The sequence below is a fragment of the Streptantibioticus parmotrematis genome (assembly GCF_019890615.1).
Classification (GTDB): domain Bacteria; phylum Actinomycetota; class Actinomycetes; order Streptomycetales; family Streptomycetaceae; genus Streptantibioticus_D; species Streptantibioticus_D parmotrematis.
Map to the genome: position 1 here is coordinate 56,503 of NZ_JAINVZ010000003.1, position 113,374 is coordinate 169,876.

General features: G+C 72.6%; 105 protein-coding genes, 7 tRNA genes and 1 pseudogene (1 of these 113 cut by a window edge). 35 read left to right on the top strand and 78 right to left on the bottom strand.

The genetic code is table 11. From position 1 onward, the window contains the following. Positions 1-49: 49 nt before the first annotated feature. From K7472_RS05395 to rpsD, 7 genes are all read right to left on the bottom strand, one after another. Positions 50-940, bottom strand: a complete 891-nt coding sequence (locus K7472_RS05395; RefSeq protein WP_222974528.1) for a shikimate dehydrogenase — start codon at positions 938-940, stop codon at positions 50-52. After that, on the bottom strand, positions 940-2,760 hold the full coding sequence (gene mltG / locus K7472_RS05400) for an endolytic transglycosylase MltG (RefSeq protein ID WP_222974531.1): 1,821 nt from the start codon (positions 2,758-2,760) through the stop codon (positions 940-942). The genes K7472_RS05395 and mltG overlap by 1 nt, the downstream gene beginning before the upstream one ends. Positions 2,761-2,853: 93 nt before the next feature. Continuing rightward, complete coding sequence (gene ruvX / locus K7472_RS05405) at positions 2,854-3,318, bottom strand: Holliday junction resolvase RuvX (protein ID WP_222974533.1); 465 nt, start codon at positions 3,316-3,318, stop codon at positions 2,854-2,856. Positions 3,319-3,329: 11 nt separating this feature from the next. Beyond that, positions 3,330-5,999 (bottom strand): alanine--tRNA ligase, encoded by a 2,670-nt coding sequence (gene alaS / locus K7472_RS05410; protein WP_222974535.1) that lies wholly within the window; start codon positions 5,997-5,999, stop codon positions 3,330-3,332. Beyond that, positions 5,999-6,349, bottom strand: a complete 351-nt coding sequence (locus K7472_RS05415; RefSeq protein ID WP_222974537.1) for a DUF6167 family protein — start codon at positions 6,347-6,349, stop codon at positions 5,999-6,001. Before K7472_RS05415 ends, alaS begins: the two co-directional genes overlap by 1 nt. 6 nt (positions 6,350-6,355) lie before the next feature. Then, positions 6,356-6,817 (bottom strand): DUF948 domain-containing protein, encoded by a 462-nt coding sequence (locus K7472_RS05420; RefSeq protein WP_222974539.1) that lies wholly within the window; start codon positions 6,815-6,817, stop codon positions 6,356-6,358. Positions 6,818-7,047: 230 nt separating this feature from the next. Beyond that, positions 7,048-7,659, bottom strand: coding sequence for a 30S ribosomal protein S4 (gene rpsD / locus K7472_RS05425; RefSeq protein WP_109454150.1), 612 nt, complete (start codon positions 7,657-7,659; stop codon positions 7,048-7,050). A gap of 55 nt (positions 7,660-7,714) precedes the next feature. On the opposite strand from rpsD, the gene K7472_RS05430 reads away from it, so the two are divergent. Both K7472_RS05430 and K7472_RS05435 read left to right on the top strand, forming a co-directional pair. After that, entirely contained in the window at positions 7,715-8,539 is an 825-nt protein-coding gene (locus tag K7472_RS05430) for a DUF2470 domain-containing protein (RefSeq protein ID WP_252395143.1), read from the top strand. Between the two features lie 10 nt (positions 8,540-8,549). After that, on the top strand, positions 8,550-8,849 hold the full coding sequence (locus tag K7472_RS05435) for a YciI family protein (protein ID WP_222974542.1): 300 nt from the start codon (positions 8,550-8,552) through the stop codon (positions 8,847-8,849). A 70-nt stretch (positions 8,850-8,919) separates the two neighbouring features. Here the strand turns inward: K7472_RS05435 and K7472_RS05440 are convergent, their stop codons facing one another. The 5 genes from K7472_RS05440 to K7472_RS05460 form a co-directional block, all read right to left on the bottom strand. Next, positions 8,920-10,269: a replication-associated recombination protein A gene (locus K7472_RS05440; protein ID WP_222974543.1), complete on the bottom strand. Its 1,350-nt coding sequence runs from the start codon at positions 10,267-10,269 to the stop codon at positions 8,920-8,922. A gap of 66 nt (positions 10,270-10,335) precedes the next feature. Continuing rightward, positions 10,336-10,974: a vitamin K epoxide reductase family protein gene (locus K7472_RS05445; RefSeq protein ID WP_222974545.1), complete on the bottom strand. Its 639-nt coding sequence runs from the start codon at positions 10,972-10,974 to the stop codon at positions 10,336-10,338. A 160-nt stretch (positions 10,975-11,134) separates the two neighbouring features. Then, a complete protein-coding gene (locus tag K7472_RS05450) occupies positions 11,135-11,656 on the bottom strand; it encodes a GNAT family N-acetyltransferase (protein ID WP_222974547.1) in 522 nt (173 codons plus the stop codon). Between the two features lie 86 nt (positions 11,657-11,742). Next, positions 11,743-13,005, bottom strand: a complete 1,263-nt coding sequence (gene hisS / locus K7472_RS05455) for a histidine--tRNA ligase (protein WP_222974549.1) — start codon at positions 13,003-13,005, stop codon at positions 11,743-11,745. 13 nt (positions 13,006-13,018) lie between these two features. Then, positions 13,019-13,726 (bottom strand): MBL fold metallo-hydrolase, encoded by a 708-nt coding sequence (locus tag K7472_RS05460; protein WP_222974551.1) that lies wholly within the window; start codon positions 13,724-13,726, stop codon positions 13,019-13,021. Positions 13,727-13,969: 243 nt separating this feature from the next. On the opposite strand from K7472_RS05460, the gene K7472_RS05465 reads away from it, so the two are divergent. Then, a complete protein-coding gene (locus K7472_RS05465) occupies positions 13,970-14,800 on the top strand; it encodes a peptidylprolyl isomerase (RefSeq protein WP_222974553.1) in 831 nt (276 codons plus the stop codon). Positions 14,801-15,020: 220 nt separating this feature from the next. Next, on the top strand, positions 15,021-16,250 hold the full coding sequence (locus K7472_RS05470; RefSeq protein ID WP_222974555.1) for a DUF349 domain-containing protein: 1,230 nt from the start codon (positions 15,021-15,023) through the stop codon (positions 16,248-16,250). A gap of 193 nt (positions 16,251-16,443) precedes the next feature. Here K7472_RS05470 and K7472_RS05475 read toward each other — a convergent pair whose 3' ends face one another. The 15 genes from K7472_RS05475 to pgsA form a co-directional block, all read right to left on the bottom strand. After that, positions 16,444-18,900 (bottom strand): RelA/SpoT family protein, encoded by a 2,457-nt coding sequence (locus K7472_RS05475; protein ID WP_222974557.1) that lies wholly within the window; start codon positions 18,898-18,900, stop codon positions 16,444-16,446. A 211-nt stretch (positions 18,901-19,111) separates the two neighbouring features. Further along, a complete protein-coding gene (locus K7472_RS05480) occupies positions 19,112-19,672 on the bottom strand; it encodes an adenine phosphoribosyltransferase (protein WP_222974559.1) in 561 nt (186 codons plus the stop codon). A 16-nt stretch (positions 19,673-19,688) separates the two neighbouring features. Beyond that, the gene (gene secF / locus K7472_RS05485) at positions 19,689-20,837 is read right to left on the bottom strand and encodes a protein translocase subunit SecF (protein WP_222974561.1); all 1,149 of its coding nucleotides are present in this window, start codon (positions 20,835-20,837) and stop codon (positions 19,689-19,691) included. Further along, the gene (secD, locus tag K7472_RS05490; protein ID WP_222974564.1) at positions 20,837-22,603 is read right to left on the bottom strand and encodes a protein translocase subunit SecD; all 1,767 of its coding nucleotides are present in this window, start codon (positions 22,601-22,603) and stop codon (positions 20,837-20,839) included. Before secD ends, secF begins: the two co-directional genes overlap by 1 nt. Before the next feature lie 168 nt (positions 22,604-22,771). Then, complete coding sequence (gene yajC / locus K7472_RS05495) at positions 22,772-23,242, bottom strand: preprotein translocase subunit YajC (protein ID WP_222974567.1); 471 nt, start codon at positions 23,240-23,242, stop codon at positions 22,772-22,774. Between the two features lie 185 nt (positions 23,243-23,427). Continuing rightward, positions 23,428-24,522 carry a Holliday junction branch migration DNA helicase RuvB gene (ruvB, locus tag K7472_RS05500; RefSeq protein ID WP_222974569.1) on the bottom strand — a complete coding sequence of 365 codons (1,095 nt, stop codon included), beginning with the start codon at positions 24,520-24,522 and terminating at the stop codon, positions 23,428-23,430. Between the two features lie 59 nt (positions 24,523-24,581). Next, a complete protein-coding gene (gene ruvA, locus K7472_RS05505) occupies positions 24,582-25,196 on the bottom strand; it encodes a Holliday junction branch migration protein RuvA (protein WP_222974570.1) in 615 nt (204 codons plus the stop codon). Further along, entirely contained in the window at positions 25,193-25,732 is a 540-nt protein-coding gene (ruvC, locus tag K7472_RS05510) for a crossover junction endodeoxyribonuclease RuvC (RefSeq protein ID WP_222974572.1), read from the bottom strand. Before ruvC ends, ruvA begins: the two co-directional genes overlap by 4 nt. Positions 25,733-25,872: 140 nt before the next feature. After that, complete coding sequence (locus tag K7472_RS05515) at positions 25,873-26,625, bottom strand: YebC/PmpR family DNA-binding transcriptional regulator (protein ID WP_222974574.1); 753 nt, start codon at positions 26,623-26,625, stop codon at positions 25,873-25,875. 78 nt (positions 26,626-26,703) lie between these two features. Beyond that, positions 26,704-27,312, bottom strand: coding sequence for a pyridoxal 5'-phosphate synthase glutaminase subunit PdxT (gene pdxT, locus K7472_RS05520; RefSeq protein WP_308013782.1), 609 nt, complete (start codon positions 27,310-27,312; stop codon positions 26,704-26,706). An 86-nt stretch (positions 27,313-27,398) separates the two neighbouring features. Continuing rightward, positions 27,399-28,328, bottom strand: a complete 930-nt coding sequence (gene pdxS, locus K7472_RS05525) for a pyridoxal 5'-phosphate synthase lyase subunit PdxS (protein ID WP_222974579.1) — start codon at positions 28,326-28,328, stop codon at positions 27,399-27,401. Between the two features lie 216 nt (positions 28,329-28,544). Further along, positions 28,545-29,090 (bottom strand): hypothetical protein, encoded by a 546-nt coding sequence (locus tag K7472_RS05530; protein ID WP_222974582.1) that lies wholly within the window; start codon positions 29,088-29,090, stop codon positions 28,545-28,547. Positions 29,091-29,144: 54 nt separating this feature from the next. After that, positions 29,145-30,317 carry a glycosyltransferase family 4 protein gene (locus K7472_RS05535; protein WP_222974585.1) on the bottom strand — a complete coding sequence of 391 codons (1,173 nt, stop codon included), beginning with the start codon at positions 30,315-30,317 and terminating at the stop codon, positions 29,145-29,147. After that, on the bottom strand, positions 30,314-31,228 hold the full coding sequence (locus K7472_RS05540; RefSeq protein ID WP_222974587.1) for a phosphatidylinositol mannoside acyltransferase: 915 nt from the start codon (positions 31,226-31,228) through the stop codon (positions 30,314-30,316). The genes K7472_RS05535 and K7472_RS05540 overlap by 4 nt, the downstream gene beginning before the upstream one ends. Beyond that, positions 31,225-31,887: a phosphatidylinositol phosphate synthase gene (gene pgsA / locus K7472_RS05545; protein WP_222974589.1), complete on the bottom strand. Its 663-nt coding sequence runs from the start codon at positions 31,885-31,887 to the stop codon at positions 31,225-31,227. The genes K7472_RS05540 and pgsA overlap by 4 nt, the downstream gene beginning before the upstream one ends. Positions 31,888-32,207: 320 nt before the next feature. Here pgsA and K7472_RS05550 point away from each other — a divergent pair, with 320 nt between their 5' ends. Together K7472_RS05550 and K7472_RS05555 are read left to right on the top strand one after the other, a co-directional pair. Next, the gene (locus K7472_RS05550) at positions 32,208-34,406 is read left to right on the top strand and encodes an elongation factor G-like protein EF-G2 (protein WP_222974591.1); all 2,199 of its coding nucleotides are present in this window, start codon (positions 32,208-32,210) and stop codon (positions 34,404-34,406) included. A 198-nt stretch (positions 34,407-34,604) separates the two neighbouring features. Next, complete coding sequence (locus K7472_RS05555) at positions 34,605-36,203, top strand: AbeC-like domain-containing protein (RefSeq protein WP_222975229.1); 1,599 nt, start codon at positions 34,605-34,607, stop codon at positions 36,201-36,203. A 54-nt stretch (positions 36,204-36,257) separates the two neighbouring features. Here the strand turns inward: K7472_RS05555 and K7472_RS05560 are convergent, their stop codons facing one another. Beyond that, positions 36,258-36,818 (bottom strand): HIT family protein, encoded by a 561-nt coding sequence (locus K7472_RS05560; RefSeq protein ID WP_222974593.1) that lies wholly within the window; start codon positions 36,816-36,818, stop codon positions 36,258-36,260. A gap of 66 nt (positions 36,819-36,884) precedes the next feature. Between K7472_RS05560 and K7472_RS05565 the strand changes: the two genes are divergently transcribed. Beyond that, a complete protein-coding gene (locus K7472_RS05565; RefSeq protein ID WP_252395145.1) occupies positions 36,885-37,544 on the top strand; it encodes a potassium channel family protein in 660 nt (219 codons plus the stop codon). Between the two features lie 45 nt (positions 37,545-37,589). On the opposite strand, the gene thrS is transcribed toward K7472_RS05565, so the two are convergent. From thrS to K7472_RS05580, 3 genes are all read right to left on the bottom strand, one after another. Beyond that, the gene (gene thrS, locus K7472_RS05570) at positions 37,590-39,572 is read right to left on the bottom strand and encodes a threonine--tRNA ligase (protein ID WP_222974597.1); all 1,983 of its coding nucleotides are present in this window, start codon (positions 39,570-39,572) and stop codon (positions 37,590-37,592) included. Between the two features lie 157 nt (positions 39,573-39,729). After that, complete coding sequence (locus K7472_RS05575) at positions 39,730-40,914, bottom strand: hypothetical protein (RefSeq protein ID WP_222974599.1); 1,185 nt, start codon at positions 40,912-40,914, stop codon at positions 39,730-39,732. After that, entirely contained in the window at positions 40,914-41,492 is a 579-nt protein-coding gene (locus K7472_RS05580; RefSeq protein WP_222974601.1) for a DUF4365 domain-containing protein, read from the bottom strand. Before K7472_RS05580 ends, K7472_RS05575 begins: the two co-directional genes overlap by 1 nt. 286 nt (positions 41,493-41,778) lie before the next feature. On the opposite strand from K7472_RS05580, the gene K7472_RS05585 reads away from it, so the two are divergent. Then, complete coding sequence (locus tag K7472_RS05585) at positions 41,779-42,507, top strand: exonuclease domain-containing protein (RefSeq protein WP_222974603.1); 729 nt, start codon at positions 41,779-41,781, stop codon at positions 42,505-42,507. A gap of 392 nt (positions 42,508-42,899) precedes the next feature. On the opposite strand, the gene K7472_RS05590 is transcribed toward K7472_RS05585, so the two are convergent. From K7472_RS05590 to K7472_RS05615, 6 genes are all read right to left on the bottom strand, one after another. Then, positions 42,900-43,211: a hypothetical protein gene (locus K7472_RS05590; protein WP_222974605.1), complete on the bottom strand. Its 312-nt coding sequence runs from the start codon at positions 43,209-43,211 to the stop codon at positions 42,900-42,902. A gap of 158 nt (positions 43,212-43,369) precedes the next feature. Then, positions 43,370-44,380 carry an aldo/keto reductase gene (locus K7472_RS05595; protein WP_222974607.1) on the bottom strand — a complete coding sequence of 337 codons (1,011 nt, stop codon included), beginning with the start codon at positions 44,378-44,380 and terminating at the stop codon, positions 43,370-43,372. A 456-nt stretch (positions 44,381-44,836) separates the two neighbouring features. Then, positions 44,837-45,379 carry an NsdA family TPR-like regulatory protein gene (locus tag K7472_RS05600; RefSeq protein ID WP_504740130.1) on the bottom strand — a complete coding sequence of 181 codons (543 nt, stop codon included), beginning with the start codon at positions 45,377-45,379 and terminating at the stop codon, positions 44,837-44,839. 108 nt (positions 45,380-45,487) lie between these two features. Beyond that, positions 45,488-45,562: transfer RNA gene (locus K7472_RS05605), tRNA-Val, on the bottom strand. Positions 45,563-45,599: 37 nt separating this feature from the next. Further along, positions 45,600-46,061, bottom strand: a complete 462-nt coding sequence (locus tag K7472_RS05610; protein WP_222974612.1) for an SRPBCC family protein — start codon at positions 46,059-46,061, stop codon at positions 45,600-45,602. Between the two features lie 169 nt (positions 46,062-46,230). Further along, positions 46,231-46,302, bottom strand: a tRNA-Val gene (locus tag K7472_RS05615). 344 nt (positions 46,303-46,646) lie between these two features. Between K7472_RS05615 and K7472_RS05620 the strand changes: the two genes are divergently transcribed. Next, positions 46,647-47,060, top strand: coding sequence for an SsgA family sporulation/cell division regulator (locus K7472_RS05620; RefSeq protein ID WP_003959770.1), 414 nt, complete (start codon positions 46,647-46,649; stop codon positions 47,058-47,060). A 220-nt stretch (positions 47,061-47,280) separates the two neighbouring features. Next, on the top strand, positions 47,281-47,838 hold the full coding sequence (locus tag K7472_RS05625; protein WP_222974614.1) for a CGNR zinc finger domain-containing protein: 558 nt from the start codon (positions 47,281-47,283) through the stop codon (positions 47,836-47,838). A gap of 393 nt (positions 47,839-48,231) precedes the next feature. Here the strand turns inward: K7472_RS05625 and K7472_RS05630 are convergent, their stop codons facing one another. Beyond that, the gene (locus K7472_RS05630; protein WP_222974616.1) at positions 48,232-48,690 is read right to left on the bottom strand and encodes a hypothetical protein; all 459 of its coding nucleotides are present in this window, start codon (positions 48,688-48,690) and stop codon (positions 48,232-48,234) included. A 196-nt stretch (positions 48,691-48,886) separates the two neighbouring features. On the opposite strand from K7472_RS05630, the gene K7472_RS05635 reads away from it, so the two are divergent. Beyond that, positions 48,887-49,393, top strand: a complete 507-nt coding sequence (locus K7472_RS05635; protein ID WP_222974618.1) for a DsbA family protein — start codon at positions 48,887-48,889, stop codon at positions 49,391-49,393. Between the two features lie 141 nt (positions 49,394-49,534). On the opposite strand, the gene K7472_RS05640 is transcribed toward K7472_RS05635, so the two are convergent. After that, positions 49,535-50,365, bottom strand: coding sequence for a GNAT family N-acetyltransferase (locus tag K7472_RS05640; RefSeq protein ID WP_222974621.1), 831 nt, complete (start codon positions 50,363-50,365; stop codon positions 49,535-49,537). Continuing rightward, the gene (locus K7472_RS05645) at positions 50,362-51,183 is read right to left on the bottom strand and encodes an aminotransferase class IV (protein WP_222974623.1); all 822 of its coding nucleotides are present in this window, start codon (positions 51,181-51,183) and stop codon (positions 50,362-50,364) included. The genes K7472_RS05640 and K7472_RS05645 overlap by 4 nt, the downstream gene beginning before the upstream one ends. Before the next feature lie 238 nt (positions 51,184-51,421). Here K7472_RS05645 and K7472_RS05650 point away from each other — a divergent pair. The 5 genes from K7472_RS05650 (at position 51,422) to K7472_RS05670 (ending at position 51,887) form a co-directional block, all read left to right on the top strand. Next, positions 51,422-51,494, top strand: a tRNA-Gly gene (locus K7472_RS05650). Positions 51,495-51,519: 25 nt separating this feature from the next. Beyond that, a tRNA-Cys gene (locus tag K7472_RS05655) sits at positions 51,520-51,590 on the top strand. A 1-nt stretch (position 51,591) separates the two neighbouring features. Continuing rightward, positions 51,592-51,663: transfer RNA gene (locus K7472_RS05660), tRNA-Val, on the top strand. Positions 51,664-51,709: 46 nt separating this feature from the next. Beyond that, a tRNA-Val gene (locus tag K7472_RS05665) sits at positions 51,710-51,781 on the top strand. Between the two features lie 31 nt (positions 51,782-51,812). Further along, a tRNA-Val gene (locus tag K7472_RS05670) sits at positions 51,813-51,887 on the top strand. A gap of 228 nt (positions 51,888-52,115) precedes the next feature. On the opposite strand, the gene K7472_RS05675 is transcribed toward K7472_RS05670, so the two are convergent. Both K7472_RS05675 and K7472_RS05680 read right to left on the bottom strand, forming a co-directional pair. Beyond that, positions 52,116-52,322 (bottom strand): hypothetical protein, encoded by a 207-nt coding sequence (locus K7472_RS05675; protein ID WP_222974625.1) that lies wholly within the window; start codon positions 52,320-52,322, stop codon positions 52,116-52,118. A 278-nt stretch (positions 52,323-52,600) separates the two neighbouring features. After that, complete coding sequence (locus K7472_RS05680; RefSeq protein ID WP_222974627.1) at positions 52,601-52,855, bottom strand: DUF8836 family protein; 255 nt, start codon at positions 52,853-52,855, stop codon at positions 52,601-52,603. A gap of 233 nt (positions 52,856-53,088) precedes the next feature. Here K7472_RS05680 and K7472_RS05685 point away from each other — a divergent pair, with 233 nt between their 5' ends. The 3 genes from K7472_RS05685 to K7472_RS05695 all read left to right on the top strand — a co-directional run bounded on the left by K7472_RS05685 (position 53,089) and on the right by K7472_RS05695 (position 56,970). After that, positions 53,089-54,495, top strand: a complete 1,407-nt coding sequence (locus tag K7472_RS05685; protein ID WP_222974629.1) for a serine/threonine-protein kinase — start codon at positions 53,089-53,091, stop codon at positions 54,493-54,495. Between the two features lie 133 nt (positions 54,496-54,628). Continuing rightward, positions 54,629-55,846 (top strand): acyl-CoA dehydrogenase family protein, encoded by a 1,218-nt coding sequence (locus K7472_RS05690; RefSeq protein ID WP_222974631.1) that lies wholly within the window; start codon positions 54,629-54,631, stop codon positions 55,844-55,846. After that, entirely contained in the window at positions 55,843-56,970 is a 1,128-nt protein-coding gene (locus K7472_RS05695) for an acyl-CoA dehydrogenase family protein (protein ID WP_222974633.1), read from the top strand. The genes K7472_RS05690 and K7472_RS05695 overlap by 4 nt, the downstream gene beginning before the upstream one ends. Positions 56,971-57,073: 103 nt before the next feature. On the opposite strand, the gene K7472_RS05700 is transcribed toward K7472_RS05695, so the two are convergent. The 7 genes from K7472_RS05700 to K7472_RS05730 all read right to left on the bottom strand — a co-directional run bounded on the left by K7472_RS05700 (position 57,074) and on the right by K7472_RS05730 (position 67,279). Further along, positions 57,074-57,850, bottom strand: a complete 777-nt coding sequence (locus K7472_RS05700; protein WP_222974634.1) for an alpha/beta fold hydrolase — start codon at positions 57,848-57,850, stop codon at positions 57,074-57,076. A gap of 55 nt (positions 57,851-57,905) precedes the next feature. After that, a complete protein-coding gene (locus K7472_RS05705) occupies positions 57,906-58,754 on the bottom strand; it encodes a helix-turn-helix domain-containing protein (RefSeq protein WP_222974635.1) in 849 nt (282 codons plus the stop codon). A 95-nt stretch (positions 58,755-58,849) separates the two neighbouring features. After that, on the bottom strand, positions 58,850-59,653 hold the full coding sequence (locus K7472_RS05710) for a TrmH family RNA methyltransferase (RefSeq protein ID WP_222974637.1): 804 nt from the start codon (positions 59,651-59,653) through the stop codon (positions 58,850-58,852). Continuing rightward, complete coding sequence (cobA, locus tag K7472_RS05715) at positions 59,646-60,869, bottom strand: uroporphyrinogen-III C-methyltransferase (protein ID WP_222974639.1); 1,224 nt, start codon at positions 60,867-60,869, stop codon at positions 59,646-59,648. Before cobA ends, K7472_RS05710 begins: the two co-directional genes overlap by 8 nt. Before the next feature lie 241 nt (positions 60,870-61,110). Continuing rightward, complete coding sequence (gene cobT / locus K7472_RS05720; RefSeq protein WP_222974641.1) at positions 61,111-64,809, bottom strand: nicotinate-nucleotide--dimethylbenzimidazole phosphoribosyltransferase; 3,699 nt, start codon at positions 64,807-64,809, stop codon at positions 61,111-61,113. 503 nt (positions 64,810-65,312) lie between these two features. Further along, the gene (gene cbiE, locus K7472_RS05725) at positions 65,313-66,521 is read right to left on the bottom strand and encodes a precorrin-6y C5,15-methyltransferase (decarboxylating) subunit CbiE (RefSeq protein WP_222974643.1); all 1,209 of its coding nucleotides are present in this window, start codon (positions 66,519-66,521) and stop codon (positions 65,313-65,315) included. A 119-nt stretch (positions 66,522-66,640) separates the two neighbouring features. Beyond that, positions 66,641-67,279, bottom strand: coding sequence for a GNAT family N-acetyltransferase (locus tag K7472_RS05730; RefSeq protein ID WP_222974645.1), 639 nt, complete (start codon positions 67,277-67,279; stop codon positions 66,641-66,643). Positions 67,280-67,508: 229 nt separating this feature from the next. Here K7472_RS05730 and K7472_RS05735 point away from each other — a divergent pair, with 229 nt between their 5' ends. Then, a complete protein-coding gene (locus K7472_RS05735) occupies positions 67,509-68,279 on the top strand; it encodes a class I SAM-dependent methyltransferase (protein WP_222974647.1) in 771 nt (256 codons plus the stop codon). Positions 68,280-68,369: 90 nt separating this feature from the next. Here K7472_RS05735 and K7472_RS05740 read toward each other — a convergent pair whose 3' ends face one another. The 3 genes from K7472_RS05740 to K7472_RS05750 form a co-directional block, all read right to left on the bottom strand. Next, the gene (locus K7472_RS05740) at positions 68,370-69,221 is read right to left on the bottom strand and encodes a MetQ/NlpA family ABC transporter substrate-binding protein (protein WP_222974649.1); all 852 of its coding nucleotides are present in this window, start codon (positions 69,219-69,221) and stop codon (positions 68,370-68,372) included. Positions 69,222-69,303: 82 nt separating this feature from the next. Beyond that, the gene (locus K7472_RS05745; protein WP_222974651.1) at positions 69,304-70,029 is read right to left on the bottom strand and encodes a methionine ABC transporter permease; all 726 of its coding nucleotides are present in this window, start codon (positions 70,027-70,029) and stop codon (positions 69,304-69,306) included. After that, complete coding sequence (locus K7472_RS05750; RefSeq protein WP_308013783.1) at positions 70,026-71,117, bottom strand: methionine ABC transporter ATP-binding protein; 1,092 nt, start codon at positions 71,115-71,117, stop codon at positions 70,026-70,028. Before K7472_RS05750 ends, K7472_RS05745 begins: the two co-directional genes overlap by 4 nt. A gap of 759 nt (positions 71,118-71,876) precedes the next feature. Between K7472_RS05750 and K7472_RS05755 the strand changes: the two genes are divergently transcribed. Together K7472_RS05755 and K7472_RS05760 are read left to right on the top strand one after the other, a co-directional pair. Beyond that, complete coding sequence (locus tag K7472_RS05755) at positions 71,877-72,245, top strand: hypothetical protein (protein ID WP_222974655.1); 369 nt, start codon at positions 71,877-71,879, stop codon at positions 72,243-72,245. Further along, positions 72,238-72,735 carry a hypothetical protein gene (locus K7472_RS05760; protein ID WP_222974657.1) on the top strand — a complete coding sequence of 166 codons (498 nt, stop codon included), beginning with the start codon at positions 72,238-72,240 and terminating at the stop codon, positions 72,733-72,735. The genes K7472_RS05755 and K7472_RS05760 overlap by 8 nt, the downstream gene beginning before the upstream one ends. 107 nt (positions 72,736-72,842) lie before the next feature. Here K7472_RS05760 and K7472_RS05765 read toward each other — a convergent pair whose 3' ends face one another. Both K7472_RS05765 and K7472_RS05770 read right to left on the bottom strand, forming a co-directional pair. Continuing rightward, positions 72,843-73,349, bottom strand: coding sequence for a GNAT family N-acetyltransferase (locus K7472_RS05765; RefSeq protein WP_222974659.1), 507 nt, complete (start codon positions 73,347-73,349; stop codon positions 72,843-72,845). Positions 73,350-73,575: 226 nt separating this feature from the next. Next, positions 73,576-74,161, bottom strand: a pseudogene (locus K7472_RS05770) (RNA polymerase sigma factor). A gap of 292 nt (positions 74,162-74,453) precedes the next feature. Here K7472_RS05770 and K7472_RS05775 point away from each other — a divergent pair. Further along, entirely contained in the window at positions 74,454-75,149 is a 696-nt protein-coding gene (locus tag K7472_RS05775) for a lysophospholipid acyltransferase family protein (RefSeq protein WP_222974661.1), read from the top strand. A 146-nt stretch (positions 75,150-75,295) separates the two neighbouring features. Here K7472_RS05775 and K7472_RS05780 read toward each other — a convergent pair whose 3' ends face one another. The 10 genes from K7472_RS05780 to K7472_RS05825 all read right to left on the bottom strand — a co-directional run bounded on the left by K7472_RS05780 (position 75,296) and on the right by K7472_RS05825 (position 86,354). Continuing rightward, positions 75,296-76,849 (bottom strand): MFS transporter, encoded by a 1,554-nt coding sequence (locus K7472_RS05780; RefSeq protein ID WP_222974664.1) that lies wholly within the window; start codon positions 76,847-76,849, stop codon positions 75,296-75,298. After that, on the bottom strand, positions 76,846-77,394 hold the full coding sequence (locus tag K7472_RS05785; protein ID WP_222974665.1) for a TetR/AcrR family transcriptional regulator: 549 nt from the start codon (positions 77,392-77,394) through the stop codon (positions 76,846-76,848). Before K7472_RS05785 ends, K7472_RS05780 begins: the two co-directional genes overlap by 4 nt. A gap of 201 nt (positions 77,395-77,595) precedes the next feature. After that, positions 77,596-79,023, bottom strand: coding sequence for an argininosuccinate lyase (gene argH / locus K7472_RS05790; protein ID WP_222974667.1), 1,428 nt, complete (start codon positions 79,021-79,023; stop codon positions 77,596-77,598). After that, positions 79,020-80,216, bottom strand: a complete 1,197-nt coding sequence (locus tag K7472_RS05795; RefSeq protein ID WP_222974669.1) for an argininosuccinate synthase — start codon at positions 80,214-80,216, stop codon at positions 79,020-79,022. The genes argH and K7472_RS05795 overlap by 4 nt, the downstream gene beginning before the upstream one ends. 190 nt (positions 80,217-80,406) lie before the next feature. Continuing rightward, entirely contained in the window at positions 80,407-80,934 is a 528-nt protein-coding gene (locus K7472_RS05800) for an arginine repressor (RefSeq protein ID WP_222974671.1), read from the bottom strand. Between the two features lie 7 nt (positions 80,935-80,941). Then, positions 80,942-82,138, bottom strand: coding sequence for an acetylornithine transaminase (locus K7472_RS05805; protein ID WP_222974673.1), 1,197 nt, complete (start codon positions 82,136-82,138; stop codon positions 80,942-80,944). Beyond that, positions 82,135-83,151 carry an acetylglutamate kinase gene (argB, locus tag K7472_RS05810; protein WP_222974676.1) on the bottom strand — a complete coding sequence of 339 codons (1,017 nt, stop codon included), beginning with the start codon at positions 83,149-83,151 and terminating at the stop codon, positions 82,135-82,137. The genes K7472_RS05805 and argB overlap by 4 nt, the downstream gene beginning before the upstream one ends. After that, positions 83,148-84,299 carry a bifunctional glutamate N-acetyltransferase/amino-acid acetyltransferase ArgJ gene (gene argJ / locus K7472_RS05815; protein WP_222974678.1) on the bottom strand — a complete coding sequence of 384 codons (1,152 nt, stop codon included), beginning with the start codon at positions 84,297-84,299 and terminating at the stop codon, positions 83,148-83,150. Before argJ ends, argB begins: the two co-directional genes overlap by 4 nt. Next, entirely contained in the window at positions 84,296-85,324 is a 1,029-nt protein-coding gene (gene argC / locus K7472_RS05820; RefSeq protein WP_222974680.1) for an N-acetyl-gamma-glutamyl-phosphate reductase, read from the bottom strand. The genes argJ and argC overlap by 4 nt, the downstream gene beginning before the upstream one ends. Positions 85,325-85,769: 445 nt before the next feature. Further along, positions 85,770-86,354 carry a CGNR zinc finger domain-containing protein gene (locus tag K7472_RS05825; RefSeq protein WP_222974682.1) on the bottom strand — a complete coding sequence of 195 codons (585 nt, stop codon included), beginning with the start codon at positions 86,352-86,354 and terminating at the stop codon, positions 85,770-85,772. A 51-nt stretch (positions 86,355-86,405) separates the two neighbouring features. Between K7472_RS05825 and K7472_RS05830 the strand changes: the two genes are divergently transcribed. Further along, positions 86,406-87,851: an MFS transporter gene (locus K7472_RS05830; RefSeq protein WP_222974684.1), complete on the top strand. Its 1,446-nt coding sequence runs from the start codon at positions 86,406-86,408 to the stop codon at positions 87,849-87,851. Positions 87,852-87,903: 52 nt separating this feature from the next. After that, positions 87,904-89,025, top strand: a complete 1,122-nt coding sequence (locus K7472_RS05835) for an epoxide hydrolase family protein (protein ID WP_222974686.1) — start codon at positions 87,904-87,906, stop codon at positions 89,023-89,025. Positions 89,026-89,268: 243 nt separating this feature from the next. Here the strand turns inward: K7472_RS05835 and K7472_RS05840 are convergent, their stop codons facing one another. Further along, on the bottom strand, positions 89,269-90,117 hold the full coding sequence (locus K7472_RS05840; RefSeq protein ID WP_222974688.1) for a helix-turn-helix transcriptional regulator: 849 nt from the start codon (positions 90,115-90,117) through the stop codon (positions 89,269-89,271). A gap of 101 nt (positions 90,118-90,218) precedes the next feature. Between K7472_RS05840 and K7472_RS05845 the strand changes: the two genes are divergently transcribed. After that, positions 90,219-90,932 (top strand): SDR family NAD(P)-dependent oxidoreductase, encoded by a 714-nt coding sequence (locus K7472_RS05845; protein ID WP_222974691.1) that lies wholly within the window; start codon positions 90,219-90,221, stop codon positions 90,930-90,932. Positions 90,933-90,965: 33 nt separating this feature from the next. On the opposite strand, the gene K7472_RS05850 is transcribed toward K7472_RS05845, so the two are convergent. The 3 genes from K7472_RS05850 to K7472_RS05860 all read right to left on the bottom strand — a co-directional run bounded on the left by K7472_RS05850 (position 90,966) and on the right by K7472_RS05860 (position 94,366). Then, positions 90,966-93,353 carry an ATP-binding cassette domain-containing protein gene (locus K7472_RS05850; RefSeq protein ID WP_372457933.1) on the bottom strand — a complete coding sequence of 796 codons (2,388 nt, stop codon included), beginning with the start codon at positions 93,351-93,353 and terminating at the stop codon, positions 90,966-90,968. 166 nt (positions 93,354-93,519) lie between these two features. Continuing rightward, positions 93,520-93,936 carry a VOC family protein gene (locus K7472_RS05855; RefSeq protein ID WP_222974695.1) on the bottom strand — a complete coding sequence of 139 codons (417 nt, stop codon included), beginning with the start codon at positions 93,934-93,936 and terminating at the stop codon, positions 93,520-93,522. 10 nt (positions 93,937-93,946) lie between these two features. Then, positions 93,947-94,366, bottom strand: a complete 420-nt coding sequence (locus K7472_RS05860) for a helix-turn-helix domain-containing protein (protein WP_222974697.1) — start codon at positions 94,364-94,366, stop codon at positions 93,947-93,949. Between the two features lie 71 nt (positions 94,367-94,437). Here K7472_RS05860 and K7472_RS05865 point away from each other — a divergent pair, with 71 nt between their 5' ends. From K7472_RS05865 to K7472_RS33360, 8 genes are all read left to right on the top strand, one after another. Continuing rightward, positions 94,438-94,950 carry a DinB family protein gene (locus K7472_RS05865; RefSeq protein WP_222974699.1) on the top strand — a complete coding sequence of 171 codons (513 nt, stop codon included), beginning with the start codon at positions 94,438-94,440 and terminating at the stop codon, positions 94,948-94,950. A 148-nt stretch (positions 94,951-95,098) separates the two neighbouring features. Next, positions 95,099-97,318, top strand: a complete 2,220-nt coding sequence (locus K7472_RS05870) for an NADP-dependent isocitrate dehydrogenase (RefSeq protein ID WP_222974701.1) — start codon at positions 95,099-95,101, stop codon at positions 97,316-97,318. Positions 97,319-97,450: 132 nt separating this feature from the next. Beyond that, on the top strand, positions 97,451-97,831 hold the full coding sequence (locus tag K7472_RS05875) for an RNA-binding S4 domain-containing protein (RefSeq protein ID WP_222974703.1): 381 nt from the start codon (positions 97,451-97,453) through the stop codon (positions 97,829-97,831). Positions 97,832-97,930: 99 nt separating this feature from the next. Beyond that, positions 97,931-99,487: an MFS transporter gene (locus K7472_RS05880; RefSeq protein ID WP_308013785.1), complete on the top strand. Its 1,557-nt coding sequence runs from the start codon at positions 97,931-97,933 to the stop codon at positions 99,485-99,487. 51 nt (positions 99,488-99,538) lie between these two features. Beyond that, on the top strand, positions 99,539-99,742 hold the full coding sequence (locus K7472_RS05885) for a DUF1918 domain-containing protein (RefSeq protein WP_222974705.1): 204 nt from the start codon (positions 99,539-99,541) through the stop codon (positions 99,740-99,742). A gap of 206 nt (positions 99,743-99,948) precedes the next feature. Continuing rightward, positions 99,949-100,392: a DUF6314 family protein gene (locus K7472_RS05890; protein ID WP_308013798.1), complete on the top strand. Its 444-nt coding sequence runs from the start codon at positions 99,949-99,951 to the stop codon at positions 100,390-100,392. A 113-nt stretch (positions 100,393-100,505) separates the two neighbouring features. Next, positions 100,506-101,384 carry a 3-hydroxybutyryl-CoA dehydrogenase gene (locus K7472_RS05895; RefSeq protein WP_222974709.1) on the top strand — a complete coding sequence of 293 codons (879 nt, stop codon included), beginning with the start codon at positions 100,506-100,508 and terminating at the stop codon, positions 101,382-101,384. 132 nt (positions 101,385-101,516) lie between these two features. After that, on the top strand, positions 101,517-102,416 hold the full coding sequence (locus tag K7472_RS33360) for a glycoside hydrolase family 16 protein (protein WP_222974711.1): 900 nt from the start codon (positions 101,517-101,519) through the stop codon (positions 102,414-102,416). On the opposite strand, the gene K7472_RS05905 is transcribed toward K7472_RS33360, so the two are convergent. The 8 genes from K7472_RS05905 to infC all read right to left on the bottom strand — a co-directional run bounded on the left by K7472_RS05905 (position 102,394) and on the right by infC (position 111,401). Continuing rightward, positions 102,394-103,770 carry a PP2C family protein-serine/threonine phosphatase gene (locus K7472_RS05905; protein WP_222974713.1) on the bottom strand — a complete coding sequence of 459 codons (1,377 nt, stop codon included), beginning with the start codon at positions 103,768-103,770 and terminating at the stop codon, positions 102,394-102,396. The genes K7472_RS33360 and K7472_RS05905 overlap by 23 nt on opposite strands. A 249-nt stretch (positions 103,771-104,019) precedes the next feature. After that, on the bottom strand, positions 104,020-106,509 hold the full coding sequence (pheT, locus tag K7472_RS05910) for a phenylalanine--tRNA ligase subunit beta (protein WP_222974715.1): 2,490 nt from the start codon (positions 106,507-106,509) through the stop codon (positions 104,020-104,022). Beyond that, positions 106,509-107,627 (bottom strand): phenylalanine--tRNA ligase subunit alpha, encoded by a 1,119-nt coding sequence (gene pheS / locus K7472_RS05915; protein ID WP_222974717.1) that lies wholly within the window; start codon positions 107,625-107,627, stop codon positions 106,509-106,511. Before pheS ends, pheT begins: the two co-directional genes overlap by 1 nt. Positions 107,628-107,770: 143 nt before the next feature. Then, on the bottom strand, positions 107,771-108,901 hold the full coding sequence (locus K7472_RS05920) for a sensor histidine kinase (protein ID WP_222974720.1): 1,131 nt from the start codon (positions 108,899-108,901) through the stop codon (positions 107,771-107,773). Positions 108,902-108,936: 35 nt separating this feature from the next. Next, positions 108,937-109,770 (bottom strand): TrmH family RNA methyltransferase, encoded by an 834-nt coding sequence (locus K7472_RS05925; protein ID WP_222974723.1) that lies wholly within the window; start codon positions 109,768-109,770, stop codon positions 108,937-108,939. 199 nt (positions 109,771-109,969) lie between these two features. Further along, positions 109,970-110,353: a 50S ribosomal protein L20 gene (gene rplT, locus K7472_RS05930; protein ID WP_006141703.1), complete on the bottom strand. Its 384-nt coding sequence runs from the start codon at positions 110,351-110,353 to the stop codon at positions 109,970-109,972. Between the two features lie 99 nt (positions 110,354-110,452). Beyond that, complete coding sequence (gene rpmI / locus K7472_RS05935) at positions 110,453-110,647, bottom strand: 50S ribosomal protein L35 (protein ID WP_109454072.1); 195 nt, start codon at positions 110,645-110,647, stop codon at positions 110,453-110,455. 151 nt (positions 110,648-110,798) lie between these two features. Then, positions 110,799-111,401: a translation initiation factor IF-3 gene (gene infC, locus K7472_RS05940; protein WP_308013786.1), complete on the bottom strand. Its 603-nt coding sequence runs from the start codon at positions 111,399-111,401 to the stop codon at positions 110,799-110,801. 395 nt (positions 111,402-111,796) lie between these two features. Here infC and K7472_RS05945 point away from each other — a divergent pair, with 395 nt between their 5' ends. Beyond that, on the top strand, positions 111,797-112,180 hold the full coding sequence (locus tag K7472_RS05945) for a DUF1844 domain-containing protein (protein WP_222974738.1): 384 nt from the start codon (positions 111,797-111,799) through the stop codon (positions 112,178-112,180). A gap of 187 nt (positions 112,181-112,367) precedes the next feature. On the opposite strand, the gene K7472_RS05950 is transcribed toward K7472_RS05945, so the two are convergent. Continuing rightward, positions 112,368-113,117, bottom strand: a complete 750-nt coding sequence (locus tag K7472_RS05950; protein ID WP_222974740.1) for an SseB family protein — start codon at positions 113,115-113,117, stop codon at positions 112,368-112,370. Positions 113,118-113,190: 73 nt separating this feature from the next. Further along, on the bottom strand, positions 113,191-113,374 hold the 3' portion of the coding sequence (gene mycP, locus K7472_RS05955) for a type VII secretion-associated serine protease mycosin (RefSeq protein WP_222974742.1). 1,007 nt of this gene lie beyond the right edge of the window; 184 of the gene's 1,191 nt are visible here — the last part of the coding sequence; the start codon falls outside the window, past its right edge — the gene reads right to left on this strand; the stop codon is at positions 113,191-113,193.

A 113,374-nucleotide genomic window follows, 5' to 3' on the forward strand; every position in this document is an offset into this window, starting at 1 on the left:
CAGCCGGCGGGACGGAACGCGAGACCGTCCCGAACGCCAAGCCCCCTGGTCAGCGGGCGGCGAGCGCGGCCTCACCGGCGGCGCGCATCGCGGCCAGTGGCGCCTGCGCCCGGCCGGTCATCAGCTCGACCTGGAGCACCGCCTGGTGGACGAGCAGGTCGAGCCCGCCCAGCAGCACGCCCCCGCGCGCCGACCAGGCGGCCGCGAGCGGGGTCGGCCACGGCTCGTAGAGCACGTCGAACAACGCGCCGGGCCGGGCCGGGACGGCGGCCGCGAGGTGGTCGGTGGCACCGGCCGGGGTCGTGGAGACGACCAGCGGCTCGGCCAGGGCGTCGGCGGCCGAGGCCCAGTCGGCGGTGACGACGGGAACGCCCAGCCGCTCGCCCCAGCCGCGCATCTCGGCCGCCCGGGCGGGCCCGCGCACGTAGGCGGTGACCCGCTCGGCGCCCATCGCGGCCAGCGCGGCGAGTGCCGAGGAGGCGGTGGCCCCGGCGCCCAGGACGGCCGCGGTCCCGACGCGTTCCACACCGCGTTCGCGCAGCGCGGCGACCAGGCCGGGGATGTCGGTGTTCTCGCCGGTGCGGCGGCCGTCGGGGCCGAACACGACGGTGTTGACGGCCTCCACGCCGGAGGCGGTCGCGCTGATCCCGTCCAGCAGCGGGATGACCGCGCGCTTGAGCGGCATGGTCAGCGACAGCCCGGCCCAGCGCGCCCCGCCTGCCTCCTGGTCCTTCGCGATCCGTTCGAGGAACGCGGGCAGCGCGGCCTCGTCGACCTCGTGGCGCCCGTAGTCCCAGCCGGTCAGGCCGAGTGCCGCGTAGGCGGCACGGTGCAGCACCGGGGAGAGGGAGTGCGCGATGGGTGAGCCGAGGACCGCGGCCCGGTGGGTGATCGGGGCGGGACCGCTGTCCGGTCCGCCGGTGACGAGGGGGTCGCGCATCAGCCGCCGTGCTCCCGCTGGTACTCGTTGAAGGCCTGGACGTTCTGCGCCTGCACCGTGGCGCTGTCGGTGAACCGGGTGTCGCCGGGCTTGACCGTCACGAAGTACAGCCAGTCGCCGGGGGCCGGGTTCAGCGCGGCCTGGATCGCCTCCTGGCCGGGGTTGTCGATCGGGCCGGGCGGCAGTCCCTTGTGCAGGTAGGTGTTGTACGGGGACTGGAACTGGGTGTCGGCCGTGGTGGTGTTCAGGGTCGAGCGGCCCTTGGCGTAGTTGATCGTGGAGTCGAAGCCCAGCGCCATGTTCTGCTGGAGCCGGTTGTAGATGACCCGGGAGACCTTGCCGAAGTCGCCCTGCTGCTGGGCCTCGGCCTGGATCAGGCTCGCGATCACGATGACCTGGTACGGGGACTTGCCGACCTTGGCGGCCTGCGCCTGGAGGTTGTCGGCCGCGTACTGCGACTCGGCCTGCTGGACCATCTGCTTGAGGACGTCGCCGGGCTTGCCGCCCTTGCCGACGCTGTAGCGGGTCGGGTACAGGAAGCCCTCGGGGTTGCCGTCCTGCACGTAGGAGGGCAGGCCCAGGTCGGTGTTCTTCGCGGCGGTGGCGGTGCTGCCGGCGGCGAGCCCGAGCCGCTTGTCGAGGGCGTCGTAGACCTGGGTGGCGCGCCAGCCCTCGGGAATGATCAGGGCGCTCTGGGCGCTGGGGTCGAGCATCATCGTGACGGCGGCGGCGGCCGACATCTGCTTGCGCAGTTCGTAGATGCCGCCCTGGATGCTGGAGCCCTGCGGGTTGGCGGCGGCGGCCTTGGTGAAGGCGTCCACGCTGCGCACCACGCCCTCGGTCTTGAGGATGTTGCCGATCTGGGCGAGCGTCGCGTGCTCGGGGACCTGCACCTGGACGGTGCCGCTGCCCTGGCCCGCGTAGTCCGGCGGGGCGGCGAAGTGGCCCTCGTAGTACCGGTACCCGAGGTAGCCGCCGCCGGAGAGCAGGCCGCCGATGGCGATCAGGGCGACCAGGCAGGCGCAGCCGCTGCGTCGTTTGGGACGTTTCTTCTCGCCGCGTCTGCCCCGCCGGGGCAGCGCGTCGTCGTCCTCGTCAGCGGCCCGGTCGTCTTCGAAGTCGTCGTCGGCGTCGGCGAGGCCGGCGAGGTCGGTGTCGCGGCGCTTGCGGGGCTTGTCGGTGCCGAGCGAGCCACCGGTGAAGAACGGATGGGTCTCCGGCTCGTCGGCGCCCTCGTCGAACGGGTTCCACTCGGCCGTGGTGTCCGCGGCGGGCGGCGGGGCCGTCCGGGTCTGCGGCTGGACCTGCGGGAACGGCTGCGTCTGCTGGAACTGCTGGGCCTGCGGGAACTGCTCTACTTGCGGGAACTGCTGTGTCTGCTGGGCCTGTTGTGACTGCTCGGGCCGGGTGAACGCGGCGTTCTGGTCGTAGTGGCCGGGCGGCGGCTGGTTGCCGTACGGGTCGGCGGGCGGGCCGACGGTCGTGCCGTACTGCCCGTACTGGCCGTCCGGGTAGGGGACTTGCGGGTCCCAGCCGTAGGCCTGCGGGGCAGTGGCGTACTGCTGCGAGGCCGGGTACTGCTGCCCCGCGGGGTACTGCTGGCCGCCGTCCCACTGCTGCTGGGGGTACTGCTGCTCCGCGTACTGCGGCTGGTACTGCTGCTGCGGATACGACTCGGGCGGGTAGCCCTGCTGCCCGTAGGCGTCCCAGGCGGGGTCCTGCTGGTGCTCCCAGCCCGGGTCGCCGTAGAGCGGATCGTCCGGGTGCCATGGTTCGGGATGCCACGGCTGCGAACCGTGGCCCTGCCCGTAGTCGGTCATGGCTCTCCTGAGTACGCGGGGCGATACGTGTCCGCGTCCGGTCGGGGCGGGTGGTGACCCGGTCGTCCGGCGCGGAACGTCACCGTACCGCGATCAGGTGGCGGCCCGGACGCTCTCGCCGGGGGGATCTCCCGACACGCGTTCGGTTTCCAGGGCGCTCTGGAGGATGACCACGGCCGCCGCCTGGTCGATGAACGCCCTGCCCTTGCGGGACTTCACGCCCGAGGCGCGCATGCCCTGGGCGGCTGTCACGGTGGACATCCGCTCGTCGACCAGGCGGACCGGGACCGGCTGGATGAGTTTCGCCACATCGGCCGCGAAGGTACGGACCTTGGCCGCCGCCGGGCCCTCGCCACCGTTCAGCGAACGGGGCAGGCCGACGACGACCTCGATCGGTTCGTACTCGTCGACGATGGCCGCGATGCGGCGACGGGCCGCCGGGGCGTCCTTGCCGGGGACGGTCTCCACCGGGGTGGCCAGCACCCCGTCGGGGTCGCAGCTGGCGACCCCGATGCGGGCGTCCCCGACGTCCACCGCGATCCGTCTGCCGCGTCGCATCGTTACTCCCGTCAGGCCTTCTCGGCGACGAGACGGCGCACGGCCTCGACGGCCTCGGCGACCGCGGCCGGGTTGCTGCCGCCGCCCTGGGCCACGTCGTCCTTGCCGCCGCCACCGCCACCGAGGGTCTTGGCTGCGGTGCGGACCAACTCACCGGCCTTGATGCCGCGTTCGCGGGCGGCCTCGTTGGTGGCGATGACGGTGAGCGGGCGGCCGTTCGCCACCGTGAACAGGGCGACCACGGCCGGGCGGCCGCCCCCGACGCGCTGGCGCACGTCCAGGACGAGCTTGCGCAGGTCGTCGGCGCCGGTGCCCTCCGGGACGCTGCCGGTGACCAGGGCGACGCCCTTGACGTCCTCGGCGCCCTCGGCGAGACCACCGGCGGCGGCGAGCACCTTCTCGGCACGGAAGCGCTCGATCTCCTTCTCGGCGTCGCGCAGCTTGGTCAGCACGCCGGAGATCTTGTCGGGCAGTTCCTCGGGGCGGCCCTTGACCAGGTCGGTCAGCTGCGAGACGAGGGTGTGCTCGCGGGCCAGGAACCTGTAGGCGTCCACGCCGACCAGGGCCTCGACGCGGCGCACGCCGGAGCCGATGGACGACTCGCCGAGCAGCTTGACCAGGCCCAGCTGCGCGGTGTTGTGGACGTGGGTGCCGCCGCACAGCTCCTTGGAGAAGTCGCCGATGGTGACGACGCGCACCCGCTCGCCGTACTTCTCGCCGAACTCGGCGATGGCGCCCTGCTTCTTGGCGTCGGCCATGCTCATCACCTCGGCGGTGACGTCGAGTTCGCGGGCGAGGACCTCGTTGATCTTCTGCTCGACGTCGGTCAGCACCGTGCCGGGGACGGCGGCGGGCGAACCGAAGTCGAAGCGGAAGCGGCCCGGGGAGTTCTCGGAACCGGCCTGCGCGGCGGTCGGCCCGAGGGCGTCGCGCAGCGCCTGGTGGGTGAGGTGGGTGGCGGAGTGGGCGCGGGCGATGGCCCGGCGGCGCACCAGGTCGATGGCGGCGTGCGCGGCGGAGCCCAGGGCGATCTCGCCGACCTGGACGACGCCCTTGTGCACGCTGACGCCCGGCACCGGCTGCTGGACGTCGCGGACCTCGACCACGGCGCCGCTGTCGGTGCGGATGCGGCCGGTGTCGGCGAGCTGGCCGCCGCCCTCGGCGTAGAACGGGGTGCGGTCGAGGACGACCTCGACCTCGTCGCCCTCGGTGGCGGCGGGCGAGGGCACGCCGTCGACCAGCAGGCCGACCACGGTGGCCTCACCGTTGTTCTCGGTGTAGCCGGTGAAGACGGTGGTGCCGGAGGTGTCGGCGACCTCGCGGTAGGCGGACAGGTCGGCGTGGCCCTGCTTCTTGGCCTTGGCGTCGGCCTTGGCGCGCTCCCGCTGCTCCTTCATCAGGCGGCGGAAGCCCTCCTCGTCCACGGACAGGCCCTGCTCGGAGGCCATCTCCAGGGTGAGGTCGATGGGGAAGCCCCAGGTGTCGTGGAGCAGGAACGCCTTCTCGCCGGGCAGGACGGCGGAGCCCGCGGCCCTGGTCTCGGTGACGGCGGTGTCGAGGATGTTGGTGCCGGCCTTGAGGGTCTTGAGGAAGGCGGCCTCCTCGGCGAGCGCGACGGTCTCGATGCGCTTGCGGTCCTCGACCAGCTCCGGGTACTGCTCGCCCATGGTGCGGACGACGACGTCCACCAGGTCGCCGACGACCGGCTGGGTGGAGCCGAGCAGCCGCATGTTGCGGATGGCGCGGCGCATGATGCGGCGCAGCACGTAGCCACGGCCCTCGTTGCCGGGGGTGACGCCGTCGCCGATGAGCATCACGGAGGTGCGCAGGTGGTCGGCGACCACGCGCAGCGACACGTCGGAGCCGCGGTCGGCGCCGTAGGCGACACCGGTCAACTCGGTGGCCTTGTCGATGACGACGCGCAGGGTGTCGGTCTCGTACATGTTGTGGACGCCCTGGAGGATCATCGCCAGGCGTTCCAGGCCGAGACCGGTGTCGATGTTCTTGGCGGGCAGGTCGCCGAGGATCTCGAAGTCGTCCTTGCCGAAGCCCGGGCCGCGCTCGTACTGCATGAAGACCAGGTTCCAGATCTCCACGTAGCGCTCGTCGTTGACGGCCGGGCCGCCCTCGGCGCCGAACTCCGGACCGCGGTCGTAGTTGATCTCCGAGCAGGGGCCGCAGGGTCCGGGGACGCCCATGGACCAGAAGTTGTCCTTCTTGCCCAGCCGCTGGATGCGCTCGGCCGGGACGCCGACGACGTCACGCCAGAGGGTCTCGGCCTCGTCGTCGTCCTGGTAGACGGTGATCCACAGCTTCTCGGGCTCCAGGCCGTAGCCGCCCTGGTCCTGGGGCAGGGTGAGCAGCTCCCAGGCGAACTTGACGGCGCCTTCCTTGAAGTAGTCGCCGAACGAGAAGTTGCCGCACATCTGGAAGAACGTGCCGTGCCGGGTGGTCTTGCCGACCTCTTCGATGTCCGGGGTGCGCACGCACTTCTGCACGCTCGTGGCGCGCGGGAAGGGCGGCTTGACCTCACCGAGGAAGTAGGGCTTGAACGGCACCATGCCCGCGGGGACCAGCAGCAGCGTCGGGTCGTCCGCGATCAGGGACGCGGACGGCACGACCGTGTGCCCGCGCTCCTCGAAGAAGCGCAGCCAGCGCCTGCGGATTTCTGCCGACTCCATCAGTGGCCTTCTTTCTGCTGGTGATCCTGCGGGTGGACCCGTGAACGCACGTGGCCCCGGTAGGTGATCTGCGGGCGGTTGACGGGCAGCACGGCCCGGTGCGGTGCGGGCTCCGGCCCGGGCTGGTCGTCCACACCCAGGATGCCGCCGAGTTCGGCTTCGCGCTCGGTCATTCCGGCGCGCACGTCGATCGCGAACTGCCGCGCCCGGCCGCCGAGTTCGAGCGCCCGGTCGGCGGCGGTGGCCGCGAGGCTGTCGGGGCTGAGGCGGCGCACCGCCCGGTTGACCTTGGTGGTGGCCCACACACCGGTCGAGACACCGGCGACGAACCAGAACAAGCGGCGGAACATCGGGGATCAGCCCTTCCCTCGAGTGCGGCGGCGGGCGCCCGGCAGCGCGGCGCCCACGATCACCGTACGGCGCGCGGCGCGGGCCCTGGCGCGCCGGTCGGCCTTGGCGTCCTTGCGGTCCTGCGCCTGCAGGCCGACGGCGCGGCGCACGCCGTAGCCGAACGCGGCGACCTTGACCAGCGGGCCGCCGAAGGTGGAGGCGACGGTGGTGGACAGCGCGGAGGCGTTGGCCGTGACCTCCTGGACATCGGCGGTGATGGTGTCGACGCGGTCGAGCTGGGTGTGCGCGGCGCGCACCGCCGCGGTGGCCTCGCCGAGCAGCGGCACGGCCTGCTCGGTGACGCCGGCGACCAGCTCGGTGGCCTGCCGCAGGGTCTGCGCGAGCCGGACCAGCACCACGGCCAGGAACGACACCAGGATGGCCCAGAAGACGGCCACGATGAGGCCGGCCACCTCTCCACCGGACACTGCGGGCTCCTCGAAGTTCACGACGGTCGGCGGGCCGCTCGCGTACACCGGTCCGGACCCGGGGGCCACGGGACACGCGGGCGCGGGCGGCAGGGTTCCGACCCTATCGCGCCCGGGGCCGGTGCTCGTACCGAGTTCGGGGGTGACGCGCGGGCGGGAAACGCCGCAGCGCCGCGCGTACTCGACGGCGCGGCGCTGCGGGGAGGTGCCGGGGACGGTCCGGGAGGACGTCAGCGGGCGTAGTACTCGACGACGAGCTGCTCGTCGCAGATCACCGGGATCTCGCGGCGGTTGGGGTCGCGGTCCAGGCGGAACGCCAGGGCGTCCAGGTTGACCTGGAGGTACTTCGGGGTCTCGCCCTCTCCCGCCCAGCCGCCGGCCTTGGCGACCTGGAACGGGGTCTTGGCGCGGGAGCGCTCGCGGACCTGCACCACGTCGTCCGGGCGGACCCGGAAGGACGGGCGGTCGACCTTGCGGCCGTTGACCTCGATGTGACCGTGGACGACCATCTGCCGGGCCTGGTAGATGGTGCGGGCCAGGCCGGACCGCAGGACGAGCGCGTCCAGACGGCGCTCAAGCTCGATGATCAGCGCATCGCCGGTCTTGCCTTCGACCTTCCGAGCGCGGTCGTAGGCACGGCGCATCTGCGTCTCGCTGATGTCGTACTGGGCGCGCAGACGCTGCTTCTCCAGCAGACGGACCTTGTAGTCACTGTTCTGCTTGCGGCCGCGACCGTGCTCGCCGGGCGGGTACGGGCGGGCCTCGAAGTACTTGACAGCCTTCGGGGTCAGCGCGATGCCGAGCGCGCGGGACTTCTTGACCTTGGGACGCGACTGGTTCACGTTCTCCAGACCTCCATGTAAGTTAGGTGAGGCTTACCTTAGCGGAGGAGATCGCATGTTTCGACCCGGGAACCCCATGCCCAGCGCGGACCACACCGCCACCGGCGCGGTGGGTGAGGAACGCGAGGAGCACGGTCAGCCGCGTCCCGAAGAGGAATACGCGCCCAGCAGGCCGACGGCCGCGGAACGCGCGCGAACTCTAGTCGAGGGTAACGCCTCCGCCGTGCTGGTCATTCCCGGACTTGACCTGGCGGAACAGCATCTGATGATGCCGGTCGAGCGCGTCGTGGAGGCCGAGGGCGACGTCCTGCTGCTGTTTCCGCCGGATTCCCCGGCGGTACGGGCGGCCACCCACGCCGAGGACGACGAGCTCACCGCTGTGCTGGAAATCACCGACGTCGCCCCGGTCGCGGTGCCGCACCGCATCCGCGGGCGGGCCTGGGTCGCGGGGTGGCTGACCAAGGCGCGCGACCGCACCCGGCCCGGCTGGCTGCGGCTGGAGATCGGCGAGGGCTCGGTGGACGACCTGTGGGGTGCCGAGCATGTCGAGCCCGACGAATTCGCCGCCGCCCGCCCCGATCCGCTCGCCGTCCACGAGGCGGAGCTCCTCCAGCACCTCGCCTCCGCCCACGACGACCAGCTGTCCTGGCTGTGCGCGCTGGTCGACGACGGCACCGGGCGCTGCCCGGCGGCCGATGACGCGGTGCCACTGGCACTGGACCGCTACGGCCTGCGGATGCGCTTCGCCGGGCGCGGCGGCGGCTTCGACGCCCGCTTCGAGTTCCCGGTGCCGGTGGCGGGGATCGACGACCTGCGCCGGTCGATGCACGCCCTGTTCGACGCCGCCCACGCGGCACGGCAGGACGGGCCCGACGCGTAGGCTCCCGATCATGTTTGTCGTCGAACTGACCTACACCGCGCCCCTGGACCGCGTCGACGCGCTGCTGGAGCGGCACGTCGCCTGGCTGGAAGAGCAGTACGCGGCCGGAGTGCTGCTCGCCTCCGGCCGCAAGAACCCCCGGGACGGCGGCGTGCTGCTCGCCGTCGCCCCCGACCGCGCGGCCATCGAGGCCCTGGTGGCCACCGACCCGTTCCACGAGGGAGGCGTGGCCGAGTACCGCGTCCTGGAGTTCGCGGCGACCAAGACGGCGCCCGCGCTGGAGCAGTACCGCGAGCAGCTGCCGGCCTGAGAATGCCGGGCGTCGCGGCGGGGCGTCCGTCCCGGCCGCGACGCCTCGCGCTCACTCCACCGTCAGGCGCTCACTCCCCCGTCAGGCGCTCCCTGACCCGGTCCAGCACGTCCGCGTAGCGGGCCTCGGCGCCGTAGCGGGTGGGCTCGTAGTACCGCTTGCCGTGCACCTCGTCGGGGGCGTACTGCTGGGCGGCGATGGCACCGGGCAGGTCGTGCGGGTAGGCGTAGCCCTCGCCGTGGCCCAGCTTGGTCGCGCCCTTGTAGTGGCTGTCGCGCAGGTGCGCCGGGACCGGCCCCGCCAGCCCCTTGCGCACGTCCGACAGGGCCGCGTCGATCGCCAGGTAGGCCGCGTTGGACTTCGGCGCGAGCGCCAGCGCGATGGTCGCCTGGGACAGCGTGATGCGGGCCTCGGGGAAGCCGATCATCGCGACCGCCTGCGCGGCGGCGACGGCCGTCTGGAGCGCCTGCGGGTCGGCCAGCCCGATGTCCTCGCTGGCGGAGATCATCAGCCTGCGGGCGATGAAGCGGGGGTCCTCACCGGCCTCGATCATCCGGGCCAGGTAGTGCAGCGCGGCGTCCACGTCGGAGCCGCGGATCGACTTGATCAGGGCGCTGGCCACGTCGTAGTGCTGGTCGCCCGCGCGGTCGTACTTCACCGCCGCCCGGTCGACGGCCGCCTCCAGCACCGGCAGCGTGATCTCGTCCTCGCCGCGCGCCAGGGCCGATCCGGCGCCCGCCTCCAGGGCGGTCAGGGCGCGCCGCGCGTCACCGCCCGCGATGCGCAGCAGGTGCGCCTCGGCGTCCTCGGGGAGGGTGACCGCGCCGTCCAGCCCGCGCGCGTCGCTCAGCGCGCGGTGCAGCAGCCCGCGGATGTCCTCGTCGGTGAGGGCTTCGAGGGTCAGCAGCAGCGAGCGGGACAGCAGCGGGGAGATGATCGAGAAGTACGGGTTCTCGGTGGTGGCGGCGATCAGGGTGACCCAGCGGTTCTCCACGGCGGGCAGCAGGGAGTCCTGCTGGGCCTTGCTGAAACGGTGGATCTCGTCCAGGAACAGCAGCGTCTCACGGCCGTACCCGCCCGACTCGCGGCGGGCGCTGTCGATGACCGCGCGGACCTCCTTGACGCCCGCCGTGATCGCCGACAGCTCGACGAAGCGGCGGTTGGTGGCGTGGCTGACCACGTAGGCGAGGGTGGTCTTGCCGGTCCCCGGCGGCCCCCACAGGATGACCGAGGCGGGCCCCGCGGGGCCGCCCGCGCCCTCGCCGACGAGCCTGCGCAGCGGCGAGCCCGCGCCGAGCAGGTGTTGCTGGCCCACCACCTCGTCCAGGGTGCGCGGGCGCATGCGCACCGGGAGCGGGCTGGCTCCGGGCTCCTTGGCCTGGCGGTCCTCGGCGGCGGCGGTGAACAGGTCGGGTTCCACGACAAGGAGCCTAGGACACGGCACTGACAACGGCGCAGGCGCTCAGAACTGGCAACGCGCAGGCGCTCAGAGCAGGGTGCGCCAGTACGACCACCAGCGGGTCAGGATGAGCATCACCAGGACCCCGTACCACAGGATCGGGACCGCCCAGTGGAACTCCTCCACCACCTGCTTGACGCCCGCGGGCACCGGGATCACGCGGTTCTTCACGTTGTGCGCGAGGGTGTACCAGAAGGCGGCGATGGTGCCGACCCAGGCCATCATGCACCAGGGGCACAGCGAGCCGATCGAGTACAGCGACTCGTACTGGAGCCAGGTGACGAACCCGACGCCGAAGAGCGTGCCGGCCTGCAGGCCGAGCCAGAACCAGCGGCGGAACCGGGCCCTGGCGAGCACCGCCATGCCCACGCAGATGAGCACCGGGTAGGCGACCAGGCCGATCATCGGGTTGGGGAAGCCGAAGACCTTCGCCTGGTGGCTCTTCATGATGTTGCCGCAGGAGATGATCGGGTTGATGCTGCACCCGGGCACGAAGTTGGGGTTCTTGTACAGCTGGAACTCGTCCAGCGTGATGTACCAGGCGGCGAGCAGGCCCAGCACGCCGCACACCACCAGCAGGACACCGAACGCCCGGCCCCCGCCGATGAGCTCCGGCTCGTCGTGCCGTTCCTCGCTACGGGTCTCTTCGAGCGCCGATGTCGTCATGTCGCCTTCTGTCGCCGTGTCCAAGGGATCGCGCCCCGGTGAGGTGCGTCCACCACCGGTCCGCCCACTACCAGACTGCACGGCGCCGCGTGCGAACGGTAGGCGCCGGGGCATCATTGTGCACCAGCCGTCCCGGCCGCATACCGCGGACCGGCGAAGATCACAGGTCCCGGAACGGCGTCGCGTAGACCGCCTCGCCGCGCGGCCCGCCGTCGTAGCCGCCGAGCGGCAGCGCCTGGAACACCGCGTCCGGCACCTCGTACGGCCCGCTCACCCCGTGCAGCGACGCCGGGGCGAAGCCGAAGCGCCGGTAGTAGCGAGGGTCGCCCAGCACCACCACCAGCCGTTCACCGGTCGCGTCCGCCGCCGCCAGCACCGCTCTGACCAGTGCCGTTCCATACCCCTGCCGCTGCCACGACGGGGAGACGGCGACCGGGGCCAGGGCGAGCGCGTCGCCCTCGGTGCCCGTGCCCTCGACGCGCAGCCGGGTCAGCAGGGCGTGCCCGGCGACCTGGCCGTCGGGCGCCTCGGCCACCCAGGACAGCCCGGGCAGCCAGCAGGCGTCACGGCGCAACGCGTCGACGAGATCCGCCTCGACGGGGGACGGGAAGGCACTCAGGTTGACGGCTCGGACCGCCTCGTGGTCGGCGGGGCGCTCCGGCCGGGTCAGGATCGAGTCCATACCGCCATCCTGCCCGCACGGCCCCGGACCGCGCACGCGGTGTCCGGGGCCGTGGGGAACGCGACCGGATCCGGCCGCGGCACCGCTCAGCCCAGGCGTTCCCGCAGGGTCGCGGCGACCGCGGTCAGCGGGACCGGGGTCTGCTCGCCGCTCTCCAGGTCCTTCAGCTGGACGTGGCCCTCGTCCAGGTCCCGCTCCCCCGCCACGATCGCGTAGCGGGCGCCGGAGCGGTTGGCCGATTTCATCGCGTTCTTCAGGCCCTTGCCGCCGAACGCGAAGTCGGCCGCGACGCCCTCCCGGCGCAGCTCGGTGACGACCGCGAACAGCGCGCGCCGCGCCTGCTCGCCCAGCGGCACCGCGAACACCTGGGTGGGGGCGGGCAGTTCGAGCTCGACGCCCTCCGCCCTCAGGGCCAGCACCGTGCGGTCGACGCCCAGCGCCCAGCCGACCGAGGGCAGCGCCGGGCCGCCGATCATCTCCGACAGGCCGTCGTAGCGGCCGCCGCCGCCGACCGCGGACTGCGAACCGAGGCCGTCGTGGACGAACTCGAAGGTGGTGCGGGTGTAGTAGTCGAGGCCGCGCACCAGCTTGGGGTCGTCCTCGAACAGCACGCCCGCCTCGGTCAGCAGCTCGCGCACCTGGTCGTGGTAGGCGCGGCACGCCTCGCACAGGTGGTCGCGCATCATCGGCGCGCCGACCAGCTGCTTCTGCACCGCCTCGCGCTTGTCGTCGAGCACCCGCAGCGGGTTGATGTCGATGCGGCGGCGGGTCTCCTCGTCCAGGTCGAGGCCGCGCAGGAACTCCTGGAGGGCGGCACGGTAGACCGGACGGCACTCCTTGTCGCCGAGGGAGTTGAGCAGCAGGCGGAAGTTGCGCAGGCCCAGCGACTGGTACGCGTCCACCGCGAGGATGATCAGCTCGGCGTCGAGCGCCGGGTCCTCGGTGCCCAGCGCCTCGGCGCCGACCTGCGAGAAGTGGCGGTAGCGGCCGGCCTGCGGGCGCTCGTAGCGGTAGTACGAGCCGGAGTACCACAGCTTCACCGGCAGGTTGCCCTGCTTGTGCAGGTTGGCCTGGAGGGCGGCGCGCAGGACGGAGGCGGTGCCCTCGGGGCGCAGCGCCAGCTCGTCACCGCCCTTGGTGGTGAGGGTGTACATCTCCTTGGTCACGATGTCGGTGGACTCGCCGACACCTCGGGAGAACAGCTCGACCTGCTCGAAGCCGGGCGTCTCCACATAGCCGTAGCCGGCGCGCCTGAGCGGCGCGGCGATCGCCTCACGCACCGCGAGGAACGCGGCGGAGTCCGGCGGGATCAGGTCGTAGGTGCCCTTGGGGGCGGAGAAGGTGTTCACTTCGATGACGTCGTCACATTCCTCGTCGCGGAGCCGGTTCGGCTCCGTGGCCGCGGGCCACCTCACCCAGGAACGGGTTGGTGGCGCGCTCGCGGCCGATGGTGGTCTGGGGGCCGTGGCCGGACAGCACCACGGTCGAGTCGTCGAGCGGCAGGCACACGCGGGCCAGCGACTCGAGGATCTCGGCGTGCGAACCGCCGGGCAGGTCGGTGCGTCCGATGGAGCCGGCGAACAGCAGGTCGCCCGAGAAGAACACCGAGGGAATCTCGGACGTGTCGGGCAGCCGGAAGGTCACCGACCCCTTGGTATGGCCGGGCGCGTGCGCCACGGTGAACTCCAGACCGGCGAGCGCCAGCGTGGCGCCGTCCGACAGCTCGCGGACGTCGTCCGGCTCGCCCACGGTCAGCTCGCCCAGCAGCTGCTGCCCGATCGAGCGGCCCAGCGACCTGGCCGGGTCGCTCATCATGTAGCGGTCCTCGGGGTGGATCCAGGCCGGTATGTCATGGGCCCCGCAGACCGGGACGACCGAGGCGACGTGGTCGATGTGGCCGTGCGTGAGAATCGCGGCGACCGGCTTGAGCCGGTGCTTGGCGAGCAGTTCCTCGACGCCCGGGGCGGCTTCGTGCCCCGGGTCGATGATCACGCATTCCTCACCGGCGGCGGGGGCGACCACGTAGCAGTTGGTCCCCCAGGCCCCGGCCGGGAACCCGGCAATGAGCACGATCGTCCTTCACTCGGCTGCGAACTGTCTCGTACGCGGCGAGCCCTCCGGCGACCTGCGGTCCGTGGCGGGTTCCCGCGGACGACGAGCCTACCGGCGGCGACGGTGCTCACGCGAACCCGTATCGTCACCGGCGCACAGTGACGGATGGCAGCATTCACGCAGCATCGTCAACGGTCCGCGGGAGAACCGGTCACCCGCGGGCACCTCGGGCAACGAGATCGGCATCGGGAGAGGGCTGAAGTGGTCAGCAAGGATCAGCGGCGGCGCCAGCTCGCCCGCCAGAAGTTCGAGCGCCAGCAGCAGCGCAGGGCGCAGCAGCGGTCCAGGTCACGGCGGCGCAACCTGGTCATCGCCTCGGTGGTGGCCGTGGTGCTGGCCGCGAGCGGCGCGGTGTGGGCGTCCACCGGGCTCGGCGGCGACAAGTCGACCTCGGCCGGCTCCTCCCCGTCGGCCTCCACGGCGTCCCGGGCGAAGGACCCCTGCGGCAAGGCGGCGGCGGGCTCGCCGGGCAAGAAGCAGTGGAAGACCGAGCCGTCGATGAACATCTCCACCGGCTCCGCGTACACCATGGACCTGTCGACGACCTGCGGCGACATCTCCATGAAGCTGGACGCCGCCAAGGCGCCGCACACCGTCAACTCCTTCAAGTTCCTCGCCGACCAGCACTTCTTCGACCACACCAAGTGCCACCGGCTCACCACCTCCGGCATCTTCGTGCTCCAGTGCGGCGACCCGACCGGCACCGGCCAGGGCGGCCCCGGCTACACCATCCCGGACGAGAACCTGAGCGCGTTCGGCAAGAAGGGCTCCGACGGCACGGTGACGTACCCGGCGGGCACCGTGGCGATGGCCAACACCGGCCAGCCGCACACCGGCGGCAGCCAGTTCTTCCTGGTCTACAAGGCGAGCCCGCTCGCGCCCAGCTACACCCCGTTCGGCACCATCAGCCCGGCTGGCATGAAGGTGCTGCAGAAGATCGCCGCCGCGGGCAGCGCTCCGGCCGACGCCAACGGCAACACCGCGCCCAACGCGACCGTGGTGATCGACAAGGCGACGGTCAGCAAGGACTGAGGCCGCCCCGGCGATATTCGCCTCCCGGGGATGCGGACAGCCGGGGCGCCGGTCGCCTATGTTTGCGTTGTACAGGGCGCCCGCGCCGACGGCTGCCGCCCGGCTCGATCAGGAGCAACAAAACAGCACGTCGGAGCGGCCGGGCGGGCCCCGGCCGGAGAGAACTGTGGACGATGCCCGAAGCGCCGGCGACGGCCGGGCATCACGTGGAGGAGGCGCTGTGAGCAGCGACCCATGGGGACGCGTCGACGAGACGGGGACCGTGTACGTGCGGACGGCCGACGGTGAGCGAGTCGTCGGCTCGTGGCAGGCGGGCTCTCCCGACGAGGCGCTCGCGTATTTCAAGCGCAAGTACGACGGACTCGTCGTCGAGATCGGCCTCCTCGAACGCCGGGTGCGTACCACCGATCTGTCGGCCAAGGACGCCAACACCGCCATCGAGCACCTGCGCTCGACAGTGACCGAGGCGCACGCCGTCGGTGACCTGGACGCCCTGGTCAAGCGGCTCGACGGGCTCGTCGGGGAGGTCGACTCGCGCCGTGAGCAGCGCAAGGTGGCCAAGGCGAAGGCGAACGACGAGGCGAAGACCGCCAAGGAGCAGCTGGTCGCCGAGGCCGAGGAGCTGTCGGTCAGCGAGCAGTGGCGCGCGGCGGGCGAGCGGCTGCGGGCGCTGGTGGACACCTGGAAGGGCCTGCCGCGGCTCGACCGCAAGTCCGACGACGAGCTGTGGCACCGCTTCAGCCATGCCCGTTCGGTCTTCTCCAAGCGGCGCAAGGCGCACTTCGCCTCGCTGGACGCGCAGCGCGAGGACGCCCGGCGGATCAAGGAGAAGCTGGCCCAGGAGGCCGAGTCGCTCTCCGGTTCCACCGAGTGGGGTCCGACCGCAGCCCGCTACCGCGAGCTGATGTCCGACTGGAAGGCGGCGGGCCGCGCCCAGCGCGAGGCCGAGGACGAGCTGTGGAACCGCTTCCGCGGCGCCCAGGACGTCTTCTTCGCCGCCCGCGCGGAGGTGTTCGCAGAACGCGACTCCGAGCAGCGGGAGAACCTGACCCGCAAGGAGGAGCTGGCCATCGAGGCCGAGAAGCTGCTTCCGGTGACCGACCTGAAGGCGGCGCGCGCGGCGTTCCGCTCGCTCAACGAGCGCTGGGAGGCGATCGGTCACGTCCCGCGGGACGCGCGCCCCAGGATCGAAGCGCGGATGCACGCGGTCGAGCGGGCGATCCAGGACGCGGAGGAGTCGGAGTGGCGCCGCACGAACCCTGAGGCGCGGGCGCGCGCGGAGGGTCTCACCGGTCAGCTCCAGGCGGCGGTGGACAAGCTCAGGGGCCAGGTGGACACGGCCCGCGCGGCGGGCAACTCCGCGAAGGCGGACAAGCTGGAACGCGAGCTGGAGGGCCGTCAGGCCCTCCTGGACCAGGCCCTGAAGGGCCTCCACGAGTTCGGCGGCTGACGATTCCGGTTCCTTCCGGAGCGGCGGTTGTGTTCTTCCCGCCGCGACGGTGATCAGCCAGTACGGCGTGGAGCGGCGGTGCCGAGCCGTCATCAACCTGCTGAAGGGCTGCTGACGGCCGGGCACCGCCGGTCCACGCCGTTTCGCTTCTCCCCGTCGCGGCGGCAGAAGGGAAGCCGCAGGCGGAAGGCGGCTACCGCGCCCGGCCCGACGTCACCCTGTACACGTCGTAGACGCCCTCGACCCCGCGTACCGCCTTCAGGACGTGGCCCAGGTGCTTCGGGTCGCCCATCTCGAAGGTGAAGCGGGACGTCGCGACCCGGTCGCGGGAGGTCTGGACGGCCGCCGACAGGATGTTGACGTGCTGGTCGGACAGGACCCGGGTCACGTCCGACAGCAGCCGGGAGCGGTCCAGCGCCTCGACCTGGATGGCGACCAGGAAGACCGAGGACTGGGTCGGCGCCCACTCGACCTCGATGATGCGTTCGGGCTGCTGCGACAGGGAGTCGACGTTGACGCAGTCCGCGCGGTGGACGGAGACCCCGTTGCCGCGGGTGACGAAGCCGATGATCGGATCGCCCGGCACCGGCGTGCAGCACCGCGACAGCTTGACCCACACGTCGCGCTCGCCCTTGACGATGACGCCGGGGTCCGCGTTGGCACGGCGCTTGCCGCGGCTGCGGGACGGAGTGGTGACCTCGGCGATGTCCTCGGTCGCGCCCTCCTCGCCGCCGAGCGCCTCGACCAGCTTCTGCACGACCGACTGCGCGGTGATGTGCCCCTCGCCGATCGCCGCGTAGAGCGCCGATATGTCGGGGTAGCGCATCTCGTGCGCGAGGGTGACCAGCGAGTCGCCGGTCAGCACCCGCTGGATGGGCAGGTTCTGCTTGCGCATCGCGCGGGCGATGGCTTCCTTGCCCTGCTCGATGGCCTCCTCGCGGCGTTCCTTGGAGAACCAGGCGCGGATCTTGTTGCGGGCCCGCGGCGACTTGACGAAGCTCAGCCAGTCGCGGGACGGCGCGGCCCCCTGCGCCTTGGAGGTGAAGACCTCGACCAGGTCGCCGTTGTCGAGGGTCGACTCCAGCGGCACGAGGCGGCCGTTGACGCGGGCGCCGATGGTGCGGTGGCCGACCTCGGTGTGGACGGCGTACGCGAAGTCGACCGGGGTGGCGCCGGCGGGCAGCGCTATGACGTCGCCCTTGGGCGTGAAGACGAAGACCTCGTTGCGGGACAGGTCGAAGCGCAGCGACTCCAGGAACTCGCCGGGGTCCTCGGTCTCCTTCTGCCAGTCCAGCAGCTGCCGCAGCCACGCCATGTCGTTGACCGCGTCGTCGGCCTTGGCGGACTTCGGGCTGTCGGTGCGCACCTTGGAGGCGCCTGCGACGGCCTCCTGCTTGTACTTCCAGTGCGCGGCGATGCCGTACTCGGCGCGACGGTGCATGTCGAAGGTGCGGATCTGCAGCTCGACCGGCTTGCCGGAAGGCCCGATGACCGTCGTGTGCAGCGACTGGTACATGTTGAACTTGGGCATCGCGATGTAGTCCTTGAACCGCCCCGGCACCGGGTTCCACCGCGCGTGGATGGTGCCCAGCGCCGCGTAGCAGTCGCGGACGGTGTCGACCAGGACCCGGATGCCCACCAGGTCGTAGATCTCGGCGAAGTCGCGGCCCCGCACGATCATCTTCTGGTAGACGCTGTAGTAGTGCTTGGGGCGGCCGGTGACGGTGGCCTTGATGCGGGCCGACCGCAGGTCCTGCTGCACCTGGTCGGTGACGACGGCGAGGTACTCGTCGCGCTTGGGCGCGCGCTCGGCGACCAGGCGGACGATCTCGTCGTACATCTTGGGGTAGAGGATCGCGAAGGCGAGGTCCTCCAGTTCCCACTTGATGGTGTTCATGCCCAGCCGGTGCGCCAGCGGGGCGTAGATCTCCAGCGTCTCGCGGGCCTTCTTCTCCTGCTTCTCCCGCTTGAGGTAGCGCATGGTGCGCATGTTGTGCAGGCGGTCGGCGAGCTTGATGACCAGGACGCGCGGGTCCTTGGCCATCGCCACGACCATCTTGCGCACGGTCTCGGCCTGCGCCGCCTCGCCGAACTTGACCTTGTCCAGCTTGGTGACGCCGTCGACCAGCAGCGCGACCTGCTCGCCGAAGTCGCGGCGCAGGGTGTCCAGGCCGTATTCGGTGTCCTCGACGGTGTCGTGCAGCAGACCCGCCATCAGGGTCGCCGGGTCCATGCCCAGCTCGGCGAGGATGGTGGTGACCGCGAGCGGGTGCGTGATGTACGGGTCGCCGCTCTTGCGCTTCTGGCCGCGGTGCCAGCGCTCGGCGACCTGGTAGGCGCGTTCGATCTGCCGCAGGCCCGCGGTGTCGATCTTCGGGTCGTTGCTCCGCACGATCCGCAGCAACGGCTCCAGCACCGGGTTGTACGGGCTCTGCCGCTGGACGCCGAGGCGGGCGAGGCGGGCTCGTACGCGGCTGGAGGAGCCCGCGGAACGCGACGGGGCGAGGTTGCCGGCCGCGGGCCGCACCGGGTGGGGCTCGGCGGGCGGACGGGCGGCGCCGGCGTCCCCGGGCGCAGCGGAGGGCGCCGGGGCGGGCGAGGTGGTGTCTTTCCCGCCCCCGGCGGCGAGCGGCTGGGCCTCGTCAGGCAAGGGCACTCCTCAAGCGGGACCGGGCCGCGGTACGGGTCCGGACTCCCATGGTATCGATGTGCCGCCCCCTGCCGCGTGCGGCCGGTGCGCCGACCGCTCCCCCGGCGTGCGCGCGGGCGGACGTGTCCCCGGCGAACGCGGGAGCGGGCCCCGGTTGTTCCCGGGACCCGCTCTCGTGGCCGTTCATGCCCTGTGGGGAGCCTTGCGCCCGTCAGACGGCGACCAGGGCCTCCAGCGGGGCGCCGTCGAGCGCCGGGGCCAGCCGGGCGCGGCCGCCCAGGAAGCCCAGCTCCATGAGCACCGCGAGCCCGGCGACCTCGGCGCCCGCCCGCCGGATCAGCTCCAGCGAGGCTTCGGCGGTGCCGCCGGTGGCCAGCACGTCGTCGATGACGAGGACCCGCTCGCCGGGTACGAAGGCGTCGCCGAGCACCTCGATCTCGGCGGTGCCGTACTCCAGCTCGTAGGCCTGCCGATGGGTGACGCCGGGGAGCTTGCCCGCCTTGCGGACCGGGACGAAGCCGAGACCGGCCCTGGCCGCCGCGGGGGCGGCCAGGATGAAGCCGCGGGCCTCCAGGCCGACGACCTTGTCGGCCCGGTGGCGTACGCACAGCTCGGCCAGCGCGCCGGTGAGCGCGCCGAAGGCGGCCGGGTCGGCGAGCAGCGGGGTGATGTCCTTGAACACCACGCCCGGCTGCGGGTAGTCGGGCACGTCGCGGATCCGGCTGAGCAGGAGGCCGCGCAGGTCGGCCCCGGCCAGGTCGGCCGTGGTCATCGTGGTCTCCCCTGGCTCAGCGGCGCTTGCCGGACGGGCGGCCGCGGCCGCGGTTGCGGGACGAGGGCTGCTGTCGTCGCTGGCCGCCGATACCGGAGCCGGAACCCGCGCCGGCACCGGCCGGCTCGTCGTCGCCGTCCTCGGCCTGCTCGCGCTCCGCGTCCTGGGCGTCGAGGTCGACACCCTCGCGCTCGGCCTTGGCACGCTTGGCCCTGACCCGCTTGGCCAGCGCCTTCATCTCCGGGGTGGCCTCCTTGAAGGAGGTGACCAGCGGGGTGGCGATGAAGATCGAGGAGTAGGCACCGGCGGTCAGGCCGACGAACAGCGCGAGCGCGATGTCGTTGAGCATGCCCGCGCCGAGCAGGCCGCCGCCGATGAACAGCAGCGCGGCGACCGGCAGCAGCGCCACGACGGAGGTGTTGATGGAGCGCACCAGCGTCATGTTAAGGCTGCGGTTGGCCAGCTCGGTGTAGGTGTACCGGGTCTGGCTCGTGATGCCCTTGGTGGTCTCCTTCAGGCCGTCGAAGACCACGACGGTGTCGTAGAGCGAGTAGCCGAGGATGGTCAGCAGACCGATGACCGTACCGGGCGTCACCTCGAAGCCGACGATGGCGTAGACGCCGACGGTGATCGTCAGGTCGTGGATGAGCGCGATCAGGGCCGCGACGGCCATCCGCCACTCGAAGGCGATCGCCAGGTAGATGACGACCAGGACCATGAAGATGACCAGGCCCAGTTCGGCCTTCTGGGAGACCTGCTGGCCCCAGCTCGGGCCGACGACCTGCGGCGAGATGGAGTCGGGGGCGACGCCGAGGTCCTTGGCGATGCCGCCGCGCACGCTCATCGCGGTGTCGTTGTCGATGCCGCTGACCTGGATGCGCATGCCGCCGGTGCCGAGCTTCTGCGCGATGACGTCGTGCGGTCCTGACAGCAGGGCCTTGGTGTCGTTCTCCGCCTGGGTCGTGGAGACCGAGACCTTGGGCGTGGTGAAGACCGCGCCGCCGGAGAAGTCGATGCCCTTGTTGAGGCCGTTGACGGCCAGGCCCACGACGGCGACGATCGTGATCAGGATCGAGACGCCGTACCAGACGCGGCGCTTGCCGACGACGTCGAGCGACAGCTCGCCGCGGTGCAGCCGGTGACTGAGGCTACCGAGCCGGGACATCAGGCCTCCTTGACATCGGTACGAGCCGGACGGCGGACGCGGCGCAGCGGGGCGTTGAAGCCCACGCTCTCCGGATCGAGCCCGGACCAGCGGTGGCCGTCCCGGTAGAACGGGCGCCGGGCCAGGATCGTCAGCAGCGGCTTGGTGAACAGGTAGACCACGACGACGTCGAGGACGGTGGTCAGGCCCAGGGTGAACGCGAAGCCCTTCACGTCGCCGACCGAGCAGATGTAGAGCACGGCGGCGGCCAGGAAGGAGACGAAGTCGGAGACCAGGATGGTGCGCCGGGCGCGCGGCCAGGCCCGCTGCACGGCCGGTCCGAGACTGCGTCCGTGCCGCAGCTCGTCCCGTACGCGTTCGAAGTACACGATGAACGAGTCGGCCGTGATGCCGATGGCGACGATGGCGCCGCAGACCGCGGGCAGGCTCAGCGCGAAGCCGATGGCCGGGCCGAGCAGCGACATGATCGAGTAGGTCAGCGCGGCGGAGACCACGAGGCTGAGCACCGCGACGAAGCTCAGGCCCCGGTAGTACGCCAGCAGGTAGAGCACCACCAGCGCGAGGCCGAAGGCGCCCGCGATCAGACCGCCGTGCAGCTGTTCTCCGCCGAGCTGCGGGGAGACCGTGGTGACGGTGGAGGTGGTGAAGGACAGCGGCAGCGCGCCGTAGGACAGCACGTTGGCGAGGTCCTCGGAGCTCTGCTGGGTGAAGCTGCCGGAGATCTGCGCCTGGCCGCCGGTGATGGCGGAGCTGACGGACGGCGAGGAGACGACCTGGTTGTCCAGGACGATCGCGAACTCGTTGTTCGGGGCCTGCTGCTGCGCCAGCTCGCCGGTGACCTTGGCGAACTCGCTGTTGCCCTTGGAGTTGAAGCCGAGGGTGACGATCCAGCCGGCGCCGGTCTGCGTGTCGTAGACCGACTTGGCGCTGGAGACGTCCTTACCCGCGACCGCGGAGGCGCCGAGGATGTACTTGGTGGAGCCGTCCTGGCTGCACGCGATCATCTTGTCGGTCGGCTTGGCGGCGGCGCCTGCCTCGGAGGCCTGCTTCTTGTTCTTGCAGTCCAGCGCGGCGAACTGCTTCTGGAGCGCGGCCGGGGCGGACAGGTCGAGGCCGCCGGAGGAGGCACTCGGCGACGGGCTGGGCGCGGTGGACGGGGTCGTCTTCGGGCTGGCGGCGCCGGACGCCTTGAGGGCGTCGGTGACCGCGCGGCCCTGCGTGGTGGAGCTGGGGTTCGGCTTCGGGGCGGTGGAGCCGGTGGCCTTGGAGCCGGTGCTCGCGCTGGGCTTGGACGACGGCGTGGTCTTCCCGGAGGGGCTGCCGGACGGCGTGGGCGTCGGGGTGGACGCCGGGGTGTTGGCCGCCTCGGTGATCACCGGGCGGAAGTAGAGCTGGGCGGTGGTGCCGACCAGCTTCTCCGCCTGCGCGGTGTTGGTGCCCTTGGGGATGTCGACGACGATGTTCTTGTTGCCCTGCGTCTGCGCGGTCGCCTCGGAGACACCCAGACCGTTGACCCGCTTGTTCATGATGTCGGCGGCGGTCTTCATGTTGGTCGGGTTGATCGCGTTGGGCTGGCCCGGGGTGTTCTTGGCCGTCAACGTGATCTCGGTGCCGCCCGCGAGGTCGATGCCCAGACGCGGGGTCTTCGCGCCGGAGAGGAACATCGTCCCGGTGAGCGCGACCAGCGCGATCAGGATGATCGCCAGCGCGCGGCCCGGGTGTCCGTCCGCGCCCGGGGACCTGCGTCCCTTCTTGGGTGCTGCCACCTTCTCGTTTCTCCCTGTCCAACCGTTCCCGCGCCGCCGACGGCGCACGGGTGCGGCCACGAATGTGTTGTGAGGACGTTCCGGATGTGCCCCGCGTCGCGTGGGTGGTGCGGCGCGGGGCGCGGTCGAGCTCCTGGCCCCGGCGGTCGACGCCGCCCGGGCAGGGTGTTACTTCTTCTCGCCGTCCTTGACGTCCGTCACGTTCCCGGCGGCGTCCGCGTCGGTGCCGTGCGGCACGCTGTCGGCGTCGTCCGGGCCCGCGGCCTCGGTCTTGCCGAGGTCGACCTTGGCGTCGGCGGCGTCCGCGTGGTCCTCGGTCGCGCCCTCGGCGGGCGCGTCCTCGAAGGTGAGCGGGACGTCGTTGTTGACCAGGCGGTCGTACTCCTCCTCGCTGAGAACGGCGCCGATGGCGTTCTTGGCGAAGATCGAGTGGACACCGGGCGCGACCTCGAGCAGGACGGTGGTGTCACGCACCTCCTTGACGAGGGCGATGATGCCGCCGATGGTCCGCACGCCGGAGCCTGGCTGCATCTGGTCGCGCATCTGGGCCGCCTGGCGCTGCTTGTTCTTGGCCGAGCGGGTCATCAGCAGCATGACGCCGATGATCAGGATGAAAGGGAGGATCGTGGCGATGTTCACGGCCTGGGGGGTTTCCTTCGCGTGGCCACGGGGGTGCGGCCTGGTCTACGGGTGGGACGAGCGGTGTGTGCGAGGTGCTGTGCCGCCCGTTACTGAGGGCATCGGCGGAGTCTAGGCGAACCCGCGCCCTGGGAACAACGCCCAGCATGGCACTCAGGTTCCGTGAGCGGCGAGTCCCCGCGCCGTCAGGGGCCGAACAGCCCTTGCTGGGGCGGATTCCCGACGTTTTGCGGTGGTACGAGACCGAGGTGCGCCCAGGCGGCGGGTGTGGCGACCCGGCCACGCGGAGTGCGCGCCAGCAGTCCCTCGCGCACCAGGAACGGCTCGGCCACCTCCTCCACCGTCTCGCGCTCCTCCCCCACCGCCACCGCGAGCGTCGACAGCCCCACCGGCCCGCCGCCGAACAGCCGCAACAGCGCGTCGAGCACCGCACGGTCCAGCCGGTCGAGACCGCGCCGGTCGACCTCGTAGACGTCCAGCGCCGAGGCGGCCACCTCACGGGTGATCACGCCGTCCGCCTTGACCTGCGCGTAGTCGCGCACCCGGCGCAGCAGACGGTTGGCGATGCGGGGGGTGCCGCGGGAGCGTCCGGCGATCTCGGCGGCACCGTCGGTGTCGACGTCGACGTCGAGCAGCCCGGCGGAGCGGTGGACGACGCGCTCCAGCTCGGCGGGCGCGTAGAACTCCATGTGTCCGGTGAAGCCGAACCGGTCGCGCAGCGGCGGCGGCAGCAGTCCCGCCCTGGTGGTGGCCCCGACCAGGGTGAACGGCGGCAGCTCCAGCGGGATCGCGGTGGCGCCGGGGCCCTTGCCGACGATCACGTCGACGCGGAAGTCCTCCATCGCCATGTAGAGCATCTCCTCGGCGGGCCGGGACATCCGGTGGATCTCGTCGAGGAAGAGCACCTCGCCCTCCTGGAGCGAGGAGAGGATCGCGGCGAGATCGCCGGCGTGCTGGATGGCGGGGCCGGAGGTGATGCGGATCGGGGCGCCCATCTCGGCCGCGATGATCATCGACAGCGTGGTCTTGCCCAGGCCGGGGGCGCCGGACAGCAGCACGTGGTCGGCGGTGGCACCGCGCTGGCGAGCGGCCTTCAGTACCAGGTCGAGCTGTTCGCGGACCCGCTCCTGGCCGACGAACTCGGCGAGTTCCTTGGGCCGCAGGGCGGCTTCGACGGCCTGGTCCTCACCGTCGGCGGCGGAGCCGACGAGCCGGTCGGCGGCGGTCTCGGCGGACTCGTCGTCGTACGCGGGGTCGTACGGGGAGTCGTACGGGTTCACGGGTGGGTGCCTCACGGGTCGGGGCGCGCGGGTCGGCGGGAGCGGTCGAGGGGTGCCGGTCAGCGGGAGCGGTTGAGGCTCTGGAGGGCGGCGCGCAGCAGGGCGCCCACGTTGGGCTCGCCGCCCGCCTCGGCCTGCGGGGCGACGGCGTCGACCGCCTCCTCGGCGTCCTTGGGCTGATAGCCGAGGCCGGTGAGGGCCGCGTGCAGCTGCTCGCGCCAGGAGGCGGGGACGCTCGCGGCGGCCGGGCGGGCGGCGGAACCGGTGCCGAGCGGTGCGCCGAGCCGGTCCTTCAGTTCGAGCAGCAGCCGCTGGGCTCCCTTCTTGCCGATGCCCGGCACCGCGGTGAGCGCCTTCTCGTCGCCCTGGGCGACGGCGAGCCGCAGCGCGTCGGGGGTGTGCACGGCGAGCATGGCCTGGGCGAGCCGCGGGCCGACGCCGCTGGCGGTCTGGAGCAGTTCGAAGACCTGGCGCTCGTCGTCGTCGGCGAAACCGTAGAGGGTGAGCGAGTCCTCGCGCACGACCAGGGAGGTGGCCAGCCGGGTGGGCTCGCCGAGCCGCAGTCCGGCGATGGTGCCGGGGCTGCACTGCAGGAGCAGGCCGACCCCGCCGACCTCGACGACCGCGCTGCCGGGGGCGAGGGCGGCGACGGGCCCGGAGACGAAGGCGATCATGCGGTGCTGCCTTTCGTGGTGCGGATGCGCTGGGCGGCGACCGCCCGCTGGAGCCGGTCGGTGGCGGGGGCGCGCCAGATGTGGCAGATGGCCAGGGCGAGGGCGTCGGCGGCGTCGGCCGGCTTGGGCGGGGCGTCCAGCCGCAGCAGCCGGGTGACCATCGCGCCGACCTGGGCCTTGTCGGCGCGTCCCGAGCCGGTGACGGCGGCCTTGACCTCGCTGGGGGTGTGCAGCGCTACGGGCAGTCCGCGGCGCGCGGCGCAGAGCATGGCGACAGCGCTGGCCTGCGCGGTGCCCATCACGGTGCGCACGTTGTGCTGGCTGAACACCCGCTCCACGGCGACGAATTCGGGGCGGTACTCGTCCAGCCAGCGCTCGATGCCCTCCTCGACGGCGACCAGCCGCCGCGCGGTCTCGGCGTCGGCGGGGGTGCGCACCACGCCCACGCCGATCATGCGCAGGGGGCGGCCCGCGACGCCCTCGACGACGCCGACGCCGCACCGGGTCAGCCCGGGGTCAACGCCCAGAACGCGCACCGCTCCCCTCCCCTTCCGAGCCGTTCGGACATCCGTTCCGGCAGGTTATCGGGTCGCACTGACAAAGACGCGACACGGGCCGACCGGGGAGTGTCCCGGCCGGCCCGTGTCGGCGCACGCGATGTGGAGTTGACCCGCCGTCAGGCGTCGACCTTCTCCATGACGTCGTCGGAGACGTCGAAGTTGGCGAAGACGTTCTGCACGTCGTCGCTGTCCTCCAGGGCGTCGATCAGCTTGAAGATCTTGCGCGCGCCCTCCTCGTCCAGCTCGACCTGCATGGTGGGGACGAAGTTGGCGTCGGCCGAGTCGTAGTCGATGCCCGCGTCCTGGAGCGCCTTGCGCACCGGGACCAGGTCGGTCGCCTCGCTGATCACCTCGAAGGTGTCGCCGAGGTCGTTGACCTCCTCGGCGCCCGCGTCGAGGACCGCGCCGAGCACGTCGTCCTCGCCCAGCTCACCCTTGGGGACGATCACCACGCCCTTGCGGTTGAACAGGTACGACACCGAGCCCGGGTCGGCCATCGAGCCGCCGTTGCGGGTCATCGCCACGCGGACCTCGGAGGCGGCACGGTTGCGGTTGTCGGTGAGGCACTCGATGAGGACGGCCACGCCGTTGGGCCCGTAGCCCTCGTACATGATCGTCTCGTAGTCGGCGCCGCCCGCCTCGAGACCGGCGCCGCGCTTGACGGCGCTGTCGATGTTCTTGTTGGGCACCGAGCTCTTCTTGGCCTTCTGGATGGCGTCGAAGAGGGTGGGGTTGCCGTCCGGGTCGGCACCACCGGTGCGGGCCGCGACCTCGATGTTCTTGATCAGCTTCGCGAAGAGCTTGCCGCGCTTGGCGTCGATCACGGCCTTCTTGTGCTTGGTCGTAGCCCATTTAGAGTGGCCGGACATCCGCCTGTCTCCTTTTTCGCGTCTTCACGTGTTGTTCGCGTCTTCACGTGACCCACGTGCTCACCAACACCTGTGATCCTACCGGGATCCGGCGGACGCCCCCCGCACCATCTCGGCGAACAGGGCGTGCACCCGCTGGTCGCCGGTGAGTTCCGGATGGAACGAGGTGGCCAGCAGGTGGCCCTGGCGCACCGCGACCACCGTACCGTCACCGAGCGTGGCCAGCGTCTCGACGCCCGCGCCGGTGGACTCGACCCAGGGGGCGCGGATGAAGACGCCCTCGACCGGGCCGCCGTCGACACCGGTGATCGCGACCGCGGCCTCGAAGGACTCGTTCTGCCGTCCGAAGGCGTTGCGGCGCACGGTCATGTCGATGCCGCCGATGGTCTCCTGGTCGTCGCGGCCGTCCAGGATCTTGTCGGCGAGCATGATCATGCCTGCGCAGGAGCCGTAGGCGGGCATCCCGGCCCGCACCCGCTCGCGCAGCGGCTGGAGCAGGCCGAAGGCGACGGCCAGCTTGGACATGGTGGTCGACTCGCCGCCGGGGATGACCAGGCCGTCCACCGCGGCCAGCTCCTCGGGGCGGCGGACGGTGACGGCCTCGGCGCCCGCGGCGCGCAGCGCGGCCAGGTGCTCGCGCACGTCGCCCTGGAGGGCGAGCACGCCGACGGTGGGGTGGGAGGTCACGGGGGTGGGTCGCCTTTCGGTCGTACGGCCGATGGGCAGGCCGGCCGGCCTGCCCATCGGGGGTGTCCTGTCGGGACGGGCGCGGACTACCAGCCGCGGTTGGCGTAGCGCTCGGTCTCCGGGAGGGTGTCGCAGTTGATGCCGACCATGGCCTCGCCGAGGTCGCGGGAGGCGTCCGCGATCACCTTCGGGTCGTCGTAGAAGGTGGTCGCCTTGACGATGGCCTCGGCGCGCTTGGCCGGGTCGCCCGACTTGAAGATGCCGGAGCCGACGAAGACGCCCTCGGCGCCCAGCTGGCGCATCAGCGCGGCGTCGGCCGGGGTGGCCACGCCACCGGCGGAGAACAGCACGACGGGCAGCTTGCCCAGCTCGGCGACCTCCTTGACCAGCTCGTACGGGGCGCGCAGCTCCTTGGCGGCGGCGTACAGCTCGTGGTTGTCCAGCGCGCGCAGGCGGCCGATCTCGCCCTTGATCTGGCGCAGGTGACGCACGGCCTCGACGACGTTGCCGGTGCCGGCCTCGCCCTTGGAGCGGATCATCGCCGCGCCTTCGGCGATGCGGCGCAGGGCCTCGCCGAGGTTGGTGGCACCGCAGACGAAGGGGGTGGTGAAGGACCACTTGTCGGAGTGGTTGACCTCGTCGGCCGGGGTGAGGACCTCGGACTCGTCGATGTAGTCGACGCCGAGCGCCTGGAGGACCTGGGCCTCGACGAAGTGGCCGATCCGGGACTTGGCCATCACCGGGATGGAGACGGCGTTGATGATGCCCTCGATCATGTCCGGGTCGGACATGCGGGCCACGCCGCCGTCCTTGCGGATGTCGGCGGGCACCCGCTCCAGGGCCATGACCGCGACGGCGCCTGCGTCCTCGGCGATCTTCGCCTGCTCCGGCGTGACGACGTCCATGATCACGCCGCCCTTGAGCTGCTCGGCCATGCCGCGCTTGACGCGCGCGGTGCCGGTCTCGGGGGCTGCGCTGGAGGCGGCGTCGGGGGTGCTGAGGGGCGTGGTGGACACGGTTTTGACCTCACTCGTTGGACATAAGTGCGATACGACCATCGTAGGGCTCGGCGGACCGGTGCCGGACCCGCCGTGCGGTCCACTTCGGCCGGGCCGCTGCTACGCATGTGACAAAACCGTGAACGCGGCAGGACCGGCAAGGGCCAATCGGCACCCGGTGGACCGCTCCGGGGCGACCGGATGCCCCCACCGGTGGCCCGGACCGCCGCCCGGTCAGCGGCTCGCGTCGGCGGCCAGCGCGGCCGGCGGCTCGTCGTCCATCTCGAACGCGAGCGGGAACGGCGCGTGCCCGGCCAGCCGGAACCAGCGCACCACCCGGTGCCGTCGCACCACCCGGGCCGCGCGCACCGCGTCGTTGTGGAAGCGGCGGGCCATCGGCACCCGGCGCACCGCCTGGCCGAGTTCGCCGATCGTCTCGGGGCCGCCGGGCGCCTCGTGGACCGCGGTCACGGCGTCCGGCTCGGCGAAGACCGCGCGCAGCGCCTGGCTCAGTTCGCTCTCGGCGACCTCGCGCTGCTCGTCCTCGGCCTGCCGGGCGGCGTGCGCGCTCTGGTAGAGCACCATGGAGGCGGCCGGGTCCAGCACGCCGGAGGTCGCCAGTTCCTGCGCCACCGAGGCGCGGCGCAGCAGTTGGGCGTCGAGCGCGGCGCGAGCGGCGTCCATCCGGGCGTGCAGCCGGTCCAGCCGTCCAGCCGTCCAGCTCAGGTAGACGCCGAGCAGGACGACCGCCACCGCGATCCACAGAAGAGTCATGGTCACGGGCGGAAAGGCTACCGTCGCGGGCGGGCGGACCCGTCACCGTCGGGCCGCCCGTCAGTCGCGGGCCAGCCCCAACCGGGCCCGCAGGCCGGTGCGTTCGTCGGTGGCGACCGAGCCGGCGCCGTCGGTGACCATCTCGTAGACCGACAGGATCTCCGCGCCGACGCACGACCAGTCGAAGCGCCGCACGTGCCGTGAGCCGGTGGTGCTGAGCGCGGCCCGCCGGTCGGGGTCGGCCAGCAGCCGCAGCGCGGCGTCGGCGAGCGCCTCGGCGTCCTCGACCGGGAACAGCTCCCCCGCCGCGCCGCCGTCCAGCACCTGCCGGAACGCGTCGAGGTCGCTGGCGAGCACCGGGGCTCCGGCGGACATGGCCTCCACCAGGATGATGCCGAAGGACTCGCCGCCGGTGTTGGGCGCGAGGTAGAGGTCGACCGAGCGCAGCAGCCTGGCCTTGTCCTCGTCGCTGACCATGCCGAGGAACTCCACCTGGCCGCGCAGCGCGGCCGGCAGCGCCTCGACCGCCTCCTCCTCGTCACCGCGTCCGGCGACCAGCAGCCGGGTGCCGGGGCGCTTGGCGAGGATGCCGGGCAGGGCCCGCATCACCACCGGCAGTCCCTTGCGCGGTTCGTCGATGCGGCCGATGAAGCCGATGGTGGGCGCCTCGTCGGTGCCCCGCCACTCGGGCCGGGGCTCGGCGCGGGCGAAGAAGTCGACGTCGACGCCGTTGGGGATGACGACCGCGTCGCCGCCGAGGTGTTCCACCAGCGTGCGCCGGGCGTACTCGCTGACCGCGATGCGGGCGCTGATCTTCTCCAGCGCGGGCTGGAGGATCGGGTAGGCGGCGATCATCGCGCGCGAGCGCGGGTTGGAGGTGTGGAACGTGGCCACGATCGGGCCCTGCGCGGCCCAGCACGACAGCAGGCCCAGCGACGGCGAGGCGGGTTCGTGGATGTGGATCACGTCGAAGCGGCCGTCGTGCAGCCAGCGGCGCACCCGGGCGGCCGACAGGAAGCCGAAGTTGAGCCGGGCGACCGAGCCGTTGTACGGCACGGGCACCGCGCGGCCCGCCGAGACCACGTAGTCCGGCAGCGGGGTGTCGTCGTCGGCCGGGGCCAGCACGGAGACCTCGTGGCCGCGGCGGATCAGGTGTTCGGCCAGGTCGCGGATGTGGAACTGGACGCCACCGGGCACGTCCCAGGAGTACGGGCAGACGATCCCGATCCTCAACTCTCCTCCGATCCGGGGCGGTTGGCCGGGTCGAGGTCGGCCAGCCACAGTCGTTGCAGCATGTGCCAGTCCTCGGGGTGCTCGGCGATGCCGGAGGCGAAGGCGTCGGCGAGCGACTGGATCATGGCGGAGGTCTTCTCGGCCCGCGTGCCCTCGTCCGGCACCTCGACCGGCGGGTGGACACGGCCGCGCATGATCGGCGTGCCGTCATACCAGAGCGTGACCGGCAGCAGCACCGCGCCGGTCTGCTGGGCGAGCAGCGCGGGCCCGGCGGGCATCCGGGTGCGTTCGCCGAAGAACTCCACCTCGACGCCGGAGGAGGACAGGTCGCGGTCGGCGACCAGGCAGACCAGGCCGCCGCCGCGCAGCCGCCGGGCGAGGGTGCCGAAGGCGGCGCCGCCGGTGTGCGGCAGCACCTCCATGCCCAGGCCCTCGCGGTAGGCGACGAAGCGGTCGTAGAGCGTCTCGGGCTTGAGGCGCTCGGCGACGGTGGTGAACGGCACCCCGAGCTTGCGGGTCACCCAGGCACCGGCCAGGTCGTAGTTGGCCATGTGCGGGAGCGCGAGCACCACGCCGCGTCCGGCCGCCATGCCCTTCTCCAGGTGCTCCAGGCCGTCGGGGGTGAAGCCGTCGCGGATGCGTTCGTCGCTCCAGGTCGGCAGCCGGAAGGACTCCATCCAGTAGCGCAGGTAGGAGCGCATGCCCGCCTGGGACAGCCTCGCCAGCCGCGCCGGGAGGGCGCCGGGGACGACCCGGGCGAGGTTGGCCTCCAGCCGCAGCACGCCCTTGCCGCGCCGCCTCCAGGTGATGTCGGCGATCCGCCGGCCCAGGGCGGTGGCCGCCGGCTCCGGGAGCCGCTTGACGGCCGCCCAGCCGGCTCCGTAGAGCGCGTCGTTCAGTCGTTCCCTCACGCCGGGTTCCCCTCCCTCGCGCGGTCGGCCGCGTCGGCCTCCGCGGACTCGCGGCGTACGGTGACCACCCGCTGGACGATGGTCACCAGGCTGCCCGCGGCCACCAGCCACAGCGCGATCGGCAGCAGCCACTCGATGTACGGCACGCCGAACTTGTGCAGCCCGGAGAAGCCGCAGGCGACCAGCGAGACCACCAGCCGTTCGGCGCGCTCGACCAGGCCGTTGACCTTCACCGGCAGCCCGATCGCCTCGCCGCGCGCCTTGGTGTACGACACGACCTGGCCGCTGGCCAGGCAGAAGATGGTGACCGCGCAGAGCGTGAGGTTGTCGCCACCGCCCGCGTACCACAGCGCCAGGCCGCCGAAGATCGCGGCGTCCGCCACCCGGTCCAGGGTGGAGTCCAGGAAGGCGCCCCAGCGGCTGGAGCGGCCCAGCTGACGGGCCATGTTGCCGTCGACCAGGTCGGAGAAGACGAACAGCGTGATGACGACGGTGCCCCAGAAGAACTCGCCGCGCGGGTAGAAGGCCAGCGCCCCCGCCATCACACCGCCCGTCCCGATGAGGGTGACCGCGTCGGGGCTTACGCCCCTGCGCAGCAGCAGAGCGGCGAACGGGGTGAGGACACGCGTGAAGAAAGCACGCGCGTACTTGTTCAGCATGGCCTTCCCGACAGGTCAGTGGGCGCCGGACGGGCCCCTGTCGGCCCCCGGCGGCCCCATCATCGTAGTCACGCGGGACGGGCCGCAGGCGCAGGCACCCACCGGGCGCCCACGGCCGCCGCCGGGGGTACGACGTATGGACGCAGCGTGACGGGCGTGGGAAGGTCGAAGGACCGCGGGCGTCGACCGGTGCCGAGCGCGGATCCCGTGGCCGGCGTCTTGACCGCCCGCAGCCCACATCCTCAATCCCCGCAATCCCAGAAATCCCCGAGTGCCCCGCTCACCGGGGCAGTCACCGCGCAGTGACCGGGAGGCAAGCGATGGGCGACAAACGAGAACCGCACGCGGGAGCCGCCGGAGGCGTACCGACGGCCGACCGGCCCGAGAAGATCCGGAACGTGGTGCTGGTCGGCCACAGTGGTTCGGGCAAGACGACTCTGGTGGAGGCCCTGGCCAGGACGTGCGGCGCGCTGACGCGCTGCGGCCGGGTCGAGGACGGCGCCTCGGTCTCCGACTACGACGACATCGAGCACCGGCAGCAGCGCTCCGTACAGCTGTCGCTCGTTCCGGTGGAGTGGAACGGCGTCAAGATCAACGTGCTGGACACCCCCGGCTACGCGGACTTCGTCGGCGAGCTGCGGGCCGGGCTGCGCGCCGCCGACGCGGCGCTGTTCGTGGTCTCGGCGGCGGACGGCGTGGACGGCGCGACCCGGATGGCCTGGGACGAGTGCGCGGCGGTCGGCATGCCGCGGGCGGTGGTCGTCACCCACCTGGACAACGCGCGCGCCGACTTCGACGAGATGACCGAGATCTGCCGCCGGGTCTTCGGCGGCGACGACCCGGACGCGGTGCTGCCGCTGTACCTGCCGCTGCACGGCGAGGAGACACCCGACGGGCACACCCCGGTCGCCGGGCTGATCGGCCTGCTCTCGCAGCGGATCCACGACTACTCCGGCGGCGAGCGGGCCGAGCGCGATCCGGACCCGGAGCACCTGCCGCTGATCGCCGAGGCGCGCGGCCGCCTGATCGAGGGCATCATCGCCGAGAGCGAGGACGAGACCCTCATGGACCGCTACCTCGGCGGCGAGGAGATCGACTTCAAGACGCTCATCGACGACCTGGAGCGTGCCGTGGCGCGCGGCACCTTCCATCCGGTGCTGGCCGCCGCTCCCCCGGCCGGGGACGCCTCGCAGGGCCTCGGCACGCTGGAGCTGCTGGAGCTGGTCACCGGTGGCTTCCCGACCCCGGTGGAGCGCGAGGCGCCCGCGGTGACCACGCCGAAGGGCAACCCCAGGCCGCCGCTGGAGTGCGACCCGGACGGCCCGCTGGCCGCCGAGGTGGTCAAGACCTCCTCCGACCCGTACGTCGGGCGCCTGAGCCTGGTGCGGGTCTTCTCCGGCACCCTGCGGCCCGACGAGACGGTGCACGTCTCCGGGCACGGCCTGGAGGACCGCGGGCACGAGGACCACGACGTGGACGAGCGGGTCGGCGCGCTGTCGTCGCCGTTCGGCAAGACCCAGCGGCCGGTCCCCCGGGGCGTCGCGGGCGACCTGGTGTGCGTGGCGAAGCTGACCCGCGCGGAGACCGGCGACACCCTCTCGTCGAAGGACGACCCGCTGCTGATGGAGCCCTGGGTGATGCCCGAGCCGCTGCTGCCGGTGGCCATCGAGGCGCACAGCAAGCCCGACGAGGACAAGCTGTCGGTGGGGCTGGCCCGGCTGGTCGCCGAGGACCCGACGATGCGCCTGGAGCAGAACCAGGACACCCACCAGGTGGTGCTGTGGTGCCTGGGCGAGGCGCACGTGGACGTGGCGCTGGAGCGGCTGCGCGGCCGGTACGGGGTCCAGGTGGACGCGGTGCCCTACCGGGTGTCGCTGCGCGAGACGTTCGGCGAGCGGGCGGCGGGACGCGGTCGGCACGTCAAACAGTCCGGCGGGCACGGGCAGTTCGCGATCTGCGAGATCGAGGTGGAACCGCTGCCGGTGGGCTCGGGCATCGAGTTCGTCGACAAGGTGGTCGGCGGCGCCGTGCCCCGGCAGTTCATCCCCTCGGTGGAGAAGGGCGTGCGGGCGCAGGCGCTCAAGGGCGTGGCGACCGGTCACCCGGTGGTGGACATCAGGGTCACGCTGCTGGACGGCAAGGCGCATTCGGTCGACTCCTCCGACGCCGCGTTCCAGACCGCGGGCGCGCTGGCGCTGCGCGAGGCGGCGGCCGAGACCCGGATCCACCTGCTGGAGCCGGTGTTCGACCTGACGGTGATGGTCTCCGACGAGTACGTGGGCGCGGTGATGAGCGACCTGGCCGGACGGCGCGGCCGGGTGGTGGGCACCGAACCGGTGGGCCCGGGGCGCACGTTGGTGCGCGCCCAGGTCCCGGAGACCGAGATCGGCCGTTACGCGGTGGACCTGCGGTCGCTGTCCCACGGCACCGGGCGGTTCACCCGCGCCTACGCCCAGCACGAGCCGATGCCGCCTCAACTCGCCGCGAAATTGCGGCAGGAGGAGGAGCAGGCCCACTGATCCGCGTTCCCGTGCGCCGCTGACGCGCTGGTCACTGTGCGGATACGCTTGTTCCCGGACCGGTTGGCACGGCCGCCGGTCCGGGGCGGCGCGGGCGCGGACGGCGCACCGCGGGTCGGAGCGAGGGAGTGGGGGCAGGCGGTGTCGCTTTTCTCCGGCACGGAGTTCGACTTCAGCCCGGGTGCGCAGGTGCCGCTGATGGGCGTGCACAGCGGACAGACCGCCGCCACACAGGCCCTGTCGTCGGCGCCGTACCGCGACAGCGCCGTCGCCGGCCTGCTCGCCGCCAACCCGGAGGCGGGCGTCAAGCCGCCCCGGCTGTCGCTGTTCGAGCCCAACCTCGGCGAGGCCTTCGCGCGCGCCGTGCAGGTGCGGATGCTCGGCGGCGCGCACAGCGAGACGGTGCAGTCCTTCGGCATGGACCCGCAGACGGTCGTGGAGCACTGCCTGGCCGCCAACCGCATCCGCCAGCAGCGCGACATCCGTCTCACCGCGGTGATGGCGGTCTTCGGGCTGCTCTTCCTGCCCGGGGTGCTGGTCTGGCTCGCCGCGTTCCAGCTGCGCCGCACCCTCGGCAAGAGCTCCAGTGCGTGGGCCGGGACACTGGGCACGCTGGTGCTGGTGGTCGTCGCGGGCCTCGCGGTGCTGCTGGCCTGGCGTCCGCCGCTGGGCGGCTTCTGGGGGCTGTACGTGCGCGTGGTGCTGCTCTTCCCGATCGGTGGCTGGTACCTGGCGAAGCGCATCTGCGAGCGCACCGCCGTCGACCTGCGGGGCCGCTGGGGGTCGCTGCTGGGCGGTCCCGGGCCCGGCGCCAAGATCCCGGAGGCGGTGCCGCGCAACCCCAACGACAAGCGCGCCGAAGAGCTGCGCAAGTCCCTGGTGGTGCTGGCCGCGGAGCAGAACAGCAACGTGGTCTTCTACGCGGGCCCCAAGGGAATACTGGGCATGGGATCGCGCTGGGGCATATGGCAGTTGGCGGAGGAGCTGCTGCCCGCGGACGGCAAGGACTTCCACCAGTTCCGATCCTGGGACGTCATCCGCGCCATCCACGACCGGCTGCGCGAGCTGGAGCGCGGCCCGCTGCACACCGGGGGCTTCCCCAAGCCGTCGATACGGCACTGGATCGTGGCGCCGGTCGGGGAGGGCGCCAAGGCCATCTCGCGGCCGACCGGTGAGACCGTCGACGGCTTCACGGTCAAGGACTTCGAGGTCCAGCGCATCTGCAACGAGCAGCAGTTCGGCAGCGGCAACCGGCACTACCTGGGCGTGCAGTTCGTGCTGTGGGACGGGCAGTTGGTCATCACGATGATGATCACGGTGACGGTGCTGCACCGCACGCTGCGCGTCGAGGTCACCGGCCACGCGCTGGGACCGGTCGACGGGATGTTCATGTCCAAGCCCGCGCCGAACACCAGGGAGGTCTCCAAGAGCGTCAAGTTCTGGGAGACCCGCACGGTGCACATGCCGCTGGTGAACTCGGGCGAGGTGGTCCGGCTGGCCGCCCGCGCGCCGTTCACCTGGTTCCCGCCGGTGCTGGACTTCCTGGGCGGCAAGCTCACCCTGCCCGAGCCGTTCGGCCTGCGGCACACCTGGGCGGCCAAGCCCTGGCAGCACCGCTTCATGGCGGACGACGCGCTGCGCACGGCGACCCCGGTGCTGCGCGCGGTGCACGCCGCGACGATCGGGCTGCTGAAGGAGAACGGCGTGGACACCACGCGGTTCGAGGGCCGTTCGCTGGTCCTGGGCGGCGCCGTGCAGGACGCCAAGCCCGGCAAGGCCGACGTCTACGACGCCTGACCTGACCCCGGTCGGCCGTCGCTTCTCGCGCGGCGGCCGGCCGGGCAGCGGTGCTCAGTCCTCCTGCGGCCAGTGCCCGGCGAGCATCGCGCGGGTGTCGGCGAGGAGTTGGGGCAGCACCTTGGTGTGGCCGACGACCGGCATGAAGTTGGTGTCACCGCCCCAGCGCGGCACCACGTGCTGGTGCAGGTGGGCGGCGATGCCCGCGCCGGCCACCGAGCCCTGGTTCATGCCGATGTTGAAGCCGTGCGCCCCGGACGCCGAACGCAGCGCCGTCATCGCCCGCTTGGTGAATTCGGCCAGCTCCGCGGTCTCGGCCGCGTCCAGCTCGGTGTAGTCGGCGACGTGCCGGTACGGCACCACCATCAGGTGGCCGCCGTTGTACGGGTAGAGGTTGAGCACCGCGTAGACCGACGCGCCGCGCGCGATGATCAGGCCGTCCTCGTCGGACTTGGCCGGGAGGGAACAGAACGGGCAACCGTCGGCGTCGGGGCCGGTGGGCTTGTTCTCGCCCTGGATGTACGCCATGCGGTGCGGGGTCCACAGGCGCTGGAACGCGTCCGGCGTCCCCACTCCGATCTGCTGCTCCGGCTCACTCGTCATGGTGTGCAGCATATGGCTTCGGACGCCCCGGGCGTGTCGTCGGGGCGGGGCCCGGGCGGCTGCCGGGATCCTGGGGCGATGGACGACCGCCGGATCCGCGAGTGGGAGCGCCGCACCTCGGTGCCGCTGATGACCGCCTCGATGCTCTTCCTCGCCGCGTACGCCGTGCTGGTGCTCGACCACGACCTGTCGCCGGACGCGCGGGATTCGTGGTGGACGGTGCTGGGGGTGACCTGGGCCGTCTTCGGGGTGGACTACCTGGTGCGGCTGGCGCTCAGCCCGCGGCGGCTGCGGTTCGTGGTGACGCGGTGGCTCGATCTGCTGGTGCTGGTGCTGCCGTTGCTGCGTCCGTTGCGGGTGGTGCAGACCTACACCCGGGCGCAGCGCTCCGGGCACGGCGGCCGGCTGGCACTGGAGGCGCAGGTGATGGCGTACGCCGGGCTGACCACGCTGCTGCTGGGCTTCGCGGGCAGTCTCGCCGTCTACCACGTGGAGCACGGCAGGACGGGCGCGAACATCCGCACCTACGGCGACGCGGTCTGGTACACGTGCTCGACGCTGACCGCGGTCGGCTACGGCGACGTCTTCCCGGTGACGGCTCGCGGACGGCTGATCGGCGTCGGCCTGATGGTCACCGGCCTGGGCCTGCTGGGCTCGGTGGTCGGCACGTTCTCGTCCTGGCTGGTCGGCCGCTTCCGCGAGATCTCGGAGGCGGAACGGCCCCCGGAGCGCGACTGAGCCGCGCTGCGGGGGCCGGCGTGGCCGTCCTGGCGTCGAGGCGGGTCAGACCTGGACGCGGCGCGCGACGGCGTCGGCGATCTCCGCGAGGGCGTCCTCGACCGGGATGCCGTTCTTCTGCGAGCCGTCCCGGTAGCGGAAGCTGACCGCGTTGTCCGCGATGTCCTCGTCGCCTGCGATGACCATGAACGGCACCTTCTGCTTCTGCGCGTTCCTGATCTTCTTCTGCATCCGGTCCGAGGAGGAGTCCACCTCGACCCGCAGTCCCTTCGCCCGGGCCTTCGCCGCGAAGTCCTCCAGGTACGGCACGTGCCCGTCGCCGATCGGGATGCCGACCGCCTGCACGGGCGCGAGCCACGCCGGGAAGGCGCCCGCGTAGTGCTCCAGCAGCACCGCGAAGAACCGCTCGATGGAGCCGAACAGCGCCCGGTGGATCATCACCGGCCGCTGCCGGGAGCCGTCGGCCGCGGTGTACTCCAGGTCGAAGCGCTCCGGCAGGTTGAAGTCGAGCTGGATCGTCGACATCTGCCAGGTGCGGCCGATGGCGTCCTTGGTCTGCACGGAGATCTTCGGGCCGTAGAAGGCCGCGCCGCCCGGGTCGGGCACGAGCGGCAGCCCCTGCTTCTCCGCGGCCTGCCGCAGGACCTCGGTGGCCTCCTCCCACACCTCGTCGGAGCCGACGTACTTCGTCTCGTCCTTGGTGGACAGCTCCAGGTAGAAGTCCTCCAGGCCGTAGTCGCGCAGCAGGTTGAGGACGAAGGTGAGGGTCTTGTCCAGCTCGTCGGCCATCTGCTCGCGGGTGCAGTAGATGTGCGCGTCGTCCTGGGTGAAGCCCCGGGCACGGGTCAGGCCGTGCACGACGCCCGACTTCTCGTACCGGTACACGGTCCCGAACTCGAAGAGACGCAGCGGCAGTTCACGGTAGGAACGGCCGCGCGCGTCGAAGACCAGGTTGTGCATCGGGCAGTTCATGGGCTTGAGGTAGTAGTCCACGCCCTCGTCGAGCTGCATGGGCGGGTACATGCCGTCGGCGTACCAGTCCAGGTGGCCCGAGGTCTCGAAGAGCTTCCCCTTCGTCGCGTGCGGGGTGTAGACGAACTCGTAGCCCTCCTCCTCGTGGCGGCGGCGCGAGTAGTCCTCCATGACCCGGCGGATGATGCCGCCCTTGGGGTGGAAGACCGCCAGGCCCGAGCCGATCTGCTCGGGGATGGAGAACAGGTCCAGCTCGGAGCCCAGCTTGCGGTGGTCGCGCTTCTCGGCCTCGGCGAGGAAGTCCAGGTGCGCCTTCAGCTCGTCCTTGGTCGGCCACGCGGTGCCGTAGATCCGCTGGAGCTGCTTGTTCTTCTCGCTGCCGCGCCAGTACGCGGCGGCCGAGCGCATCAGCTTGAAGGCGGGGATGAGCCGGGTGGTCGGCAGGTGCGGACCGCGGCACAGGTCCTTCCAGCACAGGTCGCCGGTCTTGGCGTCGAGGTTGTCGTAGATCGTCAGCTCACCGGCGCCGACCTCGGCGGAGGCACCCTCGGCGGCGTCGGCGGCGGAGCCCTTGAGGCCGATCAGCTCCAGCTTGTACGGCTCGCCGGCCAGCTCCTCGCGGGCCGCCTCGTCGCTCACCGGACGGCGCGAGAAGCGCTGACCGCGCTTGACGATCTCCTGCATCTTCTTCTCGACGCGCTTGAGGTCGTCGGGGTGGAAGGGCTGCTCGACGTCGAAGTCGTAGTAGAAGCCGTCCTTGATGGGCGGGCCGATGCCGAGCTTGGCCTGGGGGAAGATCTCCTGCACGGCCTGGGCCATGACGTGCGCGGTGGAGTGGCGCAGGATGTTCAGGCCGTCGTCGCTGGTGATGTCGACGGGCTCGACCTCGTCGCCGTCCGCGACGACGTGGGCGAGGTCCCGCAGCTGCCCGGCGACCCGGGCGGCGACGACGGAGCGCTCGCCCTCGAACAGCTCGGCCGCCGTGGTCCCCGTAGTCACCAGCCGCTCTTCCGGGCTCGCGGAATCGCGTTTGATGATCACACGGAGGTCTGACACCGGTCTCTCCTGACTTCACGTCCCACGGTCGGCAGCGGACGCCGCCCCGCTGAATCGTACCGAGCCGGAGGCCGTGGCCGCGAAGCGATGGTCATGGAGCGACGGCCGTGCGGCGGTGGCCGCGCGGCAGGGCTAGCCGAGGTGGCCGCGCGGCGGGCTACGCGTCCCGCTCGTCGTCGCGCGCCGGTTCGTCCCAGGCCTTCAGCAGCCGGTCGCGTTCGGCCTCGTCCAGGTCGACCGGGACCGGGACCGAGGCCCCGATGAGCCGGCGGAAGCCGTCGCGGCTCTCCAGCGCCCCGCTCAGCCGCACCGGCCGCCCGGCGAGGTGGGCCTCGACGGCGGCCCGGTAGCCGTCCTCGTCCAGCCTGACCCGCACCTGGCGCACCTCGGCGCCGGACAGCACCCGCAGCCTGACCGTCCCGCCGCCGGACGGACGGGCGCTGCGCAGCCGCACCACGGTCCCGGTCACGGTGACCCGGACCGGCGGCTCGGCGCGTACGTAACGGGAGGCGGCCCGGTGCAGCGCGGGAAGGTCGCCCGGGGAGAACTCCACCGGTTCGGGGCGGGCGGCGACGCCGGGCGGCGTCCCGGCGGCGGGCGACCAGGCGAGCGCGATCTCGGCGCCCTCGCTCTCGCGCACCAAGTGGGCCAGCGCCACGACGAGTTCATGGCAGACGCCGAGTTCGACGGCGGCGTCGAAGGCGTCCCAGCGGCCGGTGGTGCGCTGGTAGTCGACGGCGTCCCGGGTGGCCTGCAGGGCGCGCAGCAACGTGACGGTGACCGCTCGGGCGCCCGGTGCGGGCAGGTAGGCGGTGAGCAGGTGGCCGCTCGCGGCAGGGCCGAGGAGGACCTGTTCCAAGCAGGCGTGGGCGTGCCGGGCGTGCCGCTCGCCGAAGTAGCCGGACGGGGCCCGGGCCGCCCGCGCCGCCGCGAGCAGCGTGCCGCGCACCGCCTGGCGCAGTTGTTCTGCGGCCGTCCACGGGACCGCGCCCGCCGTGCGCGGCACGTCGCGCCGCCAGCGGACCTCGTCGCCGGGCACGCTCAGCGCGAGCAGCACCTCGCGGGCGGAGGGCGCGCCGGAGCGGGCCAGCGCGGTGAGCGCCTCGCCGAGCAGGTCGGCGGAGTCGCCGAAGCCGCCCCGGGCCGGCACCAGCACACTCGTGCCCGCGGCGCTCCCCGCGGCGTACGGGTGCCCGGGCGGCGTCCAGCGGGTGTACGGGCCGTCCTGCCGCCCGCGGCGCTCCCAGCCGTGCCGCCGCAGCAGCGCGGTGAGCACCTCGGGGTCGACGCGTTCGGCGTCGGGGGGCTGGAGGTCGCCGGGCTCGTCGTCGATCGGTCGCATCACGGTCTTCCTCCCGCCCCGACCCGCGTCATGATCTCGCACAGCGCCCGGTCGTCGAAGACCCGCGCGGTGGGGATCCGCACGGTGGTCTTGTGCCTGCCGGTCACGGGGTGGCCGGCGAGGTTGGTCCAGTAGCAGCAGTGCCGCAGTTCCATCCGGTCGTGGCCGACCCGCAGCCAATGGTCCTGACGGCGCGGCACCAGCATCACGACGAGGATCTTGTGCACCGACACCGGAGTGCGGGCCAGCTTGACGAGGTGGTCGTTGTCGAGGGTGAAGGAGAAGAACGGCCCGGGCGGGTTCGGCGCCACCTGGTAGGTGCACTTCAGCTGCACCTTGATGGTCACCTCGTCGTCCACCTCGTGGCCGCGCGAGCTGTGACTGACGTGCCAGTCGATGCCGTTGTCCGGGAACGGCTGGGCGAGCGAGCACCCCGAGGCGGCGGCGACCGCGTGCAGATAGCCGACCTGAAGTGTCTCCATGCAACTGGTGGTGGCGATCGAGCCCCGCAGTGGTACCGGCCGTTCCTGGAGCGGCCCGTCCGTCAGCGGCGCCGGATCGGGCTGGGCGAGCGCCATGGCTCCGGCCGTGCCTTCCGGGCTGCGGAGCCGCGCTCCGCGACGAGTTGGGGGGGCGGCGGTCGTCGCCTGGTGCGAACGGGCCGTCACCTGTGTTGTCACCGGCGGCGAGGATTCGCAAACCGGCACGGTTCGCTGACGCTGGGTCACGGGTATGAAAGGGACAGGGGCGTCAACCCGCAGGCCATGACGGGGCTTGGCCACGCGGGGCGTTGACGCCCCGTCACCCCCGTACTCGACACCGCACGCATCACCGTCACCAAGGACAGCAAGCAGGGAGCCGGTCATGGCACGCTGGTTCGAGGGTCCCCTCGCCTCGTTCGACACCGAGACCACGGGCGTGGACGTCGAGCACGACCGCATCGTGTCGGCGGCGCTGGTGGTGCAGGACACCCCCGATTCCGCGCCGCGCGCGCGGCGTTGGCTGGTGGACCCGGGAGTGCCGGTGCCCGAGGCGGCGACAGCGATACACGGGCTGACCGACGCGCATTTGCGGGCGCACGGAACGCCGCCGGGTCCCGCGACGGAGGAGATGGCGCGGGCGCTGGCGGCGGTCTCGGCACGCGCGGTGCCGCTGGTGGTGATGAACGCGCCGTTCGATCTGACGCTGCTGGACCGGGAGTTGAAACGGCACCGGGGCCTGACGCTCGCGGGCTATCTGGAGCGTTCCGCGATGTGCGTGCTCGACCCCCGGGTGCTCGACAAGTACGCGGACCGCTACCGCAAGGGCCGTCGCACGCTCACCGACCTGTGCGCGCACTACGAGGTGTCGCTCACCGACGCGCACGACGCGGCCGCCGACGCGCTCGCCTCGCTCCACGTCGTACGGGCGATGGGACGGCGGTACGCGGAGCGCGGGATAGGCGCGATGCCCGCAGCCGAGCTCCACGTACGGCAGGCCCTGTGGCACGCGGCGCAGGCCCGGGGCCTCCAGGCATGGTTCGCCCGCAACGGCTCCCCCGAACGCTGCGACCCGGCCTGGCCCCTGCGCCCCGAACTCCCGGAAGCGGCTTAGAGATTCCGCGGGCAGCGGCTTAGAGATTCTGCGGGTAGCGGCTTGGAGACTCCGCGGGTGGAGGACAAGCCGTCATGGTCGGCGGGCTGGCCGTGTGTTCCCGCGTTGGCTGGCCCAGGCTTCGCGGACGAGGCGTCGGATCACGACGATCACGGTCATCAACGCGAGCAGTGCGTTGATGACGACCGCTCGACGTTCCGTGCAGGACAGGGTGGAGTTGAAGCCGCGGCTGTACGAGGAGTTGGTACGCCCGACGGCCCAGCGCGAGTGCGGTTGATCGGGATCACGACGCCCTGGGGCTGGATCCGCCACTCGCGGCCGAGCCAGGTCGGGGAGTCGTGCCGGTTGGCCCCGGTCACGACACAGCCCAGTTGGATCCCTGCGTCCGTCGGTCATCCGCGACCGCTTGACCCCGGGTTTTCCCGGTCAATCCCTGAGTTCCCGGCGGCCTCGCCACCGCAGGGTGCTTCGGTGATCTGCCCGTCGACGGTGATGTCGGCCAGGTCGAGGCCCATGACACGGTCGTAGGTGTCCAACACGATCTGCTCCAGCCCTGCGAAGACACCGGCCGCGGCCCCCCTCGTTGCGTCGGGTACTCCTCGTGGTTGCCGAGCACGATTGATCGGCGTGCTTCTCTCGTACGAGCCGCCGAAGAAAAGCTTCGCGACGATTCGCGACGAGACGTCAGCTACTTCGGTGCCCACGGACACGTTCCGCTGCGCGTGGTCATGCTGCTGACCGCGGTGGCGGGCAGCGCGCGGATCACGCAGTTGCGCGCGACCGCCCGCAAGTACCGCCGGACCGACCACAGGGCTGTGAAGGCCGAGGACAGGGACTCGTCGAAGGCCCGGCGTAGCCCGGACTACCGGGAGCCCGCCACAGGGTGCGGCTTGTAGAAGGACTCCTCCAGGTAGGCGGCCTCGTGCGGCTGGTAGGGCTCCTCCAAGTAGGCGGCCTCGTCTTGGCCGAGTTCGACGTCCACCGCGGCGACCGCGTCGGCCAGTTGGGCCGGCTTGGTGACCCCGACGATGGGCGAGGTCACCGCCGGATTGCGCATGACCCAGGCCAGGGCGACCTGGGCCGGGGACAGACCCCGCTTGCCCGCGATCTCGTGGACGCGCTCGGCCACTGCCTGGTCCTCGTCGCGGTAGAGGATCTTGCCGCCCTCGTCGGTCTCGGCACGCGCCGTGGCGGTGTCCCCGGCCCGCGTCAGCCTGCCCCGCGCCAGCGGGCTCCACGGGATCACGCCGATGCCCTGGTCGGCGCAGAGCGGGAGCATCTCCCGTTCTGCCTCCCGGTGGATGAGGTTGTAGTGGTCCTGCATCGACACGAACCGGGTCCAGCCGTTCAGGTCAGCCAGGTACAGGGCCTTGGCGAACTGCCAGGCGTACATGGAAGAGGCTCCGATGTAGCGGACCTTCCCGGACTTGACCGCGTCGTGCAGCGCCTCGAGGGTTTCCTCGATCGGGGTGTCGTAGTCCCAGCGGTGGATCTGGTAGAGGTCGATGTAGTCGGTCCCCAGTCGCTTCAGGGAGGCGTCGAGCTCGCCGAAGATCGCCTTGCGGGACAGCCCGGCGCCGTTCGGGCCGGGGCGCATCCGCATCCAGACCTTGGTGGAGAGAACGACCTCCTCGCGCCGGGTGAAGTCCTTGACCGCCTGGCCGACGATCTCCTCGCTGCTTCCGGCGCTGTACCCATTGGCCGTGTCGAGGAAGTTGACGCCGCCCTCAAGGGCCTGCTTGATGATGTCCCGGCTGGCGTCCGCGCCCAGTGACCAGGGCTCCCCGCCCCGGCCCGGCTCGCCGAAGCTCATGCAACCGAGGGTGATGGCGGAGACTTCCAGTCCGGTCGTTCCGAGCTTGATGTATCGCATGCCGCCGAACCTAGGAGTTGGAGTGCGCTCTAACGCAATATGTCTCGGTCCGGGATTCGGAGACGTGGGGCATGTGTGCCCTGTCAGGTTCCGACCGTTTCGGCCAGACGTACCAGCGGGCCTAGTGGTAGCGAGTAACGAACTGTCAGTTCTCGGGCCGAGAGCGTGAGCACTCCTCAGCCCCGACTCAGCCCCGACTCAGCCCCCGACGGCAAACCGCTCTCGCGGGTCCGTCGCCACGAACGATCATCGTTCGATCACCAAAAGATGCCGGTGGTCCGGGCGGTGGTATCGCGGCGCTCGTGACGGCGCCCCTTCTCGCGGGATCTCTTAGGTATTGACGCCGCTAGGTATTGACGCCGCGAGCCACGATTGCGCGAGGCGCGAGGGCACATCGTGCTGGCGAGTCTCACCGACTTCGCCGACCGTTGTAGCGAAGCATTCGGTTGGTGACTTCTACGTGGCGTCCGCCGTCACCAGCCGGAACAACTCCTTTAACTCCTGTACGTAAGTGAGCTGTCCGTACGGCGCCAGAGCCGCATCCAGTTCGCCGAGCCGCTCCGTGATCCGTGCCGAACCGATCGTCTGGCTGAGTGCAAGGGCACCGTGCCCAACCTGGCAAGCGCGCTCGGCCTCACCGTCCAAGAGGTAGCACTTCGCCAACCGCGACAGATAGCGCACGCGGTCACGCGCTCGGTCCGGCGCTCCGGTGCGCAGGAGGTCGAGAGCCTCGGCCAACGCCGTGATCGCCGCGTCGGTCATGCCCAAGTCGAGGTAGCACGCGCCCCGTTGTGCCACGACCTCGACGGCATCGACATAGGAAACGTACGGTGACCCCTCGTCTCGGCCCGCCAAGGCGAAGTCGGCCTGCACGGCGTCGAGCACTCGCAGGCACTCCTGTTCTCCCAGCGAGTTCTCCCAGCGAGGCGTGGGCCCGAGCCGACCGCGCGCCCATGACCGTCCTGCACACGGCCCAAGCCGCCGTACCCGCTCCCCCACAGGGGCAACAGCGCCCGCCCCAGCCGGAGACAGACGCTGCGAGGCACCAAACAGGGGCCGTCCCGGCGGACAGCCCCTGGAAGATAACGGGTTCCAATTGTCTGGCTATGGTGGGCGATACTGGGTTCGAACCAGTGACCTCTTCGGTGTGAACGAAGCACTCTTCCGCTGAGCTAATCGCCCGGACGACGTGAACAATACAGGGCCGGGGACCCCGCGTTCAAACGGCGTCCCGGGCGCGGCCCGCCAGCGCGGCGCGCAGGCCGCCGAGGCCGCTGCGCATCATCACGGCGTGGTTGACGAGGAAGAACGGCCGGCCGGGCAGGGCGAGGCGGCGCATCAGGGGCTTGCGGACGACGACCCGCTGTTCGTACAGCGCCCGGCACCCGGATCCGTCCGGCGTGAGCGTCCAGCGGGCCCATCCCTCCAGGTCGCCGCTCATCGTGATCTGGAGGACCGCGTCGTCGGGCGAGCGCAGGACCTGGCGGACGACGACCACGAGGTCGTACGGGAGCAGTGAACGGAAGCGCACCGTTCCGGAGACGTCGTCGATCCGGTCCACCGATCGGACCTGCGGCCACCAGCGCGGGTATCCCTCGGGGTCCCCCAGGACCGCGTACACGGTCTCGACGGGGGCGGCGAGCCGCCAGACGCTGCGGAACCGATACCGGCACCAGTCCATGGCCCCAGTGTGACGCGTCGTCCGGGACCGGGCGGCACCGGTCGGCCGACCCCGGAAGACGCCGGGGGTGCGGGTGGCGAAGCCCCCGCCGCGAGGCGAAGCCGAGCCGGGAAACACCGAGGGCGGAGCGGCCCGCGCTTTCCGCGAGCACACTCCGCCCTCGACCCGGTGGGCGATACTGGGTTCGAACCAGTGACCTCTTCGGTGTGAACGAAGCGCTCTTCCGCTGAGCTAATCGCCCGGGTGCGGGGACAACATTAGCGCATGTCAGCGGGGGCTCCTGACCACTCGCACCGACCCTGTCGGCCACGAGGGCGCGACGGCACCCGGCGACGATCACACTCGGCCACGCGTGATCACCGCACACGGACATCGAACAGTCACCCTCCGTGACCGCATCGCAAACCTCCCGTTTCGGCCCCATCACCACATCGGCCCACGATCACGGGCAGAAGCTGGTCCGAACGAAGTACCGGAAGCTTCACAAACCAGTCAGAGGGGTTTACAACGTCCTCGCAGGTGGCATGTCGATTTCGCCGACGTGCGAATCCCCGAGCGCACACTGAGCGAAAGGCCCTGGCGCTTATGAACACCACGGTCAGCTGCGAGCTGCACCTGCGCCTCGTTGTGTCGAGCGAATCCTCACTGCCCGTGCCCGCGGGCCTGCGGTACGACACGGCCGATCCCTACGCCGTGCACGCCACCTTCCACACCGGTGCCGAAGAGACGGTCGAATGGGTGTTCGCCCGCGACCTGCTCGCCGAGGGTCTGCACCGCCCCACCGGCACCGGCGACGTTCGTGTCTGGCCATCGCGCAGTCACGGCCAGGGCGTCGTCTGCATCGCCCTCAGCTCACCGGAGGGCGAAGCGCTCCTGGAGGCCCCGGCGCGGGCTCTGGAGTCGTTCCTGAAGCGGACGGACGCCGCGGTGCCCCCGGGCACCGAGCACCGCCACTTCGACCTGGATACGGAGCTGTCGCACATCCTCGCGGAGAGCTGAGCCCCGCCCGTCATCCGCGGCCGTCCTTACTCGGGGGGACGGCGCGGCCCGATCAGCACGCTCGGCGCGAGCGCCGTGGCCCACCCCGTCCGGGGTGGGCCACGGCGCTCGCGCGCTTTCCCGGCCGGCGCGGCAGGCGCGCTAGAGTCACGCGACGAGCCGGTGCGGATTCCGTCGTCGTGCCGGTCGCCGCCGACCCTCGACGCCAGGGAGCGCAAGCGTGCTGATCAGCCACGACACCCGGTGGGCGCTCGACAGCCTGGTGGACCTGCTCAACACCGCGCCGGACGGCGAGGACGACGACGGGCTGACGGATCTCGTGGCGCTCGGCGACTTCGTGGCCCGGCACCGGTTCAGCGACGTGGGAACGCTCACCGAGGACGACCTGGCGGCGGTGCGCGCGCTGCGGGAACGGTTCGCCGGAGTCTTCGCCGCCGAGGACGGGCACGCGGCGAGCGCCCTGATCAACACCCTGGTCGCCGAGGCCGGGACCACCCCCCGGCTCACCGACCACGACGGCTACGACTGGCACGTTCACTACTTCGCCCCGGGCGCCTCGCTCGCCCACCACCTCGCCGCCGACGGCGGGATGGCGCTGGCGTTCCTGCTGGTCGCGGGGGAACGGGACCGGCTGCGGCGGTGCGCGGCGCCGGACTGCGGCCGGGCCTTCGTCGACCTGTCGCGCAACCGCTCGCGCCGCTACTGCGACAGCCGCACCTGCGGCAACCGGCTGCACGTCGCCGCCTACCGGGCCCGCAGACGGGAGACGACGGGCTGAGGTGCGCCCGACCCGGAACCGGAAGAGCGGTCAGAATCCGAAGAGGTCGAGACACGCGCCGAAGAGCAGCAGCGTGCCGATGAACCCGAGGAAGAACATCAGGGGCGGCTGGGAGAGCGCGAACAGGCACCCGCGGGGCTCGTCGTTCATGTGGTGCGTGGCCTCAACAGGTCATGGGTCACTCGACGGGGGACTGACTCGCACAACAGTACGCGCCCGCATGTCCCAAGTCGGTTGCCTCAGGCGGGAGTTGGGGGTCTGACGATCGCCGCGATCATCGCGCGCCGACCCCCCGCCCCCGCAACCAACACGCGAACCCGCAGGGGTGGTTTTCTGGCATGCGGATGCGGCGTCTCACTCAGTGAGACGCCGCATCGTTCCGGGGCCGTTCGTTCAGATGCCGTGCTTGCGCAGGATCGCCTCGATGTCGTCGAACTCCGACGACGCGTTCTTGCCCGCCTTCGTCTTCTTCGGCTCCACCTGCCGGGGTCCCGGCTGCGCCGCGGGGGCGACAGCGGTCCCGGGCTCCGTCCCGGCCGCCGCCTTGCGTTCGGCACGCCGTCCCGAACGGCCCGAGGCGAGGCGGGCGATCAGGTAGAGCAGGACGGCCAGCGCGAGCACCGCGAAGCCGAGCCAGACGGACGGCTTGAGGACCAGGCCGGCCGCCCAGTCACCGACCGCCTCGCCGATCTTGCGGAACATCGTGATGAGCCCCGCCAGGTACAGCCCCACCGGCAGCAACGACACGGCGGCGACGCGGACGGCCCGCAGGAAGCGGCGCCGCCAGGCCGTCAGCAGGGCCACCGCGAGGCCCGCGCCGGACAGGGCCACGCACACGGTCGCGGTCAGCACGGCCGACCACTCCTGGTGCCGGTTGCGGACATGATGTCTCCCATCGCACGGACGTACCTGCTCCTCCATCGTGCCTCGCCGGAGCCGCCCGGGCCACGCCCTCACGGCAGCCTCAGGGAGATCTCCGGGTGCGCCTCCTTCGCAGGTGCCGGTCCGGGCGTGACGGGGGCGCGCCGGGGCTTGAGAGACTGGGGCCATGAACCGAGCCACCCCGTCCCCGGTCGTCGTCGAGTACTGGTGCGAGGCGCAGTGCACCGACTGCCGTGCCTCGCTGGACGACCTGCGCGCGCTGCGCGCCCGTTACGGCGACGCGCTGGAGATCCAGCTGCGCCACTTCCCCCTCGACAAGCACGCCCACGCCTACGCCGCCGCCCAGGCCGTGGAGGAGGCGTTCGCGCAGGGTCAGGGGTGGCCGTACCTGGAGGCGGTGCTGGCGCGGGCCGAGGAACTGGGCGAGCGGGGCGAGCCGCTGCTGACGGAGATCGCCGGGAAGCTCGGGCTGGACGCGGAGGAGGTCGACACCGCGCTGGTCGACGGCCGCCACCTGCTGATCGTCGACGCCGACCAGGCCGAGGGCCGGGCGATCGGGATCACGGGCACGCCCACGTACGTCGTCGGCGGCATCCGGCTCGACGGCGGCGACGGCCAGGAGGGCCTGCGCGAACGCGTCGAGCAGCTCGTCGACGAGGCGCTGCGCGCCTAGCGGCGGCGAACCGTGCGGAGGCGCTGCTCGCCTGGTGGCGGCGAACCGTCCGGAGGCGCTGCGCGACTGGCGGCGGCGAATTCGTCCGGAGGCGCTCCCCCGGCCGCCCGGGGCCGGGCCGCGGGGAGCGCCGCCGCGGTGTCACAGCAGGGACTTGGTCATCTCGTGCGACGTCGGGCGGTAGCCCAGCGACTCGTAGAGCCGTATCGCCGGGGTGTTGGCCGTGTAGACGTTGAGGCCCAGGGACCGCACGCCCGCGGCGAGGCACTCGCGCTCGGCGGTGAGCATCAGGGTGCGGCCGTGGCCCCGGCCGCGGTGCGGCTCGGCGACCTCGACCAGGTAGACCCAGGCCGGCCGGCCCTGGGCCGCGCGCAGCCGCACCCACAGCCAGCCCACGTCGGCGCCGTCCGCGTCCAGTACGCGCAACGCCGTGTCGGGAGTGCGGTGGCCCTCCGGGAGGGTCTCGGCGTAGTCGGCGTCGGCCAGCTCCGCCGCGCGCTGCCGGGTCAGGCCACGGGCGACCCAGTCGTCGACGTACTCGTCCCGGGTGCGGGCCTGCCACACGGCGTAGTCGTCGGCGCCCATGGCGCGGACGGTCACGCCCGGCGGCAGGGGCGGTTCCTCGCCCAGCGTCTTGACCATGGCGCGGTTGCGTTCGGTGTAGCCGAGCACGGTCGTCAGCCGCAGCGCGGCGTGCGCCTCGGCCGGGACGCTCGCCTCCACCTGCCGGCATCCCCAGCCGCGCAGCACCTCCTCCGCGGCGAGCGCGGCGACGGTCCCCCGGCCGCGCCGCCGGTCCGGCTCGTCGATCTCCAGCCGTACGACGCGGCCGGTACGAGGACCGTGACGGCGGTCGGTGGCCAGCCGGATCGAGCCGACCGGGCGGCTGTTGACGCACACGGTGAAGTCGCGGGACCTGCCCCCGTCCGGCTCGCGCGACTCCGGCCCGGCCGGGCGCAAGGTGGTGGTCACGGGTTGGGCTCCGCCCCGGCGCGCTCGGCGAAGACCCGCATGGCCTTGGTGGTCACCGGGCCCGGCGCGCCCGCCAGTTCGCGGTCGTCGACCCGGTGCACGGCCTGCACGTCGCGCAGGGTCGAGGTCAGGAAGACCTCCTGCGCGCGCTCCAGCGCGTCCAGCGGGAGGTCGGCCTCCCGCGCCCCGGTCCAGTCGATCACCAGTTGCCGGGTGATGCCGGCCAGGCAGCCGGACTCCAGGGGCGGGGTGAGCAGTTCACCGTCGAGCACGACGAAGACGTTGGAGCCGGTGCCCTCGCACAGCCGGTCCCTGGTGTTGCCGAACAGCGCCTCGGACGCGCCGTGCTCGTGGGCCCGGGCGAGCGCGAGCACGTTCTCGCCGTACGAGGTGGTCTTCAGGCCGCTCAGCGCGCCACGCTCGTTGCGCACCCACGGGACGGTGACGACCGCGGTGGTGTCCGGCCGGGGGTGCGCCTCGGAGACGGCGACGACGAGGGTGGTGCCGTGGTCGCCGCGTTCCGAGCCGAGCGGGGAGACGCCTCCGGTGTACGTGACGCGCATCCGCCCCAGCGGCATCGGGTTGCTCTCCAGCACCGCCAGGCACGCCCGCCGCACCTCGTCGGCGTCCGGCTCGGGCAGGCCGAGGCCACGGGCGGAGCGGGCGAGTCTGGCGACATGGCGGTCGAGGGCGAACGGCTCGCCCTCGACTGACTTCACCGTCTCGAACACGCCGTCGCCCACCGTCAGTCCGTGGTCGAGGACGGAGACGGTCGCGCTCTCCTCTTCTCTCAGTCCACCGTTCACCCAGATCATCAAGGGTCGGCCCTCCACCGGAGTCGGTTCGTCGTCGCGTTCATGACCAGGTGTCCCACGACGTCGGCACGCGTCCGCCGCGACGTCCGCGTCCCGTTCCCGACGCTACCGCCGCGGACCACCCGGTGGTGACCCCTCACACCGCCCGGCACGCTGCGGAAACGGAATTTGAGCTGGCGCGGAATTCCGCTAGAGTTCAACACGTCGCCGGGACGCGGGAGCGCCCTGGATCACGGCACACGCGGACGTGGCTCAGTTGGTAGAGCATCACCTTGCCAAGGTGAGGGTCGCGGGTTCGAATCCCGTCGTCCGCTCGATGGGGGTCCTGTGATCCCCGTTGGTGGAGTGGCCGAGAGGCGAGGCAACGGCCTGCAAAGCCGTCTACACGGGTTCAAATCCCGTCTCCACCTCGGACGATTAGCTCAGCGGGAGAGCGCTTCCCTGACACGGAAGAGGTCACTGGTTCAATCCCAGTATCGTCCACTGGATCCGCGAGGATCCCCCAGCGGTGTCCCTGCGGCACCATCCCGCGCGATTAGCTCAGCGGGAGAGCGCTTCCCTGACACGGAAGAGGTCACTGGTTCAATCCCAGTATCGCGCACGCAGCATGCCCCTCGCGGGGTGTGCGTCCCGGACGATTAGCTCAGCGGGAGAGCGCTTCCCTGACACGGAAGAGGTCACTGGTTCAATCCCAGTATCGTCCACCAGCCGAAGGGCGACGTGAGCCGCGTACACCACGCGGAACGCGTCGCCCTTCGTCGTTCGTCGAGGTCTTTGCAGGTGGGCAGGGCAGACGGGCAGACGGAAAAGTCTCGGGGCCCGGACACCTCCAGATGTCCGGGCCCCGTGCCGTCCGTACGCCCCCCGTCCCCACGGGGTCTGTTACCGGTTTGTCCCCGGTCCGGGCCGCTCTCCCGGACCTGTGACGCTCGAATTCAGCGTCCCATCAACCCGGCCACGGACGACGCCTGTACGACCACCGCGTGCCAGCCTCCGCACACCGCGAGCAGCACCCCCACGGGGACCGCCATGGCGACGGCCACCAGCGGATGCCGGGTCCCCGACCGACGTCCGCCGGAGAACACGGCCGCCCTCAGGTCGCGTCCCCGCTTGACCGTCCGTGCCGCCGTGTGCACCGCCATGACTGCTCTCCCCGTGTGTCCCGCTGTGGTCTCCGACTTGGGGCGGCGGGCGTCTGACCTCGGGGGACGAGTGCTCCGCCCGCCGCTTGTCTCCACACTAGACGCGCGGCAAGTGCGGGGCGTCATGCCGTCGTACCCCTTCTCGGGCCTCCCCGAGGATGAGGCGGAACGGGCCGGGATACTCCCCTGGGTGGAGACGCCCCCGACCCCTCTCAGGGTCCCCCAGGGGGACACGGCCGACCGTCGCCGGAAGCCGGGACGCTCCCCGAGCGGGTCGGCTACGCCGCCGTCTCGGCGTCCCCCTCCGTCTCGGCGTCGGTCCTGGGGACCGGCTGCTCGACCAGGGCGAGCACCCGCGTCGCCATGAAACGCGCGGTCCGCACCACTGATCCACTTCTGGTGACTTCGCTCACCTCCACCACGCCGCGGCGCACCGCCGTCTCCACCCGCCGCCCGGCACGGGTGGCCACCACCTCGTAGGTACGGGTGGTGTCGCCCGCGTCGACCACTATCTCCACGCGATCACCTTTCATACCGTCAATCCCCCTTCGTGGACGGTCCGTTGGTGACGTGGGCAGGCTCCGTCGGGGTCCCCGCCCGCGGACCTTCCCACCCGTCGATCGTCTCACCGGCCACTGACAATCCGCCGGTTGGCGCAGGCGGCGCCTGACCGCACCCGGGGCGGTCAGTCCGTAAGCTGTGCTTCGTCAGACGGACCGGGCGGGCAGCACATTCGGGTCTCCCCACCGGAGGTAGGGGAAGAAAGATGACGATGATGCGGCTCCGGCGCGAGGATCCGCGTGTCGTCGGCTCGTTCCGGCTGCACCGGCGGCTCGGCGCCGGGGGCATGGGCGTGGTCTACCTCGGCTCCGACAAACGCGGCCAGCGCGTCGCGTTGAAGGTGATCCGGCCGGAGCTGGCGGAGGATCAGGAGTTCCGGCAGCGGTTCGCCCGTGAGGTGTCCGCGGCGCGGCGCATCCGCGGCGGCTGCACGGCGCGGCTGGTCGCGGCGGACCTGGAGACCGAACGGCCGTGGTTCGCCACGCAGTACGTGCCCGGCCCCTCGCTCTACGACAAGGTGGGCGCCGAGGGCCCGCTGCCGGCCGCCGAGGTGGCCGGGATCGGCGCGGCGCTGGCCGAGGGCCTGGTCGCGGTGCACGACGCGGGCGTGGTCCACCGGGACCTGAAGCCGTCCAACATCCTGCTGTCGCCCAAGGGCCCGCGCATCATCGACTTCGGCATCGCGTGGGCGACCGGGGCCAGCACGCTGACGCACGTCGGCACCGCGGTCGGCTCGCCCGGCTTCCTCGCGCCCGAGCAGGTACGCGGTGCGGCGGTCACCCCGGCCACCGACGTCTTCGCCTTCGGCGCCACGCTGGCCTACGCGGCGGCGGCCGACTCGCCCTTCGGGCAGGGCAGTTCCGAGGTCATGCTCTACCGGGTGGTGCACGAGGAGCCGGACCTGCGCGGCGTGCCCGACGCGCTGGCGCCGCTGGTCTACGCGTGTCTCGCCAAGGAGCCGGGTGACCGGCCGAGCGCGGCGCGGCTCGCGGAACGCCTCTCCGAGATCGCCGCCCGCGAGGCGCGCGGCCTGGACAGCGGCGCCCCGCGCAAGGCTGCCGGGCCGCACCCCGAACGCCCGACCGGCCACCGCGCCGAGGAGTACGCGCACCAGCGCACCGAACGTCGCCCGGCGGAGGCCGGACGCGAGGCGCCGTCGCTGCGCACTCCCCCGCGCGGCCACTCCGCACGCACGCCCGCGGGCCGCGCCCCGGGCCGTCCTCCCGCCCAGCGCGGCGCTCCGGCGCGCACGCCCGCGCCGCGCACGCCCGCCGGGCGCCGTCCCGGTCGGCCCGACCGCAGGCTGCTGCGCCAGCGGCTGATCGTCTTCGTCACGGTGACCCTGCTGGTGGCGCTGGGCATCGCGGCGGCGCAGGGCTGCCAGGGCCCGAGCCACGGCCTGGGTGTCCCCCACGCGCCGGTGGCCTCGCCGACGGACGCCGCAACGCCCTCCGGCACGTCGAGCGACCCGGCGGGTGGGACGGCGGGCGGAACGGACGCGAAGGCGCCCGGCGACGCACCGGCGGGCACCCCGACCGCGTCCGGCGCGACCGCGAGCGCGTCGGACGACGCCACGGTCGATGCCGCCGCGAGCCCGTCCGACGCTCCGTAGGAGTCGCCCCCTCCGCCCCGCACCCACCTCACCTCAGGGGCTGGCGGACTCCCGTCGCGTTCGGTAGCTTACCAAGCGCTTGCTTAGCTCACGGACGACCCGCCCACGCGGCGGGTCTGGGAGGACGCGGCGTATGACCACGAAGACGACGGCCACCACCGGCCGGGGCGGGCTGGACGCGGAGGAGGTCCGGCGCCGGGTCCGCGCGTTCCTGGCGGAGCACGACCCGGCCACGACCGACCGCGCGGCCTTCCTGCGGGCGCGGTTCGACGCGGGGCTGGCCTGGGTGCACTTCCCCGAGGGCCTCGGCGGTCTCGGCGCGCCGCGCGCCCTGCAGAGCGTGGTGGACGCGGAGCTGACCGCGGCCGGTGCGCCCGACAACGATCCGCGCCGGATCGGCATCGGCCTGGGCATGGCCGCGCCGACCATCCTGCGCTTCGGCACCGAGGAGCAGAAGGCGCGCTTCCTGCGGCCGTTGTGGACCGGGGAGGAGGTGTGGTGCCAGCTGTTCAGCGAGCCGGGTGCCGGTTCCGACCTGGCCGGACTGCGCACCCGCGCGGTGCGGGACGGCGACGCGTGGACGGTCGACGGGCAGAAGGTGTGGACGTCCAACGCCCACAACGCCCGCTGGGCCATCCTGATCGCCCGTACCGACCCCGACGTGCCCAAGCACCGCGGCATCACGTACTTCGTCTGCGACATGACCGCGCCCGGCGTCGAGGTCAGGCCGCTGCGGCAGATCACCGGTGAGGCGGAGTTCAACGAGGTCTTCCTCACCGACGTGCGGATCCCCGACGCGCACCGGCTCGGCGACGAGGGCGACGGCTGGCGGGTCGCGCAGACCACGTTGATGAACGAGCGGGTGGCGATCGGCGGCGGCGCGGTGCCGCGCGAGGGCGGGATGATCGGAGTGGCCGCCACCACCTGGCGCGAGCGCCCCGAGCTGCGCACCCCCGGACTGCACGACCGGCTGCTGCGGTTGTGGGTGGACTCCGAGGTCGCCCGGCTCACCGCGGAACGCGTCCGCCAGCAGCTCGCGGTCGGCGCGCCCGGGCCCGAGGGGTCGGGGCTGAAGCTGGCGTTCGCCCGGCTCAACCAGGCGGTCAGCGGTCTCGAGGTGGAACTGCTGGGCGAGGAGGGACTGCGCTACCACGGCTGGGAGATGACCCGCCCGGAGACGGTCGACTTCTTCGGCCACGACGCCGGGTACCGCTATCTGCGGGCCAAGGGCAACTCCATCGAGGGCGGCACGTCGGAGATCCTGCGCAACATCGTCGCCGAGCGGGTGCTCGGCCTGCCCTCGGAACCCCGTATCGACAAGGACGTCGCGTGGAAGGACCTGCCCCGATGAGCGCCACCCCCGATCTGCTCTACTCCGACGTCGAGGACGATCTGCGCGCGACGGTGCGGGACGTGCTCACCGACCGCTGCCCGGCGTCGGCGGTGCTGGCGCGCTGTGAGAGCGACGAGCCGTACGACCTCGGGCTGTGGCGGACGCTGGCCGCCGGTTCGGGTCTCGCCGGGCTGCTGGTGCCGGAGAAGCTGGGCGGCGCGGGCGCTTCGGCGCGGGAGGCGGCGGTCGTGCTGGAGGAGCTGGGCGGGGCGGTCGCTCCGGTGCCGTTCCTGGGCAGCGCGGTGCTGGCGACCACCGCGCTGCTGGGGTGCGACCCGCAGGACAAGCGGGTCGCACGGCTGCTGGAAGACCTGGCCTCCGGCGCGTCGGTGGGAACCCTGGCGGTGCCGTTGACGTACGGGCCGGGCGTGTCGTTCCCGCAGACCGTGCGGGCCGACGCCGACGGGGTGCTGACCGGCACGGTGACCAGCGTCGCGGACGCGGCGGTGGCCGACGTCCTGCTGATCCCGGCGACCGGACCCGAGGGCCCGGGGCTGTACGCGCTGGCGTCCGACACGCCCGGGGTGCGCGTCGCTCCGGCGGTCCCGCTGGATCTGACCCGCCCGATCGCCGACGTGACCCTGGACGGCGCGAGGGCGCACCGGCTGGCCGGCTCGGGCCCCGCCGCGTTGGAGGGCGCGCTGCTGGCGGGGGCGGGGCTGCTGGCGTCGGAGCAGGTCGGCGTCGCGCAGTGGTGCCTCGACGAGACGGTGCGCTACCTGGGCGAGCGGCGCCAGTTCGGGCGGGTCGTGGGCTCGTTCCAGGCGCTGAAGCACCGGCTGGCCGACGTGTGGCTGGAGGTGGTCTCGGCGCGGGCGGCGGCTCGGGCGGCGGCCGACGCGCTGGCGACCGGAAGCCCCGACGCGCCGGTGGCGGTCGCCGTCGCCCAGGCGTACTGCTCGACGGCGGCGGTCCACGCCGCGGAGGAGTGTGTCCAGCTGCACGCGGGCATCGGCATGACGTGGGAGCACCCCGCCCACCTCCACCTGAAGCGGGCCAAGTCCTCCGAACTCGCCCTGGGCACCCCCGGCCACCACCGCACCCGCCTGGCGACCCTGGTGGACCTGCCCGCGGCGGGGTGAGGCGGGCGCCCACGCCGGGCGCCACCGCGCCACCGCGCCACCGCGCCACCGCGCCGCCGCGCCACCGCGCCGTCCGTACGGTGCGGCCTCCCCCGCCGACGCGCTACCGCTCCGGCAGACGGCGGACGAAGTCCAGGAGCAGGGCGCAGAACGCGGTGGGCTGTTCCAGCGGTGCGAGGTGCCCCGCGGCGGGGATGACCACGGGCTCGCCCGCGTCGAGGTCGCGGGCGATTCCCTCGCCGCCCTCGAAGAAGTCGGGCATGTCGTGTTCGCCGACACCGACCAGGGCGGGCACCGTCAGCGTGCGCAGCGCCGCCGCTCCTTCGCCGAGCGGGTCCGGTGCCAGTGACGGCTCGCCGTGGGCGAGTTGCTCGGTGAGCCGGCTTCGGAGCATACGGGCCGCGTGCGCGCGTACGTCGCCGGTCGCGCCGGCCGAGGTCCACGCCTCGACGCCGGTTGTCACGGCTGCGTCCAGGTCGCCGGCGTCGAGCGCCGTCCTCTCGTCGTCCCAGGCGGCTCGCAGACGCGGGGAGGCGGGCAGGTCGTGGGGCCGGTAGCCGACGAGCACCAGGCCCTCGACCCGCTCGGGTGCCGTGACGGCGACCTGGAGCGCGACCAGGGCGCCGAGGGAGTTCCCGGCCAGGACGAAGCGGTCGGCGCCGAGGTGGTCGAGCGTGTCGAGTACGTCCGTCCAGGGGGCCACCTCGCGGCCGTCGGGCACGAGCGCGTCGCCGTGGCCGGGCAGGTCGAGGGCGATGGCCCGCACGCCCGCGTCGGCGAGCAGCGGAAGGTGGGCGTCCCACATGGTGCGGTCGGTGGGACGGGCGTGCAGCAGGACGACGGCGCGGCCTCGGCCCGACTCGTCGGAGGGCAGCAACATGGCAGGCATCTTTTCTTCGAGGGGAACAGGGGGTGCGTGGGCGACGAAGACGCGGTCAGGCCTGGAGTTCTGCTGCCTCCGCGGGACCGGTGGCTTCCCGCTCGGCCGGCCGACCCAGCAGGACGAGGGCGTCGGCGTCGGCGCTGCCGGGTTCCGCGCTGTAGACGGACAGGTGCTGTCCGGGGGCGCTGGTGACGGCGAGCGCCTCGAAGTGCAGACGGATCTCCCCCACCCGCGGGTGCCGGAAGTGCTTGTCCTCGTGCGTACGGGGACGGACCTCGTAGCGCGCCCACAGGCCCGCGAACGCGGGGCTGCGCACGCTCAGTTCGCCGACGACCCGCTCGATCCGCTCCTCCCGCGGGAACCGCGAGGAGGACGCCCGCAGGTTGCCCACCGCGATCCGCGCCGCCCGGTCCCAGTCGGTGTAGAACTCGCGGGCGAAGGGATCGAGGAAGATCATCCGCAGCAGGTTGTCGTACCGGGCGAACCCGCTGTACAGCCGCGTCGCCAGCGCGTTGGCCGCCAGCACGTCCTGCGCCGCCCCGACCACGAAGGCGGGCACGTCGCGCATGCCGTCCATCAGCCTCAGCAACTCCGGAGCCACGGTCGTCACGGCCGCCTCCCCGAACACGGGCCGGCCCAGCCGGAAGAGATGGGTGGCCGCCGCGTCGTCCAGCCGCAGCGCCCCGGCGATCGCCCGCAGCACCTGCTCGGACGGGTGCCGCTCGCGGCCCTGCTCCAGGCGGATGTAGTAGTCCGTGCTCACCCCGGCCAGCAGCGCCACCTCGTCGCGCCGCAGTCCCGGCACCCGCCGGGACCCGTCGTCGGGCAGACCAGCGTCCACCGGGGCGACCGCCGCACGGCGGGCGCGCAGGTAGTCACCGAGTTCGTTCTCGCGTTCCATGCCAGCCACACTAGAGTCCCCGCGCCCATGGGGCGTGGGTGCGCTGCACCCCCCTTGAGCGGTGGTAGCGCCCCGCGTGGCCTGCGGCTTCGGTCTCAGCGCCTCGTGGCGTAGAAGGCGACGGCCGAGGCCGCGGCGACGTTGAGGGAGTCGACTCCCGCGGCCATCGGGATCCGGACCCACTCATCGGCCGCCCGTAGAGCGTCACTTGACAGGCCGTCACCTTCGGTGCCCAGCATCAGGGCCAGCTTCTCGTGGCGGCGGGCGGCCAGTTCGTCGATCGTGATCGTCTTCTCCGCCAGGCAGAGCGCGGCCGTCACGAAGCCGTGCCGACGCAACAGCTCGACGTCCTGCGGCCACGAGTCCAGCCGGGTCCAGGGGACGTGGAAGACGGCGCCCATCGACACCTTCACCGCGCGCCGGTAGAGGGGATCGGCGCAACGTGGCGTGAGGAGGACGGCGTCCACGCCCAGGGCGGCCGCGTTGCGGAAGGCGGCGCCCAGGTTCGCGTGGTCGACCAGGTCCTCGAAGACGGCGACGCGACGGGTGTCCGTCAACGCCTCGGCGACGGTGGGCAGTTGGCGGCGCTGCATCGAGGCCAGGGCCCCGCGGTGCACGTGGTAGCCGGTGACCCGTTCTGCCAGCTCCGGGCTGACCACGTAGACCGGGGCGGACGCCTCCTCGATGACGTCGCGCAACGGGTCGAGCCACTTCGCCGACAGCAGCATCGACCGCATGCGGTAACCGGCCTGCCCCGCGCGGCGGATGACCTTCTCGCCCTCGGCGATGAACAGGCCCTCCGCGGGCTCCCTGCGACGGCGCAGTTCGACGTCGGTCAGCGACGTGTAGTCGTGCAGGCACGGGTCGTCGGGGTCCTCGATCGTGATCGGCTCACTCACGGTCCGCGCCCACCGTGACCACGTCGCCGATGACGATGACCGCCGGGGGCCGTACCCCCTCGGCCTTCACGACCCCGCCGACCGTGCCGAGCACGGCGTCCACCCTGCGCTGGGCCGCGGTGGTGCCCTCCTGCACGACGGCGACCGGCGTGTCCGCGTCCCGGCCGTGCGCGACCAGCGCGGCGGCGATGGCGCCGATCTTCTCCACGCCCATCAGCACCACCAGCGTGCCGCGCAGCCTCGCCAGCGCCGCCCAGTCCACCAGCGAGCGCGGGTCGTCCGGCGCGACGTGGCCGCTGACCACGGTGAACTCGTGCGCCACGCCGCGGTGCGTCACCGGGATGCCCGCGGCTCCCGGCACACTGATCGAGCTGGAGATGCCGGGCACCACCGTGTACGGGATGCCCGCCTCGGCCAGCGCCTGCGCCTCCTCCATGCCCCGCCCGAAGACGAACGGGTCGCCGCCCTTGAGCCGGACGACCGCCTTGCCCGCCTTGGCGTGCTCGACCAGCGCCGCGTTGATCGCCTCCTGCGCCATCGCGCGGCCGTACGGGATCTTGGCGGCGTCGATCACCTCGACGTGCGGCGGCAGTTCGTCCAGCAGGTCACGCGGCCCGAGGCGGTCGGCGACCACCACGTCCGCCTCGGCGAGCAGCCTGCGGCCGCGCACGGTGATCAGGTCCGGGTCGCCGGGGCCGCCGCCGACCAGCGCCACGCCGACCGTACGGGCCCGGCGCCTGGGCGCGGCCAGCGAACCGTCGCGCAGGCCCTCGACCACCGCGTCCCGCACCGCGGCCGAGCGGCGCGGGTCGCTGCCGGTGAGCACCGCGACGGTCACGCCCTCGCTGCGCCCGGTCGCCGGGGTCCAGGCGGTGGCGGCGTCGGCGTCGTCGCTGCGCACGCACCACACCCGGCGCTCCTCGGCCTCGGCGGAGGCGGCGGCGTTGGCCTCGGGGTCGTCGGTGGCGACCACCACGTACCAGGCGCCCTCCAGGTCCCCGTACGCGTAACGGCGGCGCTCCCAGCGCACCTCTCCCGCGGCGATCATGGCCTCGACGGACGCGGTGGCGGAGGTCGAGATGAGCACGACGTCGGCGCCCGCGGACACCAGGGAGGGAAGCCTGCGCTGCGCGACCTGACCGCCGCCGAGCACGACGACCCGCCGTCCGGCGAGGCGCAGTCCGACCGGATAGGCGGGCACGTCGTTACGGTCCATGGCGGTGCGGCTCCTCATGCGATGCGGGGGACGACGGCTCAGCGCCGTCGCGGCGCCCGGAGACCGGCCGGGTGCGACGGCCCGGCCCGTGCCGGCCTGCGGTCGGGGCGGGGCACCCCGCCGGTGGTGACAACCTTACGGTGTGCGACGGGCGCCGCGCGGTGACGCACCTCGCACGGCGACCGCCCCTACCTGGGCGGTCGCCGTCGTACGGGCCCGGTTCCGTCCTTCCGGACTCCGGTCAGCCCTTCTCGGTGACGCCCGCCGAGTCGAACGTGGCCACCTCGTGCATCACCCGTGCCGCGCTCTGCACCAGCGGCAGCGCCAGCAGCGCGCCGGTGCCCTCGCCCAGCCTCAGGTCGAGGTCGACCAGCGGGCGCAGACCCAGCTTGGTGAGGGCGGCCATGTGGCCGGGCTCCGCGCTGCGGTGGCCCGCGATGCAGGCGGCCAGCGCCTCGGGCGCGACGGCCCGGGCGACCAGCGCGGCCGCTCCGGCGCTCACGCCGTCCAGGATGACCGGGGTGCGCAGCGACGCGCCGCCGAGCAGCAGGCCGACCATGGCCGCGTGCTCCAGGCCGCCGATGGCCGCGAGGACGCCGATGGGGTCGGCGGGATCGGGCTTGTGCAGCTCCAGGGCGCGGCGCACCACGTCCACCTTGCGGGCGTGCATCTCGTCGTTGATGCCCGTGCCGCGGCCGGTGACCTCGGCCGGGTCGACGCCGGTGTAGACGGAGATCAGCGCGGCGGACGCGGTGGTGTTGGCGATGCCCATCTCACCGGTGAGCAGTGCCTTGTTGCCCGCGGCGACCAGGTCGCGGGCCGTCTCGATGCCCACCTCGATGGCCCGCAGCACGTCCTCGCGGGTCATCGCGGGACCGGTGGTGAAGTCGCCGGTGCCGTGCCGCACCTTGCGGGGCAACAGGCCGGGTGTGGTGGGCAGTTCGGTCGCGACGCCGACGTCGATCACGCACACCTCGGCGCCCACCTGGTTGGCGAACGCGTTGCAGACCGCTCCCCCGGCCAGGAAGTTCTCCACCATCTGGCCGGTGACCTCCTGCGGCCACGCGGTGACGCCCTGGGCGTGCACCCCGTGGTCGCCCGCGAAGATCGCGACGGCGGCGGGCTCGGGGATCGGCGGCGGGCACTGCCGGGACAGGCCGCACAGCTGCGCGGAGATGATCTCCAGCATGCCGAGCGCGCCGGACGGCTTGGTCATCCGCTTCTGCCGCTCCCACGCCTCGCCGAGCGCCTTGGCGTCCAGCGGGCGGATGCCGCGCAGCGTCTCGTCCAGCAGGTCGTGCGGGTCCTCGCCGGGAAGGGCGCGGTTGCCGTACTCCTCCTCGTGCACCACCCAGGCCAGCGGACGGCGCTTGGACCAGCCCGCCTGGACGAGCTCGGGATCCTCGGGGAACTCGTCCACGTACCCCACGCACAGGTAGGCGACGACCTCCAGGTGGTCGGGCAGGCCGAGTTCGCGGACCATCTCGCGCTCGTCGAAGAAGCTGACCCAGCCGACGCCGAGTCCTTCGGCGCGCGCGGCGAGCCACAGGTTCTCCACGGCGAGCGCGGAGCTGTACGGGGCCATCTGCGGCTGGGTGTGGCGGCCGAGGGTGTGCCGGCCACCGCGGGTCGGGTCGGCGGTCACCACGATGTTGACCGGAGTGTCGAGGATCGCCTCGATCTTCAGCTCGCGGAACTGCTTGGCCCGGGCCTTCGGCAGCGACTTGGCGTACGCGTCGCGCTGACGCATCGCCAGTTCGTGCATCTTCTCGCGGGTCTTGTCCGAGCGGATGACCACGAAGTCCCACGGCTGGGAGTGGCCGACGCTGGGCGCGGTGTGCGCGGCCTCCAGCACCCGCAGCAGCACCTCGTGCGGGATCGGGTCCTGGCGGAAGCCGTTGCGGATGTCGCGGCGCTCCCGGATCACCTTGTGCACGGCGTCGCGCACGGCGTCGTCGTAGCCCGCGGCGGCGGGGCTGGCGACGGCCTCGCCCTCACTGCCGCCCTCGGGTCGGGCTTCGCCGTCGTGAAGGGCTTCGCCGTCGTGAAGGGCTTCGCCGTCGGCGTCCGCGGTGGTGTCCTCGGCCGGGATCTCCGGCGACGGCTCCGGTCCGGCGGCCTGCGGCGTGTCGACGGACGTCGCGTCGCCGGAAGCAGCGGGGGCGGCGGGCGCGGGGGCGTCCGCCGGGGTCTCGGCCTGCTCCGGCTGAACGGCGACGGCTTCGGCCTGCGGCTCGGATGTGGCGGCAGCGGCCTCGACGGACGGCTCGGGGGCGGCCTCGGCCTGTGCCGCCGGTGTCGCGGCCTGCGGCTCGGCAGCACGCGGCTCGGGGACGATCGTCACGCGCACCGGATCGCGGTCGAGGTCGGCGAGGCCTCCGGGCTCGTCGGCCGGACCGCCACGCGGGGTCTCGGCGACGTCGACCGGAACGGCGACCGGCTCCACCACGGGCTCCGCGTCGGGCTGTTCGGCCTGCGGCGCGGCTTCCGGCTCGGCCGGGGCCTCGGGCTGAGCCTCAGCCTGGACCTCGGGACCCGCCTCGGCCTGGGCCTCGGGCTCCGCCTGCGGTTCGGGCGTCGCGGGGGCGGCCTGCGGCTGCTCCGGCGCGTCGGGCGTCACGGTGGCGGCGACGACCGGTGTCGGGCCCCAGGGACCGCCCGCCACCGGAGCTTCGCCGTTCTGCTGGGCGGGGATGGAGGCGGTCTCGTCCACCGGCACGTCGAGGTACTCGGGTCCCGTGGTCGGGTCGCCGGGGACCGAGTCGCGCACCGGGGTGGGCGCGACGGGCGGGGGCGTGGGGCCCCGGTCGGCGAGCGAACGCACCGACACACCACCCGACGAGTCGGACCCCAGCGCGGCGGGGGTGGGCGGACCGAGGTGCAACGGGCGCCGCACCGGGCCGTTCTGGCCGTTCTGAGTGGTCTGACCGTTCTGAGTGGTCTGACCGGCGGCGGAACCGGGCGCGGACACCCGGGGTGCCGGAGCGGCGGCGTCCGTGGCCGCGTTCTCCTCGGGTTCGGGGTGCGGTACGGGCTCGGCAGGCGGCGCGGCCTGGGCCTGCGCGTCCTGGACCGGTGCCCCGGCGACGACAGCGGGATCGGCCGCAGGCTGGTCACCCGTGTCGGCAACCGGCGCGGCGGTCGTCTGCTCGACGCCCTGGACGGGCTGTCGCGCGTCGGTCGTCACCGGTTCGGGCAACGCCTCAACGGCTTCGGGCTGGCCGGGCCCGGTGTGGCCCAGGTCCAGCGAACCCGGCTCGATGCGGCCGGAATCGGCGTCGGCGTCGGCGGACTCCTGCGGCGCGGTCGCCTCGGCGGCCGGGGTCTCCCCCGGCACCGTCCCGGTCAGCGCCTCGCCGTGAGCGGCCTCGGCCTGGACGGCATCGACGTGAGGGGCCTCGGCCTGAGCGAACTCGGCCTGAGCGGGCTCCGCGTGCGCCGTCTGAGGGCCACCGCTCCCGGCCTGCGCGGCGGCGGGCTCTGGCGGGACGGCTTCCGGAGGGACAACTTCCGGCGTAGCGGGCGCCTGCGCGGCGGCCTGTTCCGGTTCCACGGCCTGCGGTTCCACGGCCTGCGGGGTGTCGGTCGGCGCGTCGTGCTGCGGCGCCTGCGCCTGCTCGGGGGCCGTCGGCTGCGGGATCGGCGGCTGCGGCGGGACCGGCTGCGGGTCGCCCCAGGAGCCTTGCGGAGCGGGCATCAGCAACAGGTCGTCGTCCTCGGCGGCCACCGGCGGCTCGGCGCCTTCGGGCTGGTCGAGGTAGTCGAAGACGGGCGTCGCGGGGGCCAGGAACGCGTCGGTGCTCCAGCCGTGCCCCGACCCTGCTGCCGCGGCCGGGGTGCCGGCCGGTTGCGCGGACAGGTCGGCGTGCGGCTGCTGAACCGCTTCTGCGCCTGCGTTCCCCGGCAGTCCCTCGCCGGGGACCGGGCCGGTGTCAGTCATGCGTGCCCCTCGCCCATCGGTGTCGCTCCTTCCAGCCCCGTGATGCGCCGGCGGCTGCGGCGCAAGGCCGCTCGATGGAAGAACGAGCACGCGTGGCAGGCGGCACGACCACCCCGGGACGTTCATTGTCCCGGCCGGTCGCGCACCGTGGCCACCCAACTCGGCTTCCCGGGCCTGTGGACTGCGCCACGTCCCCCACCGGCGCCGCGCCCGCCGCCAGCGAGAACACGCCACCTCCCAGCGGGGATCGCGAGGTCACCAGCGCGCGGCACGACGGTCCGCCAGCCTACCGCGCGATCACCCGATCGTGTGCCGAGCCCCCGGTTTCATCCGAACAGACGTACGTCGCGCGGGCGTTGACAGGCCGGGCCGGGAGGAGACCTTCCGGGCGGCCGGTTCGGCGTCGCGGGCGGCTGGTTCGGCATTGCGGGCAGCCGGTTCACGGCTGAGCCGGTTGCCCCCCGGGCCGGTTCAGCCGTGGGTCGGTTCCCCGCCGGGCCGGTTCAGCGCTGGGCCAGTTCGCCGCTGAGCAGGAAGTCGGTGGCGCGTTCGCGTTCCGCCCAGGCGTCGTCGAGTTCCACGGACTGCAACAGGGTGCGCTCGACCGCGTAGCCGCCCTCGGCCAGGACCCGGCCGATCTCCTCCGCCTCGTCCCGCGTGGTGGCGGAGGCCTCGATGCGCTCCGGGCGGCGCGCGGCGCAGGCGGCCACCACCGCGGCACCGCCGCCCCCGACGCGTACCACGTCCGGCTCGGGCAGGTCCTCCAGCACCTGCGGTGCCGTGCCGTGGACGACCTGGGGGGCGACGCCGTAGCGGCGGGCGTTGGCGGTGATCAGGGCGCAGGCGTCGGCGTCCCGGTCGACGGCGATGACCGCGGCGCCGAGCCGGGCGGCCTCCACGGCGAGCTCGCCCGCGCCCGCGCCGATGTCCCACAGCAGGTCGCCGGTGCGCGGGCCGAGCCGGGCGAGCTGGACGGCGCGCAGCCGTGCCGAGCCGAAGGAGGCGCCGGGACCGTGCCCGTAGCGGTCGGCGGGCAGGCCCCAGCCGCGCAGCGGTCCCGGGTAGCGCGGGTCCTGTCCGGCGATCCAGCCGCCGGTGTCGGAGGCGGAGGGGCCGCCGATGACCAGGACGACGTTGGGGTCGCGCCAGGTGTGGTCGGCGACCTTGTCGGAGGTCAGCACGGTGACCTCCTCGCGTTCCGTGCCCAGCGCCTCGCAGATGACGAAGGTGCGGTGCACTCCACCGAGCAGGAGCGCGAGTTCGGCCGGTCCGGCGCCTGGCGCGGTGAGCACGGCGACCTTGGGGTGGGCGCGGATCACGTTGACCGCGCGGCGCAGGGTGCGGCTGTGGGCGACGACGACGCGGGCGTCGTCCCACGGCATCCCGGCCCGGGCGAAGGCCCGCGCGACGGAGGAGACGCCGGGCACCACCTCGACCTCGAGGCCGTGCTCGGGCTTGCGCAGCGCGCGGACGACGCCGAAGAACCCGGGGTCGCCGTCGGCCAGGACCACGGCGGTGCCGCGGTGGGCGGCGATGCGCCGGGCGGCCAGGTCGATGCTGCCGAGCCGGACGCGTTCGGCGGCGGCGGGGATGTCGGGCAGCACCAGATGGTGGGGGGCGCCGGCCACCAGCGTGGCGGCCCTGAGCGCGGCCCGTGCCGCCGCGGTCGGCGGTGTGCCGTCCCACCCGATCACCGTGACCCGGTCAGCCATCCTCGTCCTTCGCCGCGGGGTTCGCCCGTCCTCGTCGACTCCAGGCCAATGGCGCTCACGCGACCTGGGGGGACACAGTATCCCGGGGCCGCCGGTCGGTGCCGGGCGCGGGAGGGGGCTCAGCGCCAGTCGGGGTAGGCGGCGAAGCCGTCCTCGTCGGCGCCGCGCAGGGACATGCCGTCGAGGTCCTCGGGCAGCAGGCTCCACACGATGAGGTCGGTGCGGCCGCGGGTCCATCCGCCGTTCTCGTCGTAGCAGCGCACCAGGCCCGCGCCGCGCAGCACGCCCTCGCTGATGCAGCCGATCTTCTGGGCGACCTGCTGGGCGGCGGTGTTGTCTGCGGCGGTGCGCATCTCCAGGCGCTCGAACTTCTGGTCCTGGAAGAGCCATTGGGCGGTGGCGAGCACCGCTTCGCTGGCGTAGCCCTCGCCACGGGCCCAGTGCGCCGTCAGGTAGCGCACCTCGGTGCTGCGCACGGTCCAGTCGGTGTTCCTCAACCGCACGGTGCCGACGAGGCGTTGGGTGAGGAACTCGCTGACCGCGAAGACGATCCCGCTGCCGTCGGCGCGGACGGCGGGCGCGGTCCCGGTGACCCAGGCACGGGCCTCGGCCTCGGTGTACGGGTGGGGGGCGTCGCTCCAGGCGGTGACCATCTCGTCGCTCATCATCTCCGCCAGCGCCGGGATGTCCTCCTCGTCGTAGGCACGCAGACTGAGGCGTTCCGTGCTGATCGAGATGTCAGGGAAGGTGGATGTCATTCGCCGCTCCTCGACGGGCTGGTGTGCGCAGCCGTGTGACCGGCCCTTCGTGCAGAGCCATGTGAAAAGCACAGCATGCAGCATCCGGCTGGGGGCGCGCAGCGCGGGGGACACCGGGCCGTGGGCCGCCCCGGGGGACGACGGCGCTGGTGCGCGCACCGTTCGGAGGCGGTCCGGGCCCCCGCCCGTACCGGCCGGTTGTCATCGGCTCCTGCTACCGTCTGCCCGCGTGACGGTCCACCACGCAGCAGGAATCGGTTACCCGCGGTCCGCGGGCGGCTACGAGCGATCGCGGCCTTCCTATCCCATGGCGGCCCTCGCCCGGCTCGCGGACGCGTTGCCGTTGGAGTCGGGACGCCGGGTCGTCGATCTCGGCGCGGGCACGGGGAAGTTCACCCGCCTGCTGGCCCTGACCGGTGCCGAGGTGACCGCGGTGGAGCCGGTGGCGGAGATGCGCGAGCGGCTGGCCGAGCTGCTGCCGGGGGTGGCGGTGACGGCGGGCACGGCGGAGTCCACCGGGCTGCCGGACGGCTGCGCGGACGCGGTGGTGGCCGCGCAGTCGTGGCACTGGTTCGACGCCGAGCGGGCGCTGCCCGAGGTGGAACGGCTGCTGCGGCCCGGCGGCGCGCTGGGGCTGGTGTGGAACACGTACGACACGACGGTGCCGTGGGTGGCCGAGTTCCAGGAGATCTACTTCCGCTGCGCGCCGCGCGATCTGCCGAGCCCGCTGGACGACGGCTGGCGCGCGGCGTTCACCGGGCGGCCGGGCTGGTCGGCGGAGGGCGAAAGCCACTTCCCCAATCCCCACGTGACGACCGTCGCCGACGTGGTGGAACGGATGATGTCCTCCAGTCACATCGTGGTGCTGGGCGAGCGGGAGCAGGAGGAGGTCCGGGCACAGGCGGTGGACCTGCTCCGGCGGCAGGGCGTCACCCGCGGCGAGGAGCGGCTGGAGATGCCGTACACCACCGACGTGTACTGGCTGCGTCGACGCCCGTAGCCACGTGACGTGCCGGACGAGGTAGTGGCCGCGGCGCCGGACGGGGCGCCGCGGCCACTGGTCCTGAGGGGCCCTGAGTGGCCCGACCGGTTACGCGGGCTTGCCGAAGGCGGGGACGACCGCGCCCTTGAAGGTCTTCTCTATGTACTCCTTGACCTGAGGCGAGTTGAGCAGCTTCGCGAGCTTCACCACGCGCGGGTCGTTCTGGTTGCCGTCCTTGACCGCGAGGAAGTTGGCGTAGGGGTTGCCCTGCGCCTTCTCCAGCACCAGCGCGTTCTTCGCCGGGTTCAGGCCCGCGCCGAGCGCGTAGTTGCCGTTGATGACCGCGGCGTCCACGTCGTCCAGCGAACGCGGCAGCTCGGCGGCCTCCAGCTCCTTGAACTTCAGGTGCCTGGGGTTGCTCGCCACGCTGGACGGGGTCGCGGAGTCGCCGCTGCCCGGCTTGAGGGTGAGCAGCCCGTTGGCCTGGAGCAGGTTGAAGGCGCGGCCCTCGTTGGTGGTGTCGTTCGGCACCGCGATCGTGGCGCCGTCCTTGAGGTCCTTCAGGGACTTCGCCTTGTGCGAGTACAGGCCCAGCGGTTCCAGCTCGACGTCGACGACCGGCACGATGTGGGTGCCGTTCTTCTTGTTGAAGTCGTCGAGGTACGGCTTGTGCTGGAAGAAGTTGGCGCCCACGTCGCCGTTCTCGGTGGCGGTGTTCGGCGTCACGTAGTCGCTGAAGACCTTCACCTGGAGCTTGAGTCCGGCCTTGGCGGCCAGGTGGTCCTTGACGTAGTCGAGGATCTGGGCGTGCGGGGTGGGGCTCGCGGCCACGATGAGCGGCGCGTCGGCGCTCTTGCTCTGGCCGCCGCCTCCGTCGGAGGAGGAGGCGCAGGCGCTCAGGGAGAAGGTGAGCGCGCCGAGCGCGAGGGCGGAGACGGTGATGCGGGTGACGTTACGCACGAAAAGTGCCTTTCGCTGTTTCTCGGGTGTCGCGGGTGCGACCGCCGTAACGGGCGTTACGGGAGGGGATCGGAAGGGAGGTTCAGGAGGCGGTGCCCGCGGTGGGCGCCTTGGGGCGCAGCAGCCGCAGCCTCGGAGTGGCCTGCGAACGGCCGCGGTGCGCCAGGCCGCGGGCGGTGAGGTCGCCGAGCAGTTGGATGGCGGTGACCAGCGCGACCAGCACCACGAGGGTGTAGAGCATCACGTTGGTCTCGAAGCGCTGGTAGCCGTAGCGGATGGCGAGGTCGCCCAGGCCGCCGGCGCCGATCGCACCGGCCATCGCCGAGTAGCCGACCAGGGCGACCGCGGTGGTGGTCAGCCCCGACACCAGCGACGGCAGCGACTCCGGGAGCAGCACCTTGCGCACGACCGTCCAGGTGCCGCCGCCCATCGCCTGCACGGCTTCGACGAGGCCGTGGTCCACCTCGCGCACCGCCGTCTCCACCAGCCGGGCGAAGAACGGGATCGCGCCGATGGCCAGCGGCACGACGGCCGCCTCGGAACCGATGCTGGTGCCGATCACGAACTGGGTGAACGGGATCAGCGCGACCATGAGGATGATGAACGGCAGCGAACGGCCGACGTTCACCACCGCGCCGAGCACCTTGTTGACGGCCGCGTTGCCCAGCAGGCCGCCGCGGTCGGTCAGGACGAGCAGCACGCCGACGGGCAGGCCGACCAGGACCGCGATCACGGAGGACCACAGCACCATGTAGACGGTGTCCCAACACGCGGGCCACAGAAGGGGCTGGAGTTCGTTCCAGGTCACTTGGCGGCCTCCTCGACCAGGGCGGCGTCCACGTCGGGCTCGGCGGCCGGCGGCTCGGTGTCGGGGGTGCCGGCGTCCGGCGTGGCCAGGTCCGCGACGTCGACCCGCAGGCCCTTCTCGCGCAGGAAGCCGATGGGGACGACGTTCTCCTCGAAGGCGCCGGGGAGTTCGACGCGCATGCGGCCGATCTGACGGCCGCCGACGGTCTCGATCGCCGCGCCCAGGATCGATATGTCGATGTTGTAGGTGCGCGCGAGCTGGGAGATCACCGGCTGGGTGGCCACCTCGCCGTGGAAGGTGAGGTCCACCACCGTCCGGCCCGGTCGCGACGGTTCGCCGCCGACGGGGAAGAGTTCGTCGGCCAGTTCCGAGCCGGGGGTGCCCAGCAGTTCCGCGACCGTGCCGGACTCCACGATCCGTCCGGCCCGCATCAGCGCCGCCGAGTCGCAGACCGCCTTGACCACGTCCATCTCGTGTGTGATCAGCAGGACGGTCAGTCCCAGCTGCTCGTTGAGGTCGCGCAGCAGCCGCAGGATGGAACGTGTCGTCTCCGGGTCGAGCGCCGAGGTGGCCTCGTCCGACAACAGCACCTTGGGGTCTCCGGCCAGCGCGCGGGCGATGCCGACGCGCTGCTTCTGGCCGCCGGACAGCTGGGCCGGGTACGCCTTCGCCTTGTCGGCGAGACCGACCAGGTCGAGCAGCTCCCGCGCCTTGCGGGAGCGTTCCCGCCCGGAGACGCCGAGGATCTCCAGCGGGAGTTCGACGTTGTCCTGCACTGTGCGCGAGGCGAGCAGGTTGAAGTGCTGGAAGACCATGCCGATCCGGCTGCGGGCGGCGCGCAGCGCGGGGTTGGCGCGCCGGGAGCGTCCGGCCAGCGCGGTCAGGTCGGTGCCGGCCACCTCGACCGTGCCCGACGTGGGCCGCTCCAGCAGGTTGACGCAGCGGATGAGCGTGGACTTGCCGGCGCCGCTGCGGCCGACGACGCCGAACACCTCGCCCTCACGCACGTGCAGATCGACGCCGTCGAGGGCGACGCTCTCGCGATCTCGCGAGTGGTAGACCTTCCTCAGGCCCGTGGTGGTGATCACTGGGGTTTCCGTCACTGTCGAGTACGCGACCGGGATCACCGACGCGTACGGCATTCATCTCGGAATCTGGAACGGCACACGGATGTAGGCATGCCGAGGGCGGCCCTGGTCCGGGCCGGCGGGAGGGAAGAGCTTCAGACGCAGCGGGTGCCGGGCGGCTGCGGGTGGTGCGCGATCCGGCAACGGCCGATCGCGGGATTCGCTTGGTACGCGGGGAGGTTCATGGTGTGCGGTGTCCGTGGTGCTGCGGGGGAACGGTCACTGCCGTTCGCGCGTCGGGTCTCGCTTCGGGGCGCGAGGCTCAGGCGGGGGCCCTCAGAGCGCACACATTCGGCACGTACGACGAACACCGGGCGTCATCGCCTCGGTCGCGCGGGTGCGGCGGTTCGTCGTCGTCATGCGCACCAGTAAACCAGACACCGGGACGCCGTTCCACATACCGGTCACCCTGTCCGGGATGCGGACGGCGATGAGGCGGGGACGGCCCGGGCGGTGTCACGTCCGCGCGCGTCGGCGTCGCGGTTCGACCTCTGCGGCGGGAATCGTGGTCGGCCCGGGCGAGAGCGGCGGGAATCGTGGTCGGCCCGGGGGAGAACCGTGATCGGTCGGCGGCGGGAGTTGTGGTCGGCGCGTGGCGGCTGTCGCGGGTCGACCCGTGGCGGGAGCGGTGACGGCGCCGTACTAAAGTCACCGCATGCCCCCATACGCCCGCCCGGCCGGTCCGCGCCGCCCGGTCCGTCCCGCCCTCCGGAGGATCCGGTGATCGGTGCGCTTACCGTCGCGGTGACGGTGACCGCCCTGCTGCTCGCGGCGTGGTGCGGTCTGGCCACCGCCCGCGACCAGTCCACCAAGGACTGGCACTTCGTCGGCATGGCCGTGGTCTCCGTACTGGCGGTGGCCCAGCTGGTGGTCGGCATCGTGAAGACGGCGGGCGGGCACAAGGCGGACGGCGGCGACGCGCTCTTCCTCGCCTACCTCGCGGGCGCCGCGCTCGCGGTCCCGGCGGCGGGCTTCATGTCGCTGCTGGAGCGCACCCGTTGGGGCTCGGCGATCGTGACGGCGGGCGGCCTGGTGCTGGCCGTCCTGGAAATCAGGCTCTTCGACATCTGGGGAGGCGGCCATGGCTGACACCGGCACGACGTCCGGCACCGGCACGGCCGGGAAGAACACCGACGGCACGACGACGGACGCCGAGTCCGCGCAGGCCCGTCCGCGCCGCAAGATCGGCGAGGGTCCTGGGCGACTGATCGTCTCCCTCTACGGGCTGTTCACCGTGGCCGCCGGGTCGCGGTCGATCTACCAGCTGATCGCCCAGTTCCACCGCGCGCCGCTGTCCTACGTGCTGTCCGCGGTCGCCGCCGTCGTCTACGCGTTCATCCTGGTGACGCTGGTGCGCGGCGGGGAGTCGGCGCGGCGGATCGGCATCGTGTGCTGCGCGGCGGAACTCGCGGGCGTGCTGATCGTCGGCACGCTGACGATCGTGACGCCGTCGCTCTTCCACGACCAGACGGTCTGGTCCTACTACGGCGTCGACTACCTGCTGATCCCCCTGGCGCTGCCGGTGACCGGCATCCTGTGGCTGCGCCGGGCCGCCCCGGGCAAGGACGAGACGGCCTGACGCGTTGCGCCGGGGGCAGACCCCGACACAACGCCGCACCACGACGTGGCCCTGGCACGACGCGGGCCCGGTCGAGGCCGGTCGACGCGGACCCGGTCGAGGGACGATCAGGCAGTCGCGGCGAACGTCGGCGCCTGCGCGGCGGCCTTCTCCAGGGTCACCTGGCTGAAGCGCCGGCTGATCTGTTCGGTGGCGGTCTGCGCGTAGCCGAGCCTGCGGTACAGCCGCAAGTTGCCCTCGCTGCGGTGGCCGGTGAGCAGCCGGAAGCGCTTGGCCTCCCGCTCGGCGGCCAGTCGCTCCTCGATGGCGCTGAGCAGCCGCCCGCCCAGGCCGTGCCGCTGCATGCGCGGGTGGACGATGAGCTTGGCTATCCGCGCGGTGCCGTCCGCGTCGACGCTGCCCCGGACCGAGCCGACCACCTCGGAGCCGAGCCGGGCGACCAGCACGCAGCCCTCGCCGAGTTCGGCACGCAGGGCGTCGAGCGTCTGGGTCAGCGGCTCGATGCCGTAGTCGCCGTAGATCTCGGCCTCGCGCTGGAAGCAGAGGTACTGAAGCTTGAGGATGTTCTCGGCGTCGTCGTCGGTCGCCGTAGAGACGGTCACGCTCATGCCCATGTGCGCAGGCCTCCCCTGTGAGTCCCCGGACACATGAGGGTGGAGGGTGCGCGTCCGGGATGTTTGCCCTGTGATCGGAAGGCGGCGCGGCCCGCTCGGGTGCGAGAAGGTCGTTCCGACGTCCGTGGCGCCGATGATCGCACAGTCATCCGGCTCGGCGGGCGCGGTGGACAAGACCCGTGGCACGCCGGGTCCGGACGTGAACGAGCGCCCGATCGCCGACTGTTTACCGCTCCTTACCCCGTACTCCCCCGGCTTCAACCCTCGGCGCCGAGCATCACTCGCAGGCATGCCAGGCACCGTGAGCGCAGCGGGCCGAGGCTGCCTTGTGAGATTCCCAACTCCCGGGATATTTCCCGGTAAGTGAGGTCGGACCGGGACAACAGCGCCGATAGCAGCCGAGGGCAGCGGCCCGGCAGCCGTGCCACGGCGGCCCGCAGCGCGAGGCGGCGCTCGGCGTCGAGCACGTGGTTTTCGGCCGAGGGTGCGTCGGGGCCGTGGCCCGGCTCGTAGGGCACCTCGCGCAGCGCCCGCCGGCGCGCTCCGCGCACCTCGGCCCGCACGGCGGCGCGCAGCCAGTCCGGGCCCGGCGGTGGTCCCGGGCCCCGGTCCAACAGCCGCAGCCAGACGGCCTGTTCCAGGTCGGCGGGGTCGACGCCCGCGGCGCACGCCTCGGCCGCGGCCTCGGCGGCGAGCAGTCCGGCAAGCGCTCCAGGGCCGATCGGGGCGCCGCCGCCCCCGGCCGCGACCGCCCGCGCTTCCTCTTCCACGTCCGCGTCCGCACCGGGGGACGCGTTCTCACAAGTCCTCATGCCATCGGAACGCGCGGCCGTCCGCGGCCGGTTTCCCCTCCTCGGGGATTCACCCGTACGAGGGGCCGAGGAGGTGTTCACGCGAGAGGCCGGGAAGGCGGTGTGTCAACTCGGCGTATCGACTGGGTGAACCCGGCGTGGAACTCACCGGTAACCGCGAGTATCGTCCCCACCAGGGGCGACGTGAGTCCGGCCGCACGGCCGGATCGGCCTTCGCGCCGGTTCGCCCCGGCTCCGCCCGCTGCACGCTGCACTCTGCCGCCGTACCGCCGATCACCGACGGAGGGTTCCGTTGTCCCGTTTCCTGCTCAAGGCGCTGCTCGGACTGCTCATGCGCGTCCTGTTCCGCCCACGGGTCGAGGGCATGGAGAACATCCCGGAGAGCGGTCCGGTGATCCTCGCGGGCAACCACGTCACGTTCATCGACTCCCTCTTCCTGAGCCTGATCGTCAAGCGGCAGGTCTACTTCATCGGCAAGGACGAGTACGTCACCGGGCGCGGGCTCAAGGGGCGGCTGATGGCGTGGTTCTTCGGCACCGCCGGCATGATCCCGGTGGACCGGGACGGCGGGCACGGCGGCGTCGCGGCGCTGATGACCGGCAAGCGGGTGCTGGACGAGGGCAAGGTCTTCGGCATCTACCCGGAGGGCACCCGCTCCCCCGACGGCCGCCTGTACCGCGGTCGCACCGGCATCGCCCGCCTGACGCTGATGACCGGCGCGCCGGTGGTGCCGTTCGCCATGATCGGCACCGACCGGGTGCAGCCGGGCGGCAGCGGCCTGCCCCGCATCAGCCCGGTGACGGTGCGCTTCGGTCCCGCGCTGGACTTCACCCGCTACGACGGCATGGACCGCGACCGCTACGTGCTGCGGGCGGTCACCGACGAGGTGATGAGCCACGTGATGCGGCTGGGCGGCCAGGAGTACGTGGACGTCTACGCGACGAAGGCGAAGGCCGCGAAGGCCGCCGACCACGGCAAGGCGGCGTAGCGGGACTCTCGGGGCGGTCGGGGGGCGGCGGATGCCGCGCGTCCGCCGACCGCCCGCGCCCGTCCAATCACCCGACCGCCCGCCGCCCGGTTGACCCGTCGCCCGGTCGACCCGTCGGCCCGCCGCCCCGTTCGTGACCGCCCGCCTCAGCCGTGCTCGCCCGGCGCGTGGTCCGCGAGGCGCTGGCCGCGCAGCATCCGCCACGCCCAGACGGCGGCCACCAGCAGCACGGCGGCGCCGACCGCGGAAGCGGTCCGCAGTCCGTCGGTGAACGCCGTCCTGGCGGCCTCGCGCAGCGCGACGGCGGTGCCTCCCGGCAGCCCCGACGCCGCGTCCAGCGCGTCGGCGAGCGACTGCCGCGCCTGCCCGGCCGCGTGCGCCGGCACCCCTCGCGGTATCGCGATGCCGGAGTACATGCCGGTCACGATCGAGCCCAGCAGTGCGATGCCGAGCGCCGCGCCGAGTTCGTACGCGGTCTCTGAGACGGCGGAGGCGGCGCCCGCGTGCTCCTTCGGCACGGACGAGAGGATCACGTCGGCGGTCACGGTGAAGGAGAACCCGGCGCCGACACCGACCACCAGCAGGACCGCGCCCAGCACCGGATAGCCGGTGTCCGGGGTGACCGCCACCAGTGCGGCCAGCGCGGCGCCGATGACGGCGAGGGCGCCCGCCACGACGGCGCGCACGGAGTAGCGCCGGGCCGCGTTGCCCGCGATCAGGCCGGTCACGACGGCGCCGAGGGCGGCGGGGATCTCGGCGAGCCCGGCCTGCAACGGGGAGCGCCCCTGCACCATCTGGAGGTACTGCGACAGGAAGAAGATCAGGCCCGACATCCCCAGCACGGTCAGCAGGTCGGCCAGCACGGAGGCGGAGAAGCCGCGGTTGCGGAAGAGCCGCATGTCCAGCAGCGGCGCCGCGATGGTCAACTGCCGCCGCACGAAGGCCACCAGGCAGCCCAGACCCACGACACCGGCCGCCAGGTGGCCGGGGCCGAAGCCGTAGGCCGCGGTCTCCTTGACCGCGTAGACCACGCCGATCATGCCGGCCAGCGACAGCAGCACGCTGACGGTGTCCCAGGGGCCGGGGGCCGGGTTGCGGGACTCGGGCAGCACCTTGACGCCGAAGACGATGAGCACCGCCATCACCGGCAGGTTGATCAGGAACGCCGAACCCCACCAGAAGTGTTCCAGCAGGAAGCCGCCGACGACCGGTCCGGCCGCGGCGCCCGCCATCGAGGCGGAACCCCACACGCCGATGGCGAAGCTGCGCTCACGCGCGTCGCTGAACAGGTTGCGGATCAGCGCCAGCGTGGAGGGCATCAGGGTCGCCCCGGCGACGCCCATCAGCGCGCGGGCCGCGATCAGCATGCCCGGGCTGGTCGCGTACGCGGCGAGCAGCGACAGCACGCCGAACGCCGCGGACCCGGTGAGCAGCAGCTTCTTACGGCCGATGCGGTCGCCGAGGCCGCCCATCGACACCAGGAGCCCGGCGATGACGAACGAGTAGACGTCGCCGATCCACAGCAGCTGGGTGGAGGAGGGCCGCAGGTCCTCGCTGAGGAACGGCATGGCGAGGCCCAGCACGGTGGCGTCGACGGCGACCAGCAGCAGCGCGAGGGTGAGCACGCCCAGCGCCCACCAGCGGGCGGGGTGCGGCCGCTCGGGCCCGACGACGGGGGTGCGCAGCACACCGGAGGTCATGAGCGCTCCCGCAGCATGCCGCCGAGCAGCAGGTCGCCGACCATCCGGGCGGAGTCGCGCGGGGCCATCTTGCCGTCCTGCACCGACCACGCGGAGGCGGCGATCAGCGCGTAGAGCGCCTCACAGAGCCAGGCGGGGGTGAGGTCGTAGCGGAAGAGTCCCTGTTCCTGGCCGCGGTGGAAGAGCGCGCTGACGCGTTCGTCGATGCGGGCCCAGCCCGCGTTCAGCTCGGCGTCGTCGTAGAGCTGGTTCTCGCCGTAGAGGAAGGCGAGGAAGCCGGAGACCGGGATGGCCTCCTCGATCAGGCGGCGCACCGCCTCGACCGGGTCGCCCTCCTCGACGCGTGCGGCGTCGAGGCGCTCCTCGGTCTGCGCGACGCCGAGCGCGCCCAGCGCCCGCACCAGCGCCTCCCGGCCGGGGAAGTGCCGGTGCAGGGTGGCCCGGCTGACGCCTGCGGCGCGGGCGATCTCGTCCAGCGACGCGGTGGCGCGCCGGGTCAGCAGCGCGGCCGCGTCCCGCAGGACCTGCTCACGATCGAAGCTCATGAGACGATGATAACTCCCATGAGACATCACTGTCTCATCATATTCAGGACAGTCTCATGCCGACGATCAGTGCCGTGTCGGCTAACGAGGGGACGGCGGCGCACGCAACGGGGCACCGCGCGGGTCGGCCCGCGAACGCGTCCGGCCGGTCACGTACGACACGTGACCGGCCGGACCTTCCCACTCCTCGGGCTCTTCGCCTCAGCGCCGGGCGTCGGCCCACTCGTGCTGGGTCGCGACGTCCCGCTTGACCTCGGCCAGCTGAACGGCGACCGCCGAGGGTGCCGTACCGCCCCGGCCGTCACGCGACGCCAACGCACCCTGAACGTTGAGCACTTCACGCACCTCGGGCGTCAAGTGCTCGGAGATCGCGGCGAACTGCTGGTCCGTCAGCTCGTCCAGCTCGATGCCCTCGGCCTCGCAGACCTTGACGCACTCCCCCGCCACCTCGTGCGCGACGCGGAACGGCACGCCGCGCTTGACCAGCCACTCGGCGATGTCGGTGGCCAACGAGAAGCCCGCGGGGGCCAGTTGGGTCATGCGCTCGCGGTTGACGGTGAGGGTCGCCATCATGCCGGTGAACGCCGGGAGCAGGATCTCCAGCTGGTCGCAGGAGTCGAAGACCGGCTCCTTGTCCTCCTGGAGGTCCCGGTTGTACGCGAGCGGCAGCGCCTTGAGGGTGGCCAGCAGCCCGGTCAGGTTGCCGATCAGGCGGCCGGACTTGCCGCGCGCGAGCTCCGCGATGTCCGGGTTCTTCTTCTGCGGCATGATCGACGAGCCGGTGGAGAAGGCGTCGTGCAGGGTCACGAAGGAGAACTCCTTCGTGTTCCAGATGATGACCTCCTCCGCGATCCGGGAGAGGTCCACACCGATCATGGCGGTGATGAACGCGAACTCGGCGACGAAGTCGCGCGAGGCCGTGCCGTCGATCGAGTTGCCGACCGAGCCGCGCTCGAAGCCCAGGTCGGCCGCGACCGCCTCCGGGTCGAGGCCCAGCGAGGACCCGGCCAGCGCGCCCGAGCCGTACGGCGAGACCGCCGTGCGCTCGTCCCACTGCCGCAGCCGCTCGGCGTCCCGGGACAGCGCCTGGACGTGGGCGAGCACGTGGTGGGCGAAGAGCACCGGCTGCGCGTGCTGGAGGTGGGTGCGGCCGGGCATCGCCAGGTCCGGGTGGGCCTCGGCGAGGCCGACCAGCGCGTCGGACAGATCGGCGAGCAGGCCGCCGACGACCCGGGCGTGGTCGCGCAGGTACATCCGGAACAGGGTGGCGACCTGGTCGTTGCGGGAGCGGCCGGCGCGCAGCTTGCCACCGAGGTCGGGGCCGAGCCGTTCCAGCAGGCCGCGTTCCAGCGCGGTGTGCACGTCCTCGTCGGCGACGGTGCCCGTGAAGGTGCCGTCCGCGACGTCCGCTTCCAGCCGGTCGAGGCCGGTGAGCATGCGTTCCAGCTCGTCGGCGGTGAGCAGCCCGGCCTTGGCCAGGACCCTGGCGTGGGCGCGGGAGCCCGCGATGTCGTAGGGGGCGAGCCGCCAGTCGAAGTGCACCGAGGCGGAGAGCTTCGCCAGGGCTTCGGCCGGTCCGTCCGCGAACCGGCCGCCCCACAGCCGTACGTCGTCGTTGCCGGAGGTCACTGCGCCAGGTCCCGCTTGGCGGCGATCTTCGACGACATGCCGAACAGCTCGATGAAGCCCTTCGACAGCGACTGGTCGAAGGTGTCGCCGGTGTCGTACGTGGCGAGGTTGAAGTCGTAGAGCGACTCGCCCGAGCGCCGGCCGGTGACGACCGCCCGGCCGCCGTGCAGGGTCATCCGGATGTCGCCGGAGACGTGCTCGTTGGCCTCGTCGACGAAGCCGTCCAGCGCCCGCTTCAGCGGCGAGAACCACAGGCCGTCGTAGACGAGTTCGCCCCAGCGCTGCTCCACCTGCCGCTTGTAGCGGGCGAGTTCGCGCTCGACGGTGACGTTCTCCAGCTCCTGGTGGGCGGTGATCAGGGCGATGGCGCCCGGAGCCTCGTAGACCTCACGGGACTTGATGCCGACCAGCCGGTCCTCGACCATGTCGAGCCGTCCGACACCCTGGGCCCCGGCCCGCGCGTTCAGCTGCTGGATCGCCTCCAGCACGGTGACCTGCTTGCCGTCGATGGCGACCGGCACGCCCTGCTGGAAGGTGATGACGACCTCGTCGGCCTCGCGCGGGGTGGCCGGGTTCTCGGTGTACTCGTAGACGTCCTCGATGGGCGCGTTCCAGATGTCCTCCAGGAAGCCGGTCTCGACGGCCCGGCCGAAGACGTTCTGGTCGATGGAGTACGGGGACTTCTTGGTGGTGGCGATCGGCAGGCCCGCCTTCTCGGCGAACGCGATGGCCTTGTCCCGGGTCATCGCGTAGTCCCGCACCGGCGCGATGCACTTGAGGTCCGGGGCGAGCGAGGAGATGCCCGCCTCGAACCGCACCTGGTCGTTGCCCTTGCCGGTGCAGCCGTGCGCCACGGTGTCCGCGCCGTGCTTGCGGGCGGCGGCCACCAGGTGCTTGACGATCGTCGGCCGGGACAGCGCGGAGACCAGCGGGTAGCGGTCCATGTACAGGGCGTTGGCCTTGATCGCCGGGAGGCAGTACTCGTCGGCGAACTCGTCCTTGGCGTCCGCGACCTCGGCCTCGACCGCGCCGCACGCGAGCGCCCGCTTGCGGATGATGTCCAGGTCCTCGCCACCCTGGCCGACGTCGACCGCGACGGCGACGACCTCCGCGCCGGTCTCCTCGGCGATCCAGCCGATGCAGACGGAGGTGTCCAGGCCGCCGGAGTAGGCGAGTACGACGCGCTCTGTCACGGCTTTCTCCTTCACTGTGGTGGCGCACTGAGGTGGCGTGCGGGTGCGGGCGACAGCATCCATGCGGTGCTTGGCATAAGTATGCAGCATGCCGCATGGAAAATCAAAGCCCCGCATGGCCATTCATCCATGCGGGGCTGTTGCGGGCGTGTCGCGCCTGCTTTCCGGCGCGGGCCGTGGTCGTACGGTGTCAGCCGTGGTCGCGTTCGGCCAGGCGGAGCAGGTGGTCGGCGAGCGGCTGGCCGCCGGCCGGATCGCGGCTGATCAGCAGCAGCGTGTCGTCGCCCGCGATGGTGCCGAGGATGTCGTGCACCTCTGCCTGGTCGATCGCGGAGGCCAGGAACTGGGCCGCGCCCGGCGGAGTGCGCAGCACGACGAGGTTGGCGGAGGCCTCGGCACTGATCAGCAGCTCACCGGCGAGCCGGGCCATCCGCTCCTCCTTCACCGACTCGCCCAGCGGCGCCATCGGCGTGCGGAAGCCACCCTCGGAGGGCACCGCGTAGATCAGCTCGCCGCCGGCGTTGCGGATCTTGACCGCGCCGAGTTCGTCGAGATCGCGTGAGAGCGTGGCCTGGGTGACGTTCAGCCCGTCGTCGGCCAGCATCTTGGCCAGCTGGCTCTGCGAGCGCACCGGCTGCCGGCCGAGGATGTCCACGATCCGGCGGTGCCGTGCGGTGCGGGTCTGCGGTACGGCTGGGCCGCCCTGCGCCTCGGTCATCTCGTCGTCAGTCTCCGGCTCGTCGGTCCCCGTAAGCGGCGTCGAGGACGCCCGGCAGCGCCCGCGTGAACGCCTCGACCTCCTCGTCGCCGAGGATCAGCGCGGGAGCGAGCCGTACCGTGTCCGGCATGCACGCGTTCACCAGGAGACCGGCGTCCTGAGCCGCCAGTTGCACCCGCGGCGCGAGGGGCTCGGTGAGCACGATACCCAGCAGCAGGCCCGCACCGCGCACATGGTCGACGAGCGGATGCCCGATTCCCTCGATCCCCTGCCGCAGTCGCTCCCCGGCGCGCTTGGCCCGCTCCAGCAGCCCGTCCGCCTCGATGGTGTCGAGTACGGCGAGCGCCGCAGCGCACACCGCCGGGTTGCCGCCGAAGGTGGTGCCGTGCTGACCGGGCGTCAGCAGCTCGGCCGCGGGGCCGAAGGCCAGCGTGGCGCCGATCGGCAGACCGCCGCCGAGGCCCTTGGCGAGCGTGACGACGTCCGGCTCGACGCTCTGGGCCTGGTGGGCGAACCAGTGGCCGGTGCGGCCGATGCCGGTCTGGATCTCGTCAAGTACCAGCAGGGTGCCGGTCGCCCGGGTGATCTCCCGGGCGGCGTGCAGATAGTCCTCCGGCGGCACGACCACGCCGTTCTCGCCCTGGATCGGCTCGATGAAGACGGCGGCGGTGTGTTCGGTGACCACTTCGCGCAACGCGTCGGCGTCCCCGTACGGCACGTGGGTGACCTCGCCGGGCAACGGACGGAACGGGTCCTGCTTGGCGGGCTGGCCGGTCAGGGCGAGGGCGCCCATGGTGCGGCCGTGGAATCCGCCGACGGTGGCGACGTTGTGGGTGCGGCCGGTGCGGCGCCCGATCTTGAACGCGGCCTCGATCGCCTCGGCGCCGGAGTTGCAGAACAGCACACGCCCCTGACGTCCCATCAACTGGAGTAGGCGCTCGGCGAGTTGGACCGGGGGTTCGGCGACGAAGAGGTTGGAGACGTGGCCGAGCGTGCCCAGCTGGCGGGTGACGGCCTCGACGACCGCCGGGTGCGCGTGGCCGAGGGCGTTGACGGCGATGCCACCGACGAAGTCCAGGTACGCGTTCCCGTCGGCGTCCCACACCCGGGCGCCCTCGCCGCGTACCAACGCGAGCTTGGGCGTGCCGTAGTTGTCCATCAGCGCGTCCTGCCAGCGGGCGGTCAGCGCGGCGTTGCCGGTCATGCCTGGTCCCCCTCGGGTGCCGGGTCCGGCACGACCATGGTGCCGATGCCCTCGTCGGTGAAGATCTCCAGCAGGATCGCGTGCTGCACCCGCCCGTCGAGCACCCGGGCGGTGCCCACCCCGCCGCGCACCGCGTACAGGCAGCCCTCCATCTTCGGCACCATGCCGCTGGACAGGTCGGGCAGGAGTTTCTCCAGTTCGCTCGCGGTGAGCTGGCTGATCACGTCGTCACTGGCCGGCCAGTCCGCGTACAGGCCCTCGACGTCGGTCAGCACCATCAGCGTCTCGGCGCCGAGTGCCACGGCGAGCGCGGCGGCGGCGGTGTCGGCGTTGACGTTGTAGACGTGGCCGTCGTCGGCGCTGCGGGCGACGGAGGAGACGACCGGGATGCGGCCGTCGTCCAGCAGGGCCTGGATGGCGCCCGCGTCGATGCCGGTGATCTCGCCGACCCGGCCGAGGTCGACGCGTTCGCCGTCGACGTCGGCGTACCGCTTGGTGGCGGTCATGGTGTGGGCGTCCTCGCCGGTCAGGCCGACGGCGAGCGGTCCGTGGCGGTTGAGCAGGCCGACGAGTTCGCGCTGCACCTGCCCGGCGAGCACCATCCGCACGACGTCCATGGCCTCGGGCGTGGTCACCCGCAGCCCGGCCTTGAACTCGGTGACCAGGCCCAGCTTGTCGAAGTGCGCGGTGATCTGCGGGCCGCCGCCGTGCACGACGACCGGGCGCAGTCCGGCGTGCCGCAGGAAGACCACGTCCTGCGCGAACGCGGCCTTCAACTCCTCGTCCACCATGGCGTTCCCGCCGAACTTGATGACGACGGTCTTCCCGTGGAAGCGGGTCAGCCAGGGCAGGGCCTCGATGAGGATGCGGGCCTTGGGCAGCGCGCTGTGTGTGCGGGCGGCGGGCTGCCCGTCGGCGTCGGCCGCTTCGGGAACGTGGCCGCTGTCGGGCTGCGGGGTGTGGTCGGCCTGCGGTGTGTGCTCGGGCCGCGGAGTGTGATCGGCGTCGGTCATGAGGAGTACGCGCTGTTCTCGTGGACGTAGTCGGCGGTCAGGTCGTTGGCCCAGATGACGGCGGAGTCGGTGCCCGCGCCCAGGTCGGCGGTGATGCGCACCTCGCGGTAGCGCATGTCGACCAGTTCGCGGTCGTCGCCGACGGCGCCCCGGCGGCAGACCCACACGCCGTTGATGGCGACGTTGAGCCCGTCGGGCTCGAAGGCGGCGTCGGTGGTGCCGATGGCGGACAGCACCCGGCCCCAGTTGGGGTCCTCGCCGTGCACGGCGCACTTGAGCAGGTTGTTGCGGGCGATGGACCGGCCGACCTCCACCGCGTCCTGCTCGCTCGCGGCGTTGATCACCTCGATGCGGATGTCCTTGGACGCGCCCTCCGCGTCGCCGATCAGCTGCCGGGCGAGGTCGGCGCACACCTCCCGTACGGCGTCGGCGAACTCCTCGTACTCCGGGGCGACTTGGGAGGCCCCGGAGGCCATCAGCAGCACGGTGTCGTTGGTCGACATGCAGCCGTCGGAGTCGATCCGGTCGAACGTGGTGCGGGTCGCGTCGCGCAGCGCCTTGTCGAGGCCTGCGGCCTCCACGTCGGCGTCGGTGGTGAGGACGACCAGCATGGTGGCAAGTCCCGGGGCGAGCATGCCCGCGCCCTTGGCCATGCCGCCGACCGCCCAGCCCTGGCCGTGCACGACCGCGGTCTTGTGCGTGGTGTCGGTGGTCTTGATGGCGATCGCGGCCTTCTCGCCGCCGTACGGGGACAGTTCGGCCGCGGCCTTCTCGACTCCCGGCAGCAGCTTGTCCATCGGCAACCGCACGCCGATCAGTCCGGTGGAGCAGACCGCGACCTCGCCAGCGCTGTGGCCGAGCACGTCCGCGACCTTCTCGGCGGTGGCGTGGGTGTCCTGGAAGCCCTCGGGGCCGGTGCAGGCGTTGGCACCACCGGAGTTGAGGACGACCGCGCTCACCGCGCCGCCGCGCGCCACCTGCTGCGACCACAGCACGGGAGCGGCCTTGACGCGGTTGGAGGTGAAGACGGCGGCGGCGTGCAGACGCGGGCCGTTGTTGACGACGAGTGCCAGGTCCGGGTTGCCGTTCTCCTTGATTCCGGCGGCGATCCCGGCCGCCGTGAACCCTTGCGCTGCCGTGACGCTCACGGAGCCACCCCAATCGTGGTCAGTCCCAGCTCCTCGGGGAGTCCGAGGGCGACGTTCATGCTCTGCACCGCGCCGCCCGCGGTGCCCTTGGTGAGGTTGTCGATGGCGCTGACGGCGATGACGCGGCCGGCCGTCTCGTCGTACGCGACCTGGAGCAGCGCCGCGTTGGAGCCGTACACCGCGGCGGTGGACGGCCAGCGGCCCTCGGGCAGCAGGTGGACGAACGGTTCCGCGTCCAGCGCCTTCGCGTACGCCTCCCGCACCGCCGCGGCCGTGGTGCCGGGCAGGGCCTTGGCGCTGCACGTGGCGAGGATGCCGCGCGGCATGGGCGCCAGCGTCGGCGTGAACGAGACGGTGACCGGCTGCCCGGCGACGGCGCCGAGGTTCTGGGCCATCTCCGGGGTGTGGCGGTGGACGCCGCCGACGCCGTACGGGGTCATCGAGCCCATGACCTCGCTGCCCAGCAGGTGCGGCTTGGGCGACTTGCCCGCGCCGGAGGTGCCGGAGGCGGCGACCACCACGGCTTCGGGTTCGACGAGACCGGCGGCGTAGGCGGGGAAGAGGGCGAGGGAGACCGCGGTCGGATAGCAGCCCGGCACCGCGATCCGCCGCGCCCCGGTCAGCGCTGCGCGACCACCGGGCAGCTCGGGCAGGCCGTAGGGCCAGGTACCGGCGTGCGGCGAGCCGTAGAAGCGCTCCCAGTCGGCGGCGTCCCTGAGCCGGAAGTCGGCGCCGCAGTCGATCACGAGGGCGGCGTCCCCCAGTTGCTCGGCGACGGCGGCGGACTGGCCGTGCGGCAGCGCGAGGAAGACGACGTCGTGCCCGGCGAGCGCCTCCGGCGAGGTGGGCTCCAGGACGCGGTCGGCGAGCGGAAGCAGGTGCGGTTGCAGTGCGCCGAGGCGCTCACCGGCGTTGGCGTGCGCGGTGACCGCGCCGACCTCCACCCGCGGATGCCCGAGCAGCAGCCGCAGCACCTCACCCCCGGCGTACCCACTGGCCCCGGCCACAGCCGCCCGCACCACCATCGAATCCCTCCTCGATCGATGGCATGACTATACGTTCCACAGAACTTTTATGCAATGACTGCCTGCGGGGGCCGATCCTCGGCAGGGTGACGACGATCTGCAATCGGCCCTTCCGACGGCTGTCGGCCCCGCTGCGACTCAGTAGCCGCGGCGAACGACGTGCGGGACCCCGGCGTCGAAGAGCGCGAATTGCCGATGAGCCGTTTCAGGAGTCGGTCCGGCTCGGGATACGCGCGGAGAGCACGCGCCTTGGCGGACCGACACCGGGCTCGGGCTGCGTGCCGGACGACCGGAACGGAGGTCTTGCGGTCTCGGGCCCGCACTGCGGCTTTCGCTGCGATGCGGATTGCCTCGCGAGGAACGCCCTCGGAGCCCCGGACGAGTTCGCCGAAGGCGGGCTCGGACGAAATCCCGGAGCCGGCCCGGCAGGGGCAGGTGCCGGCGCTCAACGCGGGCTGTGCCGGCTCCGGTAGGCCGCGACGCTGGCCCGGTGTGCGCAGGTTCGGGTGCAGTACTGCTTCGAGCCGTTGCGCGAGAGGTCCACGAAAGTGGCCCGGCAGGTCGGCCCGGCACATACGCCGAGACGAGCGGGACCGAGCGTGGCGATCACGGCGGCCAGTGCGCTGAGCATGGTCGCGGCAAGGTGCGCCGAGCAGCGGTCGGTGTCGGAGGTCACCTCGGTCCACCAGCGGTCGCCCTCGTGGCACAGCACCGGGGTGGCGCGGCCGCGACGCAGACCGTCGTTGATCAGAGCCGCGGCTTCGACCGCGTCCGCGTTCGCCCGTTCGAGCACCCCACGCACCGTCTCGCGCAACGCGCGGACTTCCGCCAGGTCGGCGCGGGTGAGACGCCGCGGACCGGCCCCCCGGTTCGCGGCCGGACTCGGAGGTTCAGCCGCGGGGTGGTCGTCAAGGAAGTCCCGGAGCTGCTCCACGGTCTCGAGCGCGTCCTCCCCCTTGACCGGCCTCAAGGTGTTGGCCAGGTCGACGGCCGCCTGGACCGCCAAGGGGCTGTAACACGCATCCCGCATTTGACGTATCTCCTCACTGCTCCTTAATGTCACACCCAAAGGAGCTTTTACATGTCACAACATACTCGGCAGAGGACGACGCCGCAGACGATCCCGTCCGGAGGGGCCCCGACACCGGAGCGAACCGACGCCCCGGACGGGCGTCGGCTGGGGCTGACGCTGGGAATGCTGGTGCTGCCGATGTACGTGGCGCTGGGAGCGCCGTCGGTGGCCCTGCCGGCCATCGGGCGCGCACTCGCGGTGCCGTTCGGGGCCACCGCGTGGATTCTCGCCGCGTGGTCGCTGACCTCCGCGCTCGCGATGCCGGTCGCGGGTCGGCTGCTGGCCCGCTGGAGTCCCTTCCAGGTCCTCGTCGCCGGGGTCGTGGCGCTCGCCGCGGGCTCCGCGCTCGCCGGAGCCGGGCCGACCCTGTCCGTCGTGATCGTCGGCCGACTGATCGGCGGCGCCGGGGCGGGCGCGACCGTGATCGCCGTCTTCGCCGCGGCCACCGCCCTTCCCGGGCGGCACCGGATCCAGGCCCTGGGAATCATCGCGGCGGCCAGCGCGACGGCGTCGGGGTGCGGGACACTGCTGGGCGGGGTGGTGACCGCATGGCTCGGATGGCGTGCCGTGCTCGCGATCCCGGTCCTCGCGCTGCCCCTCCTGCTGGCCGCGTTGCCGAGCAGGCGCGCGCTGACGCGCAGCGGTAGCGGCGAGCGAAACGGGTCGACCGGGCGACTCGATGTCGTCGGCGCGGCCGTGCTGTCGGTACTCGCCGGTTCGTTGATCACGTTGCTGCAGGCGCACTCGGTCGGCCTGCCCGCTCCGGTCACGCTCGTCGTGGCTGCCGCCGGGGTGCTCGCCGCCGTGGGGGTGTGGTGGCGCGTGCGAAGCACGCCCGACGGGTTCGTGCCCCGGCGGGTGATCGCGGCCCGCGGCTTCCTGGCGACCGGGCTCGTCGGCGGGACCGTCTTCGCCGGCTACTACGGGGTGCTGTTCCGCGCCCCGTCCCTGATCGAGCAGACCACGGGCGGTGGCCCCCTGGAAGCCGGCGTGATCCTGGTCCCGGCCGCCGCCTGCTCGGTGCTGGCCGGGCGGCTGGTCGGCACCTTGACCGACCGGTTCACCGGCTGGCAGGTGTCGGCCGGGCTTGCGGCAGTCACCGTCGTCGGCGTGCTCGCGGTCGCGGCCTTCAACGGGCCGATCCCCATCGTCGTCGGCACGGCGTTGACCGTGTGCGGGTTCGCCGGCGCCCAAGCCGTACTGGTGGGCCTCGCGCCGGACCTGGTCGCCGCGGACGACCGCGACACCGCGCAGGGCCTGCTCAACTTCATGAACGCCCTGGGTGGCGGGATCGGTCCGGCCACGGTCGCGGGTCTGTCCGGCATCGTGCCGGTGCCGGTGGCCCTCGCCGTGCTCGCGGCACTCCCCCTGGCCGGACTCGTCGTCAGCCTGACCGCGCGCCCTGCCGCCGACCGTCGCCCCGAACCCGACGCCACGCGTGGGATCCCGCGATGACGGTCCGCCCGCATCCGATCCGATGATGCCTCGACCAGTAAGGAGCCTTGCCATGTCCGCCGAGCCGTTCGAGGTCAGCGTCACCGATGCCGAGATCGCGGACCTGCGTGAACGATTGCGACGGACACGGTGGCCCGAGCGCGAACCGGTGGACGACTGGTCGCAGGGTGTGCCGCTGGCGTACGCGCGGGAGCTCTGCCGCAGCTGGGCCGAGGACTACGACTTCGGGTTCGCCGAGCGGCTGAACGTGTTCCCGCAGTACCGCGACACGGTCGACGGGCTGGGCATCCACTTCCTGCACGTCCGCTCGCCGGAGCCGGACGCGTTCCCGCTCGTGCTCACGCACGGGTGGCCGGGTTCGGTGCTCGAGTTCCTGGAGGTCCTCGGGCCGCTCACCGACCCGCGCGCGCACGGCGGTGACCCGGCGGACGCGTTCCACGTGGTCGCGCCGTCGTTGCCCGGGTACGGCTGGAGTGACAAGCCGTCGACGACCGGGTGGGGCGTCACTCGCACCGCGCGCGCCTGGGACACGCTGATGGTCTCGCTGGGTTACGAACGGTACGGCGCGCAGGGCGGTGACTGGGGTTCGGCGGTGTCCGCGGTGCTGGGCGAGGTGGCGCCCGAGCGGGTCGCCGGCGTGCACCTGAACCTGGGATCCGTGGCAGCGGGCACGTTCGACGACCCGACGCCCGCGGAACTGGCGAACCTCGAGGCCGAGAAGGAGATGCAGCGCACCGGCCGCGGGTACTCGGCGCTCCAGGCGACCCGGCCGCAGACGCTCGGTTACGGCCTCACCGACTCCCCGGCGGGGCAGGCCGCCTGGATCGCCGAGAAGTTCTGGGCGTGGACGGACAACGACGGCCATCCCGAGGACGCGCTGTCGCGGCAGACGATCCTCGACGAGATCTCGGTCTACTGGTTCACCGCGTCGGCCACGTCGTCGGCGCGCCTGTACTGGGAGAGCTTCGCCGGCTTCCGGGACAAGGTGACCGCGCCATCCGGGCTGTCGGTCTACCCGCGCGACATCACCCGCCCGTCGAGGCGGGAGGCCGAGCTGCGGTTCACCGACCTGCGCTGGTTCGAGGAGCTGCCGCATGGTGGCCACTTCGCCGCGCTGGAGCAGCCGGATTCGCTGGTCGAGCAGGTGCGCGGGTTCTTCCGCCTGTTCCGCTGACTGCCCGTGCCATCCCCTGGGAAGCCCGCGCCCAGGGGATGGTCCTGTCCGTCCCGCCGGTTACCGGCACATCACGTTGTGGGGCGGTGCAATGGGCGAACGGTGTCCGGCTCGACGGCGGCTGCGCGGAGCTGCTGGTTTTCGACCTCCGAGACGTGGACGACGCGGGCGAACTGTTCGTTGCCCGCCTGAAGTCGTCACGTTCCTGGGTGGCCTTCGCCACCTTCGTTTCGCCCGGCCACTTCAGCCCTCGTGATGGGTCAGGTCCTGGGTGCCCAGGACGGTCAGGAGGGCCAGGCGCTCCGCGTCCTGCGTGCCGACCTCCGCCGTGTAGACCATGATGCGCAGGTCGCTCCCGGCTACGGTCAGCACGTCGCAGTCGAGGGTGACGGGGCCGACCGACGGGTGGTCGATGGTCTTGCGTGACGCCTCGTGGCGGCCCACCGCCCCCGTTGCCCACAGGTCGGCGAACCGCTCGCTGCCGGCGCGCAGTTCGCCGATCAGCCGCTGCAACCGCCGGTCGGCCGGGTAGCGTTCGGCGGCCTCACGCAGGTCGGCGACGAGTGCGGCCTCGTGGTCGCGCGCGGCCTGCGGCGTGCGCCGCACCCCGGGGCCGGGGCCGAGGAAGTGCCGCCACACGCTGTTGCGTTCGTTGCCGCGCCGGGCGGACGGGTCGCCCATCAGCGCCGCGTAGGGCGCGTTGGCGACCAGCAGGGTCCAGGACGCGTCGAAGACGGCCACCGGTGTCCCCGTGAACCGGTCCAGCAACCGCTGCACGCTCGGGGTGACGAACGCGGGCACCGTCTCCGGTCCCGGCGGCGCGAGGCCGGCCAGCCGGAACAGGTGCGCGCGTTCCTCCTCCGACAGCCGCAGCGCCCGCGCCAGCGCCTCCACCACCTGCGTCGACGGGTTCGTCGCGCGGCCCTGTTCGAGCCGGGTGACGTAGTCGACCGAGATCCCGGCGAGCAGGGCCAGTTCCTCGCGGCGCAGCCCGGCCGCGCGCCGCTGTCCGCCCGCGGGCAGTCCCGCCGCCTCGGGCGGCACCCGGTCGCGCCAGCGCCGTACCGCCTTGCCGAAGTCCGCCGTCGCCATGCGGCCAGTCTCCCCCGCCCTGCGCCGATCCGCCTGGTACCAGTGGTCCCAGGAAGGCGGGACTCCTGGCTCGCCGGGCACACCGGAGGGAGGGTGGGGACATGACGACGACACTGATCACCGGAGCCAACAAGGGCCTCGGCCACGAGACCGCCCGCCGCCTGATCGCCGCGGGCCACACCGTCTACGTCGGCAGCAGGGACGCCGAGCGCGGCCGCGAGGCGGCGGAGCGCCTGGGCCCGCGCGCCCGGGCCGTGCGACTGGACGTCACCGACGACGCCTCCGTCGAGGCGGCGGTGCGCGCGATCGAGGTGGACGGCGGCCTCGACGTGCTGGTCAACAACGCCGGCATCGAGGCGCGCGGCCCGCACAACGAGGTCCAGGGCGCGGCCGACCTGACCGCCGACACCATGCGCGAGGTCTTCGAGACCAACGTCTTCGGCACGGTCCGCGTACTGCACGCCTTCCTGCCGCTGCTGGGCCGGTCCGCCTCGCCGGTCGTGGTCAACGTCAGCAGCGGCCTGGCCTCGCTCACCTGGGTCTCCGACCCCGACAACCACGCCTCCGGCTACCCGGGCGTGGCCTACCCGGCGTCGAAGACCGCGGTCAACATGGTCACCGTCCAGTACGCGAAGGCGTTCCCCGGGATGCGGATCAACGCGGTCGAGCCCGGCTTCACCAAGACCGACCTGAACGGCAACACCGGCATCCAGACGGTCGAGGAGGGCGCCGAGATCATCGTGCGCATGGCCCAGGTCGGCCAGGACGGGCCCACCGGGGGCTACTTCGACGCCTCGGGACGGCTTCCCTGGTGAACTCGCCTACGAGCGCACCGAATTGACGGTACGTCAGGCATTGACGTACGCCGCCAGGTGCTCGCCGGTCAGCGTGGAGCGGTCGGCGACCAGGTCGGCGGGCGTGCCCTCGAAGACGATCCGGCCGCCGTCGTGGCCCGCGCCGGGGCCGAGGTCGACGATCCAGTCGGCGTGGGCCATGACGGCCTGGTGGTGCTCGATGACGACGACCGACTTGCCGGAGTCGACGAGGCGGTCGAGCAGGCCGAGCAACTGCTGCACGTCGGCCAGGTGCAGACCGCTGGTCGGCTCGTCGAGGACGTAGACGCCGCCCTTCTCCGCCATCTGCGTGGCCAGCCTCAGCCGCTGCCGCTCACCGCCGGACAGGGTGGTGAGCGGCTGGCCGAGGGTGAGGTAGCCCAGACCGACGTCCACGAGCCGTTCCAGGATCCGGTGGGCGGCCGGGACGCGCGCCTCGCCCTCGGCGAAGAACCGCTCGGCCTCGGCGACCGGCATCGCCAGCACCTCGCTGATGTCCCGCCCGCCGAGCTCGTATTCGAGGACCTGCGCCTGGAACCGCTTGCCCTCGCAGTCCTCGCACGGGGCGGCGACGCCGGCCATCATCCCCAGGTCGGTGTAGATCACGCCGACGCCGTTGCAGGTGGGGCAGGCGCCCTCGGAGTTGGCGCTGAACAGCGCGGGCTTGACGCCGTTGGCCTTGGCGAACGCCTTGCGGACCGGCTCCAGCAGCCCGGTGTACGTCGCCGGGTTGCTGCGCCGCGAGCCCTTGATCGGCGTCTGGTCGATCGCCACCACGTCCGCGCCGGGCGGCAGCGAGCCGTGCACCAGGGAACTCTTGCCGGAGCCCGCGACACCGGTGACGACGCACAGCACGCCGAGGGGGACGTCGACGTCGACGTCGCGCAGGTTGTTGGCGTCGGCGCCGCGGATCTCCAGGACGCCGGTGGGCTCGCGCACCGTCTTCTTGAGGGCGGCGCGGTCGTCGAGGTGGCGGCCGGTGACGGTGTCGCTGCCGCGCAGCGCCTCGACGGTGCCCTCGAAGCAGACGGTGCCGCCCCGCGTCCCCGCGCCCGGGCCGAGGTCCACCACGTGGTCGGCGATCGCGACGACCTCGGGCTTGTGCTCCACGACCAGCACGGTGTTGCCCTTGTCCCGCAGCCGCAGCAGCAGGTCGTTCATGCGCTGGATGTCGTGCGGGTGCAGGCCGATGGTGGGCTCGTCGAAGACGTACGTGGTGTCGGTGAGCGACGAGCCGAGGTGGCGGATCATCTTGACGCGTTGTGCCTCACCGCCCGACAGCGTGCCCGACGGCCGCTCCAGCGACAGGTAGCCGAGGCCGATCTCGGTGAACGAGTCCAGGGTGGCGCCCAGCGCGGTCAGCAGCGGCGCGACCGACGGCTCGTCGAGCCCGCGGACCCACACCGCCAGGTCGCTGATCTGCAGGGCGCAGGCGTCGGCGATGCTGAGCCCGGCGATCTTCGAGGATCGGGCGGCCTCGCTGAGCCGGGTGCCCTCGCACTCGGGGCACACGGTGAAGGTGACCGCGCGCTCCACGAACGCCCTGATGTGCGGCTGCATCGCCTCCTTGTCCTTCGACAGCATCGACTTGCGGACCCGGAGCACCAGGCCCTCGTAGGTCATGTTGATGCCCTCGATCTTCATCCGCTCCGGCTCGCGGTACAGGAGGTCGTGCAGCTCCCTCTTGGTGTACTTGCGGATCGGCTTGTCCGGGTCGACGAAGCCGGAGGAGGCGTAGAGCCGGTAGTTCCAGCCGCCCGCGGTGTAGCCGGGGATGGTGAGGGCGCCCTCGGACAGCGACTTGGAGGCGTCGTAGAGCTGGGTCAGGTCGATGTCGGTGACCGCGCCGCGGCCCTCGCAGCGCGGGCACATGCCGCCGGTGCGCTCGAACGTCGCCTTGACCGCCTTGCGGTTGCCGCGTTCGACGGTGATCGCGCCGCTGGCCCGGACCGAGGGGACGTTGAAGGCGTACGCGTTGGGCGAGCCGATGTGCGGGTCGCCGAGACGGCTGAAGAGGATGCGCAGCATGGCGTTGGCGTCGGTGGCGGTGCCGACGGTGGAGCGCGGGTCGGCGCCCAGCCGCTGCTGGTCGACGCTGATGGCCGTGGTCAGGCCCTCGAGCACGTCGACCTCGGGCCGCGCCATGGTGGGCATGAAGCCCTGCACGAAGGCGCTGTACGTCTCGTTGATCAGGCGCTGCGACTCGGCGGCGATGGTGCCGAAGACCAGCGAGCTCTTGCCCGAGCCGGAGACGCCGGTGAAGACCGTCAGACGGCGCTTGGGGATCTCGACGTGGACGTCCTTGAGGTTGTTCACGCGCGCGCCGTGCACGCGGATCACCTCGTGGCTGTCGGCGGCGTGCGGCGCGGGGGGCGTGGTCTGCCGCGTCCTGGCCATGCTCATCGTCTCCATCCGCGTGTGCGTCTGCGTGTGCCGGACCGTGCGCGCCTGCGTCCGCCGGACCGTCCGCGTCTGCGTCCGCCGGGCTTCGGGCGTGCGTCAGGCCGGGCCCGGCCTCGTACGTCGCGTCAGTACGGTACGGGCCGGGCCTGTGCTCTTCGGGGCCGGGTTACTGCTTGCGGGGCTGGTTGAAGCGGAGCATGTTGCCCGCCGGGTCGCGGAAGGCGCAGTCGCGCACACCGTAGTGCTGGTCCACGGGCTCCTGGAGCACCTCGGCGCCGGAGGCCCGCAGGCGCTCGAAGGTGGCGTCGACGTCGTCGGTGGCGAAGATGACGGCCCGCAACAGGCCCTTGGCCAGCAGTTCCGCCATCGCCTGCTTGTCGGCGGGCGAGGCGTTGGGGTTGGCGAGCGGCGGTTCGAGGACGATCTCCACGTCGGGCTGCTCGGGCGAGCCGACGGTCACCCAGCGCATCCCCTCGTAGGCGACGTCGTTGCGGACTTCCAGGCCGAGGACGTCGCGGTAGAAGGCGAGCGCCTTGTCGTGGTCGTCGACGGCGATGAAACAGGTCGAGAGCTTGATGGTCATGGCATCGACGCTACGAGGCGGCGGCGGATTCCGCTTCTTTGATCCTGACCGGTCGGGTGAGGATCTTGGCGACGCAGGACGGGATCGCCGCGGCCGCCTCGTGGCCCCGGGCCCGGTAGGCGCTGGGGCTGACGCCGACGAGCTCGCTGAAGCGCGTGCTGAACGACCCCAGCGAGGTGCACCCGACCGCGAAGCAGACCTCGGTGACGCTCAGGTCACCGCGCCGCAGCAGTGCCTTCGCCCGCTCGACGCGGCGGGTCATGAGGTAGCTGTACGGCGTCTCGCCGAAGGCGGCGCGGAAGCTGCGGGAGAAGTGCCCCGGTGACATAAGGGCGACGCGCGCCAGCGCCGGGACGTCCAGGGGCCGGGCGTAGTCGCGGTCCATCGTGTCCCGGGCCCGCCGCAGCCGCACCAGGTCGTCCAGGTCCATGCCCCCAGCATCGCACGGGACCGCGCGGGCGGAGCCGGGCCGTTGTCAGACCCCGCTGGCACGATGAGGCCATGACGATCGACGAACGGGCGATGCCGCCGCTCGACGGCGACGAGCGGACCAATCTCGCCGCCTGGCTGGACTTCTACCGCGAGACGCTGGCGATGAAGTGCGAGGGGCTCACCGACGAGCAGGCCCGCACCGCTTCCGTCGCGCCCTCGCCCCTGACGCTCCAGGGCCTCGTGCAGCACCTGTCGGAGGTCGAGCGCAACTGGTTCCGCCGGATACTCGCCGGGGAGGACGCGCCGTCCCTCTACGGCCCGTCGTCCAGCGCGGAGGGCCACGACGGGGGCTTCGAGCTGAGCGACGAGGTCTCGTTCACCGCCGCGTGCGCGACGTGGCGCGAGGAGACAGCCCGGTCCCGCGCCAACTGCGCCGCGCGGTCGCTGGAGGACACCTCGCCGTTCGGCCCCGGTCGGGTGAGCCTGCGGTGGATCTACACGCACATGATCGCCGAGTACGCCCGCCACGTCGGTCACGCCGACCTCCTGCGCGAGCGCATCGACGGCAGCACGGGGGTGTGACGAGGGTGTGGGGGCGGCACTGCCGGCCGGGTGAGGGCGGCACTGCCGGCGGGGTGAGGGTCGCCGGGGCAGGGCCCTTTCGGGATGGGGCCGCTCAGGAGATATCTTGATGTCGAGCAATGTTGCAGACGTGGAGAGCGGAGCACCGGTGACTGACTCGACGATCATCTATACGCACACCGACGAGGCCCCGGCCTTGGCGACGTACTCGTTCCTGCCTGTGATCCAGGCGTACGCCTCCACGGCCGGAATCGATGTCGAGACCCGCGACATCTCGCTGGCCGGGCGCATCATCGCGAGCTTCCCCGAGCACCTGGAGGAGGGCCAGCGCATCGGCGACGCCCTCGCCGAGCTGGGCGAGCTGGCGCAGACGCCCGGGGCCAACATCATCAAGCTGCCGAACATCTCGGCCTCCATCCCGCAGCTGAAGGCCGCCGTCGCGGAGCTGCAGCAGCAGGGCTACGCGCTGCCGGACTACCCGGACGAGCCGAAGACCGACGAAGAGCGCGAGGTGCGCGCCCGCTACGACAAGGTCAAGGGCAGCGCGGTCAACCCGGTCCTGCGCGAGGGCAACTCCGACCGCCGCGCGCCCGCCTCGGTGAAGAACTACGCCAAGGCGCACCCGCACCGCATGGGCGCCTGGACCTCCGAGTCGAAGACCAACGTGTCGCACATGACCGCCGACGACTTCCGCTCCACCGAGAAGTCGGCGATCGTCGAGCGCGCCGGTTCGCTGCGCATCGAGCTGCACGGGGACGACGGCTCCACGACCGTGCTGCGCGAGTCGGTACCGGTGCTCGACGGCGAGGTCGTCGACGCCTCCGTGATGCGCGTGGCGGCGCTGCGCGAGTTCCTGACCGCGCAGGTGGCCCGGGCCAAGGCCGAGGGCGTGCTGTTCTCGGTGCACCTGAAGGCGACGATGATGAAGGTCTCCGACCCGATCATCTTCGGCCACGTGGTGCGCGCCTTCTTCCCGAAGACGTTCGCGAAGTACGGCGAGGTCTTCGCCGCCGCCGGCCTGACCCCCAACGACGGCCTGGGCGGCATCCTCAAGGGCGTCGAGGCGCTGCCCGAGGGCGCGGAGATCAAGGCGTCGTTCGAGGCGGAGCTCGCCGAGGGCCCCGAGCTGGCGATGGTCGACTCCGACCGCGGCATCACCAACCTGCACGTGCCCAGTGACGTGATCGTGGACGCCTCGATGCCGGCCATGATCCGCACCTCCGGCCACATGTGGGGCCCGGACGGCCAGGAGCACGACACCCTCGCGGTGATCCCGGACAGCTCCTACGCGGGCATCTACCAGGTCGTCATCGACGACTGCCGGGCCCACGGCGCGTACGACCCGGCGACCATGGGCTCGGTCCCGAACGTCGGTCTGATGGCGCAGAAGGCCGAGGAGTACGGCAGCCACGACAAGACCTTCGAGATCCCGGTCACCGGCACCGTCCGCGTGGTCGACGCCTCCGGCACCGCGGTGCTGGAGCAGACCGTCTCGGCGGGCGACATCTTCCGCATGTGCCAGACCAAGGACCTGCCGGTCCGCGACTGGGTCAAGCTCGCCGTCACCCGCGCCCGCGCCACCGGCGACCCGGCCGTCTTCTGGCTGGACGAGGACCGCGCCCACGACGCCAGCCTGATCGCCAAGGTGAAGCAGTACCTGCCGGAGCACGACACCGAGGGCCTGCGGATCGAGATCCTCTCCCCGGAGAAGGCGATCGCGCTGTCCCTGGAGCGCATCCGCCGTGGTGAGGACACCATCTCGGTCACCGGCAACGTGCTGCGCGACTACCTGACCGACCTGTTCCCGATCCTGGAGCTGGGCACCAGCGCCAAGATGCTGTCGGTCGTGCCGCTGATGAACGGCGGCGGCCTGTTCGAGACCGGCGCGGGCGGCTCGGCCCCCAAGCACGTGCAGCAGCTGGTCAAGGAGAACTACCTGCGCTGGGACAGCCTGGGCGAGTTCCTGGCGCTGGCGGTCAGCTTCGAGCACCTGGCGAAGACCACCGGCAACGCCCGCGCCCAGATCCTCGCCGACACCCTGGACCGGGCCACCGGCACCTTCCTCAACGAGAACAAGTCGCCCAGCCGCAGGCTCGGCGGCATCGACAACCGCGGCAGCCACTTCTACCTCGCCCTGTACTGGGCGCAGGAGCTGGCGAAGCAGACCGAGGACGCCGCGCTCGCCGAGGCGTTCGCGGGGCTCGCCGGGACGCTGGCCGAGCAGGAGAAGGCCATCGTCGACGAGCTGATCGCGGTGCAGGGCAAGCCGGCCGAGCTCGGCGGCTACTACCAGCCCGACCCGGAGAAGGCGGCGGCCGTCATGCGCCCGTCGGCCACGCTCAACCAGGCGCTGGCCACCCTCGCCTGATCCGCACACCGCACGGCCCGAGGGGACCGCTCCGGCAGGGGCGGTCCCCTCGGCGTTGCCTAGGCGTCCGCGTCGCAGCAGGTCGCGCCTGCGTCTTCGGCGTTGTCGGTGCCGCGCCGTAAAGTCGCACGTATGGCAGATCACGAAGGGCCGGTGCGCGTCGACAGCTGGGTCTGGTCGGTCCGGTTGACCAAGACGCGTTCGGCGGCGGCCGCCGCGTGCCGCGCCGGGCACGTGCGCGTCAACGGTGAGCGGGCCAAGCCCGCGCAGCCGGTGCGGCCCGGCGACGAGGTGCGCCTGCGGCACGCGGGCCGCGACCGGGTCGTCGTGGTCACCAAGGTCATCACCAAGCGGGTCGGCGCGCCGGTGGCGGCCGAGTGCTACGTGGACAACAGCCCGCCGCCGCCCCGGCCGGAGCAGGTCGCCGTCGTGGCGGTGCGCGACCGCGGCGCGGGCCGCCCCACCAAGCGCGACCGCCGCGAACTGGAGCGGCTGCGCGGCCCGGGCCACTGACCTGACGCGGCCGACCCGATGTGGCTGACGTGACGTTTTCGGCCTGATGTGGCGTGATGCGGCGGTGCGCCGAGCCGTCCGCTGCGCCACGCTGGAGGGGTGAGCCGGACGGCGACGGACGACGGGGCGCGGGCCGGAGGACTGCGGCTGGCCTCCCCGGCCGGGCGCGGGGTGCTGGCCTGCGCCGTGCTGGGCTCCGGCATGGTGATGCTGGACGGCACGGTGGTCAACGTGGCGCTGCCGCGTATCGGCGCCGACTTCGACGTGCCGCTGTCCGCGTTGCAGTGGACGATCAACGCCTACATGCTGCCGCTCGCCGGGCTGATCCTGCTCGGCGGCGGCCTCGGTGACCGCTACGGGCGGCGCCGGGTGTTCCTGGTGGGGGCGGTCTGGTTCGCCGCCGCCTCGATGCTGTGCGGGCTGGCGCCGGGCGACGCGGCGCTGATCGGGGCGCGCGCGTTGCAGGGGGTGGGCGGCGCGCTGCTCACGCCCGGGTCGCTGGCGCTGGTGCAGGGCTCGTTCCATCCGGACGACCGCGCGAAGGCGGTCGGGCTGTGGTCGGGGCTCGGCGGGGTGGCCACGTCGGTCGGCCCGTTCCTGGGCGGCTGGCTGGTGGACGGTCCGGGGTGGCGGTGGATCTTCTTCCTCAACGTGCCGCTGGCGCTGGGCGTGCTGGCGCTGGCGCTGCGCTGGGTGCCGGAGAGCCGCGACTGGCAGGCGTCCGGGCGGTTCGACGTCTCCGGCGCGGCGCTGGCCGCGCTGGCGCTCGCCGGGATCACCTACGCGCTGATCGACGCGCCGGGCGGCGCGGGGCCCATGGTGGTCGCGGCGGGGTGCGCCGGGGTGCTGCTGGGCGTGGCGTTCGTCGTACGGGAGCGCCGCGCGGCCCATCCGATGCTGCCGCTCGCCGTCTTCCGCTCGAAGGTGTTCGCCTCCGTCAACGTGGTGACGCTGTGCCTGTACGCGGCGATCGGCGGGGTGTTCTTCCTGCTGCCGACCCAGTTGCAGAACGGCCTCGGCTACGACGCGCTGGGCGCGGGGCTGGCGAGTCTGCCGGTGACGATCCTGATGATGGCGCTGTCGGGGCCGGCCGGCGGCCTGGCCCAGCGGATCGGGCCCCGGCCGCTGCTGACGGCGGGGCCGCTGGTGGCCGCCGCCGGGCTGGCCCTGCTGCACCGGGTCCACCCCGGCGGGTCGTACTGGCTCGACGTGCTGCCCGCGGTGGTGGTGCTGGGCCTGGGCATGAGCGCGTTCGTCGCCCCGCTGACCGCGACGGTGCTGGCGTCGGTGGAGGACCGGCACGCGGGGATCGCCAGCGGGGTCAACAACGCCGCCGCCCGCGTCGCCCAGCTGCTCGCGGTCGCCTCGCTGCCGCTGGCGGTCGGCCTGTCCGGCGCCGCGTACCGCTCGCCCGCGTCGGTGGACCGTGCCTTCGGGGCGGCGGTGCTGGTCTGCGCGGGGCTGATGGTGCTGGGCGCGCTGGTGTCGTGGTACGCCGTGCCGTCCGACGTCCTCAGCCGTACGGGCGCGGAACCGGAGGCCCGCGAGGCCGTGCCGCGCTGCTCGGTGCACTGCGCGCCCACGACGCCGCCGCTGGAGCCGGGCCCCGACCGGGACCGGGACGCGGGCGGGGACATACCGGGCAGTCCCGCCTAGACTGCTGTACGGCGGCCCGGACACGTCCCCTCCTGGCGGGAGGCCATCGACATGAACGCACACGAAGGCGACAGGCTGCTGATGCACGGCAGGATCGTCGGCCAGCACGACCGGGTCGGCGAGATCGTGGAGGTGATGGGCACCGAGGGCGAGCCGCCGTACCGGGTGAGGTTCGAGGACGGGCACGAGTGCGTGATGTCCCCGGGTCCCGACTCGGTGGTGCGGCCGGGCGACGCGCCCACCGCGGCGCGCTGACCGCCTCGCTCCGCACCCCGAAGCCTCAGCGCGAGCTCGGCACCCCAAAGCCTCGGCGAAAAGACGACCAGCACACCGGCGTTGGCCCGCCCCCGATACCATCGGGCCGGGAGGCGGACGCGGTGGACACCCATGACGAGACGACGCGACTCGGACCCGTACCGTCGTCGCACGGGCGGACGGGGTCGCACGGGCCCGGCTGCCCGGTGCGCGACACGCTGGCGTATCTCGCCGGGGCCTGGCACGTCGAGCGCCTCGTGCGCGACCTGGACGGCGGTGCCGAAGGCCGGTTCACCGGGCGGGCGGACTTCACCGCCGAGCCTCCGCACGGCGCGCTGCGTCACGTCGAGGAGGGTTCCTTCACCTGGAGCGGGGTGACCAGGCCCGCGACCCGCGAGCACCGTTTCGAGCCGGCCGGCGACGGCACCGCGCTGGTGCGCTTCAGCGACGGCCGTCTCTTCCACCCCCTGGACCTGCGCACCGGGACGTGCGTGGTGGGGCATCCGTGTGCCGCCGACCACTACCGGGGCGAGTTCACCGTGCTCGGCGAGGACCGCTGGCGGGTGGTGTGGCGGGTGTCGGGGCCCGCGAAGGACCTGCTGCTCACCACCGTCCACAGCCGTATCGGGGCCGGTCCGGAGCCGGTGTAGGGTCGCCCGGGTGGGTTACGGGTCCCTGCGACCACCCGCCGGCATGCCACCCCGCGACCCGGGGCGGCGCGAGCTTGGACACGACCGAGGGCAAGAAAGAGGCCAGGCGCCAGATGAGCGATGAGTCGGGAGCGGGCGACATCCGCTTCGTCGGAGTGGTGGGCTGCGGGCAGATGGGGGCGGGCATCGCCGAGGTGTGCGCTCGCTCGGGCCTCGACGTACGGGTGGCGGAGACCACCGGCGAGGCGCTGGAGCTGGGCCGCACCCGCCTGACCAACTCGCTGGGCCGGGCCGCGGAGCGCGGCAAGATCACCGAGGCGGAGCGCGACGCGACGCTGGACCGGCTGACCTTCACCACCGACCTCGGAGAGTTCGCCGACCGCGACCTGGTCATCGAGGCCGTCGTGGAGAACGAGCAGGTCAAGACCGAGATCTTCCAGGTGCTCGACCAGGTGGTGACCCGCCAGGACGCCATCCTCGCCTCGAACACCTCGTCCATCCCGCTGGTGAAGCTCGCGGTCGCCACCTCGCGCCCCGACCACGTGCTGGGCATCCACTTCTTCAACCCGGCCCCGGTGCAGAAGCTGGTGGAGCTGATCCCGGCGCTCACCACTTCCGACCAGACCCTGCTGCGTGCCGAGAAGCTGGTCGGCGACGTGCTGGGCAAGCACGCCATCCGCGCCCAGGACCGCTCCGGCTTCGTGGTGAACGCGCTGCTGGTGCCGTACCTGCTCTCCGCGATCCGGATGTTCGAGGCGGGCAGCGCCACCCGCGAGGACATCGACAACGGCATGGAGATGGGCTGCGCCCACCCGATGGGCCCGCTCAGGCTGTCCGATCTGATCGGTCTCGACACCGTCGCCGCGATCGCGGACTCGATGTACTACGAGTACAAGGAGCCGCTGTACGCCGCTCCCCCGCTGCTCCAGCGCATGGTCGACGCGGGCCGCCTGGGCCGCAAGACCGGCCACGGTTTCTACGACTACGTCTGAGCCGCACGCGCCGACGGGCCGCCGTCTCCTGCGGTGGAGGCGGCGGCCCGATCATGTGAAGTGCCGCGTTCCCGTGTGCCGGACGGGTTCCTTCGGTCACGCTGGTGTGATCCGAGGGAACGGAGGCGTGCGGTGCGAAGGCTCATCGTGGTCCTACTGTCGACGGCCGGACTACTGCTGGGCGGATGCGCACCGGTCCGCACCGCCGCCCAGTCCCCTCCCGCTCCCACGGCAAGGGTCTCCGAATCCGGCGAGGCGGCGCCGTCGTCCGGCTCGTCCCACTTCCACCTGCTGTTCGAGGACGACTTCAACACCCCCGTGCCGAAGGGCGACTTCGCCGACTGCGCGCACGACGTGGACACCCCGCAGGCGTACTGCGCCGACCTGCCGGCCTCCGTGCGGGCCGACTGGTGGGCGTACCCCTCGGGGTGGCCGGACACCGCGAGCGAGGACGGCTACCGGGTGCACGGCTCGTACGACCCGGCGAGTGACCTGTGGATCTCACCGGTCGACGGCGACGGCCAACTGCACATCAGGCTCTGGCGGTCCGCGGCGGGCGGCCCGGTGCACTCGGCGGCCGTGGTGCCCAAGAAGCTGATGGACCGCACGTACGGCAAGTTCGAGGAGCGCTTCCGCGTCTCCAGGGCCGCGCCCGGCTTCAAGGGCGCGCACATGCTCTGGCCGCAGGACGACAACGCGTGCCCCAACTGCGAGGACGACTTCGCCGAGGGCGACTGGGACGGCCGCATCTGGGGCTACGCGCACCACCAGGGCATGGCGGGCGGCGCGCAGGACCAGTACACGACGGGCGCCACGTGGACCTCCTGGCACACCACCGACATCGTGTGGACCCCGGGCAGCGTGGAGTTCCTGCTCGACGGGAAGGTCGTCGGGCGCTCCACCCGGGGCGTGCCGGACCAGCCGATGTCGTGGATCATCCAGAACGAGTCCGCGCTCAACGGGCCCTCCGCGGCGCCGGGTTCGTGGGCGCAGCTCGACATCACCTACGTCAAGGGCTGGTCGTACAGCTGAGTTCGGCCGTGCCGTCCGTGGGACGCGACGCGGGGCGCCCGTCCGCGTGGGCGGGGTCCCGGCGCAACGCCAGCAGCGCGACGTCGTCCGCCGGGCGGCCACCCGCGTGCCGCAGCAGCGCGTCGCGCACCGCCGCGACGAGCCGTTCGGGGGCGAGCGGGCCGTCGCCGGTGGTCGCGTTCCCGGCGGCGTGCTCCAGCGCGGCGGGCAGCGCGAAGAACTCCCCCGCCGCGTCGCGGGCGTCCTCCGCGCCGTCGGTGTGCAGGAACAGCGCCTCACCGGGCCGTAGTTTGCCGTGCTGGACGCGCGGGCGCTGGGCGCCGGGGTCGAGTACGCCCAGCGGCGCCATGGGCCGGGCGCAGGACAGCGGCGTGACGCGCACGGGCCTGCCCGGCGCCGCCCGCACCCGATGCGGCCAGGGATGGCCGCAGTTGAGGGCGGTCAGGGTGCCGTCGCGGCGTACCTGGAGCAGCAGGACGGTGGCGAACTCCTCGCCCACCGCGGCCTGTCCGCCGCCGCCCGGCCGACCGGCGGCGGGGTGGTCCGCCTGGGCGCGCTCGCGCAGGTGGCGGGCCATCGAGCGCTCCAGCCGCCGCAGCACGCCGTCGAGCCCGGGTTCCTCGTGGGCGGCCTCCCGGAACCCGGCGAGCAGCGCCGCGACCGTGGCGAGCGCGGGCAGTCCGTGTCCGCGCACGTCGCCGAGGACGACCCGGACGCCGTACGGCGTGGCGAGCACGTCATACAGATCGCCGCCGACCTGCGCGCCGTCCTGCGCGGGCAGGTACGCACCCGCCACCCCGAAGCCGCCGATCCGGTGCGGCAGCGGACGCACCAGCGTCTGCTGGGCCGCGACGGCGACCTCCCGGACGCGTTCCAGTTCGTCGGCCAGCCGGGTGCGCCGGCCGCAGACCAGGCAGCCGGCGGCCATGACCGTCAGCACGGCGAGCGCGGTGCCCGCCCGCGTCACCAGCACGGCACCGTGGTGACCGTCGACGGCTCTGCCGAGCCCGGAGAAGGGCAGCAGCCCCAGCAGCGCGCAGGCCCCGCCGAGCAGCACGCAGCGGCGCCGTCCGCTGCCCGCGCAGGCCACCGCGGGGGTGGCGGCGAGCAGGGGGACGAGCCGGGGACCGCCGGGCACGACGGCTTCCAGGGCCACCACGGCTCCGGTCCACAGGGCGGGCAGCACGAGGACCAGGGCCTGGCGCAGGCTCGCCCGGCCGCCGGTCAGGGCGCGCGCCAGGGCCACTCTTCCGAGCGCCGCCCGGGCCGCACGCCGCGCACCGCCTTCCGCCCCGCTGCCCGCGCCATGACGTGCACCGTCGCACGCGGCGGTCGCTGTGCTGGTCCGGGTCATCCGACGGCTCCCCCTCATGGCCGCGGCCATGGTCGGTGATTGCGAGCCCCTTGCCGCGTCCGGTCGATTCTCGCGACCGTGCGCGCGCAAACCACCACCCTGGGTAGGCAATTCACTCGTTCGAGCTACGGAACTCTCAGGCTCACGTCCAGGGTGAGACTCGCCGTTCCCGAGTACGTGTGAGGGGGCGCGCTCGGATCACTCCGGGCGCGCCCCCTCACGGCACTCAGCGGCAGACCCGCCCCCGGGTCACACCCCGCGCAGCACGGCCCCCGTGCGCTCGGCGGCGCGTTCCACCGCCGCGTCACGGGCGGCGGACGCCTCCTCGGCGGTCAGGGTGCGGTCGGGGGCGCGGAAGCGCAGCGCGTACGCCAGCGACTTGCGGCCCTCGCCGATCTGCTCACCGGTGAAGACGTCGAACAGCCGCAGCGATTCGAGGAGTTCGCCCGCGCCGTCGCGCAGCGCGGCCTCGACCTCGGCCGCGGCCACGCCCGCGTCCATGACCAGGGCGACGTCCTGGGTGGCCACCGGGAAGGTGGACACACGCGGCGCGCGCAAGGGACCGCCCTTGGCGCGCTCCACCAGGTCGAGGTCGAGCTCCATCGCGCTGGTGCGCTCCGGAAGGCTCATCGCCTTGATGACGCGCGGGTGCAACTCGCCCGCGTGGCCGACCAGTTGATCACCCACGTGGAGAGCGGCGCAGCGGCCGGGGTGCCAGGGCGCGAACTGCGCCTGGCGGACGGTCAGTTCGAGGTCGGCCTCGCGGGCCACGGTGCGGGCCGCCTCGACGGCGTCCGCCCAGCTCGCGCCGTACCCCTTGCCCCACCAGCCGGCGGGCTCGCGGGAACCGGCCAGCACCACGGCGACGTGACGCGGCTGGTGCGGCAGCGCGGCGTCGAGGGCGGCGATCTCCTCGGCGGTGGGACGGCGGTCCACCGGCAGCTTCGGCGGCAGCGGTTCGTCGCCGGTGGGCAGGAAGACCAGGCCGGTCTCGAACAGGGCCAGGTCGTGCGCGCCCCGGCCCTCGTTGCGGCGCAGCGTGGCGAGCAGTCCCGGCAGCAGCGTGGTGCGCAGCCCGGGCTCCTCGTCGGACAGCGGGTTGACCAGGCGCACCGTGCGGCGGCGCGGGTCGTCCTTGTCCAGGGCCAGCTGGTCGAAGGACGCCTCGCCGACGAACGGGTAGGCCTGCACCTCGACGTAGCCCGCTGCGGCCAGCGCCCGGCCGACCCGGCGGCGCAGCAGCTGGCCCTCGGTCAGGCCGTGCCCGGACGGCGGCTTGGGCAGCGTGGAGGGCAGGTTCTCGTAGCCCTCCAGCCGGATGACCTCCTCCGCCAGGTCGTTGGGGTCGCGCAGGTCGGGCCGCCAGCTGGGGACGGTGACGACCAGCTCGTCGGAGCCGTAGACGTCGCAGCCGACCTGCTGGAGGCGGCGCACCACGGTCTCGCGGCCGTACGAGGTGCCCGCGACGCGGTCCGGGTGGTCGGCGGGGATCGCGATGGTGTGCGGCGCGGACGGCGTGATCACCTCGGTGACCCCGGCCTCCGCGGTGCCGCCGGCCAGCAGCACCAGCAGGTCCACCGTGCGCTGCGCGGCGGCCGAGGTGGTCAGCGGGTCGGTGCCGCGCTCGAAGCGCTTGGCCGCCTCGGAGGACAGCTTGTGGCGCCGCGAGGTGCGGGCGACCGCGACCGGGTCGAAGTGGGCGGCCTCGATGACGATCTCGGTGGTGGTGGCACCGGTGTCGTCGATCTCGGTGTGGGCGCCGCCCATCACACCGGCGAGCCCGATCGGACCGGAGTCGTCGGTGATCACCAGGTCCTCGGCGTCCAGGGTGCGCTGGGTGCCGTCCAGCGTGGTGAGCTTCTCGCCCCGCGCCGCGCGGCGCACCCCGATCGTCCCCTTCACCCGGGAGCGGTCGTAGGCGTGCAGCGGCTGGCCCAGCTCCAGCATCACGTAGTTGGTGATGTCGACGGCGAGCGAGATCGGCCGCATGCCCGCCTTCTGCAGGCGCCGCTGGAGCCACAGCGGGGAGACCGCGTCAGGGTTGACGTTGGTCACCGTGCGGGCGGTGAAGCGGGTGCAGCCGATCGGGTCGGCGACCTCGACCGGGTAGCCGTGGGCGTTCGGCGTGGGCACGTCCAGCAGCGCGGGGTCGCGCAGCGGCAGCCCGTAGGCGGTCGCGGTCTCCCGGGCGATCCCCCGCATCGACAGGCAGTAGCCGCGGTCGGGGGTGACCGCGATGTCCAGCACCTCGTCGACCAGTTCCAGCAGCTCGATCGCGTCGGTGCCGGCCTCGTGCTCGGGCGGCAGCACGATGATGCCGTCGTGGTCGTCGCCCATGCCCAGCTCGCGGGCCGAGCAGATCATGCCCTCGGAGGTCTTGCCGTAGGTCTTGCGGGCCGAGATCCGGAAGTCGCCGGGCAGCACGCCGCCGGGCAGGATGACGACGACCTTGTCGCCGACCCGGAAGTTGGTGGCGCCGCACACGATGTTCTGCGGCTCGCCCGAGCCGTTGGCCTTGCCGACGTCCACCTGACAGAAGCGGATGGGCTTCTTGAAGCCGCTCAGCTCCTCGATCGCCAGCACCTCGCCGACGACCAGCGGGCCGACGAGGCCGGCGCCGAGCCGCTCGACCCTCTCGACCTCGAGGCCGGCGGCGACCAGTCGCTCCTGCACGTCGCTGCCGGTGGTGCCGGCGGGCAGGTCGACGTACTCCCGCAGCCAGGAAAGCGGGGCCCGCATCAGATCTCCATCCCGAACGGAAGGGTGAAGCGCACGTCACCCTCGACGATGTCTCGCATGTCCTCGATGTCGTGGCGGAACATCAGCATCCGCTCGATACCGAAGCCGAAGGCGAAACCGCTGTACTTCCCGGGGTCCACGCCGCAGGCGGTGAGCACCCGCGGGTTGACCATGCCGCAGCCGCCCAGCTCGATCCAGCCCTCGGAGGAGCAGGTGCGGCACGGGCGGTCCGGGTTGCCGACCGACTCGCCCCGGCACACGTAGCAGACCATGTCCATCTCGGCGGACGGCTCGGTGAAGGGGAAGAAGTTCGGCCGCAGCCGGGTGCGCATGCCCTCGCCGAACAGCGCCTGCACCATGTGGTCCAGGGTGCCCTTCAGGTCGGCCATGGTCAGGCCCTCGTCGACGGCGAGCAGCTCGACCTGGGTGAAGACCGGGGTGTGCGTGGCGTCCAGCTCGTCGGTGCGGTAGACGCGGCCCGGGCAGATCACGTAGACCGGCGGCTCCTGCCCGATCAGGGAGCGGATCTGCACCGGGGAGGTGTGGGTGCGCAGCACGACACCGGACTCGGCCACGCCGTCGCGCTCGACGAAGAAGGTGTCCTGCATCTCGCGCGCCGGGTGGTCCGGCGGGAAGTTCAGGGCGTCGAAGTTGAACCACTCGGTCTCGACCTCGGGGCCCTCGGCGACGCGGTAGCCGAGCGCGGTGAAGACGTCCGCGATGCGGTCGGCGAACGCGGTCATCGGGTGGCGCGCGCCGGCCGGGCGGCGGTCGTACGGCAGCGTGACGTCCACCGCCTCCTCGACCAGCACGCGCGCGTCGCGCTCCGCCTCCAGCTCTTCCTGGCGGGCCTTGAGCGCCTTGTTGACCGCGCCGCGGGCCTGGCCGACGCGCTTGCCCGCGTCCGCCTTGGCGTGCGGGGGCAGCGCCCCGATCTCCCGGTTGGCCAGTGCCAGCGGGGAGCGGTCGCCGGTGTGGGCGACCTTCACCTCGCGCAGCGCCTCCAGGTCGCTCGCGGCGGCGATGGCGGCGACCGCCTCGTCGCGCATCCGCTCGATCTCTTCCGGTTTCAACGCCTCGACCTCGACAGGGTCGTACGACTTGTTGGGTGCCGACATCTCTTCCCGTGTTTCCGGTTGGGGCTGGCGCGCGGGGTCCCTCACGTGGACCGCGTACGGCCCGGGGGGCCAAAGGCCGATTCTACTGGGCCGCGGCCCGCCGCCCCGCGCGTGGATCAGCAGGTGGACGCCCGCCGGGACGCTCAGGCCAGGAAGGCCGGGGTCGCGGCGGGCAGGACGAATCGGAACCGGGCGCCGCCACCGGGCGCCCGGCCCGCGGTGATCGTGCCGCCGTGGGCCTCGACGATGCCCTTGACGATGTACAGGCCCAGGCCGGTGCCGCCGCGCCGGTTCCCCCGCCAGAAGCGGGTGAAGACGCGGCCGATCGACTCCTCGGGGATGCCGGGGCCCTCGTCGCTCACGGTGACGGCCGTTCCCTCCGCGTCGGATGTGCCGGACGCACCCGGTCGTGGCGCGGGTGCCACTTCGATGGTGACGGTTCCCGCGCCGTGGCGCACCGCGTTTTCCAGCAGGTTGACCAGCACCTGCTGGAGCTTGTCGGGGTCGGCCCACAGCGACGGCAGCGGGTCGGCCACCAGGACGCGGAAGCGGTCGGCCGGGGTGCCCGCGGCGATGTGGGCGTCCACGCGGTGCTTGACGGCGGCGGCCACGTCCACCGGCTGGCGGCGCACCTCCAGGCGGCCGACGTCGATGCGGGAGATGTCCAGCAGTTCGGCGATGAGCCGGGTGACGCGGTTGGCGTCCGCGTCCACGGTCTGCAGCATCAGCTTCTTCTGGTCGTCGGTGAACCGCTCCCACTTGGCCAGCAGCGTCGCGGTGAAGCCCTTGACGGAGGTGAGCGGGGAGCGCAGTTCGTGCGCGACGGTGGCGATCAGCTCGGCGTGACTGCGTTCGGTGCGGCGGCGCGACTCGGTACCGCGCACCGCGACGACCAGCCGCACCACAGGGCCGGTGGGCCGCTCGCGCACGTAGCGGGCGGAGACCAGTACCTCGCGCCCGCCGGGGAGCAGCAGGTTGCGCTCCGGCTGCCCGGTGCGCACGGCCAGGCCCCGGTACGGGTCGGTCAGCGCCCACCAGCCGCGGCCTTCGAGGTCCTCCAGCGGCAGCACGCGGTCGTACCGCTCGCCCAGCGCGTCGGCCGGGCGCACCCCGGTGATGCGGGCGGCGGCCGCGTTGAAGCAGGTCACCCGCCCGGCGTGGTCGGCGACCATCAGCCCGTCGGGCAGGTCGTCGGGGTCGAGGCCGCCGGGCGCGGGCCGCACGGGACCGGCGGGCGGATCACCGGCAGGACCGGCTCCAGTCGTCACGTCCATCCCCGCATCCCCTCCCGGGCCCCAGGGGCGACACCCTACTGGTCGGCGGCCACCGTGCGGCACCCTCCGGGTGCGCGCTGTGCTCGGGCGGACGCGTAGAGGCACACCGCGGCGGCCGTGGCGAGGTTCAGGCTCTCCGCGCGCCCGTGCAGGGGGACGCGCACCACCTCGTCGGCGAGCGCGCGGGTCTCCTCGGGCAGCCCCCACGCCTCGTTGCCGAAGATCCACGCGGTGGGCCCGCCCATGGTGCCCGCGTCCAGCTCGCCGTCGAGGTCGCGCTCCCCCGCGCCGTCCGCCGCGAGCAGCCGCACCCCGGCCGCCCGCAGGCCGCTCGCGACCTGCTCGACGGGGACGCCGACGGCCACCGGGAGGTGGAAGAGGCTGCCGACGGAGGCGCGCACGGCCTTGGGGTTGTAGAGGTCCACCGACGCGTCGGTGAGCACGACCGCGTCGGCGCCCGCGGCGTCCGCGCAGCGCAGCACGGTACCGGCGTTGCCCGGGTCGCGGACGTTGGCCAGGACCGCGACGAGCCGGGGGGCGCCGCGCAGGATCTCCTCGAACGGGGAGTCGAGGAAGCGGCAGACGCCGACGATGCCCTGCGGGGTGACGGTGTCGCAGACCTCGGCCACCACCTCGTCGGTCGCGGTGAACACCCGCGCGCCTCCGCTGTCGGCGGCCCGCACGACGTCCGCGTGCCGCTCGGCGGCCTCCGGCGTCACGTAGACCTCGACGAGGTGGCCGACGGCCTCGCGGACGGCCTGCGGGCCCTCGGCGAGGAAACGCCGCTCCCTGCCGCGCGTGCTGCGCCTGGCCAGGCGTTTGGCGGCGGCGACGCGGGGGTTGCGGGGCGAGGTGAGGTCAGGGGTCACGGTGCGCGCGCTTTCGGTGGTCGGTGCGGGCGGTGGCGGTACGGGCCGGGGTGCGGGAGGGGTCCGTCGCCGACAGGGGGCCCAGGACAGCCGAGGACCCGCAGGCGTGCACCTGCGGGTCCTGGGTCCTGCGCGACGTCCCGAGGGCTTTCCGGAAACCGGCCGGAAGGCCCGCGATGTTACGGGCGAAGGGCGCGGGTCACGCGGCCTTCGGGGCGTTCACGTCGCTGGGGAGGGCCTTCTGCGCCACCTCGACCAGGGCGGCGAACGCGTTGGCGTCGTTGACGGCCAGCTCCGCGAGGATCTTGCGGTCCACCTCGACGTTGGCGGCCTTCAGACCCTGGATGAAGCGGTTGTAGGTGATGCCGTTGGCGCGGGCAGCGGCGTTGATGCGCTGGATCCACAGCTGACGGAAGTCGCCCTTGCGCTTCTTGCGGTCGTTGTAGTTGTAGACGAGGGAGTGGGTGACCTGCTCCTTCGCCTTGCGGTACAGGCGGGAGCGCTGCCCGCGGTAGCCGCTGGCCTGCTCGAGGATTGCCCGGCGCTTCTTGTGGGCGTTCACTGCCCGCTTGACGCGTGCCACTTGGTAACTCCTTGTTGGGGACCGCGGTGGGTGCTCACACGGCCCGAAAACGATTGGTCCCGGTCTGAGGGATACGCCTCCGCCAGGAGGGCGCGTCCGTTACTTGCCGAGAAGCTTCTTGATCTTCTTGGCGTCCGCCGGGGCCGCCTCGACGGTGCCGGTCAGGGCACGGGTCTTGGTGGACGGCTTGTGCTCCAGCAGGTGGCGCTTGCCGGCGCGCTCCCGCAGCACCTTGCCGGAGCCGGTGAGCTTGAACCGCTTGCTCGCACCGCTGTGCGTCTTGTTCTTCGGCATGGCGCCGTAGTCTCCTCGTCGCTGGCCCTCCCGTCCGCCGGTCACGACGGACGGAGAGCGTCAGTTCTGCATTACCGCGACGCGACGACCGCAGGGGTCATCGCACCGCCTGCCCGGAACCAGGGCTCCGGGGCTCCTCTCGGCCTGGGCCTCAGCCGGCGTCGGCGGGAGCCTGAGCCTGCTGCTCGTGCTCCTGCTCCTGATCCTGCTCCGACTCGTCCTGCTGCGGCTGGCGACCGGCCTTGCGGGCGGCCTGCGCCTCGCGGGCCTCGGCCATCGCCTCGGTCTTCTTCTTGTGCGGACCGAGAACCATGATCATGTTCCGGCCGTCCTGCTTGGGGTTGGACTCGACGAAGCCCAGGTCCTGGACGTCCTCAGCGAGCCGCTGGAGCAGCCGGAAGCCCAGCTCGGGCCGGGACTGCTCGCGACCACGGAACATGATCGTGATCTTGACCTTGTCGCCCTGCTTGAGGAACCGGACGACGTGACCCTTCTTGGTGTCGTAGTCGTGCGGGTCGATCTTCGGCCGGAGCTTCATCTCCTTGATGACCGTGTGCGCCTGGTTCTTGCGCGCCTCACGGGCCTTCATGGCCGACTCGTACTTGAACTTCCCGTAGTCCATGAGCTTGCACACGGGCGGGCGGGCGGTGGCCGCCACCTCGACCAGGTCGAGGTCGTACTCCTGTGCGAGCTCCAGGGCCTTGGCAAGCGGCACGATGCCGACCTGCTCGCCACTGGGACCGACGAGTCGCACCTCGGGGACGCGAATCCGGTCGTTGATGCGGGGCTCGGCGCTGATGGGGCCTCCTCGGTTTCACCACGCGCCGTCTGGCGGACAGCGCGCGACTTTGAGTCTCTTGTACCTACGACCCCGTACCTCGGACGCCAAAAACGCCCCGTACGGGACACAGGCGGGGCTCCTCACAACCGGGAGCACCGCCGCGTTTATTCCGCGGGGCGCATCGGACGATCACGGCGTCGTCGACGCCGCACCGTCTGACCGGAACCCGCCGGCCCGGGGGCCGGTCAGGTGGGAGTTGGAGCTCCACTTGCGGGCCGGGCACAGGAGTGTCCGGCCGGTCGATCCACCAGCATACCAGCCGTTGACCGGCGGCAGTAATCGCCCGAACGGGGCCTATCGTGTGCGTCATGAGCGACACCACCCCGCACCCCGACGGCCCCGCCGCGCAGCAGCCCGGCGCCGACTTCGACACGATGACCCGCGACATCGCGGAGGTGCCCGCGGTCGAGGTGATCACCACGGTCGCGGTGCACCTGATGAGCGCCGCCGCGGTGAACCTGGGGCTGGCCGAGGAGGGCGGTCAGCACAAGGACCTCGACGAGGCGCGCAAGCTGATCACCGCGCTGGCCGGGCTGGTCACCGCCGGTGCCCCGGAGATCGGCTCCTACCACGCCGGTCCGCTGCGCGACGGGCTCAAGTCGCTCCAGCTGGCGTTCCGCGAGGCGTCCGTCGTCCCGGACGAGCCGGGTCAGGGCCCGGGCGAGAAGTACACCGGGCCGGTCTTCGGCTGACGGCACCCCGTCCACGGGACGGGCGACGAGGGCGGGCGCGCCGGGCGCCCGCCCTCAGTGCTGTCCGTGCCCGCTTTCCGTGCTGTCCGCGCCAGGCCTCACCGCTGTCGGCGTACGGCCTCACCGCTGTCGGCGCACGGCTGAGTGCCATCGGCGTGCGGACATCCGCTGTCGGCTTGCGCGAGCGTCAGCGCGCGAACAACGGCTCGCCCGGCACCCGCGCCTCGGGCGGCAGCAGCGCGAGGTCCAGGCCGCGCACCAGCCGTGCCCGCAACGCGTCGTGCCCGGCCAGTGCGGAGGCGACCCGCTGGGCGACGACGACCACCTCGGTGCCCGGTGCCAGCACCAGGCAGAGCGTGCCGTCCGTCGGCGCGCCGTCCCCGCCGCGCGGCGGGGTGAGGTGGGCGCGGACCACCTCGGGCTCGGCGGCCAGCGTCTCGCGCAGCGCCTCGGCGACGTCCGGGTCGGTCAGCGGGTCCACCCGGTCCCGGCCGGAGGCCAGCGAGTGCAGCGCGGGGCCTGACAGGACGTAGCGGGCCGGGCCCGCCATGTCGATCAGCAGGGTGTCCGCCCCTTCGTGCGCGAGCGCGGCCAGCGCCTGCCGGAACGGCACCGCGACCGGCCGCGCGTCGGCCCGCCAACGGGCCAGCGTCTCGACCGAGGTGAACGCGGGCAGCGCGCGGCGGCCGTCCGGCGCCTCGATGGTCGGCACCGCCATGTCGCTGGTCTTCTCGCGCCTGAGCCCGTCGGGCCCGGTCTCGACCTCGCCCAGCAGCGCGACGACGGGCACCAGGAGCCGTGCGGCGGGCAGTGCGGCGAGCACCTCGGGTTCGGCCGCGGGGTCGTGCGCGTACGCCTCCAGCGCGGCGCGCAGCCGGGGGTCGGCGCTGCCGTCGTCGTCCGCGAAGCCGGGGTCCGGGATGTTCTTGTCAGCCACGGCACGAGGGTATCGGCGCGGGCCCGCCGCCCGGCGCGCGGGCGGCCCGGACCCGCAGCGGCGCGCGGGCCGTTCAGCCGCGCAGCCGCCAGACGTACACCCGCAGCGCCCCGGCGACCGCCAGCAGGCACAGCCCCGCGATCGCGGCGGCCGGAGCCAGCCCCGAGGTGCCCGCCGCCACGGTCCTGGGGGCGCCGGACGCGGGGCCGGAGCCGAAGTAGCGGTGGGCGTAGGCCGCGGCGGCGGGCTTCTGCGCG

Excerpts from the sequence above, each read along its gene's own strand:
- secF (WP_222974561.1), bottom strand. The coding sequence starts at position 20,837 with ATGTCCCGGCTCGGTAGCCTCAGTCACCGGCTGCACCGCGGCGAGCTG.
- K7472_RS05515 (WP_222974574.1), bottom strand. The coding sequence starts at position 26,625 with ATGTCCGGCCACTCTAAATGGGCTACGACCAAGCACAAGAAGGCCGTG.
- K7472_RS05595 (WP_222974607.1), bottom strand. The coding sequence starts at position 44,380 with ATGCGATACATCAAGCTCGGAACGACCGGACTGGAAGTCTCCGCCATC.
- K7472_RS05430 (WP_252395143.1), top strand. The coding sequence starts at position 7,715 with ATGTTTCGACCCGGGAACCCCATGCCCAGCGCGGACCACACCGCCACC.
- argB (WP_222974676.1), bottom strand. The coding sequence starts at position 83,151 with ATGACCGACGCCGATCACACTCCGCGGCCCGAGCACACACCGCAGGCC.
- alaS (WP_222974535.1), bottom strand. The coding sequence starts at position 5,999 with ATGGAGTCGGCAGAAATCCGCAGGCGCTGGCTGCGCTTCTTCGAGGAG.
- K7472_RS05685 (WP_222974629.1), top strand. The coding sequence starts at position 53,089 with ATGACGATGATGCGGCTCCGGCGCGAGGATCCGCGTGTCGTCGGCTCG.
- cbiE (WP_222974643.1), bottom strand. The coding sequence starts at position 66,521 with ATGGCTGACCGGGTCACGGTGATCGGGTGGGACGGCACACCGCCGACC.
- K7472_RS05760 (WP_222974657.1), top strand. The coding sequence starts at position 72,238 with ATGGCTGACACCGGCACGACGTCCGGCACCGGCACGGCCGGGAAGAAC.
- rpmI (WP_109454072.1), bottom strand. The coding sequence starts at position 110,647 with ATGCCGAAGAACAAGACGCACAGCGGTGCGAGCAAGCGGTTCAAGCTC.
- K7472_RS05575 (WP_222974599.1), bottom strand. The coding sequence starts at position 40,914 with ATGCGACCGATCGACGACGAGCCCGGCGACCTCCAGCCCCCCGACGCC.
- K7472_RS05800 (WP_222974671.1), bottom strand. The coding sequence starts at position 80,934 with ATGACCGAGGCGCAGGGCGGCCCAGCCGTACCGCAGACCCGCACCGCA.
- K7472_RS05845 (WP_222974691.1), top strand. The coding sequence starts at position 90,219 with ATGACGACGACACTGATCACCGGAGCCAACAAGGGCCTCGGCCACGAG.
- K7472_RS05895 (WP_222974709.1), top strand. The coding sequence starts at position 100,506 with ATGAGCGATGAGTCGGGAGCGGGCGACATCCGCTTCGTCGGAGTGGTG.
- K7472_RS05945 (WP_222974738.1), top strand. The coding sequence starts at position 111,797 with ATGAGCGACACCACCCCGCACCCCGACGGCCCCGCCGCGCAGCAGCCC.
- K7472_RS05705 (WP_222974635.1), bottom strand. The coding sequence starts at position 58,754 with ATGGAACGCGAGAACGAACTCGGTGACTACCTGCGCGCCCGCCGTGCG.
- K7472_RS05875 (WP_222974703.1), top strand. The coding sequence starts at position 97,451 with ATGGCAGATCACGAAGGGCCGGTGCGCGTCGACAGCTGGGTCTGGTCG.
- K7472_RS05765 (WP_222974659.1), bottom strand. The coding sequence starts at position 73,349 with ATGGGCATGAGCGTGACCGTCTCTACGGCGACCGACGACGACGCCGAG.
- K7472_RS05415 (WP_222974537.1), bottom strand. The coding sequence starts at position 6,349 with ATGTTCCGCCGCTTGTTCTGGTTCGTCGCCGGTGTCTCGACCGGTGTG.
- K7472_RS05805 (WP_222974673.1), bottom strand. The coding sequence starts at position 82,138 with ATGACCGGCAACGCCGCGCTGACCGCCCGCTGGCAGGACGCGCTGATG.
- K7472_RS05675 (WP_222974625.1), bottom strand. The coding sequence starts at position 52,322 with ATGGCGGTGCACACGGCGGCACGGACGGTCAAGCGGGGACGCGACCTG.
- K7472_RS05550 (WP_222974591.1), top strand. The coding sequence starts at position 32,208 with ATGGGCGACAAACGAGAACCGCACGCGGGAGCCGCCGGAGGCGTACCG.
- K7472_RS05620 (WP_003959770.1), top strand. The coding sequence starts at position 46,647 with ATGAACACCACGGTCAGCTGCGAGCTGCACCTGCGCCTCGTTGTGTCG.
- K7472_RS05450 (WP_222974547.1), bottom strand. The coding sequence starts at position 11,656 with ATGGACTCGATCCTGACCCGGCCGGAGCGCCCCGCCGACCACGAGGCG.
- K7472_RS05865 (WP_222974699.1), top strand. The coding sequence starts at position 94,438 with ATGACGATCGACGAACGGGCGATGCCGCCGCTCGACGGCGACGAGCGG.
- K7472_RS05395 (WP_222974528.1), bottom strand. The coding sequence starts at position 940 with ATGCGCGACCCCCTCGTCACCGGCGGACCGGACAGCGGTCCCGCCCCG.
- pheS (WP_222974717.1), bottom strand. The coding sequence starts at position 107,627 with ATGTCGGCACCCAACAAGTCGTACGACCCTGTCGAGGTCGAGGCGTTG.
- K7472_RS05695 (WP_222974633.1), top strand. The coding sequence starts at position 55,843 with ATGAGCGCCACCCCCGATCTGCTCTACTCCGACGTCGAGGACGATCTG.
- K7472_RS05730 (WP_222974645.1), bottom strand. The coding sequence starts at position 67,279 with ATGACATCCACCTTCCCTGACATCTCGATCAGCACGGAACGCCTCAGT.
- K7472_RS05445 (WP_222974545.1), bottom strand. The coding sequence starts at position 10,974 with ATGACGACATCGGCGCTCGAAGAGACCCGTAGCGAGGAACGGCACGAC.
- K7472_RS05850 (WP_372457933.1), bottom strand. The coding sequence starts at position 93,353 with ATGAGCATGGCCAGGACGCGGCAGACCACGCCCCCCGCGCCGCACGCC.
- cobA (WP_222974639.1), bottom strand. The coding sequence starts at position 60,869 with ATGGACCGTAACGACGTGCCCGCCTATCCGGTCGGACTGCGCCTCGCC.
- K7472_RS05555 (WP_222975229.1), top strand. The coding sequence starts at position 34,605 with ATGGGCGTGCACAGCGGACAGACCGCCGCCACACAGGCCCTGTCGTCG.
- K7472_RS05830 (WP_222974684.1), top strand. The coding sequence starts at position 86,406 with ATGTCACAACATACTCGGCAGAGGACGACGCCGCAGACGATCCCGTCC.
- ruvA (WP_222974570.1), bottom strand. The coding sequence starts at position 25,196 with ATGATCGCCTTCGTCTCCGGGCCCGTCGCCGCCCTCGCCCCCGGCAGC.
- cobT (WP_222974641.1), bottom strand. The coding sequence starts at position 64,809 with ATGACTGACACCGGCCCGGTCCCCGGCGAGGGACTGCCGGGGAACGCA.
- pgsA (WP_222974589.1), bottom strand. The coding sequence starts at position 31,887 with ATGCTGAACAAGTACGCGCGTGCTTTCTTCACGCGTGTCCTCACCCCG.
- K7472_RS05835 (WP_222974686.1), top strand. The coding sequence starts at position 87,904 with ATGTCCGCCGAGCCGTTCGAGGTCAGCGTCACCGATGCCGAGATCGCG.
- argC (WP_222974680.1), bottom strand. The coding sequence starts at position 85,324 with ATGGTGGTGCGGGCGGCTGTGGCCGGGGCCAGTGGGTACGCCGGGGGT.
- K7472_RS05780 (WP_222974664.1), bottom strand. The coding sequence starts at position 76,849 with ATGACCTCCGGTGTGCTGCGCACCCCCGTCGTCGGGCCCGAGCGGCCG.
- K7472_RS05690 (WP_222974631.1), top strand. The coding sequence starts at position 54,629 with ATGACCACGAAGACGACGGCCACCACCGGCCGGGGCGGGCTGGACGCG.
- K7472_RS05565 (WP_252395145.1), top strand. The coding sequence starts at position 36,885 with ATGGACGACCGCCGGATCCGCGAGTGGGAGCGCCGCACCTCGGTGCCG.
- K7472_RS05635 (WP_222974618.1), top strand. The coding sequence starts at position 48,887 with ATGAACCGAGCCACCCCGTCCCCGGTCGTCGTCGAGTACTGGTGCGAG.
- pheT (WP_222974715.1), bottom strand. The coding sequence starts at position 106,509 with ATGCGGGCCCCGCTTTCCTGGCTGCGGGAGTACGTCGACCTGCCCGCC.
- K7472_RS05885 (WP_222974705.1), top strand. The coding sequence starts at position 99,539 with ATGAACGCACACGAAGGCGACAGGCTGCTGATGCACGGCAGGATCGTC.
- K7472_RS05700 (WP_222974634.1), bottom strand. The coding sequence starts at position 57,850 with ATGTTGCTGCCCTCCGACGAGTCGGGCCGAGGCCGCGCCGTCGTCCTG.
- K7472_RS05920 (WP_222974720.1), bottom strand. The coding sequence starts at position 108,901 with ATGGACGTGACGACTGGAGCCGGTCCTGCCGGTGATCCGCCCGCCGGT.
- K7472_RS05480 (WP_222974559.1), bottom strand. The coding sequence starts at position 19,672 with ATGACCACGGCCGACCTGGCCGGGGCCGACCTGCGCGGCCTCCTGCTC.
- K7472_RS05855 (WP_222974695.1), bottom strand. The coding sequence starts at position 93,936 with ATGACCATCAAGCTCTCGACCTGTTTCATCGCCGTCGACGACCACGAC.
- K7472_RS05840 (WP_222974688.1), bottom strand. The coding sequence starts at position 90,117 with ATGGCGACGGCGGACTTCGGCAAGGCGGTACGGCGCTGGCGCGACCGG.
- K7472_RS05825 (WP_222974682.1), bottom strand. The coding sequence starts at position 86,354 with ATGCGGGATGCGTGTTACAGCCCCTTGGCGGTCCAGGCGGCCGTCGAC.
- K7472_RS05860 (WP_222974697.1), bottom strand. The coding sequence starts at position 94,366 with ATGGACCTGGACGACCTGGTGCGGCTGCGGCGGGCCCGGGACACGATG.
- ruvX (WP_222974533.1), bottom strand. The coding sequence starts at position 3,318 with ATGCGACGCGGCAGACGGATCGCGGTGGACGTCGGGGACGCCCGCATC.
- K7472_RS05785 (WP_222974665.1), bottom strand. The coding sequence starts at position 77,394 with ATGAGCTTCGATCGTGAGCAGGTCCTGCGGGACGCGGCCGCGCTGCTG.
- K7472_RS05580 (WP_222974601.1), bottom strand. The coding sequence starts at position 41,492 with ATGGCGCTCGCCCAGCCCGATCCGGCGCCGCTGACGGACGGGCCGCTC.
- K7472_RS05435 (WP_222974542.1), top strand. The coding sequence starts at position 8,550 with ATGTTTGTCGTCGAACTGACCTACACCGCGCCCCTGGACCGCGTCGAC.
- K7472_RS05585 (WP_222974603.1), top strand. The coding sequence starts at position 41,779 with ATGGCACGCTGGTTCGAGGGTCCCCTCGCCTCGTTCGACACCGAGACC.
- K7472_RS05610 (WP_222974612.1), bottom strand. The coding sequence starts at position 46,061 with ATGGACTGGTGCCGGTATCGGTTCCGCAGCGTCTGGCGGCTCGCCGCC.
- K7472_RS05905 (WP_222974713.1), bottom strand. The coding sequence starts at position 103,770 with ATGACCCGGACCAGCACAGCGACCGCCGCGTGCGACGGTGCACGTCAT.
- K7472_RS05680 (WP_222974627.1), bottom strand. The coding sequence starts at position 52,855 with ATGAAAGGTGATCGCGTGGAGATAGTGGTCGACGCGGGCGACACCACC.
- mltG (WP_222974531.1), bottom strand. The coding sequence starts at position 2,760 with ATGACCGACTACGGGCAGGGCCACGGTTCGCAGCCGTGGCATCCCGAA.
- K7472_RS05560 (WP_222974593.1), bottom strand. The coding sequence starts at position 36,818 with ATGCTGCACACCATGACGAGTGAGCCGGAGCAGCAGATCGGAGTGGGG.